This is a genomic window from Streptomyces sp. JNUCC 63 (assembly GCF_054366325.1).
The window spans coordinates 4213481-4324915 of record NZ_CM135963.1; the positions used below are offsets into that span (position 1 = coordinate 4213481).

Consider the following 111435-nt stretch of genomic DNA (forward strand, 5'->3'; position numbering starts at 1 on the left):
GGGCGTGATGCTGGGGGATTCGGCCATGGGTCCCTCCTCGGGGCTGGTGCCTTTGCCCATTTCATGCCCGCCGCACTGGGCGCATCAACGGCGCACAGTGGCTCATGCGCGCCCTGGCGTCAGCCCTTCGCGCCGGCCCCGGACGGTCGCGCGCCGACCTCACGAGCCCACACGACCCCGAGCCCGCACGACCCCGAGCCCGCACGACCCCGAGCCCGCACGACCCCGAGTCCACACCGTCACGAGCCGGCCCTCACGCGCCCTCCGCCCCCGTCACCGGCGGGATGTCCTGCTGCTGCAGCTCGTCCGCGTGCTCGCCCGTCACCAGGTACACCACCCGCTTCGCCACCGCCACCGCGTGGTCGGCGTAGCGCTCGTAGTAGCGGCCGAGCAGGGTGACGTCCACCGCCGTCTCGATGCCGTGCTTCCAGCGGTCGTCGATCAGGTGCGTGAAGAGGGTGCGGTGCAGCAGGTCCATCTCGTCGTCGTCCTGCTCCAGCTGCAGCGCCAGGTCGACGTCCTTGGTCACGATCACCTCGGCCGCCTTCGCCATCAGGCGCTGCGCGAGCTGGCCCATCTCCAGGATGGTGGAGTGCAGGTCCTGCGGGACCGCGCGCTCCGGGAAGCGCAGCCGGGCGAGCTTGGCCACGTGCTGGGCGAGGTCGCCCGAGCGCTCCAGGTCGGCGGACATCCGCAGGGAGGTGACGACGATCCGGAGGTCCGTCGCCACCGGCTGCTGGCGGGCCAGCAGGGCGATGGCCCTGGCCTCCAGGTCGTGCTGGAGATCGTCGACCTTCTGATCGGCCTCGATCACGCTCTCGGCCAGCTTCAGATCGGCGTCGAGTATGGCGGTCGTGGCGCGCCCGATCGCCGACCCGACCAGCCGGGCCATCTCCACCAGACCGTCGCCGATCGAGTCAAGTTCCTCGTGGTACGCGTCCCGCATCAGGGTTCCCTCTCGTATGTGTTCTTCGGGGGCTCGTAGGGGGCTCGTACCCCACGCTCTCAACGTTCCGGGCCCAACGCGTCCGTTTCCGTCACCCCAAATGAATCAATACTGGCCCCAAGGTGAACTCTGGGCGACGAGTGTTCGAGCTCGCACCCGGACGGCTGTGGGCATGTCGTACCCCATGCCTAACCTGGACGCATGGACCTGAACGAGGCGGTCGCCGCAGCGGCGGCGATCGCCGGAGTGCTCACCGGCGTCATCGCCATGCTGGCGTTCCGCTGGAGCGAGCGCGAGCTGAAGCGCCCGACTCGCACCTCCCTGCACACCGACTCGGTGCTTCCCCCGGGGGTGGACACCGTCCTGTCCGTCCTGCGCTCCTCCGCCGTCGTCCTGGACGAGTCCGACGCCGTGGTCAAGGCCAGCTCCGCCGCGTACGCCCTCGGGCTGGTCCGCGGCGGTGAGCTCTCCGTGGAGCCGATGCTCCAGATGGCCCGGGACACCCGGAGGGACGGGGAGATACGGCAGGTCGAGCTGGACCTGCCCCGGCGCGGTACCGGACGCGGCGAGGCCCTCGCCGTCTCCGCGCGCGTCGCGCCGCTGGGCTCCCGCCTGGTCCTGCTGCTCGTCGAGGACCTCACCGAGGCCCGCCGCATCGAAGCCGTACGACGCGACTTCGTCGCCAACGTCAGCCACGAGCTGAAGACGCCCGTCGGCGCGCTCTCCCTCCTCTCCGAGGCCGTGATGGACGCTTCCGACGACCCCGAGGCCGTGGAGCGCTTCGCCGGGCGCATGCAGATCGAGGCGACCCGGCTGACCAGCCTGGTGCAGGAGCTCATCGACCTGTCCCGGGTGCAGAACGACGATCCGCTGGAGGACGCCGAGCCCGTCCGCGTGGATCAGCTGGTCGCCGAGGCCATCGACCGCTGCCGCCACCAGGCCGGCACCAAGCAGATCACCATGGCCGTCGGAGGCACCACCGACCTGCGGGTGTGGGGCAACCGCGGCCAGCTCGCCGCCGCGCTCGGCAACCTCGTGGAGAACGCCGTCAACTACTCCCCGTCCCGTACCCGCGTCGGCATCGCCGCCCGCCGGGTGTACGTGTCCGGCGGGGACATGATCGAGATCGCCGTCACCGACCAGGGCATCGGCATCTCCGACAAGGACAAGGAGCGCATCTTCGAGCGCTTCTATCGCGTGGACCCGGCCCGCTCACGTGCCACGGGGGGCACCGGCCTGGGTCTGGCGATCGTGAAGCACGTGGTCGCCTCGCACGGCGGGGAGATCACGGTGTGGAGCGCCGAGGGACAGGGCTCCACCTTCACCCTGCGGCTGCCGGAGGCGGCCGCGGCCCGCGAGGCCCGCGACCGGGACCGCGCCCGGCAGCACCCCGCCCTCGACGAGGAGGCCGGGCAGTCCACCAACGAACCAATCCATTACGAACCGCTTCCCGCCCCGGAGGTCCTTCCGTGACCCGAGTGCTCGTCGTCGAGGACGAGGAGTCCTTCTCCGACGCCCTGTCGTACATGCTCCGCAAGGAGGGCTTCGAGGTCGCCGTCGCGGCCACCGGGCCCGACGGACTCGACGAGTTCGAGCGCAACGGCGCCGACCTCGTCCTCCTCGACCTGATGCTGCCGGGCCTGCCCGGCACGGAGGTGTGCCGCCAGCTGCGCGGCCGCTCCAACGTCCCCGTGATCATGGTGACCGCCAAGGACAGTGAGATCGACAAGGTCGTCGGCCTGGAGATAGGCGCGGACGACTACGTCACCAAGCCGTTCTCCTCCCGCGAGCTGGTCGCCCGTATCCGCGCGGTGCTGCGCCGGCGCGGCGAGCCGGAGGAGGTCGTCCCGGCGGCGCTGGAGGCCGGCCCGGTCCGCATGGACGTCGACCGGCACGTCGTGACCGTCTCCGGCTCCAAGGTCGACCTGCCGCTGAAGGAGTTCGACCTGCTGGAGATGCTGCTGCGCAACGCCGGGCGCGTGCTGACCCGTATGCAGCTCATCGACCGCGTCTGGGGTGCCGACTACGTGGGCGACACCAAGACCCTCGACGTCCACGTCAAGCGGCTTCGCGCGAAGATCGAGCCGGACCCGGGTGCGCCGCGGTATCTGGTGACGGTCCGGGGGCTGGGCTACAAGTTCGAGCCGTGATCGATCTCAGCAGTTCGGTGGTGCTGGGCCGGCGGACGGAGTCCGGCGCAGCACGGCGAAGCCCGCGCAGCGGTGCGAGGGGTGCGTGGGGGAGGGGCCCCTCGACGTCCACGTCAAGCGGCTTCGCGCGAAGATCGAGCCGGACCCGGGTGCGCCGCGGTATCTGGTGACGGTCCGGGGGCTGGGCTACAAGTTCGAGCCGTAGGCCGGGTCGTACAGCAAGGCTCCTACGACAAGGGCGGCACCCTCCGCACGGAGGGTGCCGCCCTTGTCGTGTGCGGCGCGGGCCTCAGTGGCCGGCCGCCGACTGGGAGGCCGAGTCGCTCGGGGTCGGGGCGTTGCCGCCGTCGGCCGGCTGCGACGCCGACTCCGACTGGTGCGGCGAGGGCGACTCCTTGTCCGCGGCGGAGTCGGACGCCTGCGGCGTGCCGGGGCCGCCCGGGGCCGCCGGGATGTTGCTAGGGCCCCACTTGTCGAAGTAGCCCTCGGCCGGGACGACGAAGGCGCGCAGGCTCACGTCACCGGTCTGGCTGAAGGTGAAGGTGACCTTCTGGGCGTTGCCGTCCTTCAGTCCGGAGCCGGGGCTGGGCAGCGCGGCGGAGGCGTTGCCCTTGCCGCCGATGATCACGGAGCCGTGTGCGGGGATGGTCAGCCTGCCCGTGCCCTGGGCGGGGGTGATCTGGGCGGTGCCGTTGCCCTCGACACTGATCGCGTCCAGCGTCTGGTCGGTCTTGCCGGTGTTGAAGAGCGTCGCGATGATCACGGCCGGGCCCTTGGTCTCGGTGCCGGGCTGGGTGACGACCACCGCGTTCTGGATCTTGATCGTGCCGACGGTCGTGGCCGCGTTGTCGGGCTTGATCTGGAGCGTCTGCGCATCGTTGCCGGCGGCGCACGCGGCGAGCGGGGCGATCGAGAACGCGATGGCGGCGGCGGCGAGGGCGCCGCGTCGAAGGCTGCTGCTCACGGCGGCGGCAACTCCTTTAACGCAGGGGCGGCCCTGTGAATAAAGCCACCCTGAATGTCTGTCGGCGGCCTTAGGCTACCGAGCCGTTCCCACGGGGCCGCACCCGACCCGCCCCTATGGCTCCCGGGGCACGCGGACACCCGTCCGGCACAGCACTTCCCCGCGGCCCGGAATCCGGCCGTGCGGGCTGCGCGGCGCGCGGTCGGCCGCATTGACCGCGCGCTCGTCCGTCATTCACATAAGGGCCCGTCCGCATAGCCCGTCTCCGGCGTTGCGCGGATTTCCGGGAAGGAATGCGCACGACGGCGGGAATTGATCATCGGTCACCCGGCCGGCCGATGTGACGAAGACCGTGATCAATTCCGGATTCGGCCGGGACTCACCGGGACCGCACCGAACGGAGTAGCGAAAGTCGAGCGTCGGGAACCAGACAAATCGGGATGTTCAGCCGTTTGGACGGGCCGCCGGAAGTGTGTAACGTACGCGTTTCACCCCGCGTGAAGAGCCCCTCCGACCTGCGAATACCCGCTTCCTCTTGACCCCCGTGACCCTTCCGAAGCACGTCCCTGTCGCTGTTGTCAAGCCCCGAGATATGCCCTGACCTGCGAAAACGCCATTCAGAAGACGCCGTATCCGTGTTACCCTGGATAGCCACGGAAGGGGTACCTGTCACATGACGTTCAAGGTTGGCGACACCGTGGTCTATCCCCATCACGGGGCCGCGCTGATCGAGGCCATCGAAACTCGCCAGATCAAAGGCGTGGACAAGACCTACTTGGTGCTGAAGGTCGCCCAGGGTGACCTGACAGTGCGTGTGCCAGCGGACAATGCGGAGTTCGTCGGCGTGCGTGATGTGGTCGGTCAGGACGGGCTGGACCGGGTCTTCGAGGTGCTGCGCGCTCCGTACGCCGAGGAGCCCACGAACTGGTCGCGTCGCTACAAGGCAAATCTGGAGAAGCTCGCCTCCGGCGATGTCATCAAGGTCGCGGAAGTCGTGCGTGACCTGTGGCGTCGCGAGCGTGAGCGTGGACTCTCCGCCGGTGAGAAGCGCATGCTCGCCAAGGCCCGCCAGATCCTGGTGAGCGAGCTCGCCCTCGCGGAGAACACCAACGAGGACAAGGCCGAGGCCCTGCTCGACGAGGTTCTCGCCTCCTGACACGAGGTGATCTCCTGACGCGAGGCGACACCCACACCCGCCTCAGTTCAGCACATGAAATGCCGCGGTGCCCGATGACGCGATGCACGTCGCCGGGCGCTGCGGCATGTCCACACCCGCGTGCACCCGGTGCATACCCACACGGGTCACGTCCATGCCGTACGGCGGGGGAGACATCCCCCGATACTGTGTGCCGGGCCCGGACAGTCGACTCGACCAGGGTCACGGAAGGGTCCGGTCAAGGCCTCGCGCCCGGCACTCCCCCCAGCAGGGGGTACCTCCCAGGCCATACCCAAGCCTGGCCGGCACACAAACCTGACAGGAACCGATGTCTGACGATTCGCGCCCTTCGCCCACGGGTGGCCGGCCAGGTACCCCCGTCGCCGCCGTGATCCCGGCCGCCGGCCGGGGCGTACGCCTCGGCCCGGGTGCCCCCAAGGCGCTGCGCACCCTGGGCGGCACGCCCATGCTCGTCCACGCGGTACGGGCCATGGCGGCCTCCCGCGCCGTGTCCCTCGTCATCGTCGTCGCCCCGCCCGACGGCACCGCCGAGGTCAAGTCGCTGCTGGACGCCCACGCCCTGCCCGAGCGGACCGACGTCCTCGTCGTGCCCGGCGGCGAGACCCGCCAGGAGTCCGTCGGACTCGGCCTCGACGCGCTGCCGCCCGGCCACGAGATCGTCCTCGTGCACGACGCGGCCCGCCCGCTGGTGCCGGTGGACACCGTGGACGCGGTCATCGAGGCCGTACGGGACGGAGCCGCCGCCGTCGTACCGGCACTGCCGCTCGCGGACACCGTCAAGCAGGTCGAGCCCGCACCGGTGGCGGGCGAGCCCGAACCGGTCGTCGCCACGCCCGACCGGTCGCGGCTGCGGGCCGTGCAGACCCCGCAGGGCTTCGACCGGGCGACGCTGATCCGCGCCCACGAGACGGTCACCGACGACGTCACCGACGACGCCAGTATGGTCGAACAGCTCGGCGAGCGGGTCGTCGCCGTGCCCGGCCACGAGGAGGCGTTCAAGGTCACCCGCCCGCTGGACCTGATCCTCGCGGAGGCGGTCCTGGCCCGCCGGAGGCTCAACGATGGCTTCTGACGCACCCCCGCTGCCCCGGGTCGGCATCGGCACCGACATCCACGCCTTCGAGGACGGCCGCGAACTGTGGTGCGCGGGCCTGAAGTGGGAGGGCGAGGGTCCCGGACTGGCCGGACACTCCGACGCCGATGTCGTCGCGCACGCCGCGTGCAACGCGCTGTTCTCCGCCGCCGGCCTCGGCGACCTCGGGCAGCACTTCGGCACCGGGCGCCCCGAATGGTCGGGCGCGTCCGGGGTCACGCTGCTGACGGAGGCCGCGCGGATCGTCCGCGCGGCGGGCTTCCGGATCGGCAACGTCGCCGTACAGGTCGTCGGCCCCCGGCCGAAGATCGGCAAGCGGCGCGAGGAGGCCCAGAAGATCCTCTCCGGGGCGGCCGGCGCGCCGGTCACCGTCTCCGGCGCGACCACCGACGGGCTCGGCTTCCCCGGCCGGGGCGAGGGCCTGATGGCGGTGGCCACGGCGCTCGTGGTGCGGGTGAGCTGAGGGCGTGCGAGGGTACCCGCATAGGTCACCACTGCCCCGGCTCACGGAGGTGCCCCCATGCCCGCCGCCCTGTCCGAGCGGATCAAGTCACTGCTCGACGGCCCCGTCTTCATCGTCGTCGGCACCCTCCAGCCCGACGGCAGCCCGCAGCTGTCCCCGGTCTGGGTGAAACGGGACGGCGACGACATCCTCGTCTCCACCACCGTCGACCGCCGCAAGAAGCTGAACCTCGACCGCGACCCCCGCGTCAGCGTCGTCGTCATGGACCCCGAGTCGCCCTACGAGTACGCCGAGATCCGCGGCACCGCCGAACTGACCACCGAGGGCGCCCAGGAACTCATCGACGAGCTGTCCCTGAAGTACACCGGCAAGAAGTACGCCGAGTTCAACCCTTCCTCGGCCCAGGACGCCGATCGGGTGGTCGTGCGCGTCAGGCCGCGGAAGGTCGCCGGGAGGCTGTGACGACCGGTTGAGGTCACGCATGTGCGGTGTGCATGCGGCGGGCATGCGGGAATGAGTGCGAGGCACTCCCCGCGGCCCACTACCCTGGAGTGGTGACTATTCGCCTGTACGACACCAGCGCCCGGCAGATCCGTGACTTCACCCCGCTCAAGCCGGGCTGTGTCTCGATCTACCTGTGCGGTGCCACCGTGCAGGCGGCCCCGCACATCGGGCACATCCGCTCCGGGCTGAACTTCGACATCATGCGCCGCTGGTTCGCCTACCGCGGCTACGAGGTGACGTTCATCCGCAACGTCACCGACATCGACGACAAGATCATCGCCAAGGCGCACGAGCAGCACCGCCCGTGGTGGGCGATCGGCTACGACAACGAGCGCGCGTTCGACGACGGCTACACCGCCCTCGGCTGCCTGCCGCCCACCTACGAGCCCCGCGCCACCGGCCACGTGCCGGAGATGATCGAGATGATGCAGGGCCTCATCGAGCGCGGCCACGCCTACGCCGCCGACGGCAACGTCTACTTCGACGTGCGCTCCTTCCCCGGCTACCTCCAGCTGTCGCGGCAGGAGCTGGACAACCTCCAGCAGCCCGCCGGCGCCGGCGAGACCGGCAAGCGCGACCCGCGGGACTTCGCCATGTGGAAGGCGGCCAAGCCCGGCGAGCCGACCTGGCCCACGCCCTGGGGCGAGGGCCGGCCGGGCTGGCACCTGGAGTGCAGCGCCATGGCCCACAAGTACCTCGGCTCCGCCTTCGACATCCACGGCGGCGGCCTGGACCTGATCTTCCCGCACCACGAGAACGAGATCGCCCAGGCCAAGGCCTACGGCGACGACTTCGCCCGGTACTGGGTGCACAACGCCTGGGTGACCATGGCCGGCGACAAGATGTCCAAGTCGCTCGGCAACAGCGTGCTGGTCTCCGAGATGGTCAAGCACTGGCGGCCCATCGTGCTGCGCTACTACCTCGGCACCCCGCACTACCGCTCGATGATCGAGTACAGCGAGGAGTCCCTGCGCGAGGCCGAGTCCGCCTTCGCCCGCATCGAGGGCTTCATCCAGCGCGTGACCGAGATGGCCGGCCGCACCGTCGAGCCCGCCGGCCAGGTCCCGCCCGCCTTCGCCGAGGCCATGGACGACGACCTCGGCGTCCCCCAGGCGCTCGCCGTCGTGCACACCACCGTCCGCCAGGGCAACAGCGCCCTGGCCGCCGACGACAAGGAAGCCGCCGTGGCCCGCCTCGCCGAGGTGCGCGCCATGCTCGGCGTCCTCGGCCTCGACCCGCTCGACGAGCACTGGGCCGGCGAGAGCGGCGACCGCGGCGAAGACCTCCACGGCGTGGTCGACACCCTGGTCCGCATGGTCCTGGACCAGCGCGAGGCCGCCCGCGCCCGCAAGGACTGGCCCACCGCCGACGCCATCCGCGACCAGCTCAACCAGTCCGGACTGGTCATCGAGGACAGCCCCCAGGGCCCCCGCTGGAGCCTCGGCCCCCGCTGAACCCGCCCGCGAGCACGGAAGAAGAACCGAAGATCGACTGTGCCGCCCGGCCTCACGGGCGGCACACTTCATAGACGTACGTACGACGCTTTCAACAGACAGGTAGGTCATGGCCGGGAACAACCGCCGCATGTCCGGCAAGAAGGGCGCGCAGGTCGGCAGCGGCGGCAAGCGGCGCCGAGGCCTGGAGGGCAAGGGCCCCACGCCCCCCGCCGAGATGCGCAAGGGCCACGCCAAGCAGCGCGCCGTGCAGGCCAAGGCCCGCCGCGCCCAGGGCCGCCCGCAGCAGCGGCGCGGCTCGGGCAGGTCCTCCTCCGAGCTCGTCGTCGGCCGCAACCCGGTCGTCGAGGCGCTGCGCGAGGGCGTGCCCGCCACCACCCTCTACGTCCAGCAGTTCATCGACAACGACGAGCGCGTCCGCGAGGCACTCCAGCTCGCGGCCGAGCGCGGCGGCATCAACCTCATGGAGGCCCCGCGCCCCGAGCTGGACCGGATGACGAACGGGCTCAACCACCAGGGCCTCGTCCTCCAGGTCCCGCCCTACGAGTACGCCCACCCCGAGGACCTGGCCGACGCCGCCGCCGACGCCGGCGAGGCCCCGCTGATCGTCGCCCTCGACGGGGTGACCGACCCGCGCAACCTCGGCGCCGTCGTCCGCTCCGTCTCCGCCTTCGGCGGGCACGGCGTGGTCGTCCCCGAGCGGCGCGCGGCCGGCATGACCGCCGGTGCCTGGAAGACCTCCGCCGGCACGGCCGCCCGTACGCCCGTCGCCCGCGCCACCAACCTGACGCGCGCTCTGGAGACGTACCAGAAGGCGGGCATCACCGTCGTCGGCCTCGCCGCGGACGGCGACGTCGAACTGGGCGACCTGGACGCCCTGGACGGGCCCGTCGTCATCGTCGTCGGCAGCGAGGGCAAGGGCCTGTCCCGGCTGGTCGGCGAGACCTGCGACCTGCGGGTGCGGATCCCGATGCCGGGCGGGGCCGAGTCGCTGAACGCCGGCGTGGCGGCAGGGATCGTGCTGTACGAGGCGGCGCGCAGGCGCGCGTGACCGGGCGCCCGGCACACCCTTGACGCGGTCCGGACAGATCCGACGAGTCAAGGCAGTGTCCTAACTCCTCATCACTCGGTTAGATGAGTGTGGACACCAGAACACCCCGCACACCCACGGGGGACCGCTCGTCGGGATACGACGACGCTCCCGCGCTGAGCATGGTGAAGGTGCCGAGCGATCCGGCGCAGGTCATCGTCAACCACGCCAGCTTCCGCGTGCAGTTGGGCGCCTCCTCGCGGCGTGCCCTGTTCCCGCGGACCGCCTGGCACCCGAGCGGCGCCCAGTACGCCGCCCACACGTCCGTCGCCGGCACGGCGGGCCGGGCCGGGGCCGTCACCCACCGCCGCCCGGTCGTCTGGAGCGGCAGGTCCGCACCCGGCGACACCGGCGCCCACCGGCTGCTGCAGGCCGTACGCAGCGGAAGCGTCCGACACGCCGACGAGACGCCCGCCGACGCCACGGCCACGCAGGTCGTCCCACGCATCGACACCACCCCGGGCTACGGCGCCGACCCCTACGCCGGTCTCGACGAGACCGTCGAGATCCCCGTCGTCGGCGCCCAGCGCCCGCCCGCGCCCGGCGAGACCCGGCTGCTGCCGCACATGCGGACCGCGGGCAGCGCGTACGAGGAGCCGGCGTACGGATATGCGGGGTACGGAGGCACCGGGTACGGCGGCACGGGTTATGGCCAACCGCCGTACGGTGACCCCGACTTCGCGGACGCCCGGTACGCCGGGCATGACGAGTACAGGGAGTACGGAGAGTACGACGCGCAGGACGCGGCCGCCGAGGACGCGCGCCGGCCCGGCAGGCGGCACGCCGACGACCTCTCCCGGCACGCCTACTACCCCGGCCGCCGTATGAACCTCGGCGTCGTACTGCTCCCGCTGCGCGTCTTCCTCGGCGGCATCTCCGTCTACGCCGGCATGGGCAAGCTCTGCGACCCGCTCTACTTCGACGGCGGCAAACGCGGCTCCATGGTCAAGTGGCTCAACACCCTGCACCCCTGGGAAGCCGCCGAACCGCTGCGCCAGTTCGCCCTCCACCACCCCGTCGGCTCCGGACTCGTCATCGCCTTCCTCCAGGTCATCGTCGGAGTCCTCACGATCCTGGGCTGCTGGCAGCGGGTCGCCGCGGCGATCGGCGCGCTGCTCTCGGCCGCGCTCATCGTCACCGTCAGCTGGAAGACCGTTCCCGTCTACGACGCCCCGGACATCATCTACCTCGCCGCCTGGTCCCCGCTGGTCATCGCCGGCGCCCCCGTCTACTCCGTCGACGGCCGCCTCGCCGCCCTCGCCTGGCGACGGCTCGGCCCGCGCTCCGACATCTGGGAACTGCGCCAGTTCGTCCTGCGCCGCGGTGCCCTGCTCGCGGTCGTCGTCACCGGCCTCACCCTGCTGGTCGGCTCGACTCTCGGCGGCGCCGTACACGACGCCGACCGCGTGGTCGTACCCGGGCCCGGCGAAGCCCCGCGCAACGAACAGCCCGGCTCACCGCTGCCCCAGGAACCGGGCGAGCGGCAGCAGAAACCGCCGTCGGCGCCCGCCTCGCCGGCCCGGCGGGGCTCCTCGGCAAGCCCGTCCGACGGCCCCTCCACAACCCCCGGCGAGACCCGCGAGAGCGGCACCGCGACCAGCGGCGCGCCCAGCGAGACCCAGGGCACCGGCCAGACCCCGCCACGCCATCCCGCCCCGGCCCAGCAGGCACCCAGCACCAGCTCGGGCCCGACCTCCGGCGGCACCGCGACCGGCGGCAGCGGCGGCTCCAGCGGCAGCCCCGGAGGATCCGGCGGCGGCAGCTCGTCCTCCGGCCAGCCGGGACTGGTGGGCGGCCTGCTGGGATAGCCGGCACGGCACCGGATCGCCATTACGCCGACGGGGTCCCGCACAGTTCGTGTCATCCGAGCATGCGGGACCCCGTCGGCGTGCGCACCCGGATCGGGGCGCGGTGGGCCGGGCTCACCTGCCCAGCGCCGCCAGCTCCTTCGCGGCCTCCGTGAGGTCCTTCGCGGTGTCGATGGCACGCCAGTACGCGCCCTGCGGAATCGGGAAGCCGGCCAGCCGGCGTTCACGGGCCAGACGCGGGAACGTGGTGCGCTCGTGGTCGCCGCGCTCCGGGAGCAGGGCGGCGAACTCGGGCGAGAAGACGTAGACGCCCGCGTTGATCTCGAAGGTCGACGGCGGGGCCTCGATGAAGTCCGTGATGTGCCCGAAGCCGTCCGTCTGCACGGCTCCCCAGGGGATCCGCGGGCGGGCCAGCGCGAGCGTGGCGACCGCGCCGCGCTCGGTGTGGAAGTCGGCCATGTCGCGCAGCGAGAACCGGGTCCAGATGTCGCCGTTGGTCGCGTACCAGGGCTTGTCCGGGTGGGGGAGGTGAGCGGCGGCGAACTTCAGGCCGCCGCCACGGCCCAGGGGCTCGGCCTCCACGACGGTGGTGACGCGGACCGGCAGCTCCGCCGACTTCAGCCACTTCTGCAGGACCTCGGCGAGGTGGCCGCAGGAGACCACCACGTCCGTCACACCCTCCTCGGCGAGCCAGGCGAGCTGGTGACCGATGATCGGGGTGCCCGTGCCGGGGATCTCGACCATCGGCTTGGGCCGGTCGTCGGTGTAAGGACGCAGCCGTGACCCCTGACCTCCGGCCAGGATCACGGCTTGGGTGGGGCGGGACGCCGCATTCGGATGGGTCATGCCCGAACTGTACGTGCCGGTCCCCATCCGGGTCGGGGGTGTCCGGCGTCGCCGGGCCGACTGAACGCGGCCCGGCGACGGCTGGTCGCACGCTGGGGGGCCGAGGCGACCTGAGGGACTGTGTCCTGGGCCGGAGGGGCCGACCGCGCTTGGCCCCTCCGGACCGTCAGTTGTGCGCGGACTGGATGCCGGAGGCGAAGGACGTGTCGCAGACCGGTCGGGCGTAGGACTGGGCACGGGTGGGGCCGTAGATGTTGACGGCGGCGCGGCCCAGGGTGCGGGCGATGGAGGCGCAGTGCCTGGCCAGGGACGGGCGGCCGTTGACCGCCTGCTGGAGGTGGGTGAGGACGGCGCCCGGGTCCTTGTCCTGCAGCTCGGTCAGCAACTGGTCGCGCAGCACGTCCTGCGGGGCGCGGGAGCGGGCGTGCACCGGGGTTCCGGTCGCCACCGTGTCCGACGCGGTGAGCACCGAGTGGGAGGGGCTCCCCGACCAGTTGACTCGGGTGACCGCGAGGGTCCCGGAGAGCACCAGGACGACGGGCAGGACGAGGGCGAGCGAACGGCCGATCCGACGGGCGGGGCCCCGGCCGCGTCCCGTGGGGTGGGTGGTGGAGTGCTTCACGCCAGGCAGAGTAGCCGCTGGTAATGATTTGGCGACATTTAGTCACCTCTTCGAGGGACGGCCCACCCCGACTTCCCTGGCGGTGTGTTGACGCACACTGCTCGAAATGTCCCGCGCGCCGGGGAATTGCGGGGGCACGGAAAAGGGCCCCGCGCCAGGTAGCGGGGCCCTTTCCCGTCAACTCGGGTCAATCACCCGGAAGTGTCCCGAGGTTTCAGCCTCGAGGCGTCACTCACGGGGATGTCAGTCCGACAGACGCTCACCCGTCGAGGTCGAGAACACATGGATCTCGCCCGGCCGCGGCACGACGTGCAGCGTGGCGCCCTTCTCCGGGACGGAACGGCTGCTGACGCGGACGACGAGGTCCCTCTGCTCGCCGCCGACCTCGACGGTGCCGTAGACGTACCCGTCGGCGCCCGTCTCCTCCACCACGTTCACCGAGACGGCGAGGCCGGCCGGGGCGTCCTCGGTGTCCTTCGACAGCGAGGCGGCCGCACCGCCGCCCAGCTCGACCACGTCGAAGTGCTCGGGCCGGACGCCCACCGTCACCGTACGGTCACCCTTGTCGGAGGCGGCCTTCAGCGCGTCCCGGTTGACCGGCACCACGCTGTTGCCGAACTTCACACCGCCGTCGGTGATCGGCACCTCGACCAGGTTCATCGCCGGGGAGCCGATGAAGCCGGCCACGAAGAGGTTGGCGGGCTTGTCGTACATGTTGCGCGGCGAGTCGACCTGCTGCAGCAGGCCGTCCTTGAGCACCGCCACGCGGTCGCCCATCGTCATGGCCTCGACCTGGTCGTGGGTGACGTAGACGGTGGTGATGCCGAGCCGGCGCTGCAGCGAGGCGATCTGCGTACGGGTGGACACACGGAGCTTGGCGTCCAGGTTGGACAGCGGCTCGTCCATGAGGAACACCTGCGGCTCACGCACGATCGCGCGGCCCATGGCGACACGCTGACGCTGACCACCGGAGAGCGCCTTCGGCTTGCGGTCCAGGTACTCGGTCAGGTCGAGGATCTTCGCGGCCTCCTCGACCTTCTGCCGGATCTCCGCCTTGTTCACGCCGGCGATCTTCAGCGCGAAGCCCATGTTGTCGGCGACCGACATGTGCGGGTACAGCGCGTAGTTCTGGAACACCATGGCGATGTCCCGGTCCTTCGGCGGCAGGTGGGTGACGTCGCGGTCACCGATCCGGATGACCCCGGAGTTGACGTCCTCGAGCCCCGCGAGCATCCGCAGCGAGGTGGACTTGCCGCAACCGGACGGGCCGACCAGGACGAGGAACTCGCCGTCCTCGATGTCGATGTCGAGCGCGTCGACGGCGGGCTTCTCGGAACCCGGGTAGATCCGGGTCGCCTTGTCGAACTGAACAGTGGCCATGGCGAATGGGCCCCCTTCTACCGGCAGGAACGTGCCGGACGATCCGTTGTGGAAGGCGGTGCCACTACGGGTGATTCCGTTGTGGTTGTGATGGTGGTGTAGTCCACACAGGTGAACTGGCACAGGACGGTACCCGGCGTTCACCGCTCCTGTCAGTAGCCCAGGACACGTGAACTTCGCGGAAATTCTCGACGGTCCGCGCCGGAGACCTGGGTACACTGCACGGACACACCCATGCAGGCCTCCTTAGCTCAGATGGCCAGAGCGCCGCACTTGTAATGCGTAGGTCGTCGGTTCGAATCCGACAGGGGGCTCCACACGGCGAGGCCACCCGCACACCACAGTGCGGGTGGCCTCGTCCTTTTTCGCAGGTCAGCCTGTTCTGAGCACCGCTGCGAGCACCTCCCGCAGCACCCCCTCCGGGTCCGGTACGGCGCCGGCCGCGCGCCAGGCCACGAAGCCGTCCGGGCGGATCAGTACCGCGCCGTCGGGTGTCGTGCCGTGGGTGCGGGCCCAGTCCGGTGCGGTTCCGGCCTCGCTGCTCTGGGGGGCGTACGTCAGCTCGGTGCCGATGCGGTACGAGTCCAGGCGTACGCCGTCGGTCTCGGCGATGCTCCGGGCCGCCGTGTGCCAGTCCGTCGTCGACTGGGCGTCGCTCAGCAGGACCAGGGAGCGTTCGTACAGGTCGAGGGTCGAGGCGCGTTCGCCCTCGCGCCGTACCCACATGTGCGGGGCCCGGGTGCCCGGGTCGCCGGTCAGGCGCAGGGTGTCGGGGACGACCTCCTGGTCCGGGCCGGTGCCCAGGACGGCGCCGTGGAGGTAGCGGTAGCCGAGGACGACGTCGAGGATGCCGCCGCGTTTGGCGCCGCCGATGCCGGGGGCGGGGGCGAAGCCGGGGTGGCTGTGCTCGACGGAGCGGGCTGAGGCGCGGGCGCTGGTGGCCATGGCGACCGGGCGGCGTTCGGTGTCGTAGGTGTCGAGCAGGGCGGGGTCGGCCCAGCCCTCCAGGACGGCGGCCAGTTTCCAGGCGAGGTTGTGGGCGTCCTGGATGCCGGTGTTGGAGCCGAAGGCGCCGGTGGGGGACATTTCGTGGGCCGAGTCGCCGGCCAGGAACACACGCCCGGCCGTGTATCGGTCCGCGACTCGTTCGGCGGCTCGCCAGGACGCCTTTCCGGTGATCTCGACGTCGAGGCCGGGGTTGCCGACGGCGCGGCGGATGTGCCGCTGGAGGCGTTCTTCGGTGAATTCGTCGAGGGTTTCGCCGCGCTCGGGGTGCCAGGGAGCGTGGAACACCCAGTGTTCCTTGTTGTCGACGGGGAGGAGGGCGCCGTCGGCGTCCGGGTCGGTGAGGTAGCAGCAGATGAAGCGGCGGTCGCCCACGACCTCGGCGAGGAGTTTGGAACGGAAGGTGACGCTGACGTTGGCGAAGAGGTCGCCGGGGCCGTTCTGGCCGATGCCGAGGCTGCCCCGGACGGGGCTGCGGGGGCCGTCGGCGGCGACGAGGTAGGCCGCGCGGACGGTGTACCGCTCGTCGGTGGCCCGGTCCCGTACGACGGCTGTGACCCCTTCGCTGTCCTGTTCGAAGGTTTCCATCTCGTGGGAGTAGCGCAGGTCGCCGCCGAGTCGGCGTGCGCCGGAGAGCAGGACGGGTTCGAGGTCGTTCTGGCTGCACAGGCACCAGGCGGTGGGGCTGAATTTCGCGAGGCCGCCGCCTGGGTCGATGTGTTTGAAAAGCCACTCTCCGGCGTCGCCGACCAGGGTGGGGGTCTGCAGGATGCCGTGGTTGTCCGCGAGCAGGGATGCGGCTGTCTTGATGTCGGGTTCGATGCCGGCGACCCGGAACAGCTCCATGGTGCGCACGTTGTTGCCGCGCCCGCGTGGGTGGATGGAGGTGCCGGAGTGCCGCTCGACCAGCATGTGCGGTACGCCGAGGCGGCCGAGGAACAGCGAGGTGGACAGGCCCACGAGGGAGCCGCCGACGATGAGGACGGGTACCTGGTGGTCGGCTTCTTGGTGCATCGATGCCTCCAGGAGCGGGGTGCGGGTGTGGGGGCGTATCGGGATTTCCATGCCCGGTGGAGAGCCGGTCCGCGTGCGTTCGCGGGGCCAATCACCCCTGTGATCACCCGGGTGGTGCACACGAGTCGCGGACCGTCCGGTACCGGCTCAGGATCGAGATCACGCTGACGTCGCGTCATCCGCGGTCGGCGTTCCCTCTGTCCCCCGAGCCCGAGAAGCCCGCCGATCCCCGCCAAGGAGACGTACGCAGATGACCGCCATTTCTGAGCGTGTTTCAGAACCGACCAGGCAGCAGGCCCCGAAAACCGTCTCCCAGTCCGTCTTCGACGGCTCACGGCTCCGGGTGGTGCTGCTGGTGGACGTCTGCGACGGCGCCCAGCAGCAGTTCCTGGAGGCGTATGAGCAGATGTGCAAGCAAGTCTCCTCTGTTCCCGGGCATGTCAGCGACCAGCTGTGCCAGTCGATCGAGAACCCGTCCCAGTGGCTGATCACGAGCGAGTGGGAGAGCGCTCCGCCGTTCCTCGCCTGGGTGAACAGCGAGGAGCACGTGCGGATGGTGGAGCCGATGCACAGCTGCATCCGGGACACCCGGTCGCTGCGGTTCCACATCGTGCGGGAGACCGGCGGTGAGAAGGCGGCGGCCGGGCGGCGGCTGCAGGCTCAGCCGCGGATCGGTGACGGTGTGATCCGGCACGCGCTCACCTTCACGGTGAAGCCGGGCAGCGAGCGGAAGGTCGCCGAGCTGCTGGCGAACTACAAGTCGCCCGAGGCGCGGGTCGACGACACGACCCGGTTGTGCCGGACCTCGCTGTTCATGCACGGCAACCGGGTGGTGCGGGCGATCGAGGTGCGCGGGGATCTGCTGGCGGCGTTGCGGCACGTGGCCCGGCAGCCGGAGATCCGGGCGGTGGAGGAGGCCATCAATCCGTATCTGGAGCAGGACCGGGACCTGAACGACCAGGAGTCCGCGCGGGTGTTCTTCACGCGGGCGGCGCTGCCCGCCGTGCATCACGTGACGGCCGGTCGGGAGAGCGAGGAGGCGGAGCGGCACGCGCTGTTCTACCCGGCGCGGCCGGGCATGGGCATGAAGCTGGCCGAGCTGCTGGCTCGGCAGGACGAGCGGGCCGCGGACGATCCGCGCAGTCCGGTGCTGCGCAGCACGGTGTTCGAGCGGGACGACGTGGTCGTGCGGCTGATCGACGTCCGGGACGGTCTGGAGGCCGATCCGGTCGCGGCGCTGGGGCTGGCGGATTCCGCGCGGGTGTCGGAGCTGACCAGCCTGCTCGACGAGGGTGCCGCCAAGAAGGACGGCGACCTGGCGCGGCTGCTCTCCCTGGTCCGTATGGATCTCATCACCGACCGCCGGTCCGCGTCGGACGCCTGACGCATCCCCAAGTCGACGTAGCACACCACCGGAGGAACGACGTGATCAAACCCCGACCCAGAATCGTGGATCTCAGCGAGGTCGAGCCCAACGTCAAGCGCGGAGGCGATCTGCGTGCCATGCTCACGCCGGCAACGGTCGGTTCCACCAGCGGTTTCATGGGCGTGGCCATCGTGCAGCCCGGTGACCGCATCGGCGAGCACTACCACCCGTACTCCGAGGAGTTCGTGTACGTCGTCTGCGGCGAGCTGGAGGTGGATCTGGACGGCGACCCGCATCCGCTGCGGCCGGAGCAGGGTCTGATGATTCCCGCGTACATGCGGCACCGGTTCCGCAATGTGGGGAAGGTGGAGGCGCGGATCGTCTTCCACCTGGGGCCGCTGGCGCCGCGCCCGCAGCTCGGCCACGTCGACACGGAGGGCACGGAGACCGTGCCGGTGGCGGCCGCCGCGAAGGAGGCCGGGGCGGCGGAGGCGCGGTCATGACCCGGCGGGTGGCGGTCACCGGCATAGGCGTGGTGGCGCCGGGCGGTATCGGTGCTCCGGCGTTCTGGGACCTGCTGGCCGGCGGGCGTACGGCGACGCGGGGCATCACGTTCTTCGACCCGGCCGGACTGCGGTCCCGGATCGCCGCCGAGTGCGATTTCGATCCGGTGGCCGCGGGGCTGGACGAGGAGCAGGTGGCGCGCTGCGACCGGTACATCCAGTTCGCGCTGGTGGCCGGTGAGGAGGCGGTACGGGACTCGGGGCTCGACCTGGCCGGGGAGAACCCGTGGCGGGTCGCGGTCTCCCTGGGCACGGCGGTGGGCGGCACGACCCGCCTGGAGAACGACTACGTCCTGGTCAGTCACCGCGGTGAGCGCTGGGACGTGGATCACCACCGGGCCCAGCCGTATCTGGAGCGGGCGTTCACGCCGAGCACGCTGGCGTCGACGGTGGCGGAGCGGTTCGGGGCGCGCGGTCCGGTGCAGACGGTTTCGACGGGCTGCACGTCCGGGCTGGACGCGCTCGGGTACGCCCTGCACACCGTGGAGGAGGGCCGGGCGGACGTCTGCATAGCCGGGGCTTCGGACTCGCCGATATCGCCGATCACGATGGCGTGTTTCGACGCGATCAAGGCCACGTCGCCGAACAACGACGATCCCGCGCACGCCTCCCGCCCCTTCGACAACGACCGTGACGGGTTCGTCATGGGCGAGGGCGGTGCGGTGCTGGTCCTGGAGGAGCTGGAGCACGCCAGGGCCCGTGGCGCGCACGTGTACTGCGAGCTGAGCGGCTACGCCACCTTCGGCAACGCCTACCACATGACCGGTCTGACCAGTGAGGGCCTGGAGATGGCGCGTGCGATAGAGACCGCGCTGGACCACGCCCGGCTGGACGGCTCGGCGATCGACTACGTGAACGCGCACGGCTCCGGCACCCGGCAGAACGACCGGCACGAGACGGCCGCGGTGAAGCGGGCGCTGGGCCACCACGCCTACGACACGCCGATGAGTTCCATCAAGTCGATGGTGGGTCACTCGCTGGGGGCGATCGGGGCGATCGAGGTGGTGGCCTGTGTGCTGGCGCTGACCCACCAGGCCGTTCCGCCGACCGCCAACTACGAGACCCCGGACCCCGAGTGCGATCTGGACTACGTCCCGCGGGCCGCCCGCGAGCGGAAGCTGAACAGCGTGCTCTCCGTGGGCAGCGGGTTCGGCGGTTTCCAGTCGGCGGTGATCCTGACCCGGCAGAGGGAGAGGACACGATGAGCGCACCCCCCAAGCGGCGGGCCGCCGTCACCGGTATCGGTGTGGTCGCGCCCAACGGAACGAGCACCGAGGCCTTCTGGAAGTCCACCCAGGAGGGTCTGAGCGTCCTGGACCGCGTGACCCGTGAGGGCTGCGGGCACCTGCCGCTGAAGGTGGCCGGTGAGGTCCGGTCCTTCGATCCGTCGGCGGCGGTGGAGGAGCGTTATCTCGTCCAGACGGACCGGTTCACGCATTTCGCGATGGCCGCGGCCGACGCCGCTCTCGAGGACGCCCGGCTGGGCCGGGCGGACACCGAGGGGGCGCCGTTCTCGGCGGGTGTGGTCACCGCGGCCGGGTCCGGCGGGGGCGAGTTCGGCCAGGGGGAGCTGCAGAAGCTGTGGAGCAAGGGCAGCCGCTACGTCGGCCCCTGGCAGTCGATCGCCTGGTTCTACGCGGCCAGCACCGGCCAGATCTCGATCCGCCGTGGTTTCAAGGGGCCGTGCTCGGTGGTCGCCGCGGACGAGGCCGGCGGTCTGGACGCCCTGGCGCACGCGGCGCGGGCCGTGGAGCGCGGTACGGATGTGATCGTGGCGGGTTCGACGGAGGCTCCGCTGGCTCCGTATTCGATGGTCTGTCAGCTCGGTTACCGGGAGCTGAGCCCGGTGGACGATCCGGCGCGGGCGTACCGGCCGTTCACGGAGGCGGCGTGCGGGTTCGTGCCGGCCGAGGGCGGTGCGATGCTCGCCGTGGAGGAGGCGGGCGCGGCCCGGGAGCGGGGTGTGCCGGTGCGGGCCACGGTGGCCGGGCACGTGGCGACGTTCACCGGTGCCTCCCGCTGGGAGCTGTCCCGGGAGGGGCTGGCGGAGGCGATCCGCGGCGCGCTGGCCGAGGCCGGGTGTGCCCCGGAGGAGGTCGACGTGGTCTTCGCCGACGCGCTCGGTGTGCCCGAGGCGGACCGGGCGGAGGCGCTGGCCATCGCCGACGCGCTGGGCGCGCACGGGCGGCGGGTGCCGGTGACGGCACCGAAGACCGGTACGGGCCGGGCGTACTGCGCGGCGCCGGTGCTGGACGCGGTGGCGGCGGTCCTGGCGATGGAGCACGGGCTGATCCCCCCCACCCCGAACGTCTTCGACATCTGCCATGACCTCGATCTGGTGACCGGATGTGCCCGTGCCGCGCAGGTGGGTACGGCGCTGGTCCTCAGCCGGGGGCTCATGGGCTCGAACTCGGCGCTGGTTCTGCGGCACGGAGCCGTCGGCGCCCCCTGACCGGGCGCCGGAGCAACCAGCCGGGAGCAACAAGGAGAGGAACCGCATGAGTGACCGAATCACCGTGGAAGATCTGTCCGAACTCATGAAGAAGACGGCCGGTATCGCCGTCAGCCCGCAGGAGCTGGCGGAGCGGCCCGACATCGCCTTCGAGGAGCTCGGCATCGACTCGCTCGGCCTGCTCGGCATCGTGGGCGAGCTGGAGAACCGGCACGGTATGCCGATGCCGCCCGACGCGGAGCGCTGCAAGACACCCCGGAAGTTCCTCGGCCTCATCAACAGCACCCTTCTGGCAGGAGCGTGAGATGGCCGGCCACACGGAGAACGAGATCACCATCGCCGCGCCGGTGGACCTGGTCTGGGAGATGACCAACGACGTGGAGAGCTGGCCGCGGCTGTTCAGCGAGTACGCCTCCGCGGAGATCCTGTCGCGGGAAGGGGACAAGTGCACCTTCCGGCTGACGATGCACCCCGACGAGAACGGCACTGTCTGGAGCTGGGTCTCCGAGCGCGAGCCCGACCGGGACACGCTCACGGTCAAGGCCCGCCGGGTGGAGACCGGGCCGTTCGCCTACATGAACATCCACTGGCGGTACGAGGAGGTGCCCGCAGGCACGCGGATGGTCTGGACGCAGGACTTCGAGATGAAGCCTCAGGCTCCGGTCGACGACGCCTGGATGACCGACAACATCAACAAGAACTCCAAGGTCCAGATGGCCCTGATCCGCGACAAGATCGAGAAGGCCGCGGCCGGACGACGGGCCGAGCCGGCCCTGAGCACCGACTGAGCCGGACGGAGGAAGGAACGTGCACCAGGCCCTGATCGTCGCCCGGATGGCTCCGGGTTCGGCCCCCGACATCGCGAAGATCTTCGAGGAGTCCGACCGGGGGGAGCTGCCGCACCTGGTCGGCGTCACCCGGCGCAGCCTCTTCCAGTTCGGCGATGTGTACCTGCATCTGATCGAGGCGGACCGGGACCCCGGGCCGGCCGTCGCCAAGGTGGCGGACCACCCGGAGTTCCGGGGCGTCAGCGAGCGGCTGTCGGCGTACGTCAGCGCGTACGACCCCGAGACCTGGCGTTCGCCGAAGGACGCGATGGCGCGCCGCTTCTACCTGTGGGAGCGCGACTGAGCCGTCCGCCGCCGTCCGGTTCCCTCACGGACGGCCCCCGGTCGCCGGGCCCGTGGTGCAGCGGGCCCGGCGACCGGCGTGTGAGGGGGAGGAGTCGTCCTGCTGGTCAGGCGGGCACCGTGCAGTCGAAGGCGTGCAGATAGGGGTTGACCGGGCTGATGTCGTCGATGGTCAGGCCGGCCGCCTTCAGACGGCCGGCCATGCTGTCGGTGGTGTGCTTGGCCCCGCCGACGTTCAGCAGGAGCAGCAGGTCCATGGCGGTGCTGAACCGCATGGACGGGGTGTCGTCGACGAGGTTCTCGATGACGACGACGCGTGCTCCGGGCCCGCCGGCGTCGATGACGTTGCGCAGGCAGCGGGCGGTGGAGTCGTCGTCCCACTCCAGGATGTTCTTGATGATGTAGACGTCGGCCTTGACGGGGATGGCCTCGCGGCAGTCGCCGGGCACGATCCGCACCCGGTCCGCGAGCGAGCCGCCCTCGAGCAGCCGGGGGTCGGCGCCCGCCACCACGCGCGGCAGGTCCAGCAGGGTGCCGTGCAGGGTCGGGTACTTCTCCAGCAGGCCGGCCACCACGTGGCCCTGGCCGCCGCCGATGTCGGCGATGGAGGAGGCGCCGGACAGGTCGAGGAGTTCGGCGACGTCCCGGGCGGACTGCTTGCTGGAGGTCGTCATGGCCCGGTTGAAGACGTCCGCCGACTCGGGTGCGTCCTCGTTGAGGTGGACGAAGAACTCCTTGCCGTACAGGTCCTCGACGACGTTGCGGCCGGTGCGCACCGCCTCGTCCAGTCTGGGCCAGGCGTCCCAGGTCCATGGCTCGGTGCACCACAGGGTGATGTAGCGCAGGCTGTTCGGGTCGTCCTCGCGCAGCAGCCGGGACATGCCGGTGTGCGCGAAGGTGCCGTCGGGCTGTTCGGTGAAGACGCCGTAGCAGGTCAGGGCCCGCAGCAGCCGTCGCAGCGGCCCCGGCTCGGTCTTCACCGCGGCCGCGAGGTCCTCCACGGCCGTGGGGGTGTCGCCGAGCGCGTCGGCCACGCCCAGCCGGGCGGCCGCGCGGAGGGCGGCGGCACACGCCGCCCCGAACGCGAGTTCCCTGAGCCGCATGGACGGCGGTGGAGCGGTCTGAGCGGTCGTCATGTGCCGCCTTCCTTCCTTGTCGGTCCCCCGTGGGGTCCGGGTGTGGTCACGGGTGCGGTTACGGCCTCAGCACAGCCCCGCGGGCTTGGAGGCTCGGCAGGAGTTGTTCCGGAAGGTGTTGTTGTGCGTGGCGCTCTCCTGGTTGACCAGGTCGGCGGGGGAGTTGCCCCGCAGCGCGTTGTCGCTGATCCGGTTGTTCTCGCCGGCGGCGCCGACGAGGCTCTTGAAGAGCACGATGCCGCCCGACAGCGGGGACTTGCCCGAGTGGCCGGTGACCGTGTTGCGGGTCACGGCGGTCTTCTCGGCGCCGGTCAGGACGATGCCCGAGCCCTGCAGGTGGGGCAGCCGGGCGGTCGCGGCGCAGTACTTGTTGTTCTCCACGACCCGGTTGTCGCGCACGGCCAGGGCGCCGGCCCTCGGCTTGTTCTCGTCGCCGACGACGAACACGCCCGCGCAGTTGTCGGTGATCTCGTTGCCGGCGACGGTGAGGTTCCGCAGCCGGCGGACGGTGGCGCCGATCCGGTTGTTCTCGAGCCGGTTGTGGGTGATCTGGGTTCCCCCGGTGTCGATGGCTCCCTGCTCGACCGTGATGGTGTTGGCGAGGAAGAGGCCCGCGTCACCGTTGGCGCGTGCGGTGTTCTGCCGGTACTCGCTGCGCACGGAGCGCTCCTCGGCGAGGCCCCACAGCCGGTTCTTCTCGGCGGTCACGTTCCGCACGGTCAGCCGGTCGGTGTCGACCGACATCACCCCGGCGCGGGAGAAGCCGGTCACGGTCAGGTCGGAGACGGTGACACCCTTCAGGCGCTTGGCCTTGGTCCCCGTCACGCAGATGCCGCTGCCGCTTTTGCCGCAGTCGCCGGTGGCCTTGGCCACCGGCTTCAGGACGGTGTTGCGGCCCATGCCGCTCAGGGTCAGACCGGGCGTCGTCACCTTGACGCTCTCGTGGTAGACGCCGGGCGACACCAGCACGGTGTCGCCCGCCTTCGCGGAGTTCACCGCCTTCTGGATCGATTGTCCCGGGAACACCAGGTGCGTCCTGGGCACCGAGATCGGCGGAGCGGCGGCGACGCATGAGGCGGCCAGCGCGGCAGTGCTCAGGAGCAGAGCGATATGGCGTTTTGTCATATTGTGCACGCTATGGCCCGGAGGTCCGACTGCAAGGACTGATGGGCCGTTCGGGGGCGTGTCATGCGCGCAGGACGCGGCCGATCCACAGCTGTTCGGGGGAGAGCGGCCGACCGTCCGCCAGATCCCACAGGGCGTTCTGCGGGACGCGTCCGAGCGTCCATGCCCGCGCCCGGTCCCGGTCCCGCCCCAGGACGCCGGTCATGACCTCGAAGCGCGGGACGGCCTCGGTGGCGTCGAAGCGGTCGACCAGCGCCGGGAACAGTTCGAAGCCGACGTCTCCGGCGAGCGGCTCGGGGTCGATGGCGAGCCAGGGTCCACGGCCGTCGGCGAGGACGTTGTCGTAGTGCAGGTCCCAGTGCAGCAGCCGGTCACCGGGCTCGGCGACGACCTCGCGCACGGCGGCCGCACAGTCCACGAGCAGCCGGCGCGCGTCCCCGCCGGGCAGCCGCCCCAGCGGACCCGGCGCCCGCTCCAGCATGTCCCGCGCGATGTCACCCGGCCGCCGTGTCCCCGCGGGGGCCGGCACGGAGGTCAGGCGGGCCGGCAGCCGGGCGACGACCAGGGCGGCCTCCCGGGTGTCCGGCAGGCCCGTGAGCGGGCGAGTGGGGGCCAGCCGCTCCAGCAGCAGTGTGCCGGTGGGCTCGTCGTGCTCCAGCAGCCGTACGGCCCCGTCGCCGTCCCGCGCCCGCAGCGCGGCCGGCTCGCCCGCGCTCTCCTCGTCCAGGAGCTGGAGCTTCAGGACGGCGGGCAGGCCTCCCCCGAGCTCTTTCGAGCGGGGGCACTCCCAGCCCGCACCGCCGGCAGGACCAGCGCGCACACGCCGTGCATCGGCGGCCCGTCGAGCCGCAGTCGCCACCGGTCGAGGAAGCCGGCCGCCCGCCGCGGCGGGCCGGCGACGAACGCGCGGTCCGCCGCCCCGTTGAATTTCTCCTGAGAAGCGGCGAGCTCGCCCGGTATTTTGATCACCCCGACGACCATACTGGCGCCTTTGAACCCTCTCCCGGCTGAAGGCAGGGAGATTCCTGGCTCACGTCGCCTGCGGGCCCAGCGGACCAGCAGGTCTTACACGATCAACACCAGCCGGGTTGGAACCAGCCCGGTTTGGCACTGCAAGCAAAGAAGTCGCCGTGCCGGCTTGGTTCTCGCTCAGCATGGCGAAGAGCATACCAGTCCGTCCGATTCCTCCCCGCCCTGAAGGACGGGGCATCCTTGGAGGTTCCCGGTGAACGCGGTCGTGCGGATGCGGCGTGGGCTTCGGGCGGTGGCGGCGTACGTCCGCAGCGCGCCGGGGACGTACGTGTGGCTGCTGATCCTGTTCGTCACCACCGTCGCCCTGCACCACATGTCGCCGCACTTCGAACAGCAGTTCCTGCGGCAGCGGTCCACGAACATCCACGAGCTGTCGAACAACCCGGTGCGGGTGCTCTTCACCAGTGCCATGTGGATCGACGGCGGCCGCTGGCTGCCGTACGCGGTCCTCTACACGGTCTTCCACGCGCAGGCCGAGCGCTGGCTGGGCACCCTGCGCTGGCTGGTGGTGTGCGTGGCCGCGCACGTGCTGGCCACGCTGATCAGCGAGGGCGCGCTGCTGTGGGCGGTCCAGCGGCACGTGGCGCCGGGGGCGGCCGTCAACACGCTGGACGTCGGGGTGAGTTACGCCCTGGCCGGGGTGATGGGGGTGCTGACGCACCGGATGACGCCGCCCTGGCGGTATCCGTACCTGGCCGTCCTGCTGGTCCTCTACGGCGTGCCGCTGGTCGCCGGGCGCACCTTCACCGATCTCGGGCATTTCACCTCCGTGCTGATCGGTCTCGGCTGCCGTCCGCTGGTCAGGGGCCGGGGAAAGGCATGGAATCCGAAGGAGACACTGGCCGCCCTCAGGCGTTGACGTCCCCGGCCGCCCCGGCCGCCCCGGCCGCCGGGTCAGCCCACCGACTCCGGTACGGCCGCCTCAACCGGCGCCCCGTGTTCGGGGGCCTTGCCCGTGACCATCAGGCCGGCGACCAGTCCGGCCAGGAGCATGATGCCCGCCGCCCACCAGAGGGCGACCGTGTAGCCGTGCACGATGCCCTCGGGGACCACCCGCGGCCGGTCCGCCGGGCTGCGCAGGTGGGCGGCGATGTAGGCGGCGCCGCTGGTCGTGGCGATCGTGTTGAGCAGCGCGGTGCCGATCGAACCGCCCACCTGCTGGGAGGTGTTCACGGTCGCGGAGGTCACGCCCGAGTCCTGCGGGGCGACGCCCGCGGTGGCGGTGGCGAACACCGGCATGAAGGTCAGGCCCATGCCGAGGCCGATCAGCAGCAGCGCGGGCAGCACCTCGCTCACGTACTGCGAGTCGACCGTCAGCCGGGTCAGGAGCAGCAGGCCGCCCGCCGCCAGGACCATGCCGGGGACCATGAGGGTGCGCGGCGCCACGTGCTGCAGCAGCCGGGCCGAGATCTGCGTGGAGCCCACGACGATCGCGGCGGTCAGCGGCAGGAAGGCCAGGCCGGTCCTCAGCGGCGAGTAGGCGAGGATGCCCTGCAGGTAGTAGGTCATGAACAGGAACAGCCCGAACATGCCGATCACGGCCAGCATCATGGTCAGGAAGCAGCCGGCCCGGTCGCGGTCCCGGACGACGTGCAGCGGCAGCAGCGGCATCGGCGCCCGGGTCTGCCACCACACGAAGCCCGCGAGCAGTACCACGCCCCCCGCGAACAGGATCAGCACCAGTGGGTCCGTCCAGCCGCGCGGCTGGGCCTCGCTGACCCCGTAGACGACGGCCACCAGGCCGCCGCAGCCCAGCACCACCCCGAGCACGTCCAGCCGGGCGCCGGCGTTCCCGGGCCGGTCGCGCAGGAGGGTGAGGGCGCCGAGGACCGTGACGACGGCGATGGGCACGTTCACGTACAGGCACCAGCGCCAGTTCAGGAACTCGGTCAGCGCACCGCCCACGATGAATCCGATCGCCGAGCCGCTGCCCGCGAGGGCGCCGTAGATGCCGAAGGCCTTTCCGCGTTCTCTCGGGTCGGTGAAGGCCGTGGTCAGCAGGGAGAGCGCGGAGGGGGCGAGGACGGCGGCGAAGGCGCCCTGGAGCGCGCGGGCGCCGTAGAGCATGCCGGAGGACGTGGCCGCGCCCCCGAGCGCGGAGGCGACGGCGAAGCCGATCAGCCCGACGACGAACGTGCGCCTGCGGCCCACCAGGTCGGCGATCCTCCCGCCGAGCAGCAGCAGCCCGCCGAAGGCGACGGAGTAGGCGGTGATGACCCACTGCCGGTTGCCGTCCGACATGTGCAGGGCGCGCTGCGCGGAGGGGAGCGCGATGTTCACGATGGTCGCGTCCAGCACCACCATCAGCTGCGCGAGCGCGATGACCACCAGGGCCCACCAGCGGTGGGGATCGGTCACTTGGGGCGATATGGACTCACCTGGACGGGTGCGGCTCATTTGGCCAGAAGACCATGATTGGGGGCGCATCGCATCCCCGTAGGAGCCGGGTTCGGTCCGACGTCGCGGCTCATGGCTCCAGCACCACCTTGCCGACTGTCCTGCGGTCCTCCAGCGCCCGGTGGGCGGCGGCCGCCGCGGCGAGCGGGAAGCGGGTCACCGCCGGGGTGAGGCGCCCCGCGGCGGCCTCCGCGAGGGCGTGCAGCTCCAGGGTGCGCAAGGGGTTCGGGCCGCCCGCCCTGCGCAGCATGACGGGGCCGAGGACCTGCTCCGACACGCCGTCGACGAGGTACGGCTCTCCGTGCGGGCCCTCGCCGGACCAGCCGAAGACGAGGTGCTGCCCGTCGGGTCCGAGCAGGGCGACCGCCTCCCGGGCGACCTCCCCGCCGACGCCGTCGAAGACCACGGTGGCGGACCGGCCGCCCAGGTGGGCGCGGACCTGTTCCGGCCATCCCGGCTCCCGGTAGTCGACGGCCAGGTCGGCGCCGTTCGCCCGGACCAGGGCCGTCTTCTCCGGGCCGCCCGCGAGACCGATCACGGTGGCGCCGGCGTGCTTGGCGTACTGCACGAGCAGCGTGCCGATGCCGCCCGCGGCCGCCGGGACGACGGCGACGGACCGCGGGTCCAGCTCGGTGAACCGCAGGATCCCCAGCGCCGTGCGGCCCGTGCCGATCATCGCGACGGCCTGGGCGGGGTCCAGGTTCCCGGGTACCTCGTGGAGCCGGTCGACGTCGGTGACGGCCAGCTCGGCGTATCCGCCGGGGGCGAAGCCGAGGTGGGCGACGACCCGCCGGCCGAGCCACCGGCCGTCCACGCCCGCACCGAGCGATTCGACCCGGCCGGCCACCTCACGGCCGGGGACGGTGGGCAGGGCGGGCAGCTCCGGCAGCGGTCCCTGCCGCCCCTCGCGCAGCGCGGTGTCCAGCAGATGGACACCGGCGGCGGCGACGGCGATACGGACCTGGCCGGGGCCGGGAAGGGGTTCGTCGACCTGTTCGTGGGTCAGGTTCTCGGCAGGGCCGAAGGCGTACAGACGTATGGCGTACATGCGGACACTGTTCAACCTCGAGCAAGGTTGAGGTCAAGGGTGGGGGAGTGTCAGTGGCGGGGTGCAGCATGGGGTCATGGTGAGGAGAACGAGCGGCGGCACCGGCGTGAAGGGTGCGCGGCGGCCCGAGGTGCGGTTGCCGGGGCTGGAGGCGTACGGCGGCGGAGGGCTGGCGCCGGACGGGGACTACGACGGGCTCGAGTTCCGGGAGGAGGACTTCGCCGGGCAGGACGGGGCGGGTGCGCGTTTCCTGGACTGCGCGCTCAGGGGCTGCGCGCTGGACGACACGTCACTGCGTCACGCGCGCCTCCTCGACTCGGTCCTCACCGGCATACGGGGTGTCGGCACCGACCTCGCCGAGGCGACCCTGCGGGACGTGGAGGTGGTCGACGCCCGCCTCGGCGGTGTGCGGCTCCACGGGGCGGTCCTGGAGCGGGTGTGGATCCGCGGCGGCAAGATCGACTACCTGAATCTGCGCAAGGCCCGGCTCAGGGACGTCGTCTTCGAGGGGTGCGTCCTCGTCGAGCCGGACTTCGGGGGCGCCCGGCTGGAGCGGGTGGAGTTCGTGGACTGCGTGCTGAAGGGCGTGGACTTCAGCGCGGTGACCTTCACGGACGTGGACCTGCGGGGTGCCGCCTCCCTGGAGATCGCGGGCGGGGTGGACCGGCTGGCGGGGGCCGTGATCAGCACCGGTCAGCTCCTGGACCTGGCGCCGGTGCTGGCGGCGGAGCTGGGGATCAGGGTGGAGGGGTGAGGAGGGTTCAGACACGGGGGTAGCGGGCCTGGAGGGTCCAGATCACCGGGTTCTCCGCCAGGTCCTCGTGCAGGTCGCACAGGTCGGCGATCAGGTCGTGCAGGAAGTCGCGGGCCTCGCGGCGCAGCTCCGTGTGGGAGAAGGTCAGCGGGGGCTCCTCGGCGGGCATCCAGTCGGACTCGATGTCGACCCAGCCGAAGCGGCGCTCGAAGAGCATGCGGTCCGTGGACTCGGTGAAGTCCAGCTCGGCCCGTTGCGGGCGGGAGGCGCGGGAGCCGGCCGGGTCCTGGTCCAGCCGCTCGGCGATGTCGCACAGGGCCCAGGCGAAGTCCAGCACCGGCACCCAGCCCCAGGCCGTGGCCAGTTCGCGGTCCGCCTCGGTGTCGGCCAGGTAGACGTCGCCGCAGAACAGGTCGTGCCGCAGGGCGTGCACGTCCACGCGGCGGTAGTCCGTCTGCGGAGGGTCGGGGAAGCGGTTGGAGAGGGCGTAGCCGATGTCGAGCACGTAGGCGATGGTGTCATGGGCGCGGCATAGGATCGCGCACGTGTACCGATCCGCACCGATCGTCCGGGCCGCCGCGGCCAGTTGTGCCCTCTCCCTGCTCGCGCTGACCGGGTGCGACGGGGGTGTGCAAGGTACTCCGGGCGGGGCCGGGGTGCGTGATCCGTACTTCCCCAGGGCGGGCAACGGCGGATACGACGTCAGCCACTACGACCTGACCCTCGCCTACGACCCGGACCGCCGTCACCTGACGGGTACGGCGGTCATCACCGCCCGGGCCACCAAGGACCTGTCCGCCTTCGACCTCGACCTCGAGGGGCTCGAGGTGCGCGGCGTCACGGTGGAGGGGAGAACCGCCCTGTTCAGCCGGGCCGGGCAGGAACTCACCGTGCGGCCGCACGACGACCTGGTGAAGGGGGAGACGTTCCGTACGACGGTGCGGTACGCCGGGCAGCCGCGGACCGTCGTCGACCCCGACAGGTCGAAGGAGGGATGGCTGCCCACCGCCGACGGCGCCCTTGCCCTCGGCGAGCCGGTCGGATCGATGGCGTGGTTCCCGGGGAACAACCACCCGTCCGACAAGGCCGCCTACGACATATCGATCACCGTTCCCGAGGGGCTGCGGGCCGTCTCCAACGGCGAGTTGAAGAGCGAGACGACCAGCGGGGGACGTACGACGTTCCACTGGCACACCGCCGAGCCGATGGCGAGCTACCTGGCCACCGTCGCCATCGGGCGCTTCAAGATCACGCGCTCCACCACGGAGAGCGGCCTGCCGGTGTACGTCGCCGTCGATCCGACCCAGGTGGAGGCGAGCCGGGCGGTGCTGGCGCGGATTCCCGAGGTGATGGAGTGGGCGGAGTACAACTTCGGCCCCTACCCCTTCTCGTCCACCGGCGCGATCGTGGCCCGCCGCGAGGACGCCGGTTACGCCCTGGAGACCCAGAACCGGCCCGTCTACCCCGGCGCCCCCGACACCGAAACCCTCGTCCACGAAATCGCCCACCAGTGGTTCGGCGACTCCGTCACCCCCAGGAGCTGGCGGGACATGTGGCTCAACGAGGCCTTCGCGACGTACGCCCAGTGGCTGTGGGAGGAGGACAACGGCGGCGACAGCGTGCAGCAGACCTTCGACGCGCTCTACCGCGGTGACTACTACGAGGACGACGCCGACAACAAGGCCGTCTGGGACTTCCCGCCCGCCCGGCCGAGCAGCGCCGCGCACATCTCCGACCCGCCCGTCTACGAGCGCGGCGCGATGGTCCTGCACAAGATCCGCCGGACGGTCGGCGACGACACGTTCTACGACATCGTCCAGGGCTGGGCCGCCGCCCACCGCCACGGCAACGCGTCCACCGCCGACTTCACCGCCTATGTGGAGAAGAAGGCCCCGGACAAGGACTTCGACGAGATCTGGAAGGACTGGCTGTACGGCGACGGCAGGCCGGCGCACCCCTGACGGGAGCCGGCCGGCCTTCCCCGGTCCAGCTGCTTGCGCAGCACCGGACACCGGAGCCCCGGCCCTTCGGGGGCCGGGGCTCCAGCAGCGGGGCGCGTCCGTCAGACGTTGACGCCGAAGTCCTGGGCGATGCCGACCAGGCCCGAGGCGTAGCCCTGGCCCACCGCGCGGAACTTCCACTCCGCGCCGTTGCGGTACAGCTCGCCGAAGACCATGGCCGTCTCGGTGGCCGCGTCCTCCGACAGGTCGTAGCGGGCGATCTCGGCGCCGCCGGCCTGGTTGATGATGCGGATGTAGGCGTTGCGGACCTGGCCGAAGTTCTGGCCGCGGTTCTCGGCGTCGTAGATGGAGACCGGGAAGACGACCTTGTCGATGTCGGCGGGGAGCCCGGCGAGGTTGACGTTGATCGCCTCGTCGTCGCCCTCGCCCTCGCCGGTGCGGTTGTCGCCGGTGTGGACGATGGTGTTGTCCGGGGTCTGCTTGTTGTTGAAGAAGACGAAGTGGCCGTCGGAGTAGACCTTGCCCTGCGTGTTGACGGCGATCGCCGAGGCGTCCAGGTCGAAGTCCGTGCCGGTGGTGGTGCGGACGTCCCAGCCGAGGCCCACGGTGACGGCGGTCAGGCCCGGAGCTTCCTTGGTGAGCGAGACGTTGCCGCCCTTGGACAGGCTTACAGCCATTGTTGGGAGTCCCTTCCCTCGTTGCGTGTGCGGACGAAGCTACAGCCATCCATAGGAACGCCAAGGGGGTCCCCAGGGTTCCGTATCTCTTTACCTTTTTTACCGAGCCCCGTCCGAACGCACGCGAAAATCCGGTGACGTGACCCGGACAGGGGCGGGAACATGGACGGCATGTCCGGTCCCTATCTCATCCGCGGCTCCGTCGCGCTCCCCGAGGCCGAACTGGCCTGGCGGTTCTCGCGGTCCTCGGGGCCCGGTGGCCAGCACGTCAACACCAGCGACTCGGCTGTGGAACTGCGCTTCGACCTCGCGAACACCGAGGCCCTGCCCGAGGTGTGGAAGCAGCGTGCCCTGGAGCGGCTCGCGGGCCGCCTCGTCGACGGAGTGATCAGCGTCCGCGCCTCCGAGCACCGCTCCCAGTGGCGCAACCGCGAGGCCGCCGCCGTACGCCTCGCCGCGCTCCTCGCCGAGGCCACCGCGCCCCCGCCCAAATCGCGCAGGCCCACCCGGATACCCCGCGGCATCAACGAGCGCCGGCTGCGCGAGAAGAAGCAGCGCTCGGAGACCAAGCGGGGGCGGTCCGGGAGGGACTGGGTGTAGAAGACCAAGCGGGGGCGGTCCGGGAGGGACTGGGTGTAGAAGACCAAGCGGGGGCGGTCCGGGAGGGACTGGGTGTAGAGGACCGGGCGCAGGGGCGTCAGCCCAGTGGGCGGTAGCGCCCGCGGTAGTACAGCAGCGGGCCGCCCTCCGTGCCCGGGACGCGGGCCGTCAGGACACGGCCGACGACCAGGGTGTGGTCGCCCGCCGCCACCTGCTGCTCGGTGCGCAGCTCGAAGGTGGCCAGGGCGCCGGTCAGCAGCGGCGCGCCGGAGGACTCGCCGCGCGTCCAGGAGAGGTCCTTGAACAGCAGCCGGTCGCTGATGCGGCCCTTCATGGCGAAGCGGCCGGCGATGTGCCGCTGGCTCTCGGCGAGGACCGACACCGCCCACAGCGGCTGCTCGGCGAGCAGGTCGTCCATGCGGGAGCCCTCGCGCAGGCTGACCAGGGCCAGCGGCGGGTCCAGGGACACCGACATGAACGCCGTCGCCGTCATGCCCGCGTCCTCGCCGCCGGGCGCCTGCGGGTCGTCCGGGTCGAGCGGCGGCTCCTGGGCGGTCACCAGGACCACACCCGCGGCCAGCCGGGACATCGCGGCACGGAACTCGTCGTTGGTCACCCCCTCAGCATGCCCGGAGGCAGTGGGGGCGGCGGGGGAGGGGACGGGCGGCGCAGGAGATGTGTTCAGCACACACGGAACGCTAACCACCGCTCCGCGGCCCCCGCATCGGGCCTTCGCCCGAAGCCGGACCTAGGGCCGGAGGACCAGAGGGCCGATTTCCGCGTGTCCGGTGGACCTCTCGTGCATCATGTCCGCACACGCACAAATTTTGCGTTCAGGAAACGCACAGGAAAACGCGGAAACTCTACTCAATTGTTCACGTTTGTCTGTGACTTGAGTCACAAGGGCCATGAATTGTTGACCCTGTGTACCGAGTGGGCTTCGCGCTGTGATTCAGTGGCGGAGACTGCACGGAAGTCTGCACCAGACGATATGCCGAAGAGCACCCTTGATTCGCTGCGAGGTCGCGGGGGGAGGGCAAGCATGGAGACCGAGTCGGAGCCGTACGTCCGCCTTGCGGCCCTGCGACAACTGCACCAGGTCATGGCGGACATGAACACCGCGCGGAGCCTGGCCGACACACTGCAGACCGTCGCCGACGGCATCGTGAACGGCCTCGGCTACGAGCTGGCCTGCGTCAACCTCGTACGCCCCGACGGCGACCTCGTCGTCGCCGCCTTCTCCGGGAACCCCGCCGCCGAGGCCCTCATCACCGGCCGCGTCGGCTCCCGCGACTCCTGGGAGCGCCGGCTCACCATGGGCGAGCACTGGGGCGGGCTGGTCTTCATACCCCACACCGAGGGCTGGGTCCTCGACGACGACGACGTCCCGCAGTGGTACACCGACGGGCCCGCGCCCCGCTTCGATGACGAGTGGCATCCCTCCGACCGGCTGTTCGCGCCCATGTACACCCCCGGCGGACCGGGCGGCTCCTCCGGGGAACTGCTCGGCGTGATCTCCGTGGACCGCCCGCGCAACGGACGCCGGCCCGGCGCCTGGGGCCGCGAGGCCCTGCAGATGTACGCGTTCCAGGCCGCCATCGCGATCAGCAACGCGCGTCTACGTGCGAACATGCAGCGCGCCCTGGTCCGCCTGGAGCGCGAGCAGCAGGCCCTGCGCGCCAGTGAGGAAAGCTTCCGGCAGGCCTTCGAGTACGCCCCCTCCGGCATGGCCATCGCCGAGATGGGCGGCGACCAGCACGGCCGCATCCTGCGCACCAACGACGCCCTGTGCCGACTGCTGGGCCGCCGCGCCTCCGCGATGCGCCGCTACTCCTTCTCCGACCTGGTCCACCCCGAGGACATAGGCACCCTGCTGCGCACCTCCGCCGAGGGCGGCCGGGCCGAACTCCGCCTCGCCCGCCGCGACGGCACGTACGTGTGGGTGTCCCTGCGCAACTCCGTCGTCGCCGACGCCGCCGACGGCCCACGCTTCCTGCTCACCCACGTCGAGGACATCGAGGAGCGCAAGCGGCGCGAGCTTCAGCTCGCCCACCGCGCCTCGCACGACTCCCTCACCGGCCTGCCCAACTCCGCCGAGCTGCGCTCACGGCTGTCCGCCCGGCTGTGCCGGCGGCCCCAGGCGGGGCACGAGGGCGAGCTGGAGTCGCTGGACGCGGCCTACGGCCACCCCGCCTACGACGTCGGCGGCCACGACTTCGACTTCCGGCCGGGGGCACCGGCGTACGACGCCTACGACCACCACGTGCACACCGTCGCCCCCGAGGACGGCCACGACGACGGCACCAAGGGACTCGCGGTCCTCTTCTGCGACCTCGACGGCTTCAAGTCGATCAACGACCGGTTCGGGCACAACGCGGGCGACGCCGTCCTCATCGAGGTGGCCCGGCGGCTGAGCAACGGCGTGCGCGACGGCGACACCGTGGCCCGGCTCGGCGGCGACGAGTTCGTGATCCTCGCCGACGGGCTCGGCCGCGCCGACGCCCAGGACCTGGCCGTACGCCTGCGCAACGAGATCATCCAGCCGATCCGGGCCGAGGGCCGGGCCGTCCGGGTCGGGGCGAGCTTCGGCATCGGCTGGGCCCACTGCGGCATGACGGCGGACGAAGTGTTGAAATCCGCTGACGAACGGATGTACATCGAGAAAAGATCTCGCCCCCGGCAACATCGTCGCGCCGGTTGAGCCGCAGGTCAGCGAACTGATGCGGCGTGAGTCACCCGTTCGGGCTCCGCGAAGCAGGTAGGCTCGCTTCTCTCACGACGTACTGCACCACCCGCACCACGCTTGAGGAGACCTAGGGATGACGGCCGGCAACAGCGGCGCGAGCACGCCCGAGGACGACGACCCGTTCGGCTACCTGTACGCCGACGGCCAGGCCAACGGAGCCCAGCCGCCCTCCGGCGGTTACGGCTACCCGAACGCGGTCAACCGGGTCCGCACGGTCGGTCAGCGGCAGTACGGCCCGCAGGCCCCCGCGGCACCCCATGGCCAGGTCCCCCCGCAGCAGCAGGGCGCGTACGGCCAGCCGAACGCCCACTACGCCGCCCCCGAGACCCTTCCGGGCGGCGCGCCCACGAGCCGCCGGCCGGGCCAGGGCGGCGGCGGCCGGGGCCCGAACACCAAGGGCCTGCTGATCGGCGCCATCGCGGTGGTCGCCGCGGTCGTCATCGGCATCAGCGTGGCCATGATCGGCGACAACTCCGACGACAAGGGTGAGAACAAGGCCGGCGCGACGTCCCCCACGGCCACGCAGAGCTCGGAGTCGAGCCCGTCGACGAGCGCCGACGCGGAGGCCCCGCAGGAGCTGCCGCTGCCGAAGATCGATGCCAAGGCGCTTCGCTTCGAGAACGGGGCGACGAACGCGTCGGACGTCGAGGGCGCCAGTGCCGACGGCGGTGTCTATGTGACGGGCCTCAACACGCCCGGCGCCCAGGTCACCTGGAACGTGAACGGCATTCCCAAGGACGGCGTCTACACGCTCTTCGCGCACTACAGCACTGCCGGCGAGGACCAGGAGATGACGCTCACCGTCAACGGCAAGGTGTTCGGCAGCAAGCTGCGCATGGGGAACTTCACGCACGCCGCCGACGGCGACTTCGCCAAGGGCTGGACGACGACGTACGCATGGCCCACCCTCACCAAGGGCACCAACACGATCACCGTCTCCTGCCAGGACGGCGACAAGTGCAACGTCCTGCTGGACCAGCTCTGGCTGAAGCGGGGACAGGTCAAGAGCTAGTGCCCCGGCAGGCAACGTTCGCCCCGTCGCGACGCCCGGCACTCCCCCAAGCTCTTCGAGCAGGGGGTACCCCCACTCTCGCCGCACCGCCCGAAAGCCCAAGTACGTCCAGTACCCCAAGTACGTCCAGTACGAGGACTTCCGGGCGGCACTCCCCCAAGCTCTTCGAGCAGGGGGACCCCCAGAGCACGCACCGGACGCCGCTCCTTGACGGGCAAACGTTGCCTGCCGGGGCACCAGCTAGGCCGCGCTGACTTCCCCAGTCACCGCCACCTGCCCCAGCAGTCTCTCGTAAGTCCCGCGGTCGAACTCGCCCGCCGCCGGGGACAGGACCGTCGCCGTGGACAGGGCGGCCGCGCGGGTCAGGCGGGACGGCCAGGGGAGGTGTTCCGCCAGGCCGGAGAGCAGGCCCGCGACCACCGAGTCGCCGGCGCCGGTCGGGTTGCCCTGGACGTGGGCGGGCGGGGTGGCCCGCCACAGGCCGTCGGGGGTGTGGGCGAGGAGGCCGTCGGCGCCGAGGGAGGCGACGACCGCGCGGGCGCCGCGACGGCGGGCGTCCTGGGTGGCGCGCAGGGGCTCGTGGGAGCCGGTGAGCTCGGCCAGTTCCTCGGCGTTCGGCTTGATGACGTCAGGGCGGGCCGCCACCCCGCGCCGCAGGGCCTCGCCGCTGGTGTCCAGCAGGACGGGGACCCCGGCCGCCCGCGCCGTCCGTATCAGACCGGCGTACGCGCCCACCGGCAGCCCGGGTGGCAGGCTGCCGCACAGCGCCACCGCCGACACCGAGCCGAGCAGGTCCTCGTACACGCCCTGGAAGGCGGACCACTCGGCGGGGCCGACGACCGGGCCCGGCTCGTTGAGCTGGGTGGTGTCGCCAGTACGCGCGTCCACGACGGCTATGGTGCGCCGGGTCGCGTCCGCGACCGGGACCAGCGCGTCCACCACGCCCGGCGCCTGGGACGCGAGCCGGTCGCGCAGCTCGCGCCCGGTGGTCCCGCCCGCGAAGCCGGTGACCGTCACCTCGTGACCGAGGGCCGCGAGCACCCGGGCGACGTTGACGCCCTTGCCGCCGGGCCGCTCGCTCACCTCGGACACCCGGTGGGAGGCGTGTGGCCTCAGGGACGGCACCCGATAGGTGATGTCGAGAGCGGTGTTCAGCGTGACCGTGAGGATCACGTGGGCCGACCTCCCCCGAGTAAGAGCGCGTGTCGCGACGTTCCAGAAGTTCGATCATGCCAAAGACGGGACCGACCGCCCACCCCTGGGACCGGTCACCGCGGCCGTACGGGCGGACGGATCAGCCCAGTTGGGGTGCAACCACCCACTCGCCCCGCCGCATCACGCCCTTCGGCGCGAAGTCCTCGTCGAGCAGCACCAGGTCGGCGTCCTTGCCGGGCTCCAGGGAGCCCACCCGGTCGTCCATGCCGAGCAGCCGGGCCGGGTTGGCGGACAGCGCGGCCACCACGTGCTCGACCGGCAGCCGGTCGACCGTCACGGCGCGCTGGAAGGCCCGGTCCAGGGTCAGGGTCGAGCCCGCGATCGAACCGCCCTCCACCAGCCGCGCCACCCCGCCCGCGACCTCGACCTGGAGCGGGCCGAGCATGTAGCGGCCGTCGCCGATTCCGGCGGCGTCCATGGCGTCGGTGATGAAGGCCACCCGCTCGGGGCCCGCGTGGTGGAAGGCGAGTTCCAGGGCGGCCGGGTGCAGGTGCACGCCGTCGTTGATCAGCTCGATGGTGACCCGCTCGTCCTCCAGCAGGGCCGTGATCGGGCCCGGGGCGCGGTGTCCGAGGGGCGGCATCGCGTTGAACAGGTGGGTGGCGACGGTGGCTCCGGCGTCGATCGCCTCCACCGTCTGCTCGTACGTCGCGTCCGTGTGCCCGACCGCCGCGATCACGCCCTGCTCCGCGAGCAGCCGTACGGAGTCGATGCCACCCGGCAGCTCGGTGGCGAGCGTCACCATCTTCGCCCGGCCGCGCGCGGCGTCGATGAGCTTGCGCACCTCCGCCGGGTCCGGGTCGCGCAGCAGCGCCTCGGAGTGCGCGCCCTTGCGGCACGGCGAGATGAACGGTCCCTCGAAGTGGATGCCCGCGATCTCCCCCTGCTCGGCCAGCTCCGACAGCAGCCCCGCCTGCTTGACGAGGGTGCCCATGTCGTCGGTGACGGTGGAGGCGACCAGGGTGGTGGTGCCGTGCCGCCGGTGGGTGCCGACGGCGGTCAGCACGTCGTCGGCGGTGCCCGAGAAGGAGGCGCCGCCCCCGCCGTGGTTGTGGATGTCGACGAAGCCGGGGACCAGCCAGTGCCCGCGTACGTCGACGGTCTCGGCGTCCTCGCGGGCGTGGCCGGCGATCCGCGTGCCGTCGACGATCACCCGGCCGCCGTCCACGATCCCGGTGGGCAACACCACCCGGGCTCCGGTGAGAACTTTGCTGGGGGCCATCAGGTGGCTACCTCCGGGGAGTCGTAGAAGTGGTGAGGAGATCCCAGGCCAGCAGCCCCGCGCCCAGGCAGCCGGCGGTGTCCCCCAGGGCGGCGGGGACGATCGAGGGCAGCTTCTGGAAGGTGACCCGCCGCCGGACGGCCTCGCGCAGCGGCGCGAACAGCGTCTCGCCCGCCTCGGCGAGCCCGCCGCCGATGATCAGCGTGCGCGGGTCCAGCAGGGTGAGCGCGGTGACCAGCCCGTCGGCGAGCGCGTCCACGGCCTCCTGCCAGACCGTCCGTGCCCTCGCGTCGCCGGACTCCACGGCCCTGGCGCAGTGAGCCGCGTCCGCCTCCGGGTCCCCGCACGCCTTCGCCCATGCCTGGCTGACCGCCGCCGCGGAGGCGAACCGCTCCAGACAGCCGCGCTGCCCGCACGGACACGGCGGGCCGCCGGGCCGTACGACGATGTGGCCGATCTCGCCCGCGAAGCCGTGCGCGCCCGCCTCCACCCGGCCGTCGATGCCGATGGCGCCCGCGATCCCGGTGCCCAGCGGCACGAACAGGAACCGGTCCGCGCCCCGGCCCGCCCCGATCCGGCCCTCGGCGAGCCCGCCGGTGCGCACGTCGTGGCCCAGGGCCACGGGGGCGCCGAGCCGCTCGGCGAGCAGGTCGCGCAGGGGTACGTCGCGCCAGCCGAGGTTGGCGGAGTAGGCGGCCACACCCCGTTCCGCGTCGACGATGCCGGGCACGGCGACCCCGGCCGCGGCGGCCTCCTCGCCCAGGTGCGCCGCGCCGTACGCGCGCAGTTCGGCGGCGAAGTCGAGGATGCCCTCCACGACGGCGTCCGGCCCGCGCTCGCGGCCGGTCGCCCGGCGCGCCCGGTGCAGCAGGGAGCCGTCGGCGGCGACCAGGGCCGCCTTCATCCCGGTGCCGCCCACATCGAGGGCGATGACGTGTCTCACGGGGGACAGTGTGGCCCTTCGACCCACAAGAGGTCTAGTCCACTCGCGCGGTATGGACCAGTCGTGGCCGCATGGTGATGACGAGGCGGCCGGGACGGAAGAAGCAGCGGCAGCGGCAGCCGAGCCGGGGCGGGCCGGACGCCCACGGCCTGTGTCGGTGGCGGGGGCTACGGTGCCCCGTATGGAAGACGACCAGGAGCACGCGCTCGGCCGCAGGGAGCGGGACATCCTCGCCCTGGAGCGCCGCGGCTTCACCGGCCCCGGCGCCAAGGAGCGCGCGATACGCGAGGAACTGGGCCTGTCGCCCGTCCGCTACTACCAGCTCCTCAACGCCCTCCTCGACGACACCCGCGCCCTGGCCCACGACCCGGTCACGGTGAACCGGCTGCGGCGCATACGCGAGGCACGGCGCGCCGAGCGGTGAGGAGTGCGCGTGGCCGTGTGTGGATAGGTTCCGCGTATGGGAAGCCAGGACAGTCACGCCACCGACTCGACCAACCCCGTCCCCTCCCTGCCGACGCCTGCCGGCCAGGCCGGCCGGGACGGGCTCGCCGCGATCCTCGCGCGGCCGGAGCACGCGGTGATCGCGCTCGACTTCGACGGGACGCTCGCCCCGATCGTGCCCGACCCCGACCAGGCCCGGGCCCACCCGGACGCGGTGCCCGCGCTCGCCGCGCTCGCCCCCAAGGTGGCCGCCGTGGCGGTGGTCACCGGCCGCCCGGCCGGCGTCGCGGTGCGGCACGGCGGCTTCGCGGGTGTACCCGGCCTGGACCACCTCGTCGTCCTCGGCCACTACGGCGCCGAGCGCTGGGACGCCGCCACGGGCACCGTCACCGCCCCGCCCCCGCACCCCGGGGTCGCCGCGGTCCGCGCCGAGCTGCCCGGCCTCCTCGACCGGGTCGGCGCCTGGCACGGCACCTGGATCGAGGAGAAGGGCCGCTCCGTCGCCGTCCACACCCGCCGCGCCGACGACCCCCAGGCCGCCTTCGAACTGCTCCGCGAACCCCTCACCGACCTGGCCACCCGCCACGGCCTGATCGTCGAACCCGGCCGCATGGTCCTCGAACTGCGGCCCCCGGGCATGGACAAGGGCGTGGCCCTCCTGAACTACGTCCGCGACCTGGGCCCCGCCTCGGTCCTCTACGCCGGTGACGACCTGGGCGACCTCCCCGCCTACGCCGCGGTGGAAAAACTCCGCTCGGACGGCCTACCGGGGGTCCTGGTCTGCAGCGGCAGCACAGAGGTCACGGAACTGTCGGAGAGGGCGGACCTGGTGGTGGACGGCCCGGCAGGGGTGGTGCACTTGTTGAAGGGCTTGGCAGACAGCCTCGCCTAGCCTGCGGGCAGCCGTGCCGCACAGCCTGCGGGCAGCCGTGCCGCACAGCCTGCGGGCAGTCGTGCCTCCCCCAAGCTCTTCGAGCAGGGGGGACCCCCAGGGCGGCACGGGTGGGCGCAGGCGGCAACCCGTCAGCGCCGGGCTGCGCGACCCACGTGACGGTCACCCCGCCCAGGGTGCCCACGCATCATCCGTTCAGCTCCCCCAGCTGATCCAAGAACCACTGAGCCGGAGGAAGCGCGGTCGCGGCGGCAGCCAACCGCTTGGACCGCTCCACCCGCTCGGCGCCCCCCATGCTCAACGCCTCGTGCAAAGCCTCCGCCGTCCCCACCACGTCATACGGATTGACGACCACCGCGTCGTCCCCCAGCTCCGCATACGCCCCCGCCTCCCGCGACAGCACCAGCGCACACCCCGAGTCGGAGACGACCGGCACCTCCTTGGCCACCAGGTTCATCCCGTCCCGGATCGGATTGACCAGCGCCACGTCCGCGATCCGGTACGCCGCCAGCGACCGCGCGAAGTCGTCCCTGACGTGCAGCACCACCGGCCGCCACCCAGCCGTCCCGTACCGCTCGTTGATCTCCTCCGCCACCCGCCGCACCTCGGCGGTGTACTCCCGGTACACCGCGAGGTCCTGCCGCGACGGATACGCGAACGCGAGATGCACCACCCGTTCGCGCCACTGAGGCCGCTCCTCCAGCAGCTGCCGGTAGGCGAGCAGCCCCCGCACGATGTTCTTGGACAGCTCCGTCCGGTCCACCCGCACGATCGTCCTGCGCGCGCCCCCGTCCGGAGCCGCGCCGATCTCCTCGCGCAGCACCGCCATCCACTCCTCGACGTCGGCCCGCTGCGACCGCTCCCGCAGGAACTCGGCGTCCGCGCCCAGCCCGTGCACCCCGATCCGGGTGCCGCCGAGCCCGCCGACAAGGGCGTCGCAGCAGCCGGCGAAGGCGTCCGCCCACCGCTGGGTGAGGAAGCCCAGCCGGTCCGCGCCCAGCATCCCGCGCAGCACCTGCTCGGCGATGTCGTCGGGGAGCATCCGGAAGTAGTCCACCGGCGCCCACGGCGTGTGCGAGAAGTGCCCGATCCGTACATCCGGCCGGAAGTCGCGCAGCATGCCCGGTACGAGCGTCAGGTGGTAGTCCTGCACGATCACGGCCGCGCCCTCGGCCGCCTCCTCCGCCAGCGCCTGGGCGAAGGCCCGGTTGTAGGCCTCGTACGACGCCCACCGGCGGCGGAACTCCGCGTCGAAGACCGGCTCCAGCGGGGTCTGGTAGAGCATGTGGTGGACGAACCACAGCACCGAGTTGGCGATGCCGTTGTACGCGTCGGAGAACACGTCCGCGTCGATGTCGAGCATCCGCACCTGCTGCCCGCCGGTCGCCTCGGAGGGCAGCCGGCGCCCGCCCTCGTAGCGGCGTACCGCCTCCCGGTCGGCGTCGCTCAGCGCGGCGCACACCCAGACCGCGCCCGCGTCCGGACCGATCGCGGACAGCCCGGAGACCAGCCCTCCGCCCCCGCGTTTGGCGTGGAGCGAGCCGGCCGCGCCGTCGGGGCGTACCTCGTACGAAACCGGGCCGCGATTGGACGCGACCAGCACCTCGGCACCGTGCGTTGAAGCCATGGTCCTCAACCTAGCCCGGCCCGGAAACGCTCAAACGTACGGTTCCGCTTCGTAGACGGCCGTACACGACCAGGCCGGGGTTTTGCGCCACGGCCCGCACCCCGCGGTCCTACGCCACCTTCCGGGCCGCGTACTCCGCGATCTCGGCCATGGGCGGCCGCTCCTCGGTGTCCACGGAGTACGTCCGCGGCTCGAAGCCGTCCTCGCCGCGCTCGAACTGGGTGAGGGACGGGCGGACGAGGTGACCGCGGGCCAGGCGCAGCTGGGCGGTGCGGTAGATCGCGGCGGCCATCCGGCCGAGCGCCTGCCCGTCCTGGTGCCGGTGCCTGCGCACGCCGACGTCGACCTGGGCGAGGGCGTCCAGGCCCACCAGGTGCAGCGCGTCGACCAGCATGCCGAGCTCGACGCCGTAGCCGACGGGGAACGGCAGCTGTTCGAGCAGCGAGCGGCGGGCCGCGTACTCGCCGCCGAGCGGCTGCACGAAGCCGGCCAGCTGCGGCCAGTGCATGTTGAGCAGCGGGCGCGCCATCAGCTCGGTGACCCGCCCGCCCTGCCCGGCCGCATCCCCCAGGGGGCGGTCGTACATGGCCTTGACCAGGTCGACGCCGGGTTCGGTGAGCAGCGGGCCCACGATGCCGGTGACGAAGTCGGAGGAGAACTCCCTGAGGTCGGCGTCGACGAAGCAGATGATGTCCCCGCGGGTGACGAGCAGGGAGCGCCACAGCACCTCGCCCTTGCCGGGCACCGCCGGCAGGCGCGGCAGGATCACGTCACGGTGCACGACCCGCGCGCCCGCGGCGGCGGCCACCTCGGAGGTGCGGTCGGTGGAGCCGGAGTCGACGACGACGATCTCGTCCACGAGCGGTGCCCCCTCCACGAGGTCGCGCCGGATGACGGCGACGATGTCGCCGACCGTCTCCTCCTCGTTCAGCGCGGGCAGCACGACGGAGACCGTCTGGCCGGTGCGCTGCTTGGCGGCCAGGACCCGGCGCAGCGGTCGGTCGGCCACGGACCAGGAGCGGGTGGCGAGCCAGCGCTCGACTTCTTCCAGCACGGTCTGCGGCTCCTCACGGTTGTCTCGCGGTTCGGACGACCATCTCAATGGTCGTAGCCTTCGGTTACAGTCTTGAGCAACGCGGATGACCATCGCATGCCGGGGGTCGCCGCCGCCTTACAACCGCATACAGCTCATCCAGAGGGGCAGAGGGACACGGCCCGATGAAGCCCCGGCAACCCTCCAGCCGGTTCTCGTAGACCGCTGATCGGTGATCACTGATCGCTGTCGATCGTCTTCGCGAGGCTCCCGGCTAGGGAAGGTGCCAAATCCGTCTCACGGCGAGATGCGTCGTGAGGAAGATGAGGAGAAAGGGCCTCGCCTCCATGGCTGTGCAGACTGTTGCAAGCAACACCGACTCCACCGTCGACCTCGGCCCCGCCGCGGCCCTGAGCTGCCGCGAGTGCGGTCACCGCGTCCCCCTCGGCCCGGTCTTCGCCTGCGAGGAGTGTTTCGGCCCGCTGGAGATCGCCTACGACTTCTCGGCCTACGGCACCGAGGAGCTGCGCAAGAGGATCGAGGCGGGCCCCGCGAACATCTGGCGCTACGCGCCGCTGCTGCCCGTCCCCGCGGACGTGGCCGGCAAGCCGAACCTCAACCCGGGCTGGACCAGGCTCGTCCAGGCCGACCGCCTCGCCCGCGAGCTCGGTGTCGACGCCGGCAAGCTCTTCGTCAAGGACGACTCCGGCAACCCGACGCACTCCTTCAAGGACCGCGTGGTCGCCCAGGCGCTGGAGGCGGCGCGCGCCTTCGGCTTCACCACCCTGTCCTGCTCCTCCACCGGCAACCTCGCCGGCGCCGTCGGCGCCGCCGCCGCCCGCGCCGGCCTCCGCTCCTGCGTGTTCATCCCGCACGACCTGGAGCAGGGCAAGGTCGTCATGGCCGCGGTCTACGGCGGCGAGCTCGTCGGCATCGAGGGCAACTACGACGACGTGAACCGCTTCTGCTCCGAGCTGATCGGCGACCCGGCCGGCGAGGGCTGGGGCTTCGTCAACGTCAATCTGCGGCCGTACTACGCCGAGGGCTCCAAGACGCTGGCGTACGAGATCTGCGAGCAGCTCGGCTGGAAGCTGCCCGACCAGATCGTCGTCCCGATCGCCTCCGGCTCGCAGCTCACCAAGGTCGACAAGGGCCTGCAGGAGCTGATCAGGCTCGGTCTGGTCGAGGACAAGCCGTACAAGATCTTCGGCGCGCAGGCGGAGGGCTGCTCCCCGGTGTCCGCCGCCTTCAAGGCCGGCCACGACGTCGTACGGCCGCAGAAGCCGGACACCATCGCCAAGTCGCTCGCCATCGGCAACCCCGCGGACGGCCCGTACGTCCTGGACATCGCGCGCCGAACGGGCGGTGCGGTGGAGGATGTGACGGACGAGCAGGTCGTGGACGCCATCAAGCTGCTCGCCCGCACCGAGGGCATCTTCGCGGAGACGGCCGGCGGTGTGACGGTCGGCGTGACGAAGAAGCTGATCGAGGCCGGCGCCCTCGACCCGACGAAGACCACCGTCGTCCTCAACACCGGCGACGGCCTGAAGACGCTGGACGCGGTGGCGGGCACCGGCCTCACCGCGACGATCCGTCCGACCCTGGACTCCTTCCGAGAGGCTGGCCTGTAATGAGCGTGACCGTTCGCATCCCCACCATCCTTCGCCCCTACACCGGCGGCCGGGCCGAGGTCAGTGCCGAGGGGACGACCCTCGGTGAGGTCATCTCCGACCTGGAGAAGAACCACACGGGCATCGCCGCCCGCGTCCTGGACGACCAGGGCAAGCTGCGCCGCTTCGTCAACGTCTACGTCAACGACGACGACGTCCGGTTCGAGCAGGGGCTCGGGACGGCCACGCCGGACGGCGCGGGCGTCTCGATCATCCCGGCCGTCGCCGGCGGCTGACCGTCCCCGCGGACGCTCGTCGCCCTCGGTGACGTCCGTCACCGAGAGTCCACCGAACTGCCCCCTCCGTGAGAGAAGCGGAGGGGGCAATTCTGTGTGATTGAGCGCGGTAGAGTTGGGGAACACGCCCCTGATCCCCGGATCCGGAGCCATGAATTCCTGCCGCACGCCCGACGAGAAGTAGCCAAAGTGTGCGGGCTTTTTGTGGCATTTGCCTTGTTTGTGGGGCCCGAGTTGCCTTGAATTCGGGCGAATCCTCACCATATTCCGGACCGCGCACATCCAGATTTCTCGTCCGATTGACCTGTTGCAGACGGCAGTTGGACAGATACATTCAGCCGCGGTCGACGCGTTCCGGCGCACGCCCCCAATCCATGGGGGGTGAGGTCTGACCCGGGTCCGCGAAGTGTGGATCTGTGCAAGGGCCAGTAATAGGGGAGTTAGGCATGGCTCAGGGCACCGTCAAGTGGTTCAACGCGGAGAAGGGGTACGGCTTCATCGCGGTCGACGGTGGTGCGGACGTCTTCGTCCACTACAGCGCGATCCAGATGGACGGCTACCGCACGCTGGAAGAGGGCCAGCGGGTCGAGTTCGAGATCTCGCAGGGTCAGAAGGGCCCGCAGGCCGACATGGTGCGCGTCACCGCCTGAACGTTCTTCACGCGAAGGGCCCACGCCTCGAGGGGTGTGGGCCCTTCGTCCTGTTCGCCCCGGGCTGATCCCCCTCAGGCGCTTGCACTCGACCATGCCGAGTGCTAATCATTGGCGTTAGCACTCTGAAGGTGAGAGTGACAACGAAGGACCGGGTCGGTGAGGCCCGCGGGCCGGGTGGGGCAAGGAACCACCGGCCGGCGAGCCGTCCGTCGCGGGCGCGGGCGCGGTCCGAAGGAATCACCCCCAGTCCTGGAGGGACCACTTCACATGGCCAAGATCATCGCGTTCGACGAGGAGGCGCGGCGCGGCCTCGAGCGCGGCATGAACCAGCTCGCGGACGCCGTCAAGGTGACCCTCGGCCCCAAGGGCCGCAACGTCGTCCTCGAGAAGAAGTGGGGCGCCCCCACGATCACCAACGACGGTGTCTCCATCGCCAAGGAGATCGAGCTCGAGGACCCGTACGAGAAGATCGGCGCCGAGCTGGTCAAGGAAGTCGCCAAGAAGACGGACGACGTCGCCGGTGACGGTACGACCACCGCGACCGTGCTCGCCCAGGCCCTGGTCAAGGAGGGCCTGCGCAACGTCGCCGCCGGTGCCAACCCGATGGCTCTCAAGCGCGGTATCGAGAAGGCCGTCGAGGCCGTCTCCGCCGCCCTGCTCGACCAGGCCAAGGAGGTCGAGACCAAGGAGCAGATCGCCTCCACCGCCTCCATCTCCGCCGCCGACACCCAGATCGGCGAGCTCATCGCCGAGGCCATGGACAAGGTCGGCAAGGAAGGCGTCATCACCGTCGAGGAGTCGCAGACCTTCGGTCTGGAGCTCGAGCTCACCGAGGGCATGCGCTTCGACAAGGGCTACATCTCCGCCTACTTCGCGACCGACATGGAGCGCATGGAGGCGTCGCTCGAGGACCCGTACATCCTCATCGCCAACTCCAAGATCTCCTCGGTCAAGGACCTGCTCCCGCTGCTGGAGAAGGTCATGCAGTCGGGCAAGCCGCTGCTGATCATCGCCGAGGACGTCGAGGGCGAGGCCCTGTCGACCCTGGTCGTCAACAAGATCCGCGGCACCTTCAAGTCCGTCGCCGTCAAGGCCCCGGGCTTCGGCGACCGCCGCAAGGCCATGCTCGGCGACATCGCCATCCTCACGGGCGGCGAGGTCATCTCCGAGGAGGTCGGCCTCAAGCTGGAGAACGCGACCCTGGACCTCCTGGGTCGCGCCCGCAAGGTCGTCATCACCAAGGACGAGACCACCATCGTCGACGGTGCCGGCTCCGCCGACCAGGTCGCGGGCCGTGTGAACCAGATCCGCGCCGAGATCGAGAACAGCGACTCCGACTACGACCGCGAGAAGCTGCAGGAGCGTCTGGCCAAGCTCGCCGGCGGCGTCGCGGTCATCAAGGCCGGTGCCGCCACCGAGGTGGAGCTCAAGGAGCGCAAGCACCGCATCGAGGACGCCGTGCGCAACGCCAAGGCGGCCGTCGAGGAGGGCATCGTCGCCGGTGGTGGCGTGGCCCTGCTGCAGGCCTCCCAGGTCTTCGAGAAGCTGGAGCTCGAGGGTGACGAGGCGACCGGCGCCAACGCCGTGAAGCTGGCCCTGGAGGCCCCGCTGAAGCAGATCGCCGTCAACGGTGGTCTCGAGGGCGGCGTCGTCGTGGAGAAGGTGCGCAACCTGACCGTCGGTCACGGTCTGAACGCCGCCACCGGCGAGTACGTCGACATGATCGCCGAGGGCATCATCGACCCGGCGAAGGTGACCCGTTCCGCGCTGCAGAACGCCGCCTCCATCGCCGCGCTGTTCCTCACCACCGAGGCCGTCATCGCCGACAAGCCGGAGAAGGCCGCCGCGCCGGCCGGCGGCGGCATGCCGGGCGGTGACATGGACTTCTGATCCTTTCGAGGATCGGATCCGTCCTTCACGTACCGAGGGCGGCACTCCCTGGAAGCAGGGGGTGCCGCCCTCGGCGTGTTCCGGGTCACAGCCGGCAAGCGGTGGAATGCCTTGGCGGGCAAGGCGGTTGACGCCGGTGCGCGCAATTCATGCGTGTGCACATACCACTCGGTATCGACCGATTCCAAGGAGCCCCAACGTGACCGTCACCGCTCCGGAGCCCGCGTCCGGGTCCGAGTCCGCCTCCCGCGCGGCACGGATCCTCTCCCGCTCCGTCACGCTGAACGGCCTCACCGTCCCCAACCGGATCGTGATGGCGCCGATGACCCGAATGTTCTCGCCGGGCGGCGTCCCGGGCGAGGACGTGCTGTCGTACTACGCCCGCCGCGCCGCCGCCGGTGTCGGGCTGATCGTCACCGAAGGCACGTACGTGGGGCACGACTCGGCCGGTGGGAGCAGCCGGGTGCCGCGGTTCCACGGCGAGGAGCAGCTCGCGGGCTGGGCGAGGGTCGCCGAGGCCGTGCACGCGGCGGGCGGCGCGATCATGCCGCAGCTGTGGCACATCGGCATGGTCCGCGAGCCGAACCGGCCGCCGTTCCCGGACGCGCCGCCGGTCGGCCCCTCCGGACTGCGCGTCGGCGAGTTTGAGGTCACCGGCAAGGCGATGACCCGGGCCGACATCGACGACGTCATCGGCGCGTTCGCCGAGGCGGCCGCCGCCGCGGAGCGCATCGGCTTCGACGGCGTGGAACTGCACGGCGCCCACGGCTATCTGATCGACCAGTTCCTCTGGTCCGGCACCAACCGCCGCACCGACGCCTACGGGGGCGATGCGGTGGCCCGGACGAAGTTCGCCGCCGAGATCGTGGCCGCGGTCCGCGAGTCCGTCTCGCCCGAGTTCCCCGTCGTCTTCCGGTACTCGCAGTGGAAGGGGGACGTCTACGACGCCCGCCTGGCCGAGACCCCGGAGGAGCTCGAGGCGATCCTGTCCCCGCTCGCGACGGCCGGCGTGGACGTCTTCCACGCCTCCACGCGCCGCTACTGGCTGCCCGAGTTCGAAGGCTCGGACCTCAACCTCGCGGGCTGGACGAAGAAGCTGACGGGCAAGCAGGTCATCTCCGTCGGTTCGGTCGGCCTGAACGGCGACTTCATGAGGGCGTTCCAGGGGGAGGGCGCGGCGCTCAGCGGCCTGGACAACCTGCTGGACCGCATGGAGCGCGACGAGTTCGACCTGGTGGCCGTGGGCCGCGCGCTGCTGCAGGACCCCGAGTGGGCGGCGAAGGTCCTCGGCGGCCGGTTCGACGAGCTCAAGCCGTACGACGCGGCGTCGCTGCAGACGCTCAGCTGAGCCGAGGGGCCGGGGCCGGGGGCCGGGGGAAGTGCGGCAACCGGCAGCGGGCAGCCCTACAGGTTGCCCATCGGCTCGATGTCGACCCGCACGGGGTGGCCCCAGATCCGTACCACCTCGTAGTCGGTGAACTCGTGCACGAGCCGGTAGGCCGTCGCGGCGTGCGGTCCCCGGCGCTGGGCGGCGATGAACAGCTCCGCCTCGCGCCGGTCCCGCCGCGGGGTTCCGCACAACTGCCACTCCCGCCCGTTCCACAGCTCCGGCAGCCACCGCTGCTGGGGCTGCGGCCGGTCCCCGCGCACCCCGTAGCGGGAGGGGGCGCGGTCGGCGGGCTCGGCGGGGGGACGGTCGTACGGGGGATAGGCCCCGTCGACCTCGGACCGCCGGGCGGCCCGCCGCCGGGTCTCGCACAGCAGACAGAGGTCGGGCGCGCTCTCGTCGACGGGCCCGTTCGGATGCTCGGGGCACCGGGTGGCGGGCGCGGCCGTCGTGACGGTCTCGTCCAGCAGATCCAGGGCACGCCGAAGATCCGCCTTCACCTCGTGCAGCTTGGCGTCGGGCGTGTCGGCGGTCAGGGCCTCGCCGTGCTCGCCGAGGAGACGGAGAGCACGGCCGAGCGCGGTGAGCTGGGCGTGGTTCATCATCGTCGGTTCATTGTCGTCAGTCGGAGCCATGCATGGTGTGCGGCCTTCACGAGGCATAATCATAGTCGAGATTCGTATGCCTGGAGGTAGCCATGTCTCGCACCATGATCGACCTGGATGATGCACTCGTCGCCGAGGCCGCCGAGATACTGGGCACGACGACGAAGCGGGCCACGGTGAACGCGGCGCTGGCCGAGTTCGTGGCAGCGGCCAAGCGGCGACGCTTCATGGAGATGCTGGACGAGGGCGTCTTCGACGACCTCGGTGACTCGACGGTGATGGCGGGGGCATGGCGGTAGCGAGGTATCTCGTCGACAAGAGCGTGTGGGCACGGGCCAGGCATCCTGCCGTACGAGCGGTTCTCGGCCCGCTGGTCGAGCAGGGCTTGGTCGCCACCTGCGCCGTCGTGGACCTGGAGATCCTTTACAGCGCGCGGAACGCCGAGAGCCATGCGGCGGGGCGGTCCGTCCGCCGAGGCTTCGAGTGGCTTCCCATGACGGACGATATCGGCTCCCGCGCGCTGGAGATCCAGGCGCTGCTCGCCAAGAAGGGGCACCATCGCGCGGCCTCCGTCCCGGACCTCCTCATCGCTGCCACCGCGGAGCGCCATCAGGTCACGGTGCTCCACTACGACGCAGACTTCGACACCATTGCCGCCGCGACCGGCCAGCCCACCCAGTGGGTCGTTCCGAGGGGCGAGGCGGACTGATGATTCCGGCGGTGCACATCGCCCCCGCCCGCGCTGCTCGTCAGCCTCGGGCTTCTTCCAGGGCCGCCCGCAGGTGGCCGTCGGACTCCTCCAGGAGACGGGCGGCCGTCGGGCCGTCGACGCCGGCCAGGATGGTGAGGATCGCGTTCTTGACCTCGCCGTCCGTGGCCGCCAGCGCCCGTTCGATCTCGTCGTCCGGTGCGCCCGTGGCGAGGGCGACGATACGGCGGGAGCGGGCGCGGAGCTTGTCGTTGGAGGCGCGTACGTCGACCATCAGGTTGCCGTAGGTCTTGCCCAGGCGGACCATCGTGATCGTCGAGATCATGTTCAGGACGAGCTTCTGGGCCGTGCCGGCCTTCAGTCGGGTGGAGCCGGTGATCAGTTCGGGGCCTACGACGATCTCGATGCCGTGCTCGGCGGCGGCCGCCAGCGCGCTGTCCGCGTTGCAGGCCAGGCCGATGGTCAGGGCGCCCAGCTTCCGGGCGTGCTCCACCGCGCCGATGGCGTAGGGGGTGCGGCCGGATGCGGAGATGCCGACCACCGTGTCGTCCGGCGTGAGGCCCAGGGCGTCGAGGGCCTCGACCGCCAGCTCCTTGGAGTCCTCCGCGCCCTCGACCGACGTCACCATGGCCTCGGGGCCGCCCGCGATCAGGCCGACCACCTGCGACGGCTCGGTGTTGAAGGTCGGCGGGCACTCCGAGGCGTCGAGCACGCCCAGCCGCCCCGCCGTGCCCGCGCCGGCGTAGAGCAGCCGGCCGCCGCGGGCCATGCGCCGCGCGACCGCGTCGATCGCGGCGGCGATCTGCGGCAGCCGCTCGGCGACGGCGGCGGGCACGGTGGCGTCCTCGGCGTTCATCAGCCGCGCGATCTCCGGCGTGGGCAGCCGGTCGATCTCCGCCAGCTCGGGACGGAACTCCTCGGTCGTCAACGACTCCAACTCGGCGCGCAACTCGCGGTAGTGGGGCGTGGAGGTCATGAAGGGGCGGCTCTCCTCGTGCGATGCGGTACGGCTGACCGCGCTGGTCCTCGTTCGTTCCTCGGCTACGCGCGCCGGGTCCCGCCCCGCGGGCTGTGCCGGTGGGCCAGCGCCTCGTACGACGCCGCCAGCGCCGGCGCCGCCGTCTCGTACGTCCGCTGCGCCACCCCGACGAACAGGCAGTCCACCACCAGCAGTTGACTGGTCCGGGAGGACATCGCCGCCGGGCGCAGCTCGCTCTCGCGGGCGGTGGAGGTGGTCAGGACGTGGTCGGCGTACTGCGTGACGGGCGCGTCGGGCCGGCCGGTGATCGCGACGGTGGTCGCGCCGCGCTCGAAGGCCACCCGCAGCGGCTCGATCACGTCCCCGGTCGAACCCGAGTGGGTGATCGCGATCGCCACGTCCCCGGCGCGCAGCTGCACCGCGTTGGTGACGGCGAGGTGCGGGTCGCCGGGAGCGTGGGCCATCAACCCTATGCGCAGCAGCTTCTGGGTGAGGTCCTGGGCGACCAGACCGGAGGCTCCGATGCCGTAGACGTCGGTGCGGCGGGCGGAGACCAGGGCGGCGACGGCCGCGCCGAGCTGGACCGTGTCGAGGCCGGCGGCGGTGTCGGCGAGGGTCTGCTGCTCGTCGTAGGCGAGTTTGGCGACGACGTCGGCGATGGGATCGTCCACCGCGATGTCGGTCGTGATGGCGGGCGCGCGGCCCGACTGCTGTTGCGCGGCCAGGCCCGCGAGCGCCAGGCGCAGGTCGCGGTAACCCGGATAGCCCAACAGGCGGGCGGTGCGTACGACGGTCGCCTCGCTGGTGCCGGTGAGCTCGGCGAGGCCGGTGACCGTGAGGGCCGCGCAGCCGGCCGGGTCGCCCGCGACGGCCTCGGCGACGCGCTGCATGGAGCGGGTCATCGAGGGCGCGAGCGTGCGCACCTTGGCCGCGAGGGCGGCGGGGGCGGGGGGCGCGCTGCCGGGGGTGCCCGCGCGTGCGAAAATTTCCTTCACATCCTGGGTCACACCGTGAAAGATATTTTCCGTTCGGCGGTGCGGTCAAGAGTACGCACAATGGAGACATGACAGACCCCGTCAGCCCCCTGGAGCAGGCCCTGCACGCCGCCCGCGCCCTCGTCCTCGCCGACCTGGTCGCGAGCGAGGTCGCCAAGGCCGACGTGGTCTCGCTGGTGGAGGACTCCGTCGCCCAGCGCCGCTGGTGGGTCGAGCAGTGGCCGGACGGCGCGCAGTTCGTGGCCGGACTGGTGGCGCAGGACGTCCAGGACGCCCTCCTGGAGCGGTACGGCCGCTGGCCGCTGTGCCCGGTGTGCGGCCACGGCGACCCGCACGCGCTGGACGTCGAGCCCGAACTCGGCCCCGACCCGCACTGGGTGTGCTCCGAGGCAGGCGTGAAGGTGGCGCCGGTGGGCGGACTGGCGGAGGCGACCGGCGGCGGAAAGCCGTCGTCGTGACGGCGGCCCGCCGGACGGTCGCCCCGTGACCCTCTACATCGACCCGCCCACCTGGCCGGGCCACGGCCGCCTGTGGTCCCACCTCGTCAGCGACGTCTCCTACGACGAACTGCACCTCTTCGCCGCGGGGTTGGGCGTCCCCCGGCGTGCCTTCGAACGGGACCACTACGACCTGCCCTCCCACCGCTACGCCGACGCGGTGGCGGCGGGCGCGCTCGAGGTCAGCAGCCGCGAGGTGGTGCGGCTGCTGTATGCCGCCGGGCTGCGGCGGCCCAAACGGTGGGCTCAGCAGCGCAGTTCGTAGACGTACTGGGCGTCGTCCTCCGCGGCGCGGGTGAACCCGGCCCGGACGACGACGTTCTGCGAGGGCGTGTTCTCCCGGTCGATGACGGCGACCACCGTCCGTACGCCGTCCTGCGCCAGTGCCCACGCCGACAGCGCGCGCAGCGCCTCGGTGGCGTAGCCGTTCCCGCGGGCGCCCTCCACGAGGTCGTAACCGATCTCCACGCGGCCGGCCTCGTCCGGGGCGCCGTGGAATCCCATGGCGCCCACCGCGCGGTCGTCCTCGCGCCGCACCAGCGCGTACATGCCCCACCGCGGATGGAACACCCCGTCCTCGTACTGCTTGAACACCATCCCGGCGCCCACGCGGGTGCCGTCGGCCGGGACCGAGCCCACCCACTCCAAGCCGCCTTCGCCGCCGCTGCTCAGGTCGCGGGCGACGGCGGGGGTGACGCCCTCCAGGGTCAGCCGCTCGGCGGGGAGGACGGGCGGATTGCTCCACCGCCACTCGGTGACCGGCCCACGGCCGGGCAGCTCGCCGCGGCCGGTGGCCCACAGCAGCGTCGGCCAGGGCGCGGCGCCCGGCCGGACGTGCGGGAAGAGCCGGGTCAGCACGTCCTCGCACAGCTCGGCGGGCGGCTCGTACGCCAGCCTCAGGCCGGTGGCGATGTCGTGCGTGTGCAGCAGCACCTCGGCGACGCCCATCGCGGCGAAGCCCTCGCGGTTCGCGCTGCGGAACGGGTACGGGTGGAAGGCCCGGACCTTGCGCGGGGTGGTGCGCACGGCCGCGACGAGCAGCGCGCCGGTCGTCTCGATCACGTCCAGGACGTCCGCGTTCCCGGTGCCCTGGTCGAGGGTGACCCCGAAGGGGACGCCCGCGTCCTTCGCGCGTCCGGCCAGCCGCCCCGCGTAGTTGACGAGATCGCTCGCGATGTGCTCCGCCGTCCGCCGGCAGTTCCACTCCAGCCGTCCGGCCCGCACCCCGTCCCAGTCCCGGTCCACCGCCGTCCGCAGCAACGCCACGGCGTCCGCGACGGCCTGCTCCACCTGTTCCCCGCCCCATGCGCGCATACGGTGCAGGGTAGGCGCGGCGGGGCCGTCAGAGCGACAGCATTTCCAGCTCGGAGCCGATGTTGTAACGGGCGGTCGCCTCCCAGTGCTCCGCCCCGTACGGGGTGCGGAACAGGGCGGGCAGGGCGAGGAGCTGCCGCAGAATCGCGGCGCGGCCCTCGCGGAAGGCGTCGTTGGGGATGAAGTGATACTCCTCGCGCACGCCGACCGTGTAGGCGGCGTACGCCGACGGGGGCGCGGCGAGGATCGCCAGGTCGGCGTCGCACAGCACCTGGCCGTCGCGGTCGTCGTCGGCCGGGTCGTGACCGACGGTGAGCCGGACCAGCCGGGCCACCTCGGCTGTCTTCTCGGCCGACACCCCGGCCTCGGGCAACGCGCGCTCGGCCAGCCGGGCCGACCGCTCCTCGTTCTCGGACCGCTCCGGCAGGTACACGGCATCGTGAAACCAGGCCGCCAGCCGGACCACGTCCGGATCGTCGGCGTACTCCTCCAGCACGTCGACGTGGTCGAGGACCGCGGTCAGGTGAGTGACCGTGTGGTAGTGCCGCTGCGGCTCCCGCCAGCGCCCGAGCAGATTGTCGGCGTACGGCACCGGGTCGGGGCCGCCCCCGGGGCCCCGGGCACCTTCGAGAGCACGGGTCCAGCGGGCGCGCAGGGCGTCGAGATCGGCCATGCCGTCATTGTTCCAGCGGCGGTCCGCTCCATCGAGGCAGGCCGACCGAGGCCGGCCTGCCTGGTACTACCTCCACGTGCTCGTCAGCACATCAGGAAGAGCTTCCTCAAGCTGCGAGGCCCGCATCCGGAACGGCACGGGAGCGCAGCGTGCGGAAGACCACCTCCAGGGCGTCGATCTCGTCGTCGGTGAAGTGGTTGTCGATGACCCCGCGGCTGCTGAAGAGGCTGTTCTCGTACAGGTCGCGGATACCGATGAGACCGTTCGCCGCCACGTACCGGACCATGAGGCCGACGAGGTCGATCTGGTCGGCGGAGAGATCGCCGGTCGGCGATGAAGCCGGAGAAGGCCTCCTGGGCCGCCTCCCGGTCCAGGCCGCCGATGCGGCGCAGGAACACGCCGAGACCGCCGTCGGCCGAGCGCTTCTGCTCCAGGTCCTCGGCGGAGGCGACGCCCTCGGTGAGGAAGACCTCCTCCAGGGCGGCGAGGTCCTCGGCCGTGACTCCAAGGACACCAGCCGGGGCACCTTCGCCGTGTCCTCCGCAGCATGGTCCGCGTTTGTCACTCACGCCAGTATCCGTCACTGAAAGATAGTTCACGTCAACACAGCGTGATGATTGGCTTGACCCCCGCCGGGTGGCCTTGGCAATATCGGCATCAGCAAACAAAGCACGGTGCATATGGCTGCACCAGGTCCTGGGGCCGCCCCTTCGGGGGCGGCCCGAGTGTTTTCCGGGAGGGATCGTTGTACCTGTGCTACATCGACGAAGCGGGCAACGGGCAGACCCTGGATCCCGCCAGACCGGACGCGCCGCCGGTCCTCGTCGTCGGTGGCTTCACCGTTCATGATTCCCACATCAAGGGCTTGACTTGGGACTTTCTCAACGTCAAGAAGAAGTACCGGCCGCAGTTGCGCCATGCCGTGCACCTCTCCGAGGTGGTTCACACGGAGATCAAGGGCTCCGACGTCCGCAAGGACATCCGTGTGGGGAACCGTGACCGGCGCCGGGCCGCGATGCTGCTCGTGGACTCGGTTCTCGCCATACTGGAGCGTTGCAACGCCCGCCTTCTGGCCCGTGTGTGGGTGAAGGAGGAGGGCCTCCCCTTCAACGAGACCGGCGTGTACGGCACCTCGGTCGGAAGTCTCACGGAGACGTTCCAAGCCCAGTTGACGGACTGCCACTCGCGCGGTGTCGTGGTCCTCGACAGCCGGACCAAGTCCAAGAACGTGCCGAACGTGCACTGCGTCACGACGCGCAAGTACCGCTCCGGCGGTGACAGCCTCAAGGGTGTGATCGAGTCGCCGGTCTTCGGACACAGCGATACGCACACGCTGCTTCAGCTCTCCGACCTCGTCGTCTCCTCCCTGCTGTTCCCGATCGCCTGTCACGCCTACCTGAGCGACGTCACGTGGAACGTCCACTGCGACGACGCGTACCGGCCGCTGCGGGAGCAGTTCGGGGAGCGGCTGCGGAAGCTCCAATTCCGCTACCAGGATCCGGTGGGCAAGTGGCGCGGCGGGATCGTGGTCTCCGACCGGCGGACCGGCCAGTCCTCGAGGCTGATGTTCGGAGGGGTGAAGGCGGCGACGCCGAAGGTCGTCATTCCTGGGCAGCAGGTGAGCGGAGGCGAACTGCCCACCGTGCCGTAGTACGGCCGACGCGGGCCGAGCACTAGCGTGGAGGGATGACTTCTGCTGACGTGCACGAGGTACGGGACCCCGAGTTGCCCGGGCGGCTGCTCACCCTGGAGCGGGACGCGCTGATCCCGTTGCTGCGGGTGCGGCCGGAGGCGGACTTCGCGTTGCCGACCGCCGCGTGTCCGGGGTGGACGGTGCGGGACGTGCTCGCGCACTCGTCCGCCGCGTTGATGCGGGTGGTGGAGGGCCGGTTCGAGGAGGGCGTGTTCTCGCCCGAGGCCAACGAGCGGGACATCGCCGAGCGGGGCGACTGGACGAACGCCCGGGTGGTGGACGAGCTGGAGCGCGGGATGACCGAGGCCGGGCCGGTGATCGCCCGGACGGACGGGGCGCTGGACGCGCTCGCCCTGGGTGAGTGGGTGCACGCCGGTGACGTGCGCGACACCTTCGGCGTGCCGGGGGCGTACGCGGGGGACGGGCTGCCGTACGCGCTCACCCTGCTGGCGCGCGTGACCCGGGAGAAGGGGCATCTGCCGCTGCACGCCGACCTCGACGACGTGGACGAGCCGCTGAGGTTCGGCGACGTGAGCGGGGAGCGGCACCCGGCGCGCTACATCGGGGATGCCGCCACGCTCGTACGGCTCTATGCGGGGCGGCCGGTGCCGGCGGCAGGCGCGGGGTACGAGCTCGCGGGAGCGGAGAAGGGCGAGCTCAACATCTTCGGCTGACCGGTTTTCGGCCGTGGGCCTCCCGACCGGCGTACCCTGAGATTGGACTAGACCTGTCCGACTCCAGGGAAGCCGGGGAAAGGGGCCCTATGAGCACGCGTGCAGTCCTGGAGGTGATCGCCCTCGACGTCGAGGACGCGGTCGCCGCCCAGGCCGGAGGCGCGGACCGCCTCGAGCTGGTCACCGACATGGCCGCCGACGGGCTCACCCCGCCGACCGGGACCGTCGCCGCGATCCGCGCCGCCGTCGACATTCCGCTGCGTGTGATGCTGCGGCTCACGGACGGGTTCGGCGCGGGGGGTGCCCGGGGGCCGGCCCGGCTGGCCGGGGTCGCGGGTGAGCTGCGGGCGGCCGGCGCCGAGGAGTTCGTGCTCGGGTTCCTGGACGAGGAGGGCGGGGTGGACCTGGGGGCCGTCGAGCGGGTGGTCGCCGCACTGGACGGGTGTCCGTGGACCTTCCACCGGGCGATCGACCGCGCCGCCGACCGGGACGCGCTGCGCAAGCAGCTGGACGGCCTGCCCGGGCTCGACACGTACCTGACGGCGGGTGCCGCGGGTGGCGTGGACGACGGGCTTTCCGTCCTGGCCGCCGAGGCCGCCCGGAGCGGCGAGCCCGGCTACGAGCAGCGGATCATGGTCGGCGGCGGTCTGCGCCTCGACCATGTGCCGGCGCTGCGGAGCGCCGGGATCGACGCCTTCCACATCGGCGGCACCGCCCGCCCCGGCGGCTGGGACGGGCCGGTCTCCGTCGCAGCGGTCGCGCGGTGGCGCGCGGTGCTGGACGGGGCCGGGGCTGTGTAATTCGTACGCCTGCTCCATTCCGACCAGGCACGATGTCGTCCATGACAGCAACGTCCCCCGACCTCCCCGGGCTTCCGTACCACCGCATGGCCCGGTACACCCCTCACCACCGCTGGTGGCGGCCGCTGCTCGGCACTCTGCTGCTGCTCTTCGCGTCGGTCCTGGCCACAGTCTTCTGCTACGTCCTCGCCGACGTGCTCGGGAGGGCCGCCGGTTACCCGGAACTGCCGGACGGCGACGTCGACTTCGGCCCGGTTCTGGGCACGGCACTGGACCTGGCGGTCATAGCCCTGGACCTGCTGCTGGTCCTGCTGGTCGTGCGCTGGGTGGGCCGGCGTCCGGCCGGCACGGTGTCGTCGGTCACCGGGCGGCCGCGTTGGCGATGGCTGGCCTGGTGCTTCCTGGCCGTCGTGCCCCCCATGGTGCTGCTGACGGTGGCCGGGTTCTTCCTGCCGGACGACCTGGGCGACTCCGGAGCGGACGGCGCATGGGTGGGGTGGCAGACGTTCCTCGTCTCCCTGGCCATGCTGGCCGTCCTCGTACCGCTGCAGTCGGCGGCGGAGGAGTACGTCTTCCGGGGCTGGCTGCTGCAGGCGACAGGGGCCTTCGTCCGCTCCCCGTGGGTCGCGGTGCTGCCGCAGGCGGCGCTCTTCGCGGCCGCCCACGGTTGGGGCACTCCCTGGGGTTTCGCCGATCTCCTGTTCTTCGGCGCGGTGGCGGGGTGGCTGACCATCCGCACGGGCGGCCTCGAGGCGTCCGTCGCCCTGCACGCGGTGAACAACCTGCTGGCCTTCGGTCTGTCCGCCGTGTTCGTGGACGGTCTGGCGTCCGACGAGACGGCGGCCGACGCCCCCTGGCAACTGGTCGCCGTCGACGTGCCGGTGATCCTGGTCTATGCCCTGATCGTGCTGTGGCTGGCCCGGCGCCACGCTCCGCAGAACGTCTCTCCCCCGCCCCCCGCACCGGCCGCACCCCACCTGCCGTACCCGCAACCGTGGGGTCCGCACGGGCCGCACGGGCCGCACGCACAGCCGCAGGGCCCCTATGGGCCGTACGCACAGCCGCAGGGCCCGTACGGGCCGCACCCGCAACCACAGGGCCCCCATGGGCCGTACCCGCAACCGCAGAGCACGTACTGGCCGTACGGAACGCCGTCCCCGAGCGCGGGCGTGCCCGACGTCGGCGTGCCCGACGTCGGCGGGCGCGGCCCCGGAGAGCGATCGCCGGATCAGCCCGGCGGGCCTCAGGACAGCTGAGGCGGCAGCGGGGCCGCGTGGGTGACGATCAGGCCCGAGACCGCTCGCGTGAGGGAGACGTACAGGCGGCGCAGGCCGGTGCGTTCGTCGGGTTCGGCGTCGACCACGGCCCGGGGTTCGTCGAGGACCACGTAGTCGTACTCCAGGCCCTTGGCGAGGGAGGCCGGCACCAGGGTGAGGCGGGTCCGCGCCGTCGTCTCCTCCCCCGGGGACAGGTACGGCACGCCGGCCGCCGTCAGCGCCTCGGCGAGGGCCGGGACGCGAGGGTCGGCGGCGATCAGGGCGACCGAGCCCTCGTGGCGCAGCAACTCCTCGCAGGCGGTGACCACCTCGCCGTCCCCGGCGGTCGTACGGACCTCGAAGAAGCCCGGGTTCTCGCGGATCGAGGCGACCGGGGTCAGGCCCGGGGCGATGTGCGGCAGGAGGCGGGAGGCGTAGGTGATGACGTCCGTCGGTACGCGGAAACCCGCCGTCAGTTCCTCGGTCACGGCGTCGGACTTGCCCAGGTGGGCCAGGGCCTCCTCCCAGGTGCGGGTCGCCCAGGGCGTGGTGCCCTGGGCGAGGTCGCCGAGGACGGTCGCGGAACCGGTGGTGCAGCGCCGGCCGACCGCGCGGTACTGCATGGGGGAGAGGTCCTGCGCCTCGTCGAGGACCACGTGCCCGAGGGAGGGCGTGCGCTCCATCAGGTCGGTCGCCTCGTCGATCAGCACCGCGTCCGCCGCGGACCACTTGGCGGACCTGACCGACCGTACGGGCCTCGCCCACAGGATCGTCTTCCGCTCCTCCTCGGTGAGGATCCCGTCGGCGTGCGCGGTCAGGAAGTCCGCGTCCGTCAGCAGCCGCAGGACGAGTTTCGCCGGGTCGACCCGGGGCCAGATCGTCTTGACGGCCGCCTTCACCGCCGAGTTGCGGGCCACCGCGTCCTGCACGCGGTCGTCGGGGGCCTCGCCCGCCCGCTCCATCCGCACCAGTACGGCGTGCGCGATCCGCTGCGGCAGGGCCTCGCGGGCGGCGCCGTAGCGGATGTCGCGGTCCAGCAACTCGTGGACGAGGTACTCCAGTTCGTACGCCGGGATGCGCCAGCGGCGCGAGCCGCGCACCACCACGACCGGTTCGGTGGGCATCGTCACGTGGGAGTACAGCGCCCTGCGCAGCACCTCGGCCATCCGTGCGTCGCCCTTGACGACCGCGGCGGCCGCGTCGTCCGTGGCCCGCACCTCCACGTGGGCCACCAGGTCGTCGACCGTGGCCTGCCGGACCGCCAACTCGCCCAGCGCCGGCAGCACTTGCTCGATGTAGTGCAGGAAGGACCTGTTCGGTCCGATGACGAGGGTGCCGGTGCGGGCCAGGCGCTCGCGGTGGGCGTAGAGGAGGTAGGCGACCCGGTGCAGGCCGACGGCGGTCTTTCCGGTGCCGGGGCCGCCCTGGACGCAGACGGTGCCGGACAGGCCGGACCGTACGATCTCGTCCTGCTCGGGCTGGATGGTCGCCACGATGTCGCGCATCGGGCCCACGCGCGGGCGCTCGATCTCCTGCTGGAGCAGCTTGCTGGTGGTCGCCGCCTCGGCCGGGTCGGACAGGTGCTCGTCCTCGTACGCCGTGAGGTCGCCGCCGGTGTAGCCGAAGCGGCGGCGCAGCGCGATGTCCATGGGGTCCTTCTTGGACGCCCGGTAGAACGGCTGCGAGACCGGTGCGCGCCAGTCGATGACCATGGGGTCGCCGTCGGCGTCGTGCACGTGCCGCCGTCCGATGTAGAACCGCCCGCCCGTCTCCCACCGCCGCCCTTCCAAGGAAGGCGCTTCGCGCCCTTTTGATTCTTCGGCCCCCTCGGCCCGGTCCGCGCCCGGCGCGTGCAGGTAGTCGAGCCGTCCGAAGAACAGCGGGGTGTCGCTGAGGTCGGCCAGCGCCTTGACGCGCTCGTCGATCTGGCGGGCGAGGACCTCGGCGTTGACCCAGTTCGCGGTGACGTCGCGGATGTCGAGCGACTCCACGTCCTCGCGCATGGCGCGCAGCGCGGCGCGGGAGGCGGACAGGTGGGAGCGCTCGCGGGCGAGCGGGTCGTCGGTGGGCTGGGCGAGGCATGCGGGCTCGGCGGGCGTGGGCGAGGGCGAGCGCGACAAGGGGTGCCTCCGGAAGGCCTACGGGACAGGCGGGTGCGCCGTGTGGCGGTGCCAGGTGGCTGCGCCGTTGGCGGCGGGATCTGCCGCCCGGTTTCCGTCCGGACGGCGGCGCTCCGAGGGGGAGGCGGGCAAGGGGGTGGATTCTAGGGCGGCGGGGCGGGCGGAGGCCAACCGGTTTCCCGCGCGCCGCCCTGCCGTGATCGGCTTCCCCTAAGGGCCGCGTCCGCCGGACGTCAGGGGTGCCGTCCCTCCAGAGGGGTACGCGAACGGGAAGAAGGTTGGCTCCGAAGACCGATGCCCGCCTTGTGTCCCCCGATCCACCCTTGAGCCATGAGCACAGCAACCATCCACCCGGCCCACGCCGCCCGCCCGGCCGGCGCCACTGCCGTCCAGGGCTGTCATCATCACCGTCTGGGCAATGCCCTGCACGCCGTCAAGGTGTTCGCGGGCGCCGTGTTCGACGTCGTCATCCTCGGCGAGTACGGCGAGGAGGCGGGCATGCGTCACAAGTGACCCACTAGGGTCGGTCCGTGACAGCACGGATGGTGGCCCTCCGGTCACGCGCGGCACACGCGGCACCCGCCCTCGTACTCCTCGTCCTCTCCTTCGCCGCCCTCGCGGCCCTGTTCGCCGCCCTGGACGTCGCGATGCCCGACGCGGTGGTCTACCGGGCGGAGGGAGCGGCCGTCGTCCACGGCCGTGACCTGTACGGCTTCACGATCACGGAGGGACGGCTGCCGGCCACCTACCCGCCGTTCGCGGCCCTGCTGTTCGTACCGGCGGTGTGGCTGCCGGTCCCGGCCCTGAAGGTGGTGTTCTGCGCGGGCAACGCGCTCCTGCTCGCCCGGCTCGTCCACCTCTCCGCCCGACTCGCCGGGCGCCGGGCCGGACTTCCCCTGGTGTGTACGGGGACCGCGCTCGCCGTCTGGCTCGAACCGGTCTTCCAGACCTTCGTGTACGGGCAGATCAACCTCGCGATCACCTGCCTGGTCCTGTGGGACCTCACCCGGCCGCCCGGCGCCCGCGGCAGGGGGGCGCTGATCGGGGTCGCGACCGGCATCAAGCTCACCCCGGGGCTCTTCGTCCTGTACCTGCTGCTCCGCGGGCGCGTACGCGAGGCGGCCACCGCGGCGGCCGCCTTCGCCGGGACCGTCGCCGTCGGCGCGCTCGCCCTGCCCGCGGCCAGCGTCGACTACTGGACCCGCCACCTCTTCGACACCGGCCGGGTGGGCAAGCCGTGGATCACCGCCAACCAGTCGCTGCAGGGCCTGGTCGCCCGCGTGCTGCGGGAGCCGTCACCCGGCCTGGCCTGGGTGCTGCCCGCCGCCGCGGTGGGCGTCGTCGGCCTGTGGCTCGCGGCCCGGGCGCCGCGGGAGCGGTGGGGCGTGCTGCTGACCGGGCTGACCGCGCTGCTCGTCTCACCGATCAGCTGGTCCCACCACTGGGTGTGGTGCGTCCCGCTGATCGCCGTACTCCTGGCCGAGGGCCACCGCCTCTGGGCGGCGCTCACCGCCGTCCTCTTCACCGCCCGCACCATGTGGCTGGTCCCCCGCAAGGGCCTGGAACTGCGCCTGGACTGGTGGCAGCAGCCCCTGGCCTCGCCCTACGCCCTGCTGACGTGCGCGGTCCTCGCGTCAGTTCTCCTCCGGCAGGAGGATGTCCGCGTCGTCGAAGATCCGCAGCATGACCAGCAGCAGGCGGCCCCGGGGCACCATGTACTCGGCGACGATCTGTGACGTGAGACGGATCTCGCGGTCCTGCTCGCCCGGCCCTACAGGTCGGGAGACCTCGGTGTAGGGATTGCGCGCCAGTATGTCGACGGCCTTGTCGAAGGCGGCCCTGAGAACGGGGTCCGGGCGGTCTCGGTCACGGGCCGCCGGCTCGGTGCACAGCACCTCGTAGACGTCCTCGTGGGACATGGCACCGTTCCTGGGCAGTGAGCGGAAGTGAGTCCGCTCGCTGGCGCGCCCCGAACGGTTGTGGGCGCACTGGTCGTCCGCTTTCGCGTCCCGGGCGGCGACACGGATCGTGTCCGTGGTCCGGGCCGGGCGGGCGGAGTCCCTCACGACCTGGCCTGTGGGAGCGGCCAGAGGCGACGGGGAGGCCCTGAACCATCTCGCTGGTGGAGCAGGGGCCCCGCACGCTGGCACCGCACCCGGCGTCCCAGATCGCACGGCAACGCTACCCCGACCGGCCCAGCACACCGCAAGCCCGGAAGCCGACCATCACACGATCGAGCTAAACCGGCCTTATACACGCTCTTTAGCGAGCAGTTGCCAACCCTCCCCTGATCCGGCTCGTGCCGTGGGCAGGGTACCGAGCCGGAAGCCGGGGCAGGGATCCGTTCGCTCAGCCCTCCGCCAGCAGCTCGTCCGCGTCCATGATCCGGTAGGCGTAGCCCTGTTCGGCCAGGAAGCGCTGGCGGTGGGCGGCGAAGTCCTGGTCGATGGTGTCGCGGGCGACCACCGAGTAGAAGTGGGCCTGGTGACCGTCGGCCTTCGGGCGCAGCACCCGGCCGAGGCGCTGGGCCTCCTCCTGGCGGGAGCCGAAGGTGCCCGAGACCTGGATGGCGACGGTGGCCTCCGGCAGGTCGACGGAGAAGTTCGCGACCTTCGACACCACCAGCACGCTGATCTCGCCCTCGCGGAAGGCGTCGAAGAGCTTCTCCCGCTGGAGGTTGGACGTCTCGCCCTTGATCACGGGGGCGTCCAAGTGCTCGCCCAGTTCGTCGAGTTGGTCGATGTACTGGCCGATGACCAGGATCTGCTGCCCGGCGAAACGGCGGACGATCGCCTCCGTGACCTTCCGCTTGGTCGCGGTGGTCGCGCAGAAGCGGTACTTCTCCTCCGTCTCGGCGGTGGCGTACGCCAGCCGCTCGGAGTCCGTCAGGTTCACCCGGACCTCGACGCAGTCGGCGGGCGCGATGTGGCCCTGCGCCTCGATCTCCTTCCAGGGCGCGTCGAACCGCTTCGGCCCGATCAGGGAGAACACGTCCGACTCGCGGCCGTCCTCCCGCACCAGGGTCGCGGTCAGCCCGAGGCGCCGCCGGGCCTGCAGGTCCGCGGTGAACTTGAAGACCGGCGCCGGCAGCAGGTGCACCTCGTCGTAGACGATCAGCCCCCAGTCCCGGGAGTCGAACAGCTCCAGGTGCGGGTAGATCCCCTTCCGCTTGGTCGTGAGCACCTGGTAGGTGGCGATGGTGACCGGGCGGATCTCCTTCCGCGTCCCGCTGTACTCGCCGATCTCGTCCTCGGTCAGCGAGGTCCGCTTCACCAGCTCGTGCTTCCACTGCCGGGCGGAGACGGTGTTCGTGACCAGGATCAGCGTCGTGGACTTCGCCTGCGCCATCGAGCCCGCGCCGACCAGCGTCTTGCCGGCCCCGCAGGGGAGCACGACGACCCCGCTCCCGCCGTGCCAGAAGTTCTCCACGGCCTGCTTCTGGTAGGGCCTGAGCGCCCAGCCGTCCTCGCGCAGCTCGATCGGGTGCGCCTCGCCGTCGACGTAACCCGCCAGGTCCTCGGCCGGCCAGCCCAGCTTCAGCAGCACCTGCTTGATCTGCCCGCGCTCGGAGGGGTGCACGGCCACGGTGTCCGGGTCGATGCGGGCGCCGACCAGCGGGGTGATCCGCCTGGACTTCAGCACCTCCTCCAGGACCGGCCGGTCGGTGGTGGTCAGGACCAGGCCGTGCGCCGGGTGCTTGGAGAGGGTCAGCCGCCCGTAGCGGTCCATCGTGTCGGCGATGTCGACGAGCAGCGCGTGCGGCACGGGGTAGCGGCTGTACTGCACGAGCGCGTCCACGACCTGCTCGGCGTCGTGCCCGGCGGCGCGCGCGTTCCACAGGCCGAGCGGGGTGACCCGGTAGGTGTGGATGTGCTCGGGCGCCCGCTCCAGCTCGGCGAACGGAGCGATGGCCCGACGGCAGTCGTCGGCCTGCTCGTGGTCGACCTCCAGCAGCAGGGTCTTGTCGGACTGGACGATCAGGGGACCATTCACACGCGGAACCCTTTCCTGTGGTCAAACGTCCAGTGTGCCCTACTCGCGCACGGTCACGGCTGGTCGTCCGCGAGCTCGGCCACCCCCGTGATCCGGTGCAGCGGGTAGGTGCGGACCTCGTCCGCGGTGTGGTCGTACGCCGTCACGAAGCCGCCCTCGACGCGGATCGGCGCGATGACGCGCTGGCTGGCGGCGCCCTCGGCGTTGACGTAGCCGATCCACAGGGCCTCGCCGGTGAGGACGGCGGCCTGCATGGTGGCGAGGGTCTCGGCGGAGCTGGTGCGGGGCAGCTCGCCGTTCGCGACCGGGGCCGCGGTCGGCTTGCGCGGGGCGGTGGAGGCCAGGTCGCCCGCCCGGATCGCGCGGATCGCGGCGCCGAGCAGGGCGGCGTCCGGGGGCGGCGGGCCCTCCGGGACCGGTTCGGGCGCGGTGCGCGGCGGGGTGCGGTAGGAATCGGTCCGGGTGACGAGGACGTCGCCTTCGGCGGACTCGGCGGCCGGGGCGTAGCCCATCGCGCGCAGGCCCTCGAGGAGCGTGGCCGGGTCGGCCTGCGCGGCCAGCACGGTGGGCGCGAGGCGGCGCAGGCGCAGAGCGGCGGACCGCTTGTCGGCCAGGATCTCGTTCAGCACCGCGTCGTCGTCGCAGCGCACGTACGCCGAGGCGGCGCCGACCCGCAGGTGCCCGTGCCGGCGGGCCACGTCGTCGATCAGATAGGCGAGCGGCTGCGGAACCGGCGTACGGGAGTGCGCGGCGAGGAAGGCGTGCAGGTCGGCGGCGCTGCGGCCGGCGTCCAGGGCGCGGCGTACGGAGGCGGGGGTGAACCGGTAGACGGTCGCGCCGCCCTTGGACTCCACGTCCGCGAGCACGTCCAGCACGTCGGCGAGCGGTCGCTGGAGCGGGCCGGGTGCCACCGCGGTGAGGTCCGCCTGGAGCAGGACGTGGTCCAGGGGTTCGGGCAGGAGCGGGGCGAGGACGCGGGCGGCCGCGGCGATGGGGGTACCGCCCTGCTCGAGCGAAGCCGAGAGCTTGGGGGACGTGGCCTGTTCGGTGGGGGAGAGGGGTTCCGGCACGCCGGGGGCCGGCTCGGGCCTGTGGTGCTTGTGGACGGGGAGCTTGTCGCCGGGACCCGAGGGCTCGGCGTGCTCCCCGGCGACCGGTGCGGGCGGCGGCGCGCCCAGCAGTGCGCGCCCGTGCCCGGACAGCGCGCCGCGTCCCGTGACGCCGAGCAGTTCCGCCTCGGACAGCGTCCACCGGGCCAGCCGGCCGCGCAGGTCGTCCTCCCGCTGCGGTCCGCGCAGGGGACGCTCCCAGCGCAGCCGGGCCAGCACCGACTCGGCGGAGGGCGCGGCGCCCTCCGGCAGCCCGGCGAGCAGGGTGAGCACCCGGTGCCGTACCTCCGGTGCCGCCGAGCGGTCCAGTCCGGGGCCGAGCGCCGACAGCGCGCGGTCCTTGGCGTCCCGTCCGCCGACCAGTCCCGGTGTGCGCGTGGCCGCCAGCCAGGCCGCCGCGAGGTGGGCCCAGCGTTCGGCGGCGGGCCGCTCCCGCCACTCGTCGTAGGCGGGGGTCGCGGCGTACCGCTCGTCCACCTCGCCGTCGGAGGCGATCAGGCCGGCCGTGTGGGCGAGCTCGACCCAGAAGGCGGCCACCGGTTCGGGCACGTCGAGGGCGACGGCGGTGCGTTTGAGGTCCCGCACGCTCAGGCCGCCCGCGCGCAGCACGTTCGGCCCGCCCTCGTCCCAGTCCTTCAGCAGTTCCTCCACGGTGGCCAGGGCGGTGTACGCCTGCCCGGCCGCCGTCGCGTCCACAACCTGTGGACGGTGCGTGGCGACCGCCTCGACGGCGGGCGGCACCGGCTCGGGCGTGCGATGGGCGCGGCCCCCGCGCAGGTGCAGGGCCACCTCGCGGGGGAGCACGACGGTCCCGGGCGCCGTGGGCAGCAGCAGCCCGCGGTCGAGCAGCCGGCGAAGGCGCGGCGCCGGGTCGGGCGTGACCTGGCCGTACGGCGGTCCCCACACCAGGCGGTCCAGTACGTCGAGGGAGTCGGCCGGGAGTTCGGCGAGCAGCGCGGCCATCCGCTCGCGGTCGGTGAACAGGGCGGTGAGCGAGGCGACCGCGGAGACGGAGTCGTGCGTCGAGGGCAGACCGGCGGTGGCCAGGATCTCCTGGATCCGCCCCGGTGACATGCCCGCCGTCGCCTCCCGCACGGTCGGCCCGAGCCCGGTCGGGGAGGGGTGCTGCGGTTGCGGGGCGAGCAGTTCGCGGGCCGTGCGCACCAGGCGCAGCCGGTCGTCGCCGCCCCAGACGAGGGCCTGCTCGCGCAGGGTGCCCAGGGCGCGGGGCAGCGCGGCGGCGACGAGGGGATCCCGGGCGTCGGAGGCCATCAGGCCGAGCAGTTCGTCGTACGTCGCCGGGTCGCCGGCCACCGCGAGGGCCTGGGCCGTCTGCAGGGCGAACCGGTCCAGCCGATCCATGGCGCGCACCACCGAGGCGCGGGTCCCGGCGCGGGTGGCGAGCTGGGTGAGGTCGGTCGGGACCGGCGTGATGAGATCGGGGCGGCTGCGCAGGAGCGCGGCCAGACAGGCGTCGTCGCGTGCGCGGAGTGCCTCCGCGAGGGAACGCGGGGCCGACGGTTGCTCATCACTGCTCATCCGATCCACGGTAGCGGGTGACTCCGTCAAGCCGCGGCTGGTCGTGCCGTCGTAAGCCGCGGGCAGTCGTGCCTCCCCCGGTGCTGAACGCCTGGGGGACCCCCAGGGCGATGGGGGTCCCCCTGTTCGGTTCAGAGCTCGGGGGAGGGCGGGCGCTGGGGGTGCCCCCTGCTCGAAGAGCTTGGGGGAGACGCCCCGTCAGCGCCGGGCTGCGCGACCCGCCCCCGGACACCGACACCGAGCACCTCCGAACAACCGGTACCGTCGTCCCCGGAGCAATCGGCCAGCCACCCCGGAGGGGTTCCGTGGGGATCGAGAGCGATCAGGTCGTCTACGAATACCTGAGCCGCGTCGGAGACGTCGCTCAGCAGCGGCAGCTGTCCTCGGGCACCCGGATGCGCCTGGTCTCGGAGCTGCGCAACGAGATCGACCGGTGCCGTGCCAAGGCCGTCGTGGACAGTCCCGCCGCCGTCCGCCGCATCCTCGACCGGATCGGCAGCCCGGACGAGGTCGTCGCGGCCGCGGGCGGCACGGGCGAGGCGGGTCCGCCGGCGCCGGAGCCGGCCGTGCCCGTGCAGCGGGACGCCGAGGCGGAGCAGGAGCGGCCGAAGGGTCTGCGCAGGGTCGTACCACGGCCCCGCCCGCCGCAGCCGAAGGCGGACCCCGCGCCTTCCGGCGGCCCGTCCCCGCCGCATCTGGCGAGCGCCGAGGAACTCGGCGACTCGGCCACGCGCCCCGACTGGTGGCGCCTGGACAGCAGCCCGTTCGGGATCGGGGACGAGGTGCCCGGCTTCGTGGGGGGCGTGGAGATCCCGGAGCTGCTCAAGCCCCCGCCGCCGAAGGAATCCGCCAAGCCCGGTCCCGTGCCCGGGACGGCCGCCGACGCGGACGCGGCAGCGGTGGGGGCGGCCGGCCCGGAGGAGGTGCCGGCCGCGCGCCGGCGGCTGGGCCTGCCCCTGCTCAGGGGGCGCTGGAGCAATCCGCTGCTGCTGCTCGCGGCCGGGCTGCTGGTCGTCGGCGCGGTCCTCGGCAACTGGTTCGCGCTGCTGTTCGGCTGGCTGATCGCCTACGGCTCCCGCCGGCTGACCCCGACGGAGTCCAAATGGGCCGTCATGGGCATGCCGGGCCTGGCGTTCGCGGCCGGAGTGGTGTGGCTGTGGGGACGCACCGACGACCGCTGGGGCGCCCCCATCGCCCAGGGCCACATGAACGACGCGGTCCAGCAGACCTGGCCGTGGATGGTGCGGGCCGCGGCCGTGCTCTCGGCCCTGTTCCTGCTCTGGCGCTCGCAGCGCCGGCGGTGAGCACCGCCCACGGCGGCCGCCGGCGATAGGTGTATGTCACACGGGCCGGGCGTCTGCCCGCCCACCCGCCCGGGCACAATGGCCCATATGACCTCGCGCCCCCTGACCGTCGGCTTCGACCTCGACATGACCCTCATCGACTCCCGCCCCGGCATCCGTGCCTGCTACCTGGCGCTGTCCGAGCGGACGGGGACGTACATCGACGCCGACCTGGCGGTCACGCGGCTCGGGCCGCCGCTCGAGCAGGAGCTGGTCAACTGGTTCCCGGCCGACCAGGTCGAGGCCGTGGGGAATCTGTACCGGGAGATGTACCCGACGCACGCCGTCGCCGCGACGCCCGCGCTGACCGGCGCCCGCGAGGCGATAGCGGCCGTACGGGAGTCCGGCGGACGGGCGATCGTCGTCACCGCCAAGTACGAGCCGAACGCCAAACTGCACCTGGAGCACCTGGGCATCGGACCGGACGCGGTGATCGGCGACCTGTGGGCCGAGCAGAAGGCTCAGGCGCTGCGCGAGTACGGCGCGGGCGTGTACGTGGGCGACCACGTCGGCGACGTGCGCGGTGCCCGTACGGCAGGCGCTCTCTCGGTGGCGGTGGCCACCGGTCCGTGTGGCGAGCGGGAGCTGCGGGCGGCGGGCGCGGACGTCGTCCTGGCGGACCTGACCGAGTTCCCGGACTGGCTGTCCGGCTACCGCGAGTCGCCGCGCGCCTGACGGCGTCCCGCCGCGACCGACCGGAGCACGCCGGCGCCCGCGATCAGGAAACCGACGCCCATGAGCATGCTCAGGCCGAACATGTACGTCGGGAAAGGCTTCGTACCGAGGAACAGCGGCGCGACCGTGACGAGCGTGGCCACCGCGCCGACGAAGAACACGATGGCGCCGGCCCGGATCAGCCCTTCACCGGCGGCGGGGGAATTCGTTTGGGTTTCTTCACGCACCCGACCAGGGTAGTTCCCCGCGCGGCTCGCGTCGGCGCTGGTCAAGAGCGTGCTGCTGGAACATCCGCCGGGTCCGGAATCAGGTTGCCGCCGCATGCCCTCGGTGTGCTGAGATATCCCTTGTCTCCCTCGCCCCCGGGCGAGCGTGCCCCCGTTGATCGGCCAGGTTCGGCCGACTGGCGTGGGCGGGCTTGACGAGGGGTAAAGAGCTGGGGAGGCTTCGGGACAACGGCAGGCACGAGCGAGCGCTAGATAGCCTGACCTGCGGCAACAGTGGTTCGGCTGACCGGTGAGATGGGGTGCGTGCTTTGCCTACCGGCAAGGTCAAATGGTTCAACGCGGAGAAGGGCTTCGGTTTCCTCTCCCGCGACGACGGCGGTGACGTCTTCGTCCATTCCTCGGTGCTCCCCGCCGGAGTGGACACACTCAAGCCGGGACAGCGAGTGGAGTTCGGGGTGGTCGCCGGGCAGCGTGGCGACCAGGCCCTTTCCGTGACGCTCCTGGAGCCGGCCCCGTCGGTCGCGGCCGCCCAGCGCAAGAAACCGGACGAGTTGGTCTCCATCGTGCAGGACCTGACCACGCTCCTGGAGAGCGTCGCGCAGACCCTGGAGCGTGGTCGCTACCCCGAGAAGGCCTCCGGCAAGAAGGTCGCCGGCCTGCTGCGCGCGGTCGCCGACCAACTGGACGTCTGACCCGGCAGGCGGAATCGGGCCCGGGACTACGGGAAGTCGAGCGCGTCCGGGCCGAGGGGCGGTACGAGCCCCTCGGCCGCCGCACGCGTGAGCAGCCCGCGGATCGCCGCGTAGCCGTCCTCGCCGAGGTCGGCGGTGAACTCGTTGACGTACAGGCCGATGTGCTGGTCGGCGACGGCCGGGTCCATCTCCTGGGCGTGCTCCATGACGTACGGCCGGGAGGCCTCGGGGTCGTCCCACGCGGCTCGTACGGACGTACGGACGGAGTCGGCGAGCCGTGTCAGCGTCTCCTCGCCCAGCGACCGCTTGGCGATGATCGCGCCGAGCGGGATCGGCAGCCCGGTGGTGTCCTCCCAGTGCTCGCCCATGTCGGCGAGCTTGTGCAGGCCGTAGTTCCGGTACGTGAAGCGCGCCTCGTGGATGACGAGTCCCGCGTCGACCTTCCCGTCCCGCACGGCCGGCATGATCTCGTGGAACGGCATGACCACGATCTCGCCGACCCCGCCCGCCCGTCGCCCACCACCCTCGACCGAGGGCCCTGCGGGCCCGCCCCCCTGGCTTCCAAGCGTGTCCGCGGCCCACAGCCGGAACAGCAGATACGCCGTCGACGTCTCGCTCGGCACCGCGACCGTACGGCCCCTCAGGTCGGCGTCCGGCTCCCGGGCGAGCACCAGCGGCCCGCAGCCCCGGCCCAGCGCGCCGCCGCACGGCAGCAGCGCGTATGCGCCGAGGACATACGGCAGCACGGCGTACGACACCTTCAGCACGTCGTACTCGCCGCGCTCGGCCATGCCGTTGGTGACGTCGATGTCCGCGAAGGTGACGTCGAGCGCGGGCGCGTCCGGGACGCGGCCGTGGGCGAGGGCGTCGAAGACGAAGGTGTCGTTGGGGCAGGGGGAGTAGGCGGTCCGCAGTCGCGGGCTGTCAGGGCTCATGAGGGCTCCAGCTCGTGAGGACGTTCGTGAGCTTCCCGAAGCCCTCGGTCAGGGCGGTCAGGGCGTCGCCGATGCGCCAGGCGGCGCGGTCGCGCGGGCCGACGGGGTTGGAGACCGCGCGTATCTCCAGCACCGGGACGCGGTGCGCGGCGGCCGCCTCGGCCACCCCGAACCCCTCCATGGCCTCGGCCAGGGCGCGGGGGTGGCGGGCGCGCAGGACGTCGGCCCGGGCGGCGGTGCCGGTGACGGTCGAGACGGTCAGGACGGTGCCGGTGCGGGCTCCGGTGGCGGTCGCGATCGCTCGTACGAGTGCTTCGGGTGGACGGTGGGTGACGGTGCCGAAGCCGAGTTCGGTCACCGGAAGGAAGCCGTCGCCGGTCTCGGCGCCCAGGTCGGCGACGGTGATCTCGTCGGCGACGACGAGCGAGCCGAGGGGCGCGGCGGGCGCGAAGCCCCCGGCGATACCGGCACAGACGACGAGGTCGTAGGGGGCGCCGCCGAGCGCGGCGGCGGTCAGGGCGGTGGCGGTGGAGGCGGCGGCGAGGGCGGGACCGACGCCGGCGGCGATCAGGTCGTGACCGCCGCGGCGGTGCACGGTCACTCCGGGCAGCGGCAGCTCACGCACGGGCTCCGTGAGCGCCCGTGCCACCGCGTCCCGTTCGACCGGGACCGCGGTGGCGACGAGTACGCGTACGGAAGGCACCGGGCGCGTGGTCAGGAGGCCTTCTGCAGCTTGAAGGTCCACATGCCCGTCACGTCCTTCTCGCCCTGCTTGACGGAGACCCAGGTGGAGTTGCCGCTGGCGCCGTACTGGGCGTTGAAGAACACGCTGCCCGGGATGGCGCGGTAGGTCTTCGTGCTGGAGTCGGTGAGCGGCTGACCGTTCATCAGGATGGTCCAGCCCTTGTCCGCGATGTCCGGGTCGACACCGAAGCGGACGGTCTCGTCGGGGTCGACCTTGATCGACTTGTCCGACTTCAGGCACTTCAGCAGATCGGCGGTCTTGATCGCCTTGCCGTCGTTGTAGCAGGTGGCCTCCGAGTGCACCGAGTTGTCGCCGACGGTGATCGTGGCCATCGGCGTCGGCTTTTCGCAGGCCGTCAGGAGAAGCAGTCCAGCGGAAACGGCGCCGGCAGCGGCGACGGCGCGGCGGCGTCGCACGGCGGAATGCAGCGTGGTCATGTCCGAAAGGCTATCGGGCAGGCCGGGCGGGCCGCCCACGCGGGGGGTACGGCGGGTCGCCCCCAAGGGCGCGGGCCGTGAATCGCCCGGTCAGGGGGCGGGTCACGCCACGCGGGGCCGGGTGCTGCCGCCGCGCCGGGCCGAGAGAAGCAGGCCGCGGACCGTGGGCAGCCAGCCGGCGGCGACGATCGCGGCGCCCACCGACAGGCCCAGCACGCCGCTGAGCGGCAGCACGATGCCGATCGCGCCGCCGAGCACCCAGGCCATCTGCAGCAGCGTCTCGGAGCGGGCGAACGCCGAGGTCCGCACCAGCTCCGGCACGTCCCGCTGGATCAGCGCGTCCAGGGACAGCTTGCCCAGTGCCTGCCCGAAGCCGGCGACCGCGGCCAGGCAGGCCACCAGGAAGGCGCCGAAGAAGATCGCGGCGGTGATGGCGGCACCCAGCACGATCGCGACGACCGTGACGATGATGATCTCCGGTGCCCGTGACCGCAGCCACGCCCCGACCGCCGTACCGAGCGCGTTGCCCGCGCCCGCCGCGACGCCCACGATCCCCAGTGACACCGCCGCGCTCTCGCCGGTCAGCGGGTGCTCCCGGAGCAGGAAGGCCAGGAAGAAGATCAGAAAGCCGGACAGACAGCGCAGGGCGGCGTTGGCGGCGAGGGCGTGCGTGACGGCCGTGCCGACCGTGCGCAGGCCGGGCCGCTTGAGCGGCTTGCGGCGCGGGCCGCGCAGATGCTGCTCGTCCGCGGCGAGCAACGCCCGGTACTCACCCTTGGCCGAGTCGACCTTCGGCGGCAGGGAGAAGGACAGGAACGTTCCCGCGATGAAGATCACGAAGGCGCCGTAGAGCGGCCAGCGCACGTCGATCGTCTGCAGCCCCGCCCCGATGGGCGCGGCCACGCCGGTGGCGAGCAGCCCGCCGAGGGTCACCCGGGAGTTCGCCTTGACCAGGGAGAAGCGGGGTGGCAGCAGCCGGGGTACGACGGCGCTGCGGACCACGCCGTACGCCTTGGAGGCGACCAGTACGCCGAGCGCGGCCGGATACAGCTCCAGGCTGCCGCCGGCCACCGCGCCCGCGATGATCAGCGCGAGCAGCGCCCGGGCGAGCATGGCGCCGGCCATCGCGGCGCGGCGGCCGTGCGGGAGGCGGTCGAGCAGGGGGCCGATCACGGGGGCGAGGAGCGTGAAGGGCGCCATGGTGATGGCGAGGTACAGCGCGACCCGGCCGCGGGCCTCGTCGGTGGGCACGGAGAAGAAGACGGTGGAGGCGAGCGCCACGGTGATCATGACGTCGCCGGCGCCGTTCACCGCGTGCAGCTCGATCAGTCTGCCGAGCCCGGACTCGCCGGCGCCGTGCGCGTCGGTCGCCCTGCGGATGCCGCGGACCGTTTTGGTGACGGGCAGCCGCAGGGCACGGCCGACCGCGCGGACGGACCCGCCGAACCGGCCCGAACCGCTGCCTCGGCTGCTCCCCTTGTGTCCCTTGTCCCCACGGATCCCGGTGGTCCCCGGGGGCGTCCTCGCGGCTGCCACCCCGTCATACTGCCCCGAGACGGCGCCCGCTAGCGCCATTACGCCCCGGACGATCTCGACGAACCGTTCCTAGAGACTGAGCGGGAGTGAGTCCTGGTGCCAGGGCTCGTGCTCAGCCGCGTGCCCCGAACGGTTGTGGGCACACTGGTCGCCCGCTTTCGCTCCGCGTCCGGGCGGCACGGATCGTGTCCGTGGTCCGGGAAGGCGGGGGCGGGGTCCCTCACGTCCCGGGCTGCCCGATGCGGCCTGAACGGTCCGATGCCCCACACGATCGCTCCGGTCGTGTGGGGGCGGTGCCGTCCGTCGCCGGACCGGGTGTCCCAGGGCGCGTCGTCCGATGGCCACGGCGGCCGCGTCGTGCCGGGTGGGCTTCCTGTTCTGGCTGGTCAGGGGTTTCTGCCAGTGCTGGGCGCCCCAGCGGCTGGTGTAGGCCGGGTCGACGGCGACGACGGCAACGCCCAGCTCGGCGGCCATCGACACCAGCCGGGCCCGCAGCCGCGCGGTGGGCATCCCGGAGAGCAGCTTGCGGAACCGCTTGCCTCTGCCGTGCTTCTCCCGGGTCTTCTCCGCGGCGAAGTCCAGGTCCTCGATGGCGAGGGCCAGGCCGTGGCGAGCGGCCCAGTGCAGCAGGCGGATCAGGGCATGGCGCACCTGGGCGTCGCGGTGGCCCGCGCTGCCGGTCAGGGCGTAGTCGAACCGGCGCGGCTCGCCGACCGGGTTGCCGTGCTGGTCCAGGCGCCAGACGGCCAGGTGGTCGGCGTTCATGTCCACCCCGGCCAGCCCGCCCGCACGAGCCGCCTCCAACGGCACCGTCCGCACCGGCGGGTTCTGCCAGGAGGCCGTCACATACCAGCGGTTGCGGTCTGTGTCGTAGTGGACGCGGTAGGCCACGGCACGATTCGCTGCGACGCGGTCGGCCCACTGCTCCCCCCGGTGCCGGAAGACGGCCCGGCAGGCGAGCACGTACCGGCCGTGCGGCGCGTTGGCCAGGTAGGCCAGCGGCGCCGGAAGTCTGATGCTCACCTCACCGCCGGGGCTGATACGGATCGTCTCGTTGCCGTACCGCTTGCCGGACTCGCCGTCGGCCTGCAGGAACCACCGCCCGGCCTGCCACCGCAGCCGCCACTGCGCCTCCGTCAGCCCGGCCGCCTGAAGGTGGTGCCTACTGCGCGCCAGCTTCCTGCCGCCGCGCACCACCCGCACCCGTCCGGCCTCCCAGTCGGTCCGTACCTGCTCCAGCCGGTCCTCCAGCACGCGCAACCGCCGCGCCTTGGCAAACCACTCCCGCCGGGAACGGTAGCCGCCCGGCACCCCCTGGGCGCCCTTGGCTCCGATGGGCTGCGCGAGCCGGCGCGTGATCGTGTCGACGCCCGCCTGGAGATTCTGGAGGTGGGCGAGCTGCGCGCGCCGGGCCAGCGCCCACTGGTCGTGCGTGGCCTTGGTGATGCTGCCCGCCCACCGCGAGGACGACTGCCCGGTCAGCGCCCGTTTCCGTTGCGCCCACTGCTCGCCGTCGTGGTCCAGCCCGGCCGCGCAACGGGCCTTCAGGTCGCCGGAGGCCAGCGAGCCGAGCAGAGTGCCGGCCAGGCGCAGCACCGTCTCGTCCTGCGCGGTCAGGCCCTTGAGGCCGGCGCGGATCGCCACGCCGGACGGACCGGACACCACGAACGGCGCCGCCACCTCGCGCAGCCCGCTCACACCCCACCCCCGCCCGATGCCGAAGAAGCCCTCACCGCACCCAACGACCGCCCCCGGGCAAAGGTCACGCATTCGAAACCAGAACTCCCGTCGCCGTCCATGGCCGCGCGCCGTCACGCGACGCTCACTCATGCACACAAGGACATGCTCAACCAGTGTCGACCAGCAACAGTTCGCAACCCCTTGACGAGCCACCCGGGGTGTCAGGGGGCGTGTCTCCGGGTGCTGTCCGATTCCGCCCACTCCCGGTGGCCCTGGGCGGGCCGTTCCACCCGGCGGGACAGGTGGGCGCGTGGGAAACCACCGTCGGTGTAGGCCAAGCGCCGACGAGAAGGTAGCGTGCGTAACGCGTCGTGGCGAACGTTCTCGGCCGCGCGCCTTACGGGCATACCGCAGAATGGATGACGTAGGTGCGCCCGAGCGCGATCGGGCGCGGACGTTGACGCGGTCCCAGGGTCCGCTCCGTCCGCCCCGCCGCCTTCAGGCCGGCGCACCCGAAAGACGGCGTAGGAGAGAAGCGATACCTGTGAGCGCAGCGACCACGCGAAGCCGCACCCCCGACCGCCTGTGCGCCGAGGCCGTCGACCTCGCCCGGGCCGCAGCCGAGGAGGCGGCCGCGCCCGGGGTGGTCGGTGAGCACACGGGCGTGGTCTCCGAGGGCGACCGGGTCGTCACGCACTTCTTCCAGTGCAAGGAGCTCGGCTACCGCGGCTGGCGCTGGGCCGTCACGGTGGCCCGCGCCTCCCGCGCCAAGGTCGTCACCATCGACGAGGTCGTCCTGCTGCCCGGCCCGGACGCGGTGCTCGCGCCGGAGTGGGTGCCGTGGAGCGAACGGCTGCGCCCCGGCGACATGGGCCCCGGCGACCTGCTGCCCACCGATGCCGAGGACCTCCGGCTGGAGCCCGGCTTCTCCGGTGAGGAGGAGCCCGCACCGAACTCCGCGGTCTCCGAGGAGATGGCCGAGCTGGCGGAGGCGGAGGACGCCGACATCACGGTGGGCCCGCCGAGGAACCTCCCCACCGCCCCGTCCCGCGGCTCGATCTCCGCGGTCGCCGAGGAACTGGGCATGCGCCGCGCCAGGGTCCTGTCCCGCTACGGCCTGCATGTCGCCGCCGACCGCTGGGAGGAGGCGTTCGGCGCGAAGACCCCGATGGCCCAGGCGGCCCCGGCGGCCTGCGTGAGCTGCGGCTTCCTCGTACCGATCGGCGGTTCGCTGGGCCAGGCCTTCGGCGTCTGCGCCAACGAGTTCTCCCCGGCCGACGGCCGCGTGGTCTCCCTGACGTACGGCTGCGGCGGCCACTCCGAGGCCGCGGTGATGCCCAAGCCCCCGCAGCCGACTCCGCCGGTGGTCGACGAGACACGGGTGGACCCGTTCCCGCTGCGGCCGACCGCCGACTCCGGCTCGGTCCCGGTGACGGAGGACGAGTCGTCGGCGGAGCTGGGGCACTCGTAGGGAACCTGGCAGTCGGTCGCGGCGGATGTCGGGCAACCGTCTGCCGCTTCTCCGACGGGCGCCCGGGGCGGCCGACGGTGGGGGTCGCCCGTAGGGGTCCGGCTCGTGCTCACGCCTGGGTGCGCTTCGTCCCGTACGCCTCCGAAGGCTGATCCCGCCCCCATCAGGGCTGCTCGGCGCACTCACCGGGGACAATGGAGGCCTGCCTCCAATGGGGCGGTACCTTCGACCTCACACCCGTGAGGAGAGTGGACGTGAGCATGTTCGTGCAGCCGGCTGCCGGAGGCGACCCGTTCGGGACCGTGCGCCTGCGGCGCGGAGTGCTGGATGCCTGGGCGGCCAGTCCGGCGCGGTTCCGGGAGGACGCCAACGCGGAGGAGGACCTGGTCCTCGGCGGCTACCGGGACCGGCTCGTCGTCGAGCTGGCGCAGAACGCCGCCGACGCCGCCGCCCGCGCGGGCCGGCCCGGCCGGCTGCGGCTCACCCTTCGCGACGGCGTCCTCGTCGCCGCCAACACCGGCGCCCCGCTGGACGCGGCCGGCGTCGAGTCGCTGTCCACGCTCCGGGCCTCCGCCAAGCGCGACTCGCGCGACAGCGCCGTCGGCCGCTTCGGCGTCGGCTTCGCCGCCGTCCTCGCCGTCACCGACGAGCCGGCGGTGGTCGGCAGGCACGGCGGGGTGCGCTGGTCGCTGGCCGAGGCCCGCGGCCTCGCCGAGGAGACCGCACGGCACAGCCCCGGCCTCGGCGACGAGATCCGCCGCCGCGACGGACACGTACCGCTGCTGCGGCTGCCGTTCGCCGCCGAGGGCACCGCACCCGATCCCTACGACACGGTCGTCATCCTGCCGCTGCGCGACACGGCCGCCGCCGACCTCGCCGAACGGCTCCTGCACTCCGTCGACGACGCCCTGCTCCTCGCCCTGCCCGGCCTGGAGGAGGTCGTGGTCGAGATCGGCGACGAGGGCCCGCGCACCCTGAGCCGCCGCACCGACGGCGCCTTCACCGTCGTGGAGGACTCCCGCGACGGCATCACCCACTGGCGCACCTCCTCCGCCCACGGCGCCCTCACCCCCGACCTGCTCGCCGACCGCCCGGTCGAGGAGCGGCTGCGCCCGCACTGGTCGGTCACCTGGGCCGTGCCCGTCGACGCCTACGGCAACCCGGTCCGCCCCCGCACCAGCCCCGTCGTGCATGCGCCCACCCCGAGCGACGAACCCCTCGGCGTCCCGGCCCTGCTCATCGCGTCGTTCCCGCTGGACAGCACCCGTCGGCACACCGCGCCCGGCCCGCTCACCGACTTCCTGGCGCGGCGCGCGGCCGACGCCTACGCCGAGCTCCTCGCCGAGTGGCGGCCGGTGAGCGAGGGCGTCATCGACCTCGTGCCCGGCCCGCTGGGCAAGGGCGAGCTGGACGGCGTACTGCGGCAGGCGATCCTCGAGCGGCTGCCGCGCACCTCCTTCCTGCCGCCTGCCGCCACACCCGCCGACCACGACTCCCACCTGCCCGAATCCCTCCGCCCGCGTGACGCCGAGGTGGTCGAGGGCGCGGGCGCCGACACCGTGCGCGTCCTCGCCGAGGTGCTGCCCACCCTGCTGCCCGCCGGACTGGAACGACGGGTGGAGCTGCGCACGCTGGGCGTGGCCCGCCTGCCGCTGACCGACGCCATCGACCGGCTGGCCGGACTGGAGAAGGAACCGGACTGGTGGCGGCGGCTGTACGACAGCCTCGCGGGCGTCGACCCCGACCGGCTCTCCGGGCTGCCCGTGCCGCTCGCCGACAGCCGTACGACCATCGGGCCCCGGCAGGTCCTGCTGCCCACCCCGGACGCGCCCCGCATCGATCCGGAGATGCTCGCCCGGCTCGGCCTGAAGGTCGCCCACCCGGACGCCGCCCACCCCGTCCTGGAGAAGCTCGGCGCCCTGCCCGCCACCCCGCGCGCGGTGCTCACCACCCCGCAGGTGCGGGCCGCCGTCGCCGCCTCCCTCGACGAGGACACCGGCGGGTGGGACGAGGACACCCCGGACGCCGAGGAACTCGCCGACACCGTCCTCGCCCTCGTCCGGGACGCGGGTCTGGAGCCCGGCGACGAGCCCTGGCTGGGCGCGCTCGCCCTGCTCGACGAGGACGGCGAACTCGCCCCGGCCGGTGAACTGGTCTTCCCCGGCGGCCCGTTCGCGCGCGTCATGCGCGAAGGCGAACTCCCGTCGGTGGATGCAGAGTTGGCCGAGAAGTGGGGTGAGCAGCCGCTCGCCGCGTGCGGTGTGCTGGTGGACTTCGCCCTCGTACGGGCCACGGATGTCGTCCTCGATCCGGACGAACTCGAGCCGCGCGAAGGGGACTTCCCCGAGCCGGACGACCCCGGGCTGCTGGATGCGGTGGACGTGTGGTGCGAGGACCTCCTCGACCGGTTCCCGGACACCCCCGTGCCGCCGGTCGCCACCGAGGTCGTGGCGGTACGGGACCTGGACCTGGTGGACGACGACCAGTGGCCCCAGGCCCTCGCCCTGCTGTCCCGGCCGCCGCTCAGGGACGCCCTCACCCAGCCGGTGCGGATCCTGCTGCCCGACGGCAGCCACGAGATCGTCCGGCCGTACACCGCCTGGTGGCTGCGCGGCCACCCGGTGCTGGGCGGGCGCCGCCCGGCCGGTCTGCGCACTGCCGGCTCCGACCCGCTGCTGCGCGGCCTGTACGACGAGGCGGACGCCACCGGCTTCGAGGACGAACAGGTGCTGCGGGCGCTGGGCGTCAGGACGTCCGTCGCCGCCCTGCTCGACGAACCGGGCGGCGCCGCCGAACTCCTCGAACGGCTCGCCGACCCCGAACGCCCGGTGACCTCCGCCCAACTGCACGCTCTCTACGGCTACTTGGCCGAGCTCGACCCGGAGCAGGTCACGCTGCCGGAGGAGTTGCGGGCCGTGGTCGACGGCCGGGTGGAGGTCGCGGACGCCGCCGACGCCGTGGTGTGCGACTCCCCGGACCTGCTGCCGTTCACCTCCGGTGTCCCCCTGCTGCCCGTACGGCCCTCCCTGGCCGCCGAGTTGGCCGAGCTGTTCCAGGTGCGGCGGCTGAGCGAATCCGTCACCGGCGAGGTCGACTCCGAGGGCACCGAGCACGACGTACCGGAGCCGGTACGCGTCCTGCTCGGCCCGCGCACCCCCGCCACGTACGTCGAGCACGAGGAACTCGTCGTCGACGGCACCGAGCTGGACTGGCGTCTGCCCTCCGACGGCGTCCTGCACGCGGCCACCCTGGAGGGCGTGGCCGCCGGCCTCGCCTGGGCGGCCGGCCAGTGGCCGCGCCGCTTCGAGGTCGCGGCGCTGCTGGAGGACCCGTCCCGGACGGAGGAACTGGCGCGGGACCGCTGGTTCGACTGACTCCCCTGTTTTTCCCGACCGCGGCTACGGCGGCCAGGTGGTGAAGCTGCGGTTCCGCAAGAAGGACTCCGGCACCCACAAGACGCTGAAGACCACCGGGACGAACTCCACGGGCAACCTGAAGACGACCGTGAAGGCCACCGCCGGTGGGGCTGCGACCGCTGCGGTAGGCCGCCGCTAGACCGGGAAGCGGCGGTCGACCCACTTCCACAGGAGTTCCAGGACGGCCGCCGCCGCCACGGCGATGCCCACCGCCAGCCAGGGCATCGCCGTGCCGACCAGCTTCAGTGCGAAGAAGTGCTGGAGGGCGGGGACGAGCAGGACGAGGACGAAGGCCGCGCCCATCGAGGCCACCAGGGCGATGCGCCACCAGGTGTAGGGGCGGGCGATGATCGCCAGGACCCACATCGCGATCAGGAACAGCGTGAGCGTGGCCGCGCTGGTCTCCGCGTCCAGGGTGTCCGAACCGGTGTAGTGGTGGCGGGCGATCAGGTACGTCACGAAGGTCGCCACGGCGGCCACCACCCCGCCCGGCAGCGCGTAGCGCATGACCCGCCGTACGAAGTGCGGCCTGGCCCGTTCCGTGTTCGGGGCGAGGGCCAGGAAGAAGGCCGGGACGCCGATGGTCAGCGTGGACAGCAGGGTCAGGTGGCGGGGCAGGAACGGGTACTCCACCTGCGAGCAGACCACCAGCACCGCCAGCAGCACCGAGTAGACCGTCTTCACCAGGAACAGCGTCGCGACCCGGGTGATGTTGCCGATGACCCGCCGCCCCTCCGCGACCACGGACGGCAGGACCGCGAAGCTGTTGTTCAGCAGCACGATCTGGGCGACGGCCCGGGTGGCCTCCGAGCCCGATCCCATCGCCACGCCGATGTCGGCGTCCTTCAGGGCGAGCACGTCGTTCACACCGTCGCCGGTCATCGCGACCGTGTGCCCGCGCGACTGCAGGGCGCCGACCATGTCCCGCTTCTGCTGCGGGGTGACCCGCCCGAAGACCGTGGTCTCGTCGAGCACCCGCGCCATCTCCTCCCGCTCGGCGGGCAGCCGGCGGGCGTCGACGGCGCTGCCGTCCAGGCCCACCTTCGCGGCGACCGCGCCGACGGACACCGCGTTGTCGCCGGAGATGACCTTGGCGCGGACGTCCTGCTCGGCGAAGTAGCGCAGGGTGTCGGCGGCGTCGGGCCGCAGCCGCTGCTCCAGTACGACGAGAGCGGCGGGTGCGACGGTCCGGGCGACGTCCGGGGCGTCCAGGTCACGGGTGGCGCGCGCGAGCAGCAGCACGCGCAGGCCCTGTTCGTTCAGCCGGCCGGTCTCGGCGAGGGCGGGCGCGTCGGCGGGCAGCAGCACGTCCGGGGCGCCGAGCAGCCACGTACTGGACTCGCCGTTGCCCTCGCTGAAGCTGGCGCCGCTGTACTTGCGGGCGGAGGAGAAGGGCAGCGACTCCACGCAGCGCCACTCGTCGCTGTCGGGGCAGGCGTCGATGATCGCCTGCAGGGAGGCGTTCGGGCGCGGGTCGGACTCGCCGAGGGCGCCGAGGACCTTGCGTACGTACGTCTCGTCGTAACCGTCCAGGGATCTCAGCTCGGTGACGTCCATGCCGCCCTCGGTGAGGGTGCCGGTCTTGTCCAGGCAGACCGTGTCGACGCGGGCCAGGCCCTCGATGGCGGGCAGCTCCTGGACCAGGCACTGCTTGCGGCCCAGCCGGATCACACCGATGGCGAAGGCGACGGAGGTGAGCAGGACCAGGCCCTCGGGGACCATGGGGACGATGCCGCCGATGGTGCGGGCGACGGACTCCCGCAGGTCGTTCTCCTTCACCACCAGCTGGCTGATGATCAGGGCGATCGCGGTCGGGACCATCATCCAGGTGACGTACTTGAGGATGGTGGAGATGCCGGTGCGCAGCTCGGAGCGGACGAGCGTGAAGCGGGACGCCTCCTCGGCGAGCTGGGCGGCGTAGGCGCGGCGGCCGACCCTGGTCGCCTGGAATGCGCCGCCGCCGGCGACGACGAAGCTGCCGGACATGACGTGGTCGCCGGGGCGTTTGACGACGGGGTCGGCCTCGCCGGTGAGCAGGGACTCGTCGATCTCCAGGCCTTCGGCCTCGACGCAGGTGCCGTCGACGACGACCTTGTCGCCGGGGCCGATCTCGATGAGGTCGCCGAGGACGATCTCGGAGGTGGCGACCTCCGCGGTGGTGCCGTCACGGCGGACCGTGGGGCGGGCCTCGCCTATGACGGCGAGGGAGTCCAGGGTCTTCTTCGCCCGCCACTCCTGGATGATGCCGATGCCGGTGTTGGCGATGATCACGAAGCCGAAGAGGCTGTCCTGGATGGGGGCGACGGCGAGTGTGATCAGCCAGAGCACGCCGATGATCGCGTTGAACCTGGTGAAGACGTTGGCGCGGACGATCTCGGGGAGGGAGCGGCTGCTGCGGACCGGGATGTCGTTGATCTCGCCGCGGGTTTCGCGTTCCGCGACTTCGGCGGAGGTGAGTCCGGTCGCCCGGGCCGTCGCCGGGACGGGCACGGGGTGAACGGGGTCGAGCTCCGCGCCCGCGTCGATGTGGGTCATGCCTTCGACGTTACGTGCGGTTGTGCCGCCGCACGCGTTGAGGGGGCGGAAGATCCGACCTGGGGAGGAGTGGGGGTCCTACGGAGGGTGCACAGGGGCGTCTTTGCCCTCGGTGGGGGAGGGGTTCCGGCCCTGGGGCTCCGCCCAGGACCCCGGCGGTGGGGGGTTCGCTCCCTGCGCCCCCGGCGGGGCTCCGCCCAGGTTCCAGCGGAGGCTCCGCCCCAGGTTCCAGCAGGGGCTTCGCCCCCTACTCCGCCGACGCCGGCTGTCCCGTCCGCGCGGATCCCTCCGCCGTCGCCCGCTTGATCGCCGCGTCCCGCCTCCGCACGTACCAGATGCCGAGGAGGCCCAGGCCGCCGCCGGCCAGGCAGGTCCAGAGCCACCAGGTGTGGCCGTGGTCGTGGAACCAGCCGTAGAAGGGGAGCTGGATCAGGAAGAGGACGAACCAGACGATCGTGCCGCCGGTGATGGTGGCGACCACGGGGCCCTCCAGGGGCTCCGGCGCCTCGTGCTTGGGGGTCCACTTCGCCATGGGGTCAGTTTATGGCCCCCACAGCCAATGGGGCCCTCCCCTTGCAGCGCATGTATCTACGCGCGGAGATGGTGTTTCCGACTTCATATGTTCATACTGAAACAGTTCGAGTCTGGCCACTTCTCTTCGTAGAAATCTCCAAACGTGAGACGACGGAGGTGTGGGGGAACCCGTCGGCCGGACCCGGTACTCCGTACCCACCCGCATCCCCTGAGGTCATACGCATGTCCACCTCGGCCACCGCCAAGGCCCCCGCCCCCGAGCAGCCGGGAACTCCGCCGGCGTACGGCGCTCTCGACCGCTTCTTCAAGATCTCCGAGCGGGGCAGCACGCTGTCCCGGGAGATCCGCGGCGGCTTCGCCACCTTCTTCGCGATGGCCTACATCATCGTGCTGAACCCGATCATCCTCGGCAGCGCGAAGGACATGTACGGGCACCAGCTCGACAACGGGCAGCTCGTCACCGCCACCGCCGTGACCGCCGCGTTCACCACGCTCCTCATGGGTGTCGTCGGCAACGTGCCGATCGCGCTCGCCGCCGGCCTCGGGGTGAACACCGTCGTCGCGCTGCAGCTCGCGCCGCGCATGTCGTGGCCGGACGCCATGGGCATGGTGGTGCTCGCCGGCTTCGTCGTCATGCTGCTCGTGGCCACCGGGCTGCGCGAGCGTGTCATGAACGCCGTGCCGCTCGGCCTGCGCAAGGGCATCGCCATCGGTATCGGCCTGTTCATCATGCTGATCGGGCTCGTCGACTCCGGCTTCGTCTCCCGTATCCCGGACGCCGCCCACACCACCGTCCCGCTCCAGCTCGGCGCCAACGGTCACCTCACCGGCTGGCCGGTCCTGGTCTTCGTCCTGGGCGCGCTGCTCACGCTCGCGCTGATCGTGCGCAAGGTGCCCGGAGCGATCCTCATCTCGATCGTCGCGATGACCGTCCTGGGCTTGATCATCAACGCCGTCGCGCACGTGCCCTCCTGGGGGCTCACCACCCCGAAGTGGCCCGGCAACCCCGTGTCGCCCCCCGACTTCGGGCTGCTCGGCCAGGTCAGCCCGTTCGGCGGTTTCTCCAAGGTCGGCGTGCTGACCGGCGTCCTGTTCGTCTTCACCGTGCTGCTGTCCTGCTTCTTCGACGCCATGGGCACGATCATGGGCATCAGCGACGAGGCCAAGCTGACCGACGCCCAGGGCCAGATGCCCGGCATCAACAAGGTGCTCTTCGTCGACGGCATCGCGGTCGCCGCCGGTGGCGCCAGCTCCTCCTCGGCCACCACCTGCTTCGTGGAGTCGACGGCCGGTGTCGGTGAGGGCGCCCGGACCGGCTTCGCCAACGTCGTGACCGGCGCCCTGTTCGCCGTGGCGCTGTTCCTGACGCCCGTCGCCACCATGGTCCCGTCCCAGGCGGCCACCCCGGCCCTGCTCGCCGTCGGCTTCCTGATCCTGGCCGGGGGGATCAAGGAGATCGACTGGGCGGACTACACGATCGCCATCCCGGCCTTCGTGACGATGCTGATGATGCCGTTCACCTACTCGATCACCAACGGCATCGGCATGGGCTTCATCACCTTCGTGCTGCTGCGTCTGGCGGCCGGCCGCGGCCGGGAAGTCCCGGTGGCGATGTACGTGGTGGCGGGGGTCTTCGCCTTCTACTACCTGATGCCGGCCCTCGGCCTGACCTGATCCGGCCCGGTCCCCGCAGGGCCGGGTCAGGTGACCCCGTAGAACCTCTCCGTCTCCTCGACGGCGGCCTGGAACCGCTCGTCGTAGTCATCCCGAATGAGCGTCCGGACGACATAGTCCTGGACGCTCATTCCTCTTTTCGCGGCATGGCCCCTGAGCCGTTCGAGCAGCTCATGGTCGATGCGTACGCTCAGCACGCTGGATCCCATGGGGACGAGGGTCGCGGGACTCTTCGGCGGAAGGTGTCACGTTCCGTACCGGGATCACCCGAAAGAGTGACGTGATCTTTCAGTGGCGGGCATCACGGGCGTAGGGGCGTGTTCCCGGTGGTATTTAGCGAGAGTAATGAGTTACGCTAAAGAACATGCCGGACCTTAGCCATGGCGACGACGCCGCCGCCGTGAACTCCCTGCGCTCCGCCGTGATGCGGCTGTCCCGTCGGCTCAAGCACCAGCGCGTCGACGAGTCGCTGAGCCCCACCGAGATGTCGGTGCTGGGCACCCTGTCCAACTGCGGAAGTGCCACCCCGGGCGAGCTCGCCCGCAAGGAGCACGTGCAGCCACCTTCGATGACCCGCATCGTGGCGCTGCTCGAGGGCAAGGGACTGGTCCACCTGGAGCCGCACCCCGATGACCGACGCCAGAAGGTGGTCACGAGGACCGCGCAGGCCGAGACCATGCTCGAGGAGAGCCGCCGCAAGCGGAACGCCTTCCTGGCCGGCCTGGTCGAGGGGCTGGACGAGGACGAGTGGGCGAAACTGCGCGCCGCCGCCCCCGTACTGGAAAAGCTCGCGCACCTGTAAAGCACGTCAGCCGAGGAGGCGAACCTCTTTGAGTACGGGATCCGGAGCAGATTCCGCCCCCGCACCGACCACCCACGACTCCCCCCGCGACACCCGCACCGCCCCCGACGCCCCTCGCAAGTCCTCGATGTTCAGCTCGCTGAGGGTCAGGAACTACCGCCTGTTCTTCCTCGGCCAGGTGGTCTCCAACACCGGCACCTGGACGCAGCGCATCGCCCAGGACTGGCTGGTGCTGAGCCTCACCGGCTCCTCGGCCGCCGTCGGTATCACCACGGCCCTGCAGTTCCTGCCGATGCTGCTCTTCGGCCTCTACGGCGGCGTCCTCGTCGACCGCTTCCCCAAGCGGCCCACGCTGCTCGTCACCCAGTCGGCCATGGCCCTCTCCGGTCTCGCGCTCGCCGCGCTCACCCTCACCGGACAGGTCCAGGTCTGGCACGTCTACCTCGCCGCGTTCGCGGTCGGCCTCGCCACGGTCGTCGACAACCCGGCCCGCCAGTCCTTCGTCTCCGAGATGGTCGGCCCGAAGCAGCTGCCGAACGCGGTCAGCCTGAACTCCGCGAACTTCCAGTCCGCCCGTCTGATCGGCCCCGCCGTCGCGGGCCTCATGATCACCGGCGTGGGCACCGGCTGGGCGTTCCTCGCCAACGGCCTGTCCTTCCTCGCCCCCATCGGCGGCCTGCTGCTGATGCGCACCCGCGAGCTGTACGCCGTCGAGCGCGCCCCGCGCGGCAAGGGCCAGCTCCGCGAGGGACTGCGCTACGTCGCCGGCCGCCCCGACCTGATCTGGCCGATCGTCCTGGTCGGCTTCATCGGCACCTTCGGCTTCAACTTCCCGGTGTGGCTGTCGGCCTACGCCGAGGACGTCTTCCACTCCGGCGCCGGCGCCTACAGCCTGTTCAACACGGTGATGGCGGTCGGCTCGCTGGTCGGCGCCCTGCTCGCCGCCCGCCGCGGCACGGCCCGGCTGCGCCTGCTCATCGCGGCCGCCGCCGCCTTCGGCGCCCTGGAGATCGTGGCCGCGCTGGCTCCGTCGTACTGGCTGTTCGCCCTGCTGATGGCCCCCATAGGGATCTTCGGCCTGACGGTCAACGTCACCGCGAACACCGCCGTGCAGATGTCCACCGACCCGGCCATGCGCGGCCGGGTGATGGCCCTGTTCATGATGGTCTTCATGGGCGGTACGCCGCTGGGCGCGCCCCTCGTCGGCTGGATCACCGACGCCTACGGCGCCCGCGCCGGCTTCGCCTTCGGCGGTGTGATCTCGCTCGCCGCGGCCGGCGCCGTCGGCCTGGTCCTGGCCCGCGCCGGCGGCATGCGCCTGTCCTTCGGCTGGAACCGCGGCCACCCGCGCGTCGGCCTGGTCCCGCGCGAGCGGCGGAAGGAACTGGCGACGGCGGCGTAGCGCGGGCCGGGCGCGTGCGCCTGCCGGTGGGGAGACTGGCTCCATGGGCTCCATGAGACTCTTCGCCGCCGTACTGCCCCCGCAGGACGTCATCGGCGCGCTCGCGCACGAGGTCGCCGAGCTGAGGAAGCTGCCCGGGGCCGACCGGCTGCGCTGGACGCACCGCCCCGGCTGGCACTTCACGCTCGCCTTCTACGGCGAGGTCGACGAGGAGGTCGTACCGGAGCTGTCGGCACGCCTGGAGAAGGCCGCGCGGCGCACGGAGCCCTTCGCGCTCGCGCTGCGCGGCGGAGGGCAGTTCGGGCGCGGCAAGGCGCTGTGGACGGGGGCGGAGGGCGATCTGCGGACCATGCGGCTGCTGGCCGAGCGGGCGGAGGCGGCGGCGCGGAAGGCGGGGGTGCCGATGGGGGAGCACCGCCCGTACAAGGCCCACCTCACGGTGGCCCGCAGCCGGGACTCGGTGGACGTACGGCCGTACGTCCGGGCGCTGGCGGACTTCACGAGCCCCGCGTGGACCGTGGAGGAGGTCGTCCTCGTCCGCAGCCGTCTGCCGAAGTCCGGGATGCCGGGCGAGCAGCCCCGCTACGAGCCGGTCGCCCGCCGGCCACTGCGCGGGGCCGGTTAGTCTCGAATACGTGGACCCGAAAACCCGGAACCGGATCATGGCCGGTGTGCTTGTGCTGATGTTCGCCGTCGTCGCCCTGGCGGCCGCGTTCGGCAGGTGACACCTCCGAGCGCGGCCGCCGGGGCCGGTGCGACGGGCCCGTAGGGCCTACCAGGCGAAGGCCTCCGGGGACGGCCCCGGACCCGGGAAGATCTCGTCGAGTCCGGCCAGCAGCTCCTCGCTCAGCTCCAGCTCGACCGCCCGCAGGGCCGACTCGAGCTGCTCGGCGGTGCGCGGACCCACGATCGGGCCGGTCACGCCGGGCCGGGTGAGCAGCCAGGCCAGCGCGGCCTCGCCGGGCTCCAGACCGTGCTTTTCGAGCAGGTCCTCGTACGCCTGGATCCGGTCGCGTACGGAGGCGTTGGCGAGCGCGTCGGCGGACCGCCCGGAGGCGCGTCGGCCGCCCTCGACCTCCTTCTTGATCACACCGCCCAGCAGTCCGCCGTGCAGCGGCGACCAGGGGATGACGCCGAGCCCGTAGTCCCGCGCGGCCGGGATGACCTCCATCTCGGCGCGGCGCTCGGCGAGGTTGTAGAGGCACTGCTCGCTGACCAGGCCGATGGTGCCGCCCCGGCGGGCGGCGATCTCGTTGGCCTGGGCGATCTTGTAGCCGGGGAAGTTGCTCGACCCCACGTAGAGGATCTTGCCCTGCTGGATCAGTACGTCGACGGCCTGCCAGATCTCCTCGAAGGGAGTCCTGCGGTCGATGTGGTGGAACTGGTAGAGGTCGATGTAGTCCGTCTGCAGCCGCTTGAGGCTGGCGTCGACGGCCCGCCGGATGTTCAGGGCGGAGAGCTTGTCGTGGTTCGGCCAGACGGAGGAGTCGTCCGGGGCCATGTTCCCGTACACCTTGGTGGCCAGGACCACCTTGTCGCGCCGGTCACCGCCCTTGGCGAACCAGTTTCCGATGATCTTCTCGGTACGGCCCTTGTTCTCGCCCCAGCCGTACACGTTGGCGGTGTCGAAGAAGTTGATCCCCGCGTCCAGCGCCGCGTCCATGATCGCGTGACTGTCCGCCTCGTCGGTCTGCGGACCGAAGTTCATCGTCCCGAGCACCAGTCGGCTGACCTTGAGTCCCGTGCGTCCGAGCTGTGTGTACTTCATGGTCCACAAGCCAACGTGCTGGAGTGCGCTCGAAGCAAGGGGGGTTGGGACGGTGAGGGGGTCAGTCGCGGGGGAAGTCGTCGGTCTTGAGGGTGAGACCGAGGGGAGTGTTGGTCATGTCGACCTCGCCACCGTAGGTGATGGACGTGTCGCTGAGGTATTTGCCGTCCTTGGGCTGGGTGAACAAGCGGCACTCGCCAATGCAGGGATCGGTGATCAGGTACACGGGAACCCCGGCGAGGGCGTACGCGGTCTTCTTGGGTCCGTAGTCATTGGAGCTGGTGTCCTTGGAGATGACCTCCGCGATGAACTCCACATCCTCCGGACACCAGCGTCCCTTCGCGTTGGGTGTGGCGCCGTCGCGGAACTTCGCCAGATCCGGGGCGAGACCGTTCCGATGGCCGGGGAAGTCGATGCGGACATCGGACAGCACGTTGACGTCCTCGCCGAAGCGGCTCATGAGCACTTTTATGATCATGAAAATGGTCTGCCAGTGCACGGCCCGCTGCGGCGACATGTAGACGGCCCCCTCGACGATCTCCACCTTGTATCCCTCGGGGACGGGCATCTTCTCGAGCCGCTCGAACATGTCGTCGAGCCAGTGCGTGTCGTCGCTCTCGGCCATCGTGATCCTGTCTTCCAGGACGGTCATCGTGGCGCTCCTCCCCGGCTGCCCCACGGACGAGTACAGCCGCGCAGTACAACGATACGCACGGTGACAAGGGCACGGGCGGCAGCGCATATGCCAGGAGAAGGAACCGGCGCGGCTCAGCCGCCCCCGTACTCCCCGCCCCACCCCCACGCCTGGTGCATCGCCTCCGCGAACGCCCCCGCGATCCTGTGCTCGCCGCTCTCGTTCGGGTGGGTGCCGTCGTAGGTGTCGGTGTGGATGTCGTACGCCGCCGGAGGGGAGGCCGGCAGCAGCGGGGAGCGGGGCTCGTCCAGGTCGGCCAGCGTCTTGGCGAGCAGCTCGTTGAAGAGGGTCACCTGGGCGGCGAAGGGCGGGTCGGCCTCGGCGCGGATATTGGGGATCACGGGGAGGACGACCATGCGTATGCGCGGGTTGCCGTCCCGCGCCGAAGCCACGAAGGCGCGCACGTTCGCCGCCGTCTGCTCGGCGTCGGTGTAGAAGCCGAGGTCGATCAGGCCCAGGGACACGAGCAGCGCGTCCACCCGGTGCTCCCGTACCGCCTCGCCGATCACCGGCGCCATGTGTCCCCAGCCCTCGCCCCAGCCGGCCAGATGGGCGCGGGGGAAGTCCGGGGCGGCGTAGGCGTACGAGGTCGGGGCGTCCGCCGCCTTGTCGTACAGCGTCTCGCGCGGGCCGACGAACGTGAACGGGCGGCCGTACGTCGTGCACAGGTGCCGCCACAGCCGGTAACGCCATGTGTGTTCGCCCGCGCTGCCGATGGTCATGGAGTCGCCGACGGGCATGAACCTGAGCATCCGCTCATGATGGACGATCACGGGGTGCGGTGGTATGTGAGGCCCGCCACGCCGGTGAACTTCCCTGCGGGATGGCAGGCTTGGGACATGCGCCGACCGTTCGCCCTGCTCGCCGGAGCCCTCCTCGTGGGTGCGCTCGCCGTGCCCGCCGCCTCTGCCGCCGACGGCGACGACGGGTTCACGATCAAGGACCCCCGGATCAAGGAGTCCAGCGGACTCGCGGCCTCGCGTCGGCATCCGGGCGTCTACTGGACCCACAACGACAGCGGCTACGGTCCGCAGATCTACGCCGTGGACGGCGGGACGGGCGAGACCGTCGCCACCGTCACGCTCAGCGGCATCGGCAAGCCCCGCGACGTGGAGGCCATCTCCATCGGCCCCGGCAACCAGATCTACGTCGGCGACATCGGCGACAACCTCGGCGGCACCTGGCCGTACGTGTGGATCTACCGGCTGCCCGAGCCGAAGGAGTTGAAGGACCAGACGATCCGGGCCACGCAGTACGTCGTGAAGTACGCGGACGGCGCTCGCGACGCCGAGTCGATGGTCGTGCACCCGAAGACGGGGCGCGTCTACATCATCGACAAGAAGGAGGACGGGGGACACCTGTACGAGGGCCCCGCCGAGCTGTCCGCCTCGGGGACGAACGTCTTCAAGCCGATCGCCCCCGTCGACCTGTGGGCCACCGACGCCGCCCTCTCGCCCGACGGCAGGCAGCTCGCCGTACGCGGCTACTTCGGCGGCATCCACTACGACTGGAACGGCGGGAAGATCAAGCGGGCCGGCCGGCTGGACGTACCGCTGCAGCGGCAGGGCGAGTCCATCACGTACAGCGTCGACGGCACCAGACTGCTGTACGGCAGCGAGGGCGTGAACAGCCCGGTGGAGGTGCGCGACGCACCGGGCGCGGACGGCTCCGCCAAGTCGCCGTCCGCGCGGGACGGTTCGGGTTCCGCCGGTTCCGGTTCGGGCGGGAGCGGCGGCCTCGGGGCGGGCACCGTCGCGGCGGCCGTCGTGGCGGTGGTCGCGGTGCTGGGGCTGGGACGGCTGTTGCGCCGCCGGCGCTGAGACGGATGTACAAGGCCCGTGGGGCGCGGGGTCAGGCCGCGTCCCCACGGGCAGCTGGGGTGGGTGCCGGCCGGGCGGCGGTGGTGGTGATGCGGGCCACGGCCCTGTGCGTCAGTTCGCGGTCGTGAGGGCCGGGGTCCAGGGCACGGTGCAGGGTCAGGCCCTCGATCAGCGCGTCGAGCTGGCGGGCGGTGTCCGCGTCGAAGTGCTGCTCCAGTAGGTGGCGGCTGCGGCGCATCCATGCCCGGGTCAGCTCCCGGTACGCCGGGTCGCGGGCGGCGAGGGTGTACAGCTCCTGACTCAGGACGAGGTCACGGGGGCCTTCCGAGAGCGTGTGGACGAGGTCGGTGACCGCTTCACGGGCCTGCTCGGGGCTGTCGGCCCGACCGAGGTGCCGCTCGAAGACGGCCACGATGTGGTCGGCGAAGCGGGTGAAGGCCTCGCGCAGCAGGTCGTCGATGCCGGTGAAGTGGTACGTCATCGACCCGAGGGGGACCTCGGCGCGGGTGGCGATCTTGCGGTGGGAGACGCCGGCGACCCCCTCGTCGGCGATCAGGTCGAGGGTGGCGGCGAGGATCCGCTCGCGTCGCTGCGGATCGGTGCGTCCGGTGGCCATGAGCAGCGGGGTGTGCGGCTAGATGTCGCGGACCGGGCGGGCGGGGTTGCCGACCGCGACGACGTTCGCGGGCACGTCCTTGGTGACCACCGCTCCGGCGCCGATGACGGAGTTGTCGCCGATGGTCACTCCGGGGCACACGACGACCCCGCCGCCGAGCCAGACGTTGTCACCGATGGTGATGGGGAGCGCGGCCTCCAGCTTGTCGCGCCGGGGCTGCGGCTCCACGGGGTGGGTGGGGGTGAGGAGCTGGACGCCCGGGCCGATCTGGCAGTCCTCGCCGATGGTGATCCGCGCGACGTCCAGCGCCGTCAGGTTGTAGTTGGCGAAGGTGCGGGCGCCGACGGTGATGTTGCTGCCGTAGTCGACGTACAGCGGCGGCCGTACGTCGACGCCCTCGCCCACCGCGCCGAGCAGCTCGGTCAGGAGCGGCCTGGCGCTCTCGGCGTCCTCGAAGTAGGCGGCCTGGTAGCGGGCGGCCAACCGCATCGCGCGCTGCTGCCGCCGGGCGATCTCCGGGTCGTCGGCGATGTACAGGTCGCCGGCGAGCATGCGCTCCAGGTTGGTGCGCGGGTCGTCGGCGAAGTGGTCCTTCGGCATGTGTACGACCGTACACCAGGGAGCGTACGAACGTACACACGTGCCTCGAAGAGGAGAATGCCCGGTCGATGCCATCGGGCGCCCTTCACCCGTTCACAGGACACGGCAGATCGAGGTTCGCCCGGTTCGGGGAGCAGGTCACCAGGGTCAGCGAAAGATACGTGGGGCGTTCGAGGTAGAAGCCGAACGACAGGTCACCGCCCGAGTTCAGCCGCTCGGCCGCGGAGGTGACGAGGGCGGTCAGTCGACCGGCGTCGCGCTGCGCCTCGAACGCGGACCGGGGCGCGTACTCGGCCAGCCGGTCACCGAGCCACGCCGCCGCCTCCCCCGGATCCGGCCACGTGCCCCGTACCAGCGAGCGCGGTTTGAGGAGCCAGTGCGCCGTTTCCATCGGGGGCAGGTCGGAGGCCGGGAACTCCGCGGCCACCTCGCGGTACCGCTGGATCAGTTCGGGCCGGCTTCCGGGCGGGGGCGGTTCGGGGTGGGGCGGACGCCGCAGCGCCTCCTGGTCGAAGCGCTCCTTCGGGCCGGTCCACCGATAGCCGTGGTGACGCCCACCGACGACGACCTTCGGGCATGGGCCGAAGGCGCCGGTCAGCCCGCTGTCTTCAGTGAACCGCGCGCCCGTCTCAAGGAGTTCGAAAGCCGTATCCGTTCCTGGCGCCGGCAGTTGGCGGCTGGGCACACTCCTGTCCGAGAGACCTGGAACACGCTCGTCCTCAACCCCCGGACTCCGCATGCCTGGGAAACCAGCGTGGTCAACGGCATGCTTCAGACCGCCGATTACGCTCGGTGCGTCTTTGAACGCCGGGCGGAAGTGCGCAACACCCCGAGGGATGCGGAAGACGCGGTGCGTGCCCGGATGCGACGGCAGGAGTGGCTGTACCGGTCAGGGAAACAGTTGAATCTGCTCATGTGGGAGGGGGCTCTGTCGGCCCGGGTGTGTCCACCGGACGTACTGGCGGCCCGGCTGGACCGGCTCTTGGGCGTGGTGGGCATGAACACCGTTCGCCTGGGGGTCGTGCCCATGGATGCCGCGCTGCGCCTGTCACCGGGCAACGCCTTCTGCATGCTGGACGACCGCCTGGTCGTCGTCGAGGACTGGCACGCCGAGCTGTGGCTGGACGACGCCGAGACGGTAGCCCTCCACCGGCGGGTCCGGGACACCTTCGCGGAGTCGGCCGTCTTCGGTGCCGACGCCCAGCAGGTGAGCGCCCGGGTCCGCCGGAGCATCAGGGTCTGAGCCTGGCTCTGTACCCACCGCGGCCCGCTGATCGTGGCGCGGTTCACCAAGGGCCAGTGCCGGCCGTGCCCGGGCCGCGCCCAGTGCACCACCTCCCGCGAAAGCCCGCGGAACGCGGGCTTTCGCGGGAGGTTCTCGACTCGCAACACGCACTCACAGCCATCGCCGTGAACATTGTTGAGATCTCCGGCAGAGCCGGGCTCAGGGTTGGTGTGCGGACTCCTCGGCTTCTCGGGCGAGGCGACGCAGTTCGTCGGCCAGGACCTCGATCCGGGACCCGGAGACCGGCGGAATCTGACACAGCCGGAGCATGAGTTCGCATCGTCCGTGCCTGTTGCGGATGGGGGCCACCAGGCTTGCGCCCTCGTACTGCTTCTCCGGCTCGAGGTCCACCGGCCGGAGATCCTCTCCGGCGGCCTGGAGCATCGCCTGGATCTCGCGTTGCTTCGCCGGCGTGACTCCGTCCACGCCGTACTCGGTCAATGCGGGAAAGAGCAGCTTGTCTCTTGTGTCCCCGGCGTAGGAGCCGGCCCAGCCGTGTTTGCGCGCATGGTCCAGACGTTCTTGGGATATGTGCAGCAACTCCTTGTCTGCGGTCCTTGCCTTGTCCATCCACTGCTCGACCTCTGCTTCGGGAGCGCCGATCAGGAACACCTCTCCGAAAGGAGGCGTGAGTGGCAACTTCGAACCGAGGATCGTGGAGGTCGGCACATCCGGACCGGCGACCGTCGCCACGGCCACGGCGTGGTCGGTGACCTTGGCATAAGCGGTCACCTCTCCGTGGGCCGCGTGCGCGAGTCGCTGCATGCCGTCACGGATGTACTGCACGGTCTGCACGCTCTCGGCCACGATCGCATCACTCGGCGCGACGAAGGACCCCGGGACGAAACCGCCGAACCCGCCTTGGAAGAACAACAGCGGGGCGACCGGACGATGAATCTCCAAACTCCTGACGGAGCCGGTCACGAAGTAGTGGTCTCCTGCCGGAGTGCAGGACTCGAGGTCGCAGTCGATGCTGCACACCACGTCCGGGAGAACCGGCGACCCGTTGCTGGAAGGCGACCACTCCAGTCCCTCGAACCTCTTGTCCGCGGGTCGGGACAACGTCCTGCAGATGTGCTCCTGGTCGTGGGCGAGGATGTTGACGGTGAAGCGCCCCGACTTTCTGATCGCGGCGAAGCTCGCGGAGTCCCGCGTGGGCAGGAAGCCGACGAGGGGTGGGTCGAGGGACACCGAGGTGAAGGTGCCCACGATCAGTCCGACAGGTTCCCCGTCCGGGTTGGTACTGGCTATCAGGGCCACCCCCGTGGGGTGATGCCCGAGAGCCTGCCGGAAGGTGGCGGAGTCCACCGCGCCGCCGCTCACGGGTGACTCGCTTCGAGTTCGGGGGCGGTGACCAACGCGCGGATCTCCTCTGGCCACGGCGTGGCCTCACCGCTGGAACGGTCGGTCAGTACGAAGACGGATCGGGACGACGCGACCAGCCGCGTACCCACCAGCATGCGCTGCGCGAGTCCCAGCGAACTGCGACCGACCCGGTCGAGGCAGGTCTCGGTGGTGATCGTCGCGGGGTAGTGGACCTGGCCCTTGAAATCCACCTCCAGCCGGACCAGCGCGATGATCGGCTCGAATCCCACCGCTGGCCTCACATGCTCGTTCATGAACGTGTAGCGCGCGTTGGCGAGGATGTCGGTGAACGCGGTGTTGCCCATGTGGCGTTGGAAGTCGAGGTCGCTCACCCGGAGCGTGTCCTCGACGACGTGTTCCAGGGAGGGCCCCGAAGGCCCGGTGCTCGACTGGCCCATCATCAGCCTCCTCAGCCGGCCTTCGCGGCCTTGACGGAGGCGCCGAACTCCTTCAGCGCTTCGGCACGGTACTCGCGCATCTCCTCGTTCGCCTGACGGCCCCGCACGAGACCCTCGGCCAGCGGGAGATCCGCGACCGCGTGGAACAGCCGCTTGGTGGCCTGGAGTGCCACGGGCACCTGCCCCGCCAAGGTCTCGGCGACCTTCATCGCCTCGGCGAACTCCTCGCCCTCCGGGACGACTCGCGTGACCATGCCCATCCGCTCGGCTTCCTCGGCGTCGACCAGGCGCCCACTGGCCACCAGTTCGAAACCAGCCTTGCGGCCCAGCTGCTTGGTCAGGTTGGCCATCACCACGGCTGCGACAAGACCGTGCTTGATCTCGGGGTAGCCCATGCGCACGTTGGCCGACGCGATGGTGATGTCGCAGGCGAGGGCCAACCCGCAGCCGCCGCCGACGGCATACCCGTGAACGGCGGCGATCACCGGCTTGGAGATCTCGGGAATGGTCTTGTGCAGACCGTAGGTGAGTCCGGCGCGGTACTCGACGCGTTCGGTGTTGTCGGGCGTGAGCTCGGCGAACTCGCCGGTGTCGGCGCCCGTGCAGAAGGACGTCCCCGTCCCGCGCACGACCACCGCACGGATCTCGTCGTCCTGGCCGGCTCCCCGCAGCTCTTCGATCAGGCGCTCGTAGAGCGCGCTGTCCATGGCGTTGAGCTTGCCCGGACGGTTGAGGGTGAGCACCAGCACATGACCCAGGCGCTCAACAATGAGGTTCTCTTCCATGGTTCAGCCTCGTTCGTGCTCTAGTCGATGGAGAAGAAGACGGACTCGCGCTCGCCCTGCAGCCTGATGTCGTACCGCAGATGGCGCTCGACGTCGGTGGGCTGTGCGATCAGGAGGGGCCGCCTGGCCTCGGGGACCTGCCGCAGGATCGGGTCGGACCGATTGGCCTGCTCCTCGTCGGGGAAGTACACCTTCGTCGCCAGCGGCCCTGCCAGGCCGCGCGTGAAGATGAAGATGCTCAGGTGCGGCGCCAACCGGTTGCCGTCGGGCAGCGTCACCTGTTCCGGCTTCCTCACGACGGCGCGGAAGCGGCCCTCGAGGGTGCGGACACGGCATGCCTGCTCCTGGCTCCAGAACTCGAGGAACGCGCCGTAGTCGACATGGTCCCCTCGACCGTCGAGGACCATGCCCTCGATCACGACGGCGCTCGGATCGTCCTCGGCGACGGTCTGGGTGATGCCCGGCGGGGTCATGGCGAAGCCGAACAGGGGACCGCAGGTCTGCGCGGGTGTGAGAATCATGGCCATCCCTCACTCGAACGGGGTCGCGGCCGAGCCACGAAGCACGATGTCGAACCGGTACGCCAGCGCCGAGGGGTTCCTGGTCAGCAGGGCGCCCGGGTCGGTCCGCTCCGGTGGGTGGACGACCGCGCCGCTGCCGTCGACGGTGGCCAGAGCGCGCTGGGGGCCGAACGACTCCGCGATGGAGTTCTCCTCATCGAGCCTGGCGATCAGGCGCTCCTGGCCTCGCTGGTCCGGGATGGCGTTGATCATGCGGTCCATGCGGATCAGCGGGTCGCCCTCGAAGTACATCTGCGTGACGAGCCGGCCGGCACAGCCGGCGCCCAGGACGGAGAAGTGGATGTGGGACGCCCGCCAAGCACGTGCACCGTCCTTGAACATCGCCGGGTACGGACCCGGACGGATCGTCAGGAAGCGGTAGTAGCCACGGCTGTCGGTCAGGCAACGGCCCGCGCCGTAGAAGTTGGCATCGAGCGGAAAGCCCGACACGTCCATCGAGTCGCGATAGCCACCGGCGGCGTTGGCCTGCCAGATCTCGACCAGGGCGTTCTTGACCGGTGTGCCGCCGCTGTCGGTCACGGTTCCGTGCACGATGACGCGTGTGCCGATGGGCTCCGAGACGCCCTGCACCGTGAGGTCGTTGTCGAACGCTCCGAGCTTCAACTGCCCGAAGGCGGGGCCCGGCAGGTTGTGGAACCACTCCTTGTCCAGGTGAACCGGTGCTGCCAACGGCACGCGCAGGGTGCTGACGCTGGAGTTGGAATCCGCCAACGGCGGATCGAACGATTCGATCATGAGGTTGCCTTCCCCATTGCTTGTGCGGCGATGGCCCGGATGCCGAGGCTCTCGTCCGCCAGGTCGTGACGCGAGGGACTCGTGCCGCGGTCCAGCAGCCTTCTGGCAGTCAGGAAGGCGCCGGGGTCGTTCAGTGCCTCGACGGCCATCAGGTCGTCCCCGCGGTAGTGCCACAGCGAGAAGCCCGCGCCGTCCTCCGCGGTTCTCCTGATGACGCAGTCGCCGTCGCCGGACAGGCCGACGATCTGCAGCCGGACGTCGTACTGGTCCGACCAGAACCAAGGTGTCGGTCGCGGAGGCACCGCGCGACCCGCGATGTGGGCCGCTGCCGCCTTTGCCATGTATTCCGCGTTCTGGACCGACTCCAGGCGGAGTCTGCGGCCCTGCCAAGCGAAGTTGGCGCAGTCGCCCACCGCGTACACCGACGGGGCGCTGGTCCGGCCGAGGTCGTCGACGGTGATGCCGTTGTCGACCGTGATGCCGGCCCCCGCGGCGAGTTCGGCAACCGGTTCGGCGCCTATCCCCATCAGGACGAGATCGGCGTCGATCCGGGTCCCGTCGGTGAGCACACCGGCGACCACGCGGCCGTTCTCACCGTCCAGCGATCGGAGCTCTCGGCCTTCCAGGACCTCGACCCCGTTGCGCAAGTGCTCCGATCGGAGATGGTCGGCGGCTTGCTCGCTGAGGACCCGCTGGAGCAGCCGGTCACGCTCGACCACGGTGACGTGACGTCCGAGGCGAGCCGCCACCGCGGCGAACTCGAGGCCGATGAAGCCGCCACCGAGAACGAGTACCGACTTCGCCTCGTCGAGTGCGCCGGACAGGGCGTCGGCATCGGCGAGTGTGCGCAGCACGTGCACGCCCTGGAGTCCGTTGACCAGCGAGTCGGGCAGTCGTCGTGCTCGAGCACCGGTCGCCAGGACCAGGTTGTCGTAGCGGAGGGTGCTTCCGTCCGTCGAGACCACGGCCTGCTGCGCGACGTCGATCCGGACGACCTGTTCGCCGGTGCGCAGGTCGACCTCGGGCTTGACACGGCCGGCAGGTGTGCCCAGCGTGAGGTGCTCCTGCCCGATCTCCCGCAGCAAGTAGCGCTTGGACAGGGGTGGGCGTTGGTAGGGGACAGCCGGTTCGTCGCCGACAAGGGTGATCGGAGCGTCATAGCCCGCGGTGCGCAGGTGCATGGCCGTGGTGTGGCCGGCCTGCCCGGCGCCGATGATCACGGTTCCGTGTTTCATGGCTCGGCGTCAGCAGGTCGGCGGTACTTCGACGGTGATTCCGTCGAGCTCGGGCTGGGCGGAGATCTGACAGCTCAGGCGGCTGCCGTCGCGCCGAGGTGCATCGGCGAAGTCCAGCAGGTCGGCCTCGATCGGGCCGGGCTCGCCGGTTTGGTGGTCGGACTGGACGTAGACATGGCAGGTCGCACACATCATCCCGCCACCGCATTCACCGATGATGCCGGGAACGCCGTTGGCTACAGCCGCCTCCATCAGGTTGACGCCGTTGCCGACCTCAGCGGTGATGCGCTCGCCGTCGGCAGTGATCCACGTCACCTCAGCCATGATCAGAACCTCCAAGTCGGACCTTCAGACTCTGAGGACCGCGGTGGGCCATCGTCTTCGTCCATGCGAGTTGTTGTCCCTCCACCAGCTCCATGCCGGGGAAGGCGTTGACGAGTTCTTCCAGCACGATCTTCATTTCCATGCGTGCCAGTGGTGCGCCCACGCACACGTGGATGCCGTATCCGAAGGACAGGTGATCTCGTGAGTTGACGCGGTGGATGTCGAAGTCCGACGGCCGTTCGAACTGGTCCTCATCGTGATTCGCCGATGCCAGGCTCAGCAGGACCTTGCCTCCCGCAGGGATGGTCACGCCGCTGAGTTCGACGTCTTCAAGGGCCCTGCGCCGCCAGGTCATGACCGGGGTGCTGTATCGGAGAACTTCTTCGACGGCACGCGGGATCAGTGCCGGATCCGCGACCAGTTCCTCCCAGGTCCCGCGGTTCTCCAGCAGCGTGAGGATGCTGATGGTCAGACCGTTGGTCACGGCCTCGTGACCGGCCAGCAACAACGCGAACACCAGGCAGACGATCTCGTTCTCGGTCAGCACCGAGTCGTCGTCACCTCGAAGCTCCAGCAGCTTGCTGGGGTAGTCGTCGCGCGGTGCCCGCTTGCGGTCCTCGACGATCTCCTTGCAGAAGTGGAAGAAATCGTTCAGCTCATGGCCGGCATCGATCATTTCCTGCCTGGTCAGCTTGCCCCAGATCATCGTGGCGCGGTTGAGCGCCCATCGCTTGATCATCAGGGGGTCCACGTCGTCGACACCGAGGAGCATGAACACCACGCGCGCAGGCATCTCATGGGTCAGTTCGGCGACGATGTCGACTTCGTCCTTGCCGCGCAGGCCGTTCACGTACTCCTGCGCCAGCGCACGGATCCGTGGTTCGTAGTCGCGGTAGCGCTTGGGATTGAGGAACTGGCCGGCGCTCTGCCGGATCCGGGTGTGCTTGGGCCGGTCGGTGTTGGACTGCACCGGTTCGACGGTGAAGTTGTTGCCGGCGAGGAACCGGGTCAGTTCCTCGGGGTAACTCTCCAGCGAGTCCAGGACGTTCGAGGCCGAGAACCGCGCGGGGTCCTTGAACACCGAGAGAACATCCTGCCGTTTCGTCACGACCCAGTAGTCGGTCTCCTCGTTGTAGAACACCGGCGCCTCATGACGGGCGATCGAGAAGAACTCGTAGGTGCCGTCGTGGTCGAACGGCTTGAACCCGCTGGTCACGGGGCATCGTGCGGCCGCCGGTCGCTGGTCAACCACCGCCATCCCTCTCCACCCTCCGTCGGCGGCCGAAGCGACCGCTTGTTGTCTTGTCAACAGGTGGCCGAGTGTGTCCCGCGCTTGTTGTTTTGTCAACGGGTGTGGGGGACGTGGCATCTGCAGTTCTGGGTCGATGACGCGTTCGGGCTGGTCGGCGGGCATCGAGGCCCGCTGGGTGGCCGGATGTGAGACCCTCCCGGCGCCGCTGCCATCAGCGCCGAGCCGCCGTCCGCCATCAGCGCCGGCAGCGACATCGCCGCTGCCGCAGCGACCTGACCGGCGCGAACTCCTCATCGATCGAGACCGACAGATGCCGTGGGGGTGAGGTGCCTGTTCGGGAATTGTCAAATTCCCTCTTGACAAGTCAAGACATATTTGGCCACCGTGTGCTCTTGATCACTCAACATCTTGCCGAACCGCCCTGTCTCACACGCGAGCCGAGCCTTCTCGTTCCACGCGGCTCATCGGTGGGGTGGCGGCACTTCCGTAGCAGTACCCAGTCGAGGGAGGACGTCATGGGAGCGAATCAGACTGCTGAGCCCGACGTGTCGGTCGCCATGGCGACCGACCGCTCTTCAGGGGGCGAGAGGAAGCAGAACCGACGGGTCATCTACGCCACGCTGGTGGGTACAACCATCGAGTGGTACGACTTCTTGGTCTATGCGCAGATCGCGGCCCTGCTCTTCGGTGACCTGTTCTTCAGCGGGCTCGGCCAGTGGAGCCAACTCACCGCCCTGGCGACCGCTGGGGTGAGCTTCTTCTTCCGACCGCTCGGCGCCATCGTCTCAGGCTATCTGGGTGACCGGTTCGGTCGTCGCATCGTCCTTGTGCTGACGCTCGGACTGATGGGCCTGTCGACCACTTTGGTCGGCCTTCTGCCGACGGCCGCGACGATCGGAACCGCGGCCCCGATCCTGCTCATCCTCCTGCGTTGCCTCCAGGGGCTCTCCGCCGGCGGCGAGTGGGGCGGCGCGGCGATGCTCGCCGTGGAACATGCCAGGACCGGTCACCGCGGGCGGATGGGAGCCTTCCCGCAGATGGGCGTGCCACTCGGGATGATGCTCGCCATCGTCGTGATGGGCGCCTTCAACGGCCTTCTCGGCAAGGAGGCGTTCGACCAGTGGGGCTGGCGCCTGCCGTTCATCTTCTCCGTCGTGCTGATCGTGGTCGGGCAGTACGTGCGGTCCAAGGTCGCCGAGTCGCCGGTCTTCACCGAGCTCGAAGAGTCGCAGGCCAAGGCGAAGACGCCACTGCGTGAACTGCTGAGCGCCCACGGCGGCAAGGTTCTGGCGGCCGCCGCCACGATGGTCGGCAACATCGCTGCCGGCTACATGATCGTCGGCGGCTTCGCGCTGGCTTACGTGACCAGTGCCCATGACCTTTCTCGCGAGCACGTGCTGATGTGGCTCTTCGCGGCCAGCGCCGTGTGGATCGCGTTCACCTACGTCGGCGCATGGTGGAGTGACCGCTCCGGCCGCCCGGTCGTCTACAAGTTCGGTCACGCGATGCTGTTCGTGCTGCTCCTGCCGCAGTTCTGGCTTCTCAGTCAGGGCGCCGAACTGGGCGTCGGCGTGGCCCTGCTGACCCTGGCGGTGCCGTTGGGCTTGACCTACGGCCCCCAGTCGGCGCTCTTCGCGGAAATGTTCCCTGCCCGGATCCGGCTCTCCGGGGTGTCGCTCGCTTACGCGGTCGGAGCCGTCCTCGGCGGAGCGTTCGCGCCGATGATCGCCGAGGCGCTGACCCAGGAATTCGGCACGGTCATCGCGGTCGCGCCGTACTTGATGGGGATGGCATTGATCAGCCTGGTGACGGCCTTCTTCCTCACCGACCGCTCCAGGGAGCCGCAGGAGTCGATGGCCTCTCGTTGAGCAACGTAGCTGCCGCGAGCGTCTGGGGCGCCTCCCCGCATCGGAAATCCGAGCGGTCGACGAGGCGCCCCAGACTGCTGTTGACAAGACAACAAGATGGCCAGAGGATGCTGTTGACACCACAACAACTTGACTGGTTCGCCCCGGGTTCGCCTGTGCCCGGACCACAAGCCGCTGGGAGGAAGCTGTGGGAGTTCAGAAAATCGAGGGAGCGGGTAAGCCGCTCGGAATGCTTCCGGGCTTGAAGGTCGTCGAGATGGGCCAGAATCTGGCCGCTCCGTATGCCTCGCTGATTCTCGGTGACCTCGGCGCCGACGTCATCAAGATCGAGAAGCCCGGCGGGGATGACGCGCGTGGCTGGGGCCCGCCGTTCGTGGGCGACAGTTCGGTCAGTTTCCACATGATGAACCGGAACAAGCGGTCCGTCGTGCTGTCGCTGGACGACGAGGCCGACTACAAGGTCTTCCTCGAACTCGTCCGCGACGCCGACGTCTTCATCCACAACCTGCGCCCGGGCGTCGAGCGCAAACTCAAGGCGGACGCCGAGACCCTCATGGCCGTGAACCCCCGGCTGATCTACTGCTCGATGTCGGCGTTCGGTCACACCGGTCCGATGGCGAACCGTCCCGGCTACGAGCCGCTGCTGCAGGCCTTCTCCGGCCTGATCGCCATCAACGGCGACCCGAACGGCCCGCCCTCCCGGGTGGGTCCGTCGGTCGTCGACCTCGGAACGGGCATGTGGACCGTGATCGGCGTTCTCGCCGCGGTCCTGGAGCGCCAGGTCACCGGGGTCGGCAGTGAGGTGAGGACCTCACTGCTGGAGACGGCCGTCAGCTGGGCGGGACGGCACATCGCGGACTACGGGGCGACCGGCACCATCCCGCCGCGGGTCGGTACCGGCCACAACTCGCTGACTCCCTACGGTGCCTTCGAGGCAGCGGACGGCCCGTTCATCATCGCCGCGGGCAACGACCGCCTGTTCGCCAAGTTGGCTGCGGCCCTGGAAAAGCCCGAGTGGGCGAGCGACCCCCGCTTCGCCACGAATGCCGCGCGCAACGAGAACAGGGCCACGCTGCTGCCGCTCATCTCCGAACTCGTCGTCCGCAGCACCGTCGCCGACTGGATCGCGTGCCTGGAGCGCGCCGGCGTGCCCTGCGCCCCCATCCATTCGATCCCGCAGGTGCTGGAGCACCCCCAGACCGAAGCCATGGAAATCATCCTGGACAACGCCGACGACCGGCTCAAGCTCACTGGACTGCCGCTGAGCATCAACGGCGTGCGAGCGGGCTTCGGCACCACGGCGCCGGCGCTCGACGAGTATCGCGACGAGCTGGCCGGCTCCGCGTCGGCACCGGAGTCAGGACCCGCACAGTGACCAGCAGCCACACCCATATCGCGACGTCCGACGCGACCTCGATCACCGTCCGCGGGAAGGACCTGTGCGAGGACCTGATCGGCCGGCACAGCTTCACGGACATGATCTACTTCCTGTCCGTCGGCCGGATGCCCACGCCGCCCGAAGCGCGGGTTCTCGATGCCTGCCTGGTCACGCTCATGGAGCACGGGTGGACCCCGACGTCGATCATCACCAGACTGGCAGCCGACAGCGTGCCGGATGACGTACAGGTGGCGATCGCCGCCGGGCTGCTGTCGGTCGGGCCGGTGTTCGCCGGAACCATGGAGGGCTGCGCCCAGCTGCTGGTCGAGGGCGTCGAGAGCGGCGAGGACCCGGACACCTACTGCACGCGTGTGGCAGAGGAGTACGTGAGCGCCAAGCGACCCGTGCCGGGATTCGGGCACCGCCTGCACAAGCCGGATGACCCGCGCGCGGTCAGACTCCTCCAGCTGGCCGAGGAGAACGGAATCAACGGCCGCTACGTCGACCTGCTGCGGAGGCTGAGCCGCGAGGTCGACGCAGCCCGGGGCGGGCGGCACCTCACCATCAACGCCACGGGTGCCATCGCGGCGCTGTTCCTGGAGATCGGGATCCCGCTGAAGGCCGGTCGCGGACTTGCCGTGGTTTCCCGGGCCGGCGGTTTGCTCGGCCATGTGGTGGAGGAGTTCGCCGAACCCTCCGCACGCACCATCTGGCAGCTCACCAGGGAGGGCATCCCGTACTCGGATCCCCAGGAGAGTCCGCATGACTGACGAGTCGCACGACCGGTACACCTCGGCCGAGGTGCTCGCTCTCTACCGGGAGCACAGTGACACCCTGATCGACCTGGTGGCGAGCCGCGCCGCGGCAGATCCGGACCGTCCGATGATGGTGTGCGGTGAGCGTTCCTGGACGTGGGCCCAGGCCGCCGACGCGACGGGACGACTGGCCGGTCACCTCCGGGACAGGGGGGTGGAGGCCGGGGATCGTGTGCTCGTCATGGGCCGCAACAGCGACTGGCATGTACTTGCCCTGCTGGCCGCCGCCGGGCTGGGTGCGGTGTTCGTGCCCGTCAACCCTGATTTCAAGGTGGAGGAAGCGGCCTACGTGCTCCGTCAGTCGGGTGCGCGGGCGATCCTCTGCGACGAGGACGCTGAACCGGTCGCTACGGCCGCACGCGACGACGTCCACAGCTCCGCCTGGATCCAACGGCTCGGCGGCGAGCTCCTGGACGCCAAGCCGATCGAGGCGGGCGGCGGTGACCGGCAGGCTCCGTGCGTGATGATCTACACCTCGGGAACCACCGGATTCCCGAAGGGTGTCCTGCACAGCCAGCGGAGCGTGATCGCCGCGGGAGAGAGCTTCGTGGAGCGGGTGCGACTGCAGCCGCACGACCGGGTGCTCACCATCCTTCCGCTGTTCCACGTCAACGGCCTGCTCTACTCCGTGGCCGGAGCGCTCGCCGCCGGTGCCACACTCCTGGTGGAACCGCGTTTCTCCGCCTCGCGCTTCTGGCACACGGTCAAGCGGCTCGGTGCGACGCAGGTCAACATGATCGAGGCGATCAGCGCGATCCTGCTCAACCGGCCTCGTGACGAATACGTGCCCGACCACGGCCTGCGCAAGATCTACGGGATCCGGCAGGCGAGCACCCGGGCGTTCCGGGAGCGGTTCGACGTACCCCACCTGGTGGGCGGGTACGGGATGACCGAGATCCCGGGCATCCTGAGCACGCCCTACGACGCGGAGGCCAGGCCGGGCAGCATGGGCCGGCTCTGTCGGCATCCTGATCCCGCGCGGCCGTGGGCGCAGTGCCGCATCGTGGACGAATCCGGTGCGGACGTCCCCGATGGCGAGGTCGGGGAGCTCTGGGTACGGACGCCCATCGTGATGCTGGGGTACTTCCGCGAACCCGGGCAGACTGCCGATGCCTTCCAGGACGACTGGTTCAGAACCGGCGACCTGGTGCGACGAGACCAGGACGGTTGGTACTACTTCGTCGCGCGGAAGAAGGACATCATCCGCCGGCGGGGTGAGAACGTGTCCGGAGCCGAGCTGGACAGGGTGGTCGCCGAACACCCGGAGGTGGTGCTGGCGGCCGCGGTCGGAGTGCCGTCCGAGATGGGCGACGAAGACATCCTGCTGGTTGTCACGCCCCGTCAGGACTCCCGCCTGACCGAGCAGGAGGTCGCGGACTTCTGCAGCGCTCGGCTGGCCCGGATCAAGCGGCCCCGCTACGTACTTCTCACCGGGGACATGCCGCTCACGCCGACAGGGAAGGTCGCCAAACACCTCCTGAGGGCAGACGCCACTCTTCGGGACCGGGCCCGTGAGGTCGACGTCTCCATCGATCCGCAGCCGGCCCAGTCCGGGGCCAGGTGAATCCCGCACACATCCCTTCAGTGGACCTGCCACAGCAGCATTCGATGGCTGCGGAAAGGAACACCCCCATGACCGAGCTCCTCGAGCTGCCCCCCTACCAGCCGACCGGCGATGTCGGACTGACCGAAGAGATCCACGCGTTCCTCCTGGGCGACTTCAGCGCCTCGCCGATGGTGCAGCGTGCTCGGGACCTGGTCCCGATCCTCAAGGAGCGAGCGGCGCGGCAGGCACAGCACGACCGACTGCTGCCCGAGACGATCGCGGACATGCAGCGGGCCGGCTTCTTCCAGATGCTGCAGCCCCGTGCCCACGGTGGGCACGAACTCACCCCCATCGAGTCCTTCGAAGTGACCTCCGTCCTCGCCGAGGGCGACCCTTCGGTGGGGTGGGTCCTGGGCGTGATCGGCATTCACCACTTCCACCTGGGTTTCTTCGACGACCGTGCGCAGTCCGATGTCTGGTCATCGGACACGACCACCCTGATCAGTTCGCCTTATGCACCCCAGATCGCCAGGCGGGTGGACGGCGGGTACCGCCTGTCCGGGCGATGGTCGTTCTCCTCCGGCAGCGACTACTGCGACTGGGCACTGCTCGGGGCCAACATCGAGGGTGAACCGACCCCCGGGCCGGGGCCGGTCGGCAGCCACGTCCTGCTGCTCCCGCGCGAGGACTACAAGATCATCCACAACTGGGACGTTTCTGGGCTGCGGGCCACCGGCAGCAACGACATCGTGGTCGAGGACGCGTTCATTCCTGACCACCGGAGCCTGACCTGGACCGAGGTGCACCAGAGAACCGCACCGGGCTTGGCGCTCAACACGGGGCTGCTGTTCAAGCTCCCGTTCTTCCAGGTGTTCTCACGGGCCACCCAGGCGCCGACGGCGCTCGGTGCCCTGAAGGGCATGGCAGACGCCCTGGTGGAGTTCAACAGGGGCAAGCGCCGGACCAGGATCGACCCTGCCACGACCCTCGCGTTGGCCGAGGCCTACTCCTTCGTTTCGGAGGCGAAGGGGCGGTTGTACGCCAACTATGCCGCGATGCTCTCCGAAGCCGGCGGAGGTCCCAAGGTCAGCGACGAGCGGCTGGAGGAGTTCCGCTTCCAGTCCGCGCACATTCCCGCACGCGCGGCCCGGTACGGCACCGAGTTGTACCGCGTCGCGGGCGGTACCGGCATCTACAACGCACAGCCGTTCGGGCGTTATCTGACGGACCTCATGGCGACGCAGACCCATGCGATCAACAACTACCAGGCCCGGGCGATGGACTGGATCGGCCCGCTCCTCGACACCACGGGGGCCGTCGTGCCGACACCGCTCGGAGTGATCAAGGATCAGGAACGTTCCGTCTGAGACAGCGTTCTGACCGGGGCCGGCGCTCTTCCCAGGGCGCCGGCCCCGGCTTGTCAGTCCGGTAGGTTCTCGGCGTTCTCGCCGAAGCGCCTGAGCATGTCGTTGAACTTCTCCACGTCCTCCGGGGTGAATCCGGCGAGCACCTGCTTGTGACGTTCCAGAGCCGACCTGAGGATCCGGTCGTGGAGTTCGTAACCTGCGGGCGTGAGGTGCCACAGCCGGTTGCGGGGGTTGCTGCCGATGACCTTGGCCTCCGCCAGGCCGAGCTTGGCGAGCTTGCTCAGGGACCGGCTGACCGCGCCCTTGTCGTAGCCCACGGCAGGGCTGGCGGCGGTCACCGGGACGTCGGGTTCCTTGCAGAGCATCACCAGCATCCGCCACTCCATCGCGCTGATGCCGAACTCGTTCTGGTAATGCCGGGAGAAGCTCCGGTTGAAACGGTTGGCGGCCCACACCAAGAGGACTGTCGGGTTGTTGTCCAGGTTCAGCGTCCTGGACTTCTTCCCGTCACCCACCTCGACCTCCTCGACAAAGAACTCATCGAGTTCGTCGCTCATGGGGGTGGCCTCCTGGAGTCTTGTCGGTGCGAGACTGCTGTCTCACGTACTTGGATGAGAAATCTCTCTTGCCCGGCAGACAGTCTAGGCAGGCCATGGAGCCCGCCCCGCTTCTCCGGTGTGGTGATCATGCCGCTCTTGCGGCGGCCGTGTGAAGAGCTCGGTCGTGGCCGGCGTGCTGGGTCTCCAGGGACGGAAGACCCACCTGTCCATGGCAAGAAGTCCGTGCGGGAGTGATCCGCACGGACTTCTTCTTCGACCGGGCCTCACGGCTGCTACGAGTCGGCCAGTGGCACTGCCCTTGGGCTGATCAACGCGGATACGACATCGCGGGCATCCTGGACCTCGGCGAGGTCCGCGGTCATTCTCTTCAGGTCGTGCGCCTGCTCGGGCCGCAGGCTCCAGGGCGCGTAGCCCATGCAGTCGCCGAACCCCTGCGCGTGCTCCTCAGGGGTGAGCGGGTTACCCGGATATCCCGGACCGATCTCGAGGGTCCTGACCCACTGACCTCCGTCGGCGGTGCGCATCTCGAACCGCGACGCCGAATGACCGGTGAGCTCGGGATCGAAGTGCACATGGATCCGCGAGATCATGGCGGACCTGCTCAGTTCGGCGACCTGTTCGGGTTCGAAGTGCCTGAGGGACGCCGATCCCCGCTCCAGGGCGTTCGCGGCGCAGTACTGTGCGCTGAACTGGGCGTTGACCCGCGGGTTGGTGCCGGTCTCGAACGGTTTGCCTATGAGTTTGAAGGCGAAGTCGGGCAGGAAGATGTCCACCCGCTCGATCTCCTGCGTGTTCACCGAGGCATCATCCAGCGCCAGGAGGGCCGACTCGGTGACTCCCTGGGTGAGTCCGCAACTCGGGTACTTCTTGAAGAAGATGCCCTCCAGGTTGTAGCGACGACCGAGTCGGTCGACGAACGACTCCGGAGAACGCTCGCCTCGTGCGTACAGTCGCGCATACCCGAATGGGCCGGCGATGAAGTGGAGGGGTCCGGTCAGTCCGGCCTGGGCGAACTGCACGCTCTGAACAGCCGAGGCCGCAGTCCACCCCTGGATCAGCCGCACCGCCAAGGACGCATCGACATTGCTCTGAAAACTCGCCGAACAACGGTTGAAGGAGAGTGCCAACGCGTGCAGCGTCTGCTCCGCGTCAAGACCAGCGGCCCGCGCCGCGGCAGCGGTGGCCCCCATGAGGCCGGCGACGCCCGTCGGATCCAGCCCACCGTACTGCTCCTCGGTGAGGTTGAACCGCACACCCGCCTCGAGACCGACCGTCAGCGCGGCCAGGAGCTCGGCCCCGGTGCAGCCTTCACGCAACTCCGCGGCGGCGAGCGCGGCAGGTACGACCGAGGACCCGAGGTGAAGCCCGGGCACCATGGTGTCGCAGTAGTCCAGCGCACGCGCCATGGAGCCATTGAGCAGCGCGGCGCTCTGGGCCGGCAGGTGGTCTCCGTGGACAAAGGACCTGGCCTCCGCTCGCCCCCCTTGGGTGACGACCAACTGCCGGAGTTCGGCGATCCCGTCCTGCGCGGCTCCCGCGACCGCGGTACCGCACACGGTCCTCAGGACCTGGTGGGTGATGCCCAGCACCTCTGCGGGGATGTCGGCGGCTTGGGTGTGAGCGACGAAGCGGGCGATCCGCTCCTCGGGATCCAAG

At 71.1% G+C, this 111435-nt stretch carries 110 protein-coding genes, 1 tRNA gene, 3 pseudogenes and 1 riboswitch (2 of these 115 only partly in view); of the genes and pseudogenes, 59 read left to right on the forward strand and 55 right to left on the reverse strand.

Going from position 1 to position 111435, the window contains the following annotated elements; genetic code table 11:
• Together ACX25U_RS19440 and phoU are read right to left on the reverse strand one after the other, a co-directional pair.
• Positions 1–27 carry the beginning of a hypothetical protein gene (locus ACX25U_RS19440; RefSeq protein ID WP_454393802.1) on the reverse strand. Its footprint begins 129 nt before the window's first position, so the window shows 27 of its 156 coding nt (coding positions 1–27); it begins with the start codon at positions 25–27; its stop codon lies beyond the left edge, outside the window.
• A gap of 226 nt (positions 28–253) precedes the next feature.
• The gene (gene phoU, locus ACX25U_RS19445) at positions 254–946 is read right to left on the reverse strand and encodes a phosphate signaling complex protein PhoU (protein WP_454393804.1); all 693 of its coding nucleotides are present in this window, start codon (positions 944–946) and stop codon (positions 254–256) included.
• A gap of 201 nt (positions 947–1147) precedes the next feature.
• Between phoU and ACX25U_RS19450 the strand changes: the two genes are divergently transcribed.
• From ACX25U_RS19450 to ACX25U_RS19460, 3 genes and pseudogenes are all read left to right on the forward strand, one after another.
• On the forward strand, positions 1148–2419 hold the full coding sequence (locus ACX25U_RS19450) for a sensor histidine kinase (protein WP_454393806.1): 1272 nt from the start codon (positions 1148–1150) through the stop codon (positions 2417–2419).
• Positions 2416–3096: a response regulator transcription factor gene (locus tag ACX25U_RS19455; RefSeq protein WP_086728382.1), complete on the forward strand. Its 681-nt coding sequence runs from the start codon at positions 2416–2418 to the stop codon at positions 3094–3096. The genes ACX25U_RS19450 and ACX25U_RS19455 overlap by 4 nt, the downstream gene beginning before the upstream one ends.
• Positions 3097–3196: 100 nt before the next feature.
• Positions 3197–3301: pseudogene (locus ACX25U_RS19460) on the forward strand (winged helix-turn-helix domain-containing protein); the annotation flags it as partial.
• 84 nt (positions 3302–3385) lie between these two features.
• Here the strand turns inward: ACX25U_RS19460 and ACX25U_RS19465 are convergent.
• Positions 3386–4060, reverse strand: coding sequence for a DUF461 domain-containing protein (locus ACX25U_RS19465; RefSeq protein ID WP_454393809.1), 675 nt, complete (start codon positions 4058–4060; stop codon positions 3386–3388).
• Between the two features lie 673 nt (positions 4061–4733).
• Between ACX25U_RS19465 and ACX25U_RS19470 the strand changes: the two genes are divergently transcribed.
• The 7 genes from ACX25U_RS19470 (at position 4734) to ACX25U_RS19500 (ending at position 11649) form a co-directional block, all read left to right on the forward strand.
• Positions 4734–5216: a CarD family transcriptional regulator gene (locus ACX25U_RS19470; protein ID WP_003953493.1), complete on the forward strand. Its 483-nt coding sequence runs from the start codon at positions 4734–4736 to the stop codon at positions 5214–5216.
• A gap of 328 nt (positions 5217–5544) precedes the next feature.
• Entirely contained in the window at positions 5545–6309 is a 765-nt protein-coding gene (gene ispD, locus ACX25U_RS19475; RefSeq protein WP_454393811.1) for a 2-C-methyl-D-erythritol 4-phosphate cytidylyltransferase, read from the forward strand.
• Positions 6299–6793: a 2-C-methyl-D-erythritol 2,4-cyclodiphosphate synthase gene (gene ispF / locus ACX25U_RS19480; RefSeq protein WP_454393813.1), complete on the forward strand. Its 495-nt coding sequence runs from the start codon at positions 6299–6301 to the stop codon at positions 6791–6793. The genes ispD and ispF overlap by 11 nt, the downstream gene beginning before the upstream one ends.
• A 57-nt stretch (positions 6794–6850) precedes the next feature.
• Positions 6851–7255, forward strand: a complete 405-nt coding sequence (locus tag ACX25U_RS19485; protein WP_454393815.1) for a PPOX class F420-dependent oxidoreductase — start codon at positions 6851–6853, stop codon at positions 7253–7255.
• Between the two features lie 92 nt (positions 7256–7347).
• Positions 7348–8751 carry a cysteine--tRNA ligase gene (gene cysS / locus ACX25U_RS19490; protein WP_454393817.1) on the forward strand — a complete coding sequence of 468 codons (1404 nt, stop codon included), beginning with the start codon at positions 7348–7350 and terminating at the stop codon, positions 8749–8751.
• A 109-nt stretch (positions 8752–8860) separates the two neighbouring features.
• A complete protein-coding gene (rlmB, locus tag ACX25U_RS19495; RefSeq protein ID WP_454393819.1) occupies positions 8861–9802 on the forward strand; it encodes a 23S rRNA (guanosine(2251)-2'-O)-methyltransferase RlmB in 942 nt (313 codons plus the stop codon).
• An 83-nt stretch (positions 9803–9885) separates the two neighbouring features.
• Entirely contained in the window at positions 9886–11649 is a 1764-nt protein-coding gene (locus ACX25U_RS19500; RefSeq protein ID WP_454393821.1) for a DoxX family membrane protein, read from the forward strand.
• A 114-nt stretch (positions 11650–11763) separates the two neighbouring features.
• On the opposite strand, the gene ACX25U_RS19505 is transcribed toward ACX25U_RS19500, so the two are convergent.
• From ACX25U_RS19505 to msiK, 3 genes are all read right to left on the reverse strand, one after another.
• Positions 11764–12495 (reverse strand): nucleotidyltransferase family protein, encoded by a 732-nt coding sequence (locus tag ACX25U_RS19505; RefSeq protein ID WP_454393823.1) that lies wholly within the window; start codon positions 12493–12495, stop codon positions 11764–11766.
• A 166-nt stretch (positions 12496–12661) separates the two neighbouring features.
• A complete protein-coding gene (locus tag ACX25U_RS19510; protein WP_454393825.1) occupies positions 12662–13117 on the reverse strand; it encodes a hypothetical protein in 456 nt (151 codons plus the stop codon).
• Between the two features lie 243 nt (positions 13118–13360).
• Positions 13361–14497 (reverse strand): diacetylchitobiose ABC transporter ATP-binding protein MsiK, encoded by a 1137-nt coding sequence (gene msiK / locus ACX25U_RS19515; protein ID WP_454393827.1) that lies wholly within the window; start codon positions 14495–14497, stop codon positions 13361–13363.
• A gap of 240 nt (positions 14498–14737) precedes the next feature.
• On the opposite strand from msiK, the gene ACX25U_RS19520 reads away from it, so the two are divergent.
• Positions 14738–14814 (forward strand) — tRNA-Thr (locus ACX25U_RS19520).
• A gap of 55 nt (positions 14815–14869) precedes the next feature.
• On the opposite strand, the gene ACX25U_RS19525 is transcribed toward ACX25U_RS19520, so the two are convergent.
• Positions 14870–16516 (reverse strand): FAD-dependent oxidoreductase, encoded by a 1647-nt coding sequence (locus ACX25U_RS19525; RefSeq protein ID WP_454394365.1) that lies wholly within the window; start codon positions 16514–16516, stop codon positions 14870–14872.
• Positions 16517–16766: 250 nt separating this feature from the next.
• Between ACX25U_RS19525 and ACX25U_RS19530 the strand changes: the two genes are divergently transcribed.
• From ACX25U_RS19530 to ACX25U_RS19560, 7 genes are read left to right on the forward strand one after another with little or no spacing between them, the layout of a single operon-like run.
• Entirely contained in the window at positions 16767–17900 is a 1134-nt protein-coding gene (locus ACX25U_RS19530; protein WP_454393829.1) for a SchA/CurD-like domain-containing protein, read from the forward strand.
• Between the two features lie 41 nt (positions 17901–17941).
• Positions 17942–18385: a cupin domain-containing protein gene (locus tag ACX25U_RS19535; protein ID WP_454393831.1), complete on the forward strand. Its 444-nt coding sequence runs from the start codon at positions 17942–17944 to the stop codon at positions 18383–18385.
• A complete protein-coding gene (locus ACX25U_RS19540; RefSeq protein ID WP_454393833.1) occupies positions 18382–19650 on the forward strand; it encodes a beta-ketoacyl-[acyl-carrier-protein] synthase family protein in 1269 nt (422 codons plus the stop codon). Before ACX25U_RS19535 ends, ACX25U_RS19540 begins: the two co-directional genes overlap by 4 nt.
• Positions 19647–20897, forward strand: a complete 1251-nt coding sequence (locus tag ACX25U_RS19545; RefSeq protein WP_454393835.1) for a beta-ketoacyl synthase N-terminal-like domain-containing protein — start codon at positions 19647–19649, stop codon at positions 20895–20897. The genes ACX25U_RS19540 and ACX25U_RS19545 overlap by 4 nt, the downstream gene beginning before the upstream one ends.
• A gap of 46 nt (positions 20898–20943) precedes the next feature.
• A complete protein-coding gene (locus ACX25U_RS19550) occupies positions 20944–21201 on the forward strand; it encodes an acyl carrier protein (protein ID WP_454393837.1) in 258 nt (85 codons plus the stop codon).
• Position 21202: 1 nt separating this feature from the next.
• Positions 21203–21685: an SRPBCC family protein gene (locus ACX25U_RS19555; RefSeq protein WP_454393839.1), complete on the forward strand. Its 483-nt coding sequence runs from the start codon at positions 21203–21205 to the stop codon at positions 21683–21685.
• 19 nt (positions 21686–21704) lie between these two features.
• The gene (locus tag ACX25U_RS19560; protein ID WP_454393841.1) at positions 21705–22028 is read left to right on the forward strand and encodes a TcmI family type II polyketide cyclase; all 324 of its coding nucleotides are present in this window, start codon (positions 21705–21707) and stop codon (positions 22026–22028) included.
• Between the two features lie 106 nt (positions 22029–22134).
• Here the strand turns inward: ACX25U_RS19560 and ACX25U_RS19565 are convergent, their stop codons facing one another.
• The 3 genes and pseudogenes from ACX25U_RS19565 to ACX25U_RS19575 all read right to left on the reverse strand — a co-directional run bounded on the left by ACX25U_RS19565 (position 22135) and on the right by ACX25U_RS19575 (position 25269).
• Positions 22135–23163 (reverse strand): methyltransferase, encoded by a 1029-nt coding sequence (locus ACX25U_RS19565; protein ID WP_454393843.1) that lies wholly within the window; start codon positions 23161–23163, stop codon positions 22135–22137.
• A 66-nt stretch (positions 23164–23229) separates the two neighbouring features.
• Positions 23230–24288 carry a right-handed parallel beta-helix repeat-containing protein gene (locus ACX25U_RS19570; protein ID WP_454393845.1) on the reverse strand — a complete coding sequence of 353 codons (1059 nt, stop codon included), beginning with the start codon at positions 24286–24288 and terminating at the stop codon, positions 23230–23232.
• 61 nt (positions 24289–24349) lie between these two features.
• A pseudogene (locus ACX25U_RS19575) lies at positions 24350–25269 on the reverse strand (aminoglycoside phosphotransferase family protein).
• Positions 25270–25531: 262 nt separating this feature from the next.
• Here ACX25U_RS19575 and ACX25U_RS19580 point away from each other — a divergent pair.
• A complete protein-coding gene (locus ACX25U_RS19580) occupies positions 25532–26179 on the forward strand; it encodes a rhomboid-like protein (RefSeq protein WP_454394367.1) in 648 nt (215 codons plus the stop codon).
• A gap of 35 nt (positions 26180–26214) precedes the next feature.
• On the opposite strand, the gene ACX25U_RS19585 is transcribed toward ACX25U_RS19580, so the two are convergent.
• Both ACX25U_RS19585 and ACX25U_RS19590 read right to left on the reverse strand, forming a co-directional pair.
• Positions 26215–27717 (reverse strand): MFS transporter, encoded by a 1503-nt coding sequence (locus ACX25U_RS19585; protein ID WP_454393847.1) that lies wholly within the window; start codon positions 27715–27717, stop codon positions 26215–26217.
• Between the two features lie 70 nt (positions 27718–27787).
• Positions 27788–28765, reverse strand: a complete 978-nt coding sequence (locus tag ACX25U_RS19590; RefSeq protein ID WP_454393849.1) for a zinc-binding dehydrogenase — start codon at positions 28763–28765, stop codon at positions 27788–27790.
• A gap of 76 nt (positions 28766–28841) precedes the next feature.
• On the opposite strand from ACX25U_RS19590, the gene ACX25U_RS19595 reads away from it, so the two are divergent.
• Entirely contained in the window at positions 28842–29519 is a 678-nt protein-coding gene (locus ACX25U_RS19595; RefSeq protein WP_454393851.1) for a pentapeptide repeat-containing protein, read from the forward strand.
• Positions 29520–29526: 7 nt separating this feature from the next.
• Here the strand turns inward: ACX25U_RS19595 and ACX25U_RS19600 are convergent, their stop codons facing one another.
• Positions 29527–30024 carry a hypothetical protein gene (locus ACX25U_RS19600; protein ID WP_454393853.1) on the reverse strand — a complete coding sequence of 166 codons (498 nt, stop codon included), beginning with the start codon at positions 30022–30024 and terminating at the stop codon, positions 29527–29529.
• A 7-nt stretch (positions 30025–30031) separates the two neighbouring features.
• Between ACX25U_RS19600 and ACX25U_RS19605 the strand changes: the two genes are divergently transcribed.
• A complete protein-coding gene (locus ACX25U_RS19605) occupies positions 30032–31480 on the forward strand; it encodes a M1 family metallopeptidase (RefSeq protein ID WP_454393855.1) in 1449 nt (482 codons plus the stop codon).
• Between the two features lie 101 nt (positions 31481–31581).
• On the opposite strand, the gene ACX25U_RS19610 is transcribed toward ACX25U_RS19605, so the two are convergent.
• Positions 31582–32157, reverse strand: a complete 576-nt coding sequence (locus ACX25U_RS19610) for a TerD family protein (protein ID WP_454393857.1) — start codon at positions 32155–32157, stop codon at positions 31582–31584.
• 162 nt (positions 32158–32319) lie between these two features.
• Between ACX25U_RS19610 and arfB the strand changes: the two genes are divergently transcribed.
• Positions 32320–32757, forward strand: a complete 438-nt coding sequence (gene arfB, locus ACX25U_RS19615; protein WP_454393859.1) for an alternative ribosome rescue aminoacyl-tRNA hydrolase ArfB — start codon at positions 32320–32322, stop codon at positions 32755–32757.
• A 97-nt stretch (positions 32758–32854) separates the two neighbouring features.
• Here the strand turns inward: arfB and ACX25U_RS19620 are convergent, their stop codons facing one another.
• On the reverse strand, positions 32855–33445 hold the full coding sequence (locus tag ACX25U_RS19620) for a flavin reductase family protein (RefSeq protein WP_454393861.1): 591 nt from the start codon (positions 33443–33445) through the stop codon (positions 32855–32857).
• Between the two features lie 354 nt (positions 33446–33799).
• Between ACX25U_RS19620 and cdgB the strand changes: the two genes are divergently transcribed.
• Positions 33800–35458: a diguanylate cyclase CdgB gene (gene cdgB, locus ACX25U_RS19625; RefSeq protein WP_454393863.1), complete on the forward strand. Its 1659-nt coding sequence runs from the start codon at positions 33800–33802 to the stop codon at positions 35456–35458.
• Between the two features lie 118 nt (positions 35459–35576).
• Positions 35577–36515, forward strand: coding sequence for a carbohydrate-binding protein (locus ACX25U_RS19630; protein ID WP_454393865.1), 939 nt, complete (start codon positions 35577–35579; stop codon positions 36513–36515).
• Positions 36516–36755: 240 nt separating this feature from the next.
• Here ACX25U_RS19630 and ACX25U_RS19635 read toward each other — a convergent pair whose 3' ends face one another.
• The 3 genes from ACX25U_RS19635 to ACX25U_RS19645 all read right to left on the reverse strand — a co-directional run bounded on the left by ACX25U_RS19635 (position 36756) and on the right by ACX25U_RS19645 (position 39895).
• Positions 36756–37688: a 1-phosphofructokinase family hexose kinase gene (locus ACX25U_RS19635; RefSeq protein ID WP_454393867.1), complete on the reverse strand. Its 933-nt coding sequence runs from the start codon at positions 37686–37688 to the stop codon at positions 36756–36758.
• 121 nt (positions 37689–37809) lie between these two features.
• Positions 37810–38952: an N-acetylglucosamine-6-phosphate deacetylase gene (gene nagA / locus ACX25U_RS19640; RefSeq protein ID WP_454393869.1), complete on the reverse strand. Its 1143-nt coding sequence runs from the start codon at positions 38950–38952 to the stop codon at positions 37810–37812.
• Positions 38953–38959: 7 nt separating this feature from the next.
• A complete protein-coding gene (locus ACX25U_RS19645; protein ID WP_454393871.1) occupies positions 38960–39895 on the reverse strand; it encodes an ROK family protein in 936 nt (311 codons plus the stop codon).
• A gap of 181 nt (positions 39896–40076) precedes the next feature.
• Here ACX25U_RS19645 and ACX25U_RS19650 point away from each other — a divergent pair, with 181 nt between their 5' ends.
• A complete protein-coding gene (locus ACX25U_RS19650; RefSeq protein ID WP_454393873.1) occupies positions 40077–40319 on the forward strand; it encodes a DUF3263 domain-containing protein in 243 nt (80 codons plus the stop codon).
• 36 nt (positions 40320–40355) lie between these two features.
• Positions 40356–41231 carry a trehalose-phosphatase gene (gene otsB, locus ACX25U_RS19655; RefSeq protein WP_454393875.1) on the forward strand — a complete coding sequence of 292 codons (876 nt, stop codon included), beginning with the start codon at positions 40356–40358 and terminating at the stop codon, positions 41229–41231.
• A 187-nt stretch (positions 41232–41418) separates the two neighbouring features.
• Here the strand turns inward: otsB and ACX25U_RS19660 are convergent, their stop codons facing one another.
• On the reverse strand, positions 41419–42858 hold the full coding sequence (locus ACX25U_RS19660; protein WP_454393877.1) for an alpha,alpha-trehalose-phosphate synthase (UDP-forming): 1440 nt from the start codon (positions 42856–42858) through the stop codon (positions 41419–41421).
• 109 nt (positions 42859–42967) lie between these two features.
• Positions 42968–43912 carry a glucosyl-3-phosphoglycerate synthase gene (locus ACX25U_RS19665; RefSeq protein WP_454393879.1) on the reverse strand — a complete coding sequence of 315 codons (945 nt, stop codon included), beginning with the start codon at positions 43910–43912 and terminating at the stop codon, positions 42968–42970.
• Positions 43913–44043: 131 nt separating this feature from the next.
• Positions 44044–44221, forward strand: a riboswitch (SAM riboswitch).
• A gap of 17 nt (positions 44222–44238) precedes the next feature.
• On the opposite strand from ACX25U_RS19665, the gene thrC reads away from it, so the two are divergent.
• From thrC to ACX25U_RS19690, 5 genes are all read left to right on the forward strand, one after another.
• Positions 44239–45522, forward strand: coding sequence for a threonine synthase (gene thrC, locus ACX25U_RS19670; protein ID WP_454393881.1), 1284 nt, complete (start codon positions 44239–44241; stop codon positions 45520–45522).
• Positions 45522–45797 (forward strand): MoaD/ThiS family protein, encoded by a 276-nt coding sequence (locus ACX25U_RS19675; RefSeq protein WP_454393882.1) that lies wholly within the window; start codon positions 45522–45524, stop codon positions 45795–45797. Before thrC ends, ACX25U_RS19675 begins: the two co-directional genes overlap by 1 nt.
• 446 nt (positions 45798–46243) lie before the next feature.
• Positions 46244–46447 (forward strand): cold-shock protein, encoded by a 204-nt coding sequence (locus ACX25U_RS19680; protein WP_004986573.1) that lies wholly within the window; start codon positions 46244–46246, stop codon positions 46445–46447.
• A 270-nt stretch (positions 46448–46717) separates the two neighbouring features.
• On the forward strand, positions 46718–48340 hold the full coding sequence (groL, locus tag ACX25U_RS19685; RefSeq protein WP_454393884.1) for a chaperonin GroEL: 1623 nt from the start codon (positions 46718–46720) through the stop codon (positions 48338–48340).
• A 199-nt stretch (positions 48341–48539) separates the two neighbouring features.
• The gene (locus ACX25U_RS19690) at positions 48540–49688 is read left to right on the forward strand and encodes an NADH:flavin oxidoreductase (protein WP_454393886.1); all 1149 of its coding nucleotides are present in this window, start codon (positions 48540–48542) and stop codon (positions 49686–49688) included.
• Between the two features lie 56 nt (positions 49689–49744).
• Here ACX25U_RS19690 and ACX25U_RS19695 read toward each other — a convergent pair whose 3' ends face one another.
• On the reverse strand, positions 49745–50329 hold the full coding sequence (locus tag ACX25U_RS19695) for a hypothetical protein (RefSeq protein WP_454394369.1): 585 nt from the start codon (positions 50327–50329) through the stop codon (positions 49745–49747).
• A 95-nt stretch (positions 50330–50424) separates the two neighbouring features.
• Between ACX25U_RS19695 and ACX25U_RS19700 the strand changes: the two genes are divergently transcribed.
• Both ACX25U_RS19700 and ACX25U_RS19705 read left to right on the forward strand, forming a co-directional pair.
• Entirely contained in the window at positions 50425–50631 is a 207-nt protein-coding gene (locus ACX25U_RS19700; RefSeq protein ID WP_454393888.1) for a type II toxin-antitoxin system VapB family antitoxin, read from the forward strand.
• Positions 50622–51041, forward strand: a complete 420-nt coding sequence (locus ACX25U_RS19705) for a PIN domain-containing protein (protein ID WP_454393890.1) — start codon at positions 50622–50624, stop codon at positions 51039–51041. The genes ACX25U_RS19700 and ACX25U_RS19705 overlap by 10 nt, the downstream gene beginning before the upstream one ends.
• A gap of 40 nt (positions 51042–51081) precedes the next feature.
• Here the strand turns inward: ACX25U_RS19705 and murQ are convergent, their stop codons facing one another.
• On the reverse strand, positions 51082–52017 hold the full coding sequence (murQ, locus tag ACX25U_RS19710; RefSeq protein ID WP_454393892.1) for an N-acetylmuramic acid 6-phosphate etherase: 936 nt from the start codon (positions 52015–52017) through the stop codon (positions 51082–51084).
• A 65-nt stretch (positions 52018–52082) separates the two neighbouring features.
• On the reverse strand, positions 52083–53027 hold the full coding sequence (locus tag ACX25U_RS19715; RefSeq protein ID WP_454393894.1) for a MurR/RpiR family transcriptional regulator: 945 nt from the start codon (positions 53025–53027) through the stop codon (positions 52083–52085).
• A gap of 56 nt (positions 53028–53083) precedes the next feature.
• Between ACX25U_RS19715 and ACX25U_RS19720 the strand changes: the two genes are divergently transcribed.
• Positions 53084–53473 carry a hypothetical protein gene (locus tag ACX25U_RS19720; protein WP_454393896.1) on the forward strand — a complete coding sequence of 130 codons (390 nt, stop codon included), beginning with the start codon at positions 53084–53086 and terminating at the stop codon, positions 53471–53473.
• A 25-nt stretch (positions 53474–53498) separates the two neighbouring features.
• Complete coding sequence (locus ACX25U_RS19725) at positions 53499–53777, forward strand: DUF4031 domain-containing protein (RefSeq protein ID WP_454393897.1); 279 nt, start codon at positions 53499–53501, stop codon at positions 53775–53777.
• Here ACX25U_RS19725 and ACX25U_RS19730 read toward each other — a convergent pair.
• The 3 genes from ACX25U_RS19730 to ACX25U_RS19740 form a co-directional block, all read right to left on the reverse strand.
• Positions 53759–54826 (reverse strand): GNAT family N-acetyltransferase, encoded by a 1068-nt coding sequence (locus ACX25U_RS19730; RefSeq protein WP_454393899.1) that lies wholly within the window; start codon positions 54824–54826, stop codon positions 53759–53761. The genes ACX25U_RS19725 and ACX25U_RS19730 overlap by 19 nt on opposite strands.
• A 28-nt stretch (positions 54827–54854) precedes the next feature.
• Entirely contained in the window at positions 54855–55499 is a 645-nt protein-coding gene (locus ACX25U_RS19735; RefSeq protein ID WP_454393901.1) for an HD domain-containing protein, read from the reverse strand.
• Positions 55500–55605: 106 nt separating this feature from the next.
• The gene (locus ACX25U_RS19740; RefSeq protein ID WP_454393903.1) at positions 55606–55773 is read right to left on the reverse strand and encodes a hypothetical protein; all 168 of its coding nucleotides are present in this window, start codon (positions 55771–55773) and stop codon (positions 55606–55608) included.
• A 10-nt stretch (positions 55774–55783) separates the two neighbouring features.
• On the opposite strand from ACX25U_RS19740, the gene ACX25U_RS19745 reads away from it, so the two are divergent.
• From ACX25U_RS19745 to ACX25U_RS19765, 5 genes are all read left to right on the forward strand, one after another.
• On the forward strand, positions 55784–56086 hold the full coding sequence (locus tag ACX25U_RS19745; protein ID WP_454393905.1) for a DUF397 domain-containing protein: 303 nt from the start codon (positions 55784–55786) through the stop codon (positions 56084–56086).
• Positions 56087–56244: 158 nt separating this feature from the next.
• Entirely contained in the window at positions 56245–57150 is a 906-nt protein-coding gene (locus ACX25U_RS19750; protein WP_454393906.1) for a DUF3800 domain-containing protein, read from the forward strand.
• 35 nt (positions 57151–57185) lie between these two features.
• Complete coding sequence (locus ACX25U_RS19755; protein ID WP_454393908.1) at positions 57186–57866, forward strand: maleylpyruvate isomerase family mycothiol-dependent enzyme; 681 nt, start codon at positions 57186–57188, stop codon at positions 57864–57866.
• A gap of 89 nt (positions 57867–57955) precedes the next feature.
• Positions 57956–58666, forward strand: a complete 711-nt coding sequence (locus tag ACX25U_RS19760; protein WP_454393910.1) for a copper homeostasis protein CutC — start codon at positions 57956–57958, stop codon at positions 58664–58666.
• Positions 58667–58707: 41 nt separating this feature from the next.
• Positions 58708–59922 carry a CPBP family glutamic-type intramembrane protease gene (locus ACX25U_RS19765; protein ID WP_454393912.1) on the forward strand — a complete coding sequence of 405 codons (1215 nt, stop codon included), beginning with the start codon at positions 58708–58710 and terminating at the stop codon, positions 59920–59922.
• Here the strand turns inward: ACX25U_RS19765 and ACX25U_RS19770 are convergent.
• Positions 59910–62042 carry a HelD family protein gene (locus ACX25U_RS19770; RefSeq protein ID WP_454393914.1) on the reverse strand — a complete coding sequence of 711 codons (2133 nt, stop codon included), beginning with the start codon at positions 62040–62042 and terminating at the stop codon, positions 59910–59912. The genes ACX25U_RS19765 and ACX25U_RS19770 overlap by 13 nt on opposite strands.
• A 330-nt stretch (positions 62043–62372) precedes the next feature.
• Here ACX25U_RS19770 and ACX25U_RS19775 point away from each other — a divergent pair, with 330 nt between their 5' ends.
• Both ACX25U_RS19775 and ACX25U_RS19780 read left to right on the forward strand, forming a co-directional pair.
• Positions 62373–62555 carry a hypothetical protein gene (locus ACX25U_RS19775; protein WP_454393916.1) on the forward strand — a complete coding sequence of 61 codons (183 nt, stop codon included), beginning with the start codon at positions 62373–62375 and terminating at the stop codon, positions 62553–62555.
• 17 nt (positions 62556–62572) lie between these two features.
• A complete protein-coding gene (locus ACX25U_RS19780; protein ID WP_454393918.1) occupies positions 62573–63778 on the forward strand; it encodes a glycosyltransferase 87 family protein in 1206 nt (401 codons plus the stop codon).
• Here ACX25U_RS19780 and ACX25U_RS19785 read toward each other — a convergent pair.
• The 3 genes from ACX25U_RS19785 to ACX25U_RS19795 all read right to left on the reverse strand — a co-directional run bounded on the left by ACX25U_RS19785 (position 63677) and on the right by ACX25U_RS19795 (position 68683).
• A complete protein-coding gene (locus ACX25U_RS19785) occupies positions 63677–64108 on the reverse strand; it encodes a hypothetical protein (RefSeq protein WP_454393920.1) in 432 nt (143 codons plus the stop codon). The genes ACX25U_RS19780 and ACX25U_RS19785 overlap by 102 nt on opposite strands.
• A 283-nt stretch (positions 64109–64391) precedes the next feature.
• Positions 64392–66035, reverse strand: coding sequence for a DNA repair helicase XPB (locus ACX25U_RS19790; protein WP_454393922.1), 1644 nt, complete (start codon positions 66033–66035; stop codon positions 64392–64394).
• Between the two features lie 53 nt (positions 66036–66088).
• On the reverse strand, positions 66089–68683 hold the full coding sequence (locus ACX25U_RS19795; RefSeq protein WP_454393924.1) for a helicase-associated domain-containing protein: 2595 nt from the start codon (positions 68681–68683) through the stop codon (positions 66089–66091).
• A gap of 305 nt (positions 68684–68988) precedes the next feature.
• Here ACX25U_RS19795 and ACX25U_RS19800 point away from each other — a divergent pair, with 305 nt between their 5' ends.
• Both ACX25U_RS19800 and ACX25U_RS19805 read left to right on the forward strand, forming a co-directional pair.
• The gene (locus ACX25U_RS19800) at positions 68989–69987 is read left to right on the forward strand and encodes a hypothetical protein (protein ID WP_454393926.1); all 999 of its coding nucleotides are present in this window, start codon (positions 68989–68991) and stop codon (positions 69985–69987) included.
• Positions 69988–70074: 87 nt separating this feature from the next.
• Positions 70075–70701 (forward strand): HAD family hydrolase, encoded by a 627-nt coding sequence (locus ACX25U_RS19805; protein WP_454393928.1) that lies wholly within the window; start codon positions 70075–70077, stop codon positions 70699–70701.
• Here the strand turns inward: ACX25U_RS19805 and ACX25U_RS19810 are convergent.
• On the reverse strand, positions 70677–70928 hold the full coding sequence (locus ACX25U_RS19810) for a hypothetical protein (protein WP_454393930.1): 252 nt from the start codon (positions 70926–70928) through the stop codon (positions 70677–70679). The genes ACX25U_RS19805 and ACX25U_RS19810 overlap by 25 nt on opposite strands.
• 308 nt (positions 70929–71236) lie before the next feature.
• On the opposite strand from ACX25U_RS19810, the gene ACX25U_RS19815 reads away from it, so the two are divergent.
• Positions 71237–71620, forward strand: a complete 384-nt coding sequence (locus tag ACX25U_RS19815) for a cold-shock protein (RefSeq protein WP_454393932.1) — start codon at positions 71237–71239, stop codon at positions 71618–71620.
• Between the two features lie 26 nt (positions 71621–71646).
• Here the strand turns inward: ACX25U_RS19815 and ACX25U_RS19820 are convergent, their stop codons facing one another.
• From ACX25U_RS19820 to ACX25U_RS19840, 5 genes are all read right to left on the reverse strand, one after another.
• On the reverse strand, positions 71647–72555 hold the full coding sequence (locus ACX25U_RS19820; protein WP_454393934.1) for a 1,4-dihydroxy-6-naphthoate synthase: 909 nt from the start codon (positions 72553–72555) through the stop codon (positions 71647–71649).
• Complete coding sequence (locus ACX25U_RS19825; RefSeq protein WP_454393936.1) at positions 72545–73258, reverse strand: futalosine hydrolase; 714 nt, start codon at positions 73256–73258, stop codon at positions 72545–72547. Before ACX25U_RS19825 ends, ACX25U_RS19820 begins: the two co-directional genes overlap by 11 nt.
• A gap of 11 nt (positions 73259–73269) precedes the next feature.
• Complete coding sequence (locus ACX25U_RS19830; protein ID WP_454393938.1) at positions 73270–73737, reverse strand: DUF2771 domain-containing protein; 468 nt, start codon at positions 73735–73737, stop codon at positions 73270–73272.
• A 102-nt stretch (positions 73738–73839) separates the two neighbouring features.
• Entirely contained in the window at positions 73840–75273 is a 1434-nt protein-coding gene (locus tag ACX25U_RS19835; RefSeq protein ID WP_454393940.1) for an MFS transporter, read from the reverse strand.
• Positions 75274–75342: 69 nt separating this feature from the next.
• A complete protein-coding gene (locus ACX25U_RS19840; protein WP_454393942.1) occupies positions 75343–76971 on the reverse strand; it encodes an IS200/IS605 family accessory protein TnpB-related protein in 1629 nt (542 codons plus the stop codon).
• Between the two features lie 526 nt (positions 76972–77497).
• Between ACX25U_RS19840 and ACX25U_RS19845 the strand changes: the two genes are divergently transcribed.
• The 3 genes and pseudogenes from ACX25U_RS19845 to ACX25U_RS19855 all read left to right on the forward strand — a co-directional run.
• Positions 77498–78424 (forward strand): DUF3027 domain-containing protein, encoded by a 927-nt coding sequence (locus tag ACX25U_RS19845; protein ID WP_454393943.1) that lies wholly within the window; start codon positions 77498–77500, stop codon positions 78422–78424.
• Between the two features lie 260 nt (positions 78425–78684).
• Entirely contained in the window at positions 78685–81798 is a 3114-nt protein-coding gene (locus ACX25U_RS19850; RefSeq protein ID WP_454394371.1) for a sacsin N-terminal ATP-binding-like domain-containing protein, read from the forward strand.
• A 22-nt stretch (positions 81799–81820) separates the two neighbouring features.
• Positions 81821–81949: pseudogene (locus tag ACX25U_RS19855) on the forward strand (calcium-binding protein); the annotation flags it as partial.
• A gap of 26 nt (positions 81950–81975) precedes the next feature.
• On the opposite strand, the gene ACX25U_RS19860 reads toward ACX25U_RS19855, so the two are convergent.
• Together ACX25U_RS19860 and ACX25U_RS19865 are read right to left on the reverse strand one after the other, a co-directional pair.
• Entirely contained in the window at positions 81976–84375 is a 2400-nt protein-coding gene (locus ACX25U_RS19860) for an HAD-IC family P-type ATPase (RefSeq protein WP_454393945.1), read from the reverse strand.
• Positions 84376–84622: 247 nt separating this feature from the next.
• The gene (locus tag ACX25U_RS19865) at positions 84623–84907 is read right to left on the reverse strand and encodes a DUF2530 domain-containing protein (protein ID WP_454393947.1); all 285 of its coding nucleotides are present in this window, start codon (positions 84905–84907) and stop codon (positions 84623–84625) included.
• Between the two features lie 224 nt (positions 84908–85131).
• Here ACX25U_RS19865 and ACX25U_RS19870 point away from each other — a divergent pair, with 224 nt between their 5' ends.
• Entirely contained in the window at positions 85132–86583 is a 1452-nt protein-coding gene (locus ACX25U_RS19870; protein ID WP_454393949.1) for an NCS2 family permease, read from the forward strand.
• Between the two features lie 26 nt (positions 86584–86609).
• Here ACX25U_RS19870 and ACX25U_RS19875 read toward each other — a convergent pair whose 3' ends face one another.
• The gene (locus tag ACX25U_RS19875) at positions 86610–86792 is read right to left on the reverse strand and encodes a ribbon-helix-helix protein, CopG family (protein ID WP_454393951.1); all 183 of its coding nucleotides are present in this window, start codon (positions 86790–86792) and stop codon (positions 86610–86612) included.
• A 155-nt stretch (positions 86793–86947) separates the two neighbouring features.
• Here ACX25U_RS19875 and ACX25U_RS19880 point away from each other — a divergent pair, with 155 nt between their 5' ends.
• Genes ACX25U_RS19880 through thpR form a run of 3 tightly spaced genes read left to right on the forward strand, consistent with a single transcriptional unit; the run spans position 86948 to position 89412 of the window.
• The gene (locus ACX25U_RS19880; protein WP_454393953.1) at positions 86948–87385 is read left to right on the forward strand and encodes a MarR family winged helix-turn-helix transcriptional regulator; all 438 of its coding nucleotides are present in this window, start codon (positions 86948–86950) and stop codon (positions 87383–87385) included.
• 28 nt (positions 87386–87413) lie between these two features.
• Positions 87414–88787 (forward strand): MFS transporter, encoded by a 1374-nt coding sequence (locus ACX25U_RS19885; protein ID WP_454393955.1) that lies wholly within the window; start codon positions 87414–87416, stop codon positions 88785–88787.
• Positions 88788–88839: 52 nt separating this feature from the next.
• Entirely contained in the window at positions 88840–89412 is a 573-nt protein-coding gene (gene thpR, locus ACX25U_RS19890) for an RNA 2',3'-cyclic phosphodiesterase (RefSeq protein ID WP_454393957.1), read from the forward strand.
• Between the two features lie 147 nt (positions 89413–89559).
• Here thpR and ACX25U_RS19895 read toward each other — a convergent pair whose 3' ends face one another.
• From ACX25U_RS19895 to ACX25U_RS19905, 3 genes are all read right to left on the reverse strand, one after another.
• Positions 89560–90555: an aldo/keto reductase gene (locus ACX25U_RS19895; RefSeq protein ID WP_454393959.1), complete on the reverse strand. Its 996-nt coding sequence runs from the start codon at positions 90553–90555 to the stop codon at positions 89560–89562.
• Positions 90556–90616: 61 nt separating this feature from the next.
• Positions 90617–91207 carry a Uma2 family endonuclease gene (locus ACX25U_RS19900; protein ID WP_454393961.1) on the reverse strand — a complete coding sequence of 197 codons (591 nt, stop codon included), beginning with the start codon at positions 91205–91207 and terminating at the stop codon, positions 90617–90619.
• Between the two features lie 116 nt (positions 91208–91323).
• Positions 91324–92001: a GDSL-type esterase/lipase family protein gene (locus ACX25U_RS19905; RefSeq protein WP_454394373.1), complete on the reverse strand. Its 678-nt coding sequence runs from the start codon at positions 91999–92001 to the stop codon at positions 91324–91326.
• Positions 92002–92088: 87 nt separating this feature from the next.
• Between ACX25U_RS19905 and ACX25U_RS19910 the strand changes: the two genes are divergently transcribed.
• On the forward strand, positions 92089–93069 hold the full coding sequence (locus tag ACX25U_RS19910) for a WD40 repeat domain-containing protein (protein WP_454393963.1): 981 nt from the start codon (positions 92089–92091) through the stop codon (positions 93067–93069).
• A 31-nt stretch (positions 93070–93100) separates the two neighbouring features.
• Here the strand turns inward: ACX25U_RS19910 and ACX25U_RS19915 are convergent, their stop codons facing one another.
• The 3 genes from ACX25U_RS19915 to ACX25U_RS19925 form a co-directional block, all read right to left on the reverse strand.
• On the reverse strand, positions 93101–93685 hold the full coding sequence (locus tag ACX25U_RS19915; protein WP_454393965.1) for a TetR/AcrR family transcriptional regulator: 585 nt from the start codon (positions 93683–93685) through the stop codon (positions 93101–93103).
• A gap of 18 nt (positions 93686–93703) precedes the next feature.
• Entirely contained in the window at positions 93704–94285 is a 582-nt protein-coding gene (locus ACX25U_RS19920; RefSeq protein ID WP_454393967.1) for a sugar O-acetyltransferase, read from the reverse strand.
• Positions 94286–94370: 85 nt separating this feature from the next.
• Positions 94371–94883 (reverse strand): hypothetical protein, encoded by a 513-nt coding sequence (locus ACX25U_RS19925; protein WP_454394375.1) that lies wholly within the window; start codon positions 94881–94883, stop codon positions 94371–94373.
• On the opposite strand from ACX25U_RS19925, the gene ACX25U_RS19930 reads away from it, so the two are divergent.
• Entirely contained in the window at positions 94833–95528 is a 696-nt protein-coding gene (locus tag ACX25U_RS19930; RefSeq protein ID WP_454393969.1) for a DUF5753 domain-containing protein, read from the forward strand. The two genes, ACX25U_RS19925 and ACX25U_RS19930, sit on opposite strands and share 51 nt — an antisense overlap.
• A gap of 201 nt (positions 95529–95729) precedes the next feature.
• Here the strand turns inward: ACX25U_RS19930 and ACX25U_RS19935 are convergent, their stop codons facing one another.
• From ACX25U_RS19935 to ACX25U_RS19970, 8 genes are all read right to left on the reverse strand, one after another.
• Positions 95730–96893: a flavin reductase family protein gene (locus ACX25U_RS19935; protein WP_454393971.1), complete on the reverse strand. Its 1164-nt coding sequence runs from the start codon at positions 96891–96893 to the stop codon at positions 95730–95732.
• Positions 96890–97267, reverse strand: a complete 378-nt coding sequence (locus ACX25U_RS19940; RefSeq protein ID WP_454393973.1) for an acyl-CoA thioesterase — start codon at positions 97265–97267, stop codon at positions 96890–96892. The genes ACX25U_RS19935 and ACX25U_RS19940 overlap by 4 nt, the downstream gene beginning before the upstream one ends.
• 77 nt (positions 97268–97344) lie before the next feature.
• Positions 97345–98118: an enoyl-CoA hydratase/isomerase family protein gene (locus tag ACX25U_RS19945; RefSeq protein WP_454393975.1), complete on the reverse strand. Its 774-nt coding sequence runs from the start codon at positions 98116–98118 to the stop codon at positions 97345–97347.
• A gap of 20 nt (positions 98119–98138) precedes the next feature.
• A complete protein-coding gene (locus tag ACX25U_RS19950) occupies positions 98139–98639 on the reverse strand; it encodes a hypothetical protein (RefSeq protein ID WP_454393977.1) in 501 nt (166 codons plus the stop codon).
• A 9-nt stretch (positions 98640–98648) separates the two neighbouring features.
• On the reverse strand, positions 98649–99434 hold the full coding sequence (locus tag ACX25U_RS19955) for a dioxygenase family protein (protein WP_454393979.1): 786 nt from the start codon (positions 99432–99434) through the stop codon (positions 98649–98651).
• Positions 99431–100669: an NAD(P)/FAD-dependent oxidoreductase gene (locus ACX25U_RS19960; RefSeq protein WP_454393981.1), complete on the reverse strand. Its 1239-nt coding sequence runs from the start codon at positions 100667–100669 to the stop codon at positions 99431–99433. The genes ACX25U_RS19955 and ACX25U_RS19960 overlap by 4 nt, the downstream gene beginning before the upstream one ends.
• 9 nt (positions 100670–100678) lie before the next feature.
• Positions 100679–101008, reverse strand: coding sequence for a 2Fe-2S iron-sulfur cluster-binding protein (locus tag ACX25U_RS19965; RefSeq protein WP_454393983.1), 330 nt, complete (start codon positions 101006–101008; stop codon positions 100679–100681).
• Positions 100986–102407 carry a cytochrome P450 gene (locus tag ACX25U_RS19970; protein WP_454393985.1) on the reverse strand — a complete coding sequence of 474 codons (1422 nt, stop codon included), beginning with the start codon at positions 102405–102407 and terminating at the stop codon, positions 100986–100988. The genes ACX25U_RS19965 and ACX25U_RS19970 overlap by 23 nt, the downstream gene beginning before the upstream one ends.
• Before the next feature lie 353 nt (positions 102408–102760).
• Between ACX25U_RS19970 and ACX25U_RS19975 the strand changes: the two genes are divergently transcribed.
• The 5 genes from ACX25U_RS19975 to ACX25U_RS19995 all read left to right on the forward strand — a co-directional run bounded on the left by ACX25U_RS19975 (position 102761) and on the right by ACX25U_RS19995 (position 109219).
• Positions 102761–104113 carry an MFS transporter gene (locus ACX25U_RS19975; protein WP_454393987.1) on the forward strand — a complete coding sequence of 451 codons (1353 nt, stop codon included), beginning with the start codon at positions 102761–102763 and terminating at the stop codon, positions 104111–104113.
• 229 nt (positions 104114–104342) lie between these two features.
• Positions 104343–105488 (forward strand): CaiB/BaiF CoA transferase family protein, encoded by a 1146-nt coding sequence (locus ACX25U_RS19980; RefSeq protein WP_458633814.1) that lies wholly within the window; start codon positions 104343–104345, stop codon positions 105486–105488.
• Positions 105485–106261 carry a citryl-CoA lyase gene (locus ACX25U_RS19985; RefSeq protein WP_454393991.1) on the forward strand — a complete coding sequence of 259 codons (777 nt, stop codon included), beginning with the start codon at positions 105485–105487 and terminating at the stop codon, positions 106259–106261. Before ACX25U_RS19980 ends, ACX25U_RS19985 begins: the two co-directional genes overlap by 4 nt.
• Positions 106254–107870: a class I adenylate-forming enzyme family protein gene (locus ACX25U_RS19990; RefSeq protein WP_454393993.1), complete on the forward strand. Its 1617-nt coding sequence runs from the start codon at positions 106254–106256 to the stop codon at positions 107868–107870. Before ACX25U_RS19985 ends, ACX25U_RS19990 begins: the two co-directional genes overlap by 8 nt.
• A gap of 68 nt (positions 107871–107938) precedes the next feature.
• Positions 107939–109219: an acyl-CoA dehydrogenase family protein gene (locus ACX25U_RS19995; RefSeq protein WP_454393995.1), complete on the forward strand. Its 1281-nt coding sequence runs from the start codon at positions 107939–107941 to the stop codon at positions 109217–109219.
• Positions 109220–109272: 53 nt separating this feature from the next.
• On the opposite strand, the gene ACX25U_RS20000 is transcribed toward ACX25U_RS19995, so the two are convergent.
• Positions 109273–109776: a MarR family winged helix-turn-helix transcriptional regulator gene (locus tag ACX25U_RS20000; protein ID WP_454393997.1), complete on the reverse strand. Its 504-nt coding sequence runs from the start codon at positions 109774–109776 to the stop codon at positions 109273–109275.
• A 275-nt stretch (positions 109777–110051) separates the two neighbouring features.
• Positions 110052–111435: the 3' portion of an MmgE/PrpD family protein gene (locus ACX25U_RS20005; protein WP_454393999.1), read on the reverse strand. It continues 62 nt past the right edge of the window; 1384 of the gene's 1446 nt are visible here — the last part of the coding sequence; the start codon falls outside the window, past its right edge — the gene reads right to left on this strand; the stop codon is at positions 110052–110054.

Coding starts and splice junctions, on each gene's coding strand:
- phoU (WP_454393804.1), bottom strand. CDS start 946: ATGCGGGACGCGTACCACGAGGAACTTGACTCGATCGGCGACGGTCTG.
- ACX25U_RS19450 (WP_454393806.1), top strand. CDS start 1,148: ATGGACCTGAACGAGGCGGTCGCCGCAGCGGCGGCGATCGCCGGAGTG.
- ACX25U_RS19470 (WP_003953493.1), top strand. CDS start 4,734: ATGACGTTCAAGGTTGGCGACACCGTGGTCTATCCCCATCACGGGGCC.
- ispD (WP_454393811.1), top strand. CDS start 5,545: ATGTCTGACGATTCGCGCCCTTCGCCCACGGGTGGCCGGCCAGGTACC.
- ispF (WP_454393813.1), top strand. CDS start 6,299: ATGGCTTCTGACGCACCCCCGCTGCCCCGGGTCGGCATCGGCACCGAC.
- ACX25U_RS19485 (WP_454393815.1), top strand. CDS start 6,851: ATGCCCGCCGCCCTGTCCGAGCGGATCAAGTCACTGCTCGACGGCCCC.
- rlmB (WP_454393819.1), top strand. CDS start 8,861: ATGGCCGGGAACAACCGCCGCATGTCCGGCAAGAAGGGCGCGCAGGTC.
- ACX25U_RS19500 (WP_454393821.1), top strand. CDS start 9,886: ATGAGTGTGGACACCAGAACACCCCGCACACCCACGGGGGACCGCTCG.
- ACX25U_RS19505 (WP_454393823.1), bottom strand. CDS start 12,495: ATGACCCATCCGAATGCGGCGTCCCGCCCCACCCAAGCCGTGATCCTG.
- msiK (WP_454393827.1), bottom strand. CDS start 14,497: ATGGCCACTGTTCAGTTCGACAAGGCGACCCGGATCTACCCGGGTTCC.
- ACX25U_RS19525 (WP_454394365.1), bottom strand. CDS start 16,516: ATGCACCAAGAAGCCGACCACCAGGTACCCGTCCTCATCGTCGGCGGC.
- ACX25U_RS19530 (WP_454393829.1), top strand. CDS start 16,767: ATGACCGCCATTTCTGAGCGTGTTTCAGAACCGACCAGGCAGCAGGCC.
- ACX25U_RS19540 (WP_454393833.1), top strand. CDS start 18,382: ATGACCCGGCGGGTGGCGGTCACCGGCATAGGCGTGGTGGCGCCGGGC.
- ACX25U_RS19545 (WP_454393835.1), top strand. CDS start 19,647: ATGAGCGCACCCCCCAAGCGGCGGGCCGCCGTCACCGGTATCGGTGTG.
- ACX25U_RS19550 (WP_454393837.1), top strand. CDS start 20,944: ATGAGTGACCGAATCACCGTGGAAGATCTGTCCGAACTCATGAAGAAG.
- ACX25U_RS19555 (WP_454393839.1), top strand. CDS start 21,203: ATGGCCGGCCACACGGAGAACGAGATCACCATCGCCGCGCCGGTGGAC.
- ACX25U_RS19565 (WP_454393843.1), bottom strand. CDS start 23,163: ATGACGACCGCTCAGACCGCTCCACCGCCGTCCATGCGGCTCAGGGAA.
- ACX25U_RS19570 (WP_454393845.1), bottom strand. CDS start 24,288: ATGACAAAACGCCATATCGCTCTGCTCCTGAGCACTGCCGCGCTGGCC.
- ACX25U_RS19580 (WP_454394367.1), top strand. CDS start 25,532: ATGCGGCGTGGGCTTCGGGCGGTGGCGGCGTACGTCCGCAGCGCGCCG.
- ACX25U_RS19585 (WP_454393847.1), bottom strand. CDS start 27,717: ATGAGCCGCACCCGTCCAGGTGAGTCCATATCGCCCCAAGTGACCGAT.
- ACX25U_RS19590 (WP_454393849.1), bottom strand. CDS start 28,765: ATGTACGCCATACGTCTGTACGCCTTCGGCCCTGCCGAGAACCTGACC.
- ACX25U_RS19595 (WP_454393851.1), top strand. CDS start 28,842: ATGGTGAGGAGAACGAGCGGCGGCACCGGCGTGAAGGGTGCGCGGCGG.
- ACX25U_RS19605 (WP_454393855.1), top strand. CDS start 30,032: ATGGTGTCATGGGCGCGGCATAGGATCGCGCACGTGTACCGATCCGCA.
- ACX25U_RS19610 (WP_454393857.1), bottom strand. CDS start 32,157: ATGGCTGTAAGCCTGTCCAAGGGCGGCAACGTCTCGCTCACCAAGGAA.
- arfB (WP_454393859.1), top strand. CDS start 32,320: ATGGACGGCATGTCCGGTCCCTATCTCATCCGCGGCTCCGTCGCGCTC.
- cdgB (WP_454393863.1), top strand. CDS start 33,800: ATGGAGACCGAGTCGGAGCCGTACGTCCGCCTTGCGGCCCTGCGACAA.
- ACX25U_RS19630 (WP_454393865.1), top strand. CDS start 35,577: ATGACGGCCGGCAACAGCGGCGCGAGCACGCCCGAGGACGACGACCCG.
- nagA (WP_454393869.1), bottom strand. CDS start 38,952: ATGGCCCCCAGCAAAGTTCTCACCGGAGCCCGGGTGGTGTTGCCCACC.
- ACX25U_RS19650 (WP_454393873.1), top strand. CDS start 40,077: ATGGAAGACGACCAGGAGCACGCGCTCGGCCGCAGGGAGCGGGACATC.
- otsB (WP_454393875.1), top strand. CDS start 40,356: ATGGGAAGCCAGGACAGTCACGCCACCGACTCGACCAACCCCGTCCCC.
- ACX25U_RS19660 (WP_454393877.1), bottom strand. CDS start 42,858: ATGGCTTCAACGCACGGTGCCGAGGTGCTGGTCGCGTCCAATCGCGGC.
- thrC (WP_454393881.1), top strand. CDS start 44,239: ATGGCTGTGCAGACTGTTGCAAGCAACACCGACTCCACCGTCGACCTC.
- ACX25U_RS19675 (WP_454393882.1), top strand. CDS start 45,522: ATGAGCGTGACCGTTCGCATCCCCACCATCCTTCGCCCCTACACCGGC.
- ACX25U_RS19680 (WP_004986573.1), top strand. CDS start 46,244: ATGGCTCAGGGCACCGTCAAGTGGTTCAACGCGGAGAAGGGGTACGGC.
- groL (WP_454393884.1), top strand. CDS start 46,718: ATGGCCAAGATCATCGCGTTCGACGAGGAGGCGCGGCGCGGCCTCGAG.
- ACX25U_RS19695 (WP_454394369.1), bottom strand. CDS start 50,329: ATGAACCACGCCCAGCTCACCGCGCTCGGCCGTGCTCTCCGTCTCCTC.
- ACX25U_RS19700 (WP_454393888.1), top strand. CDS start 50,425: ATGTCTCGCACCATGATCGACCTGGATGATGCACTCGTCGCCGAGGCC.
- ACX25U_RS19705 (WP_454393890.1), top strand. CDS start 50,622: ATGGCGGTAGCGAGGTATCTCGTCGACAAGAGCGTGTGGGCACGGGCC.
- murQ (WP_454393892.1), bottom strand. CDS start 52,017: ATGACCTCCACGCCCCACTACCGCGAGTTGCGCGCCGAGTTGGAGTCG.
- ACX25U_RS19720 (WP_454393896.1), top strand. CDS start 53,084: ATGACAGACCCCGTCAGCCCCCTGGAGCAGGCCCTGCACGCCGCCCGC.
- ACX25U_RS19730 (WP_454393899.1), bottom strand. CDS start 54,826: ATGCGCGCATGGGGCGGGGAACAGGTGGAGCAGGCCGTCGCGGACGCC.
- ACX25U_RS19735 (WP_454393901.1), bottom strand. CDS start 55,499: ATGGCCGATCTCGACGCCCTGCGCGCCCGCTGGACCCGTGCTCTCGAA.
- ACX25U_RS19745 (WP_454393905.1), top strand. CDS start 55,784: ATGAGGCCGACGAGGTCGATCTGGTCGGCGGAGAGATCGCCGGTCGGC.
- ACX25U_RS19755 (WP_454393908.1), top strand. CDS start 57,186: ATGACTTCTGCTGACGTGCACGAGGTACGGGACCCCGAGTTGCCCGGG.
- ACX25U_RS19760 (WP_454393910.1), top strand. CDS start 57,956: ATGAGCACGCGTGCAGTCCTGGAGGTGATCGCCCTCGACGTCGAGGAC.
- ACX25U_RS19765 (WP_454393912.1), top strand. CDS start 58,708: ATGACAGCAACGTCCCCCGACCTCCCCGGGCTTCCGTACCACCGCATG.
- ACX25U_RS19775 (WP_454393916.1), top strand. CDS start 62,373: ATGAGCACAGCAACCATCCACCCGGCCCACGCCGCCCGCCCGGCCGGC.
- ACX25U_RS19795 (WP_454393924.1), bottom strand. CDS start 68,683: ATGAGCAGTGATGAGCAACCGTCGGCCCCGCGTTCCCTCGCGGAGGCA.
- ACX25U_RS19805 (WP_454393928.1), top strand. CDS start 70,075: ATGACCTCGCGCCCCCTGACCGTCGGCTTCGACCTCGACATGACCCTC.
- ACX25U_RS19820 (WP_454393934.1), bottom strand. CDS start 72,555: ATGAGCCCTGACAGCCCGCGACTGCGGACCGCCTACTCCCCCTGCCCC.
- ACX25U_RS19830 (WP_454393938.1), bottom strand. CDS start 73,737: ATGACCACGCTGCATTCCGCCGTGCGACGCCGCCGCGCCGTCGCCGCT.
- ACX25U_RS19850 (WP_454394371.1), top strand. CDS start 78,685: ATGTTCGTGCAGCCGGCTGCCGGAGGCGACCCGTTCGGGACCGTGCGC.
- ACX25U_RS19860 (WP_454393945.1), bottom strand. CDS start 84,375: ATGACCCACATCGACGCGGGCGCGGAGCTCGACCCCGTTCACCCCGTG.
- ACX25U_RS19865 (WP_454393947.1), bottom strand. CDS start 84,907: ATGGCGAAGTGGACCCCCAAGCACGAGGCGCCGGAGCCCCTGGAGGGC.
- ACX25U_RS19870 (WP_454393949.1), top strand. CDS start 85,132: ATGTCCACCTCGGCCACCGCCAAGGCCCCCGCCCCCGAGCAGCCGGGA.
- ACX25U_RS19875 (WP_454393951.1), bottom strand. CDS start 86,792: ATGGGATCCAGCGTGCTGAGCGTACGCATCGACCATGAGCTGCTCGAA.
- ACX25U_RS19880 (WP_454393953.1), top strand. CDS start 86,948: ATGCCGGACCTTAGCCATGGCGACGACGCCGCCGCCGTGAACTCCCTG.
- thpR (WP_454393957.1), top strand. CDS start 88,840: ATGAGACTCTTCGCCGCCGTACTGCCCCCGCAGGACGTCATCGGCGCG.
- ACX25U_RS19895 (WP_454393959.1), bottom strand. CDS start 90,555: ATGAAGTACACACAGCTCGGACGCACGGGACTCAAGGTCAGCCGACTG.
- ACX25U_RS19900 (WP_454393961.1), bottom strand. CDS start 91,207: ATGACCGTCCTGGAAGACAGGATCACGATGGCCGAGAGCGACGACACG.
- ACX25U_RS19905 (WP_454394373.1), bottom strand. CDS start 92,001: ATGCTCAGGTTCATGCCCGTCGGCGACTCCATGACCATCGGCAGCGCG.
- ACX25U_RS19910 (WP_454393963.1), top strand. CDS start 92,089: ATGCGCCGACCGTTCGCCCTGCTCGCCGGAGCCCTCCTCGTGGGTGCG.
- ACX25U_RS19915 (WP_454393965.1), bottom strand. CDS start 93,685: ATGGCCACCGGACGCACCGATCCGCAGCGACGCGAGCGGATCCTCGCC.
- ACX25U_RS19920 (WP_454393967.1), bottom strand. CDS start 94,285: ATGCCGAAGGACCACTTCGCCGACGACCCGCGCACCAACCTGGAGCGC.
- ACX25U_RS19945 (WP_454393975.1), bottom strand. CDS start 98,118: ATGGAAGAGAACCTCATTGTTGAGCGCCTGGGTCATGTGCTGGTGCTC.
- ACX25U_RS19950 (WP_454393977.1), bottom strand. CDS start 98,639: ATGATTCTCACACCCGCGCAGACCTGCGGTCCCCTGTTCGGCTTCGCC.
- ACX25U_RS19955 (WP_454393979.1), bottom strand. CDS start 99,434: ATGATCGAATCGTTCGATCCGCCGTTGGCGGATTCCAACTCCAGCGTC.
- ACX25U_RS19960 (WP_454393981.1), bottom strand. CDS start 100,669: ATGAAACACGGAACCGTGATCATCGGCGCCGGGCAGGCCGGCCACACC.
- ACX25U_RS19970 (WP_454393985.1), bottom strand. CDS start 102,407: ATGCCCGCCGACCAGCCCGAACGCGTCATCGACCCAGAACTGCAGATG.
- ACX25U_RS19975 (WP_454393987.1), top strand. CDS start 102,761: ATGGGAGCGAATCAGACTGCTGAGCCCGACGTGTCGGTCGCCATGGCG.
- ACX25U_RS19980 (WP_458633814.1), top strand. CDS start 104,343: ATGCTTCCGGGCTTGAAGGTCGTCGAGATGGGCCAGAATCTGGCCGCT.
- ACX25U_RS19990 (WP_454393993.1), top strand. CDS start 106,254: ATGACTGACGAGTCGCACGACCGGTACACCTCGGCCGAGGTGCTCGCT.
- ACX25U_RS19995 (WP_454393995.1), top strand. CDS start 107,939: ATGACCGAGCTCCTCGAGCTGCCCCCCTACCAGCCGACCGGCGATGTC.
- ACX25U_RS20000 (WP_454393997.1), bottom strand. CDS start 109,776: ATGAGCGACGAACTCGATGAGTTCTTTGTCGAGGAGGTCGAGGTGGGT.